This is a genomic window from Aeromicrobium sp. P5_D10 (assembly GCF_054049535.1).
In genome coordinates this window covers 55,773-171,115 of sequence record NZ_JBFUME010000010.1, presented here as the reverse complement: position 1 = coordinate 171,115, position 115,343 = coordinate 55,773, and the positions used below count along the sequence as shown (strand labels likewise).

Here is a 115,343-nt window from a genome sequence, read left to right as displayed (position 1 = left end):
ATCTGGGTGAGACGTTCAACCTGGGCCTCGACCGGAATGTCGACGACCAGAACGACATCGCACTGAGCCGCGGCGCCCATCTCCACGAGCAGCGGATTGTCGTGGACCACGATGGCATCGGGCCCAGCTGTGGCCTCCCGGCTCTCGCCCAGCTGACGAATGGCCGGATGAGTGATCGCATTGAGATCGCGGAGTGCATCCGGATCGGCGAAGACAATGGCCCCGAGGGCCGGACGATCCAGGCTCCCGTCGGGAGCGAGCACGTGCTGGCCGAAACGTTTGGCGATCTCGGTCAGTGCAGGACTCCCGGGCTCGACAATATCGCGCGCCAATTGGTCATAGTCGATGACGACCGCGCCATGATCTGCCAGAAGAGCACTGACTGTGCTCTTGCCCGAACCGATTCCACCTGTCAGACCGACCTTCAACATGCGGGTCAATCTAGCGCGTGGCCGCAGTTCCGTACGTCGTGACATGGACGTGGTCCATGTGGTTGGCCGTGGCACCGCCGCGGCTACTCATCCCACGCCAGCTCGCCGAGGTCGCCGGACGCCAGATTCGCTGACGCCAGATCAGGTACTCGATGCCGAGTTCTGCTCGATTCTCCTGCAAGAAGGCGGCGATCTCATTGCCGAGATCGCTTGAGACCATGATGTCGAGTGAGTGGCCCGTGGCGTGCTCGCCACGACCGGCCAGACCGCCGTAGCGGACGATCGACGGGAATTTGGCGCACACCGCGCGATGCACCTTGATCGTGTCGGGCTGCAAGCCGCGCTCAGATCCGGAACCCGAAGCGCAGGGTGCCGTGCCCAGGGGCATTTCCTTGGCCAGGCCCGAGGTCTTAACCCACCGGGGCAAACCCTTGTGCATGATCTCGGTCCAATCACCCTTGTTCTTGCCGGTGATGTCGACCGATTCGCCGTAGGCGACTTTGGCCAGGACAGGTGAAGACTTCTTCGCCGAGGCGTGGATGTCGAGGTCGGTGACGGCGTAACGCAGCCCCTCGATCTGCTCTTCCACATCGGCGACATTCGGCAGCGGAGGCCGTTCAGCGCTGCGGCTGACCTTCGTGGGCACCGTGCTGGACATGACCGACGCTGCAGCAAACCGATCCTTGCTCACGGTCGGGGCGGCATCGATCGAACCAGCACCTTGCACCACGACTCCGGCGACGACTCCGCCGATTGCCAGGGCACCTAGAGCAGGCAGGACAATTCGGGTCGGACGAGAGCGACGCGTACGTACTTTGGGTGCAGCGTGCTTGTGGCGTGAATCTGCCACGGATGACCACCTTGTGCCTAGGCGAAATCTGGCTCAGCGTCCGAGTCAAGCATACTGTGACCGCCAGATCACATCAGGCCCCCGATTTCAGCGGCGCGATGTGACCGACGTCTCATGATTCCAGAGGATATTGCGTTGCCGAATGTTTTGACCGCCCCCCAGAGCGAGTCGCAGCAACGTCGATTCGCCGGCTCCTTGGCGGCAGCGGGAGTAGTCGAGGGTGATCGGGTCGTGCTATCGATTCCGGGCAGCGCGGGCTATGTGAGCGCTGTGCTCGGAGCAGCACGGTCCGGAATTGTCCCTGTCCCGCTCGATCCGCGCCTCACGCCACATGAACGCAGCGCCATTCTCGCCGACGTCGCGCCCGCGTTGGTCATCGACGAGACCGCGGAGCTGGAGCGTCTTCTACAAGGCCCGGAGGAGACCTCGCTCCCGTCCTACCCCCGATGCCGTCCCATGCATTTCACCTCGGGCACGACCGGGCGTCCGAAGGGCGTGTGGTCGGGCCTCTTCACCGACGAACACGCTGCGGCACTCGCGCTCGAGGAGCGCCAATTGTGGGAATTCAACGCCGCCGACCTGGATCTGGTGGTGTCGCCGATCTACCACTCCGCACCCCTGCGCTTCGCCATGGGAACCCTCCTGGCCGGCGGCGCGATAGCCGTGCTGCCGAAATTCGATCCCGCCAATTTCGCCACAGCCATCCAAAGTCTGCGCCCCACGACCATGTTCTGCGTGCCCGCCCACCTGCAGCGACTATTCGCCTGGTTGGACGAGACTGGCACCGCATTGGACACAGCGTGCTTCCGACTCGTCGCCCACGCCGGAGCGGCGTGCCCCGAGCCGGTGCGACGCCGCACCCACGCCCAGTTCGGCGTCGACTCGGTCTGGGAATTCTACGGATCCACCGAGGGCCAATTCACCGCCTGTCGAGGCACTGAGTGGGTCGAGCACCCGGGCACCGTGGGACGGGCCCGTCCTGGCCGGACCATGACGACAGACGACGAGGGACAACTCTGGTGCACAGTTCCACCGTGGGCCCGCTTCACATACTGGAACGCTCCCCAGCAGACCGCTGCGACGTGGCGGGACACTCCGGACGGCCCGGCGTTCACTGTCGGTGACCTCGGCCGGGTCGAGGACGGGTTGGTCTATTTGGACTCACGCCGTGAAGACCTCATCATCACCGGCGGAGTCAACGTCTATCCGGCAGAAGTCGAAGCAGCGCTGGAGGATGCCCCCGGCCTCGTCGACCTGGCGATCTTCGGCCGCGACGACGAAAGGTGGGGCCAGCGCGTCTGCGCGGCGTACGTGGGCACGGTTGACGAGACGACACTCAGAACGCTCGCCTCAGAGCGTCTCTCCCCGCCCAAACGACCCAAGAGCTACGAGCGGCACCCCGCACTGCCCCGCACCGCGACGGGCAAGGTGCGCCGCAACGAGCTGATCTAGCCGACAGCGTCGACGCACGTGAAGGTCTTGCGGTACTGCAATGGGGTCGTGCCACGTGCAGCCGAGAAGTGATGCCGCAGGGCCGCAGCACTACCGAAGCCGACCCGAACGGCGATCTGCTCAACTGAGAGTGTCGTGTTCTCCAGCATCTCCTCGGCCAAGGCCAATCGTTGGTTGGTGACCCACTGCAAAGGCGTCGTGCCGGTCTCATCGCGGAATCGACGCGCGAAGGTCCGGGCCGACATATGTGCTTCCCGAGCCATGCGCTCAACCGGCAGGGACTCATCGAGACGATCCGATGCCCACGCGAGCAGCGGCGCGAGCGTGTCGGCTTCGGTCTGACCCATGGGCGTACGGACGTACTGAGCCTGCCCTCCGTCGCGATGAGGCGGCACGACGATGCGGCGTGCGGTCGTCGTGGCGACTTTCGCCCCGAATTGCTGGCGCATCAGGTGAAGTGAGGCATCGATCCCAGCAGCAGAGCCCGCACCCGTAAGGATCGAACCGTCCTGGACGTAGAGGACGTCTGGGCGCACGATCGCTTTCGGATACATCCTCGCTAGTCGGTCGCCGTAACGCCAATGAGTCGTGCACTCGCGGCCGTCGAGCAGGCCGGCCTCAGCCAGGATGAAGGAGGCCGAGCAGTGTGCGTAGACGATCGCGCCGCGCTCGTACGACGAGCGAGCCGCCTCCAAAACGAGCGGATCGAAATCCAGGAACTCGTATCGCGGCGAGAAGCACACCAGATCGGCATCCTCGATCGCCTCAAGCCCGTGGTCGACGTGCAGATCGAAGCCAGCGCGACCACGCACACGTCCGGGCCTCGGCGTGCAGACCCGGAAGTCGAACACGGGATTGCCGTCTTCGGCGTGATAGGGCTCGGCCCACACTTCGCACAGCGATCCGAGCCCGAAAGGCTCGGCGCCATCTTGGACGATCACGGCGACGGTCTTCATCCGGTCAGCATGCCAGCAACATGGCAGCATTTCAATGGCATATGTCTTTTCTGCCACTGGTGGCAGAATCCCATCAGGAGCAGAATTACTGCCATGATGATTTTGCTGATAGCGCTCACCGCGCTCCTGGTCACTGCCACCACGGTCGCTCTCGCCCGGACGATCCTCCACGACGGCTACGGCACGCATCCCGCGCCCCGCAGCCATTTCGACTACTTCGACCGCCGCCAGCTGCGGTGAATCCACAGCAGAAACACAGAACCCCCGGCCCACAAGGGACCGGGGGTTCTGTGTGTGAAGGCGATGCTTACGCGTCGCCGCCCGTGAGCTTCTCACGAAGAGCCTGCAAGGCCTCATCAGAGGCGAGCGAGCCCTCAACCGGAGCGGCGTCGTCGGTGACCGTGTCGGACGAGTAGTTCGACGCTTCGGCAGCTTCGATGCCGGCCTTCTCGGCCTCTTCGATCTGCTTCTTGTGCGCTTCCCAACGATCGTGCGCCTCGGCGTACTGCTTCTCCCACGTGGCGCGGGCTTCGTCGAAGCCTTCCTGCCATTCGCCGGTCTCGGGATCGAAACCGTCGGGGTAGATGTAGTTGCCATCGGCGTCGTAGGACGACGTCATGCCGTACAGCGTCGGATCGAAGTCATCGCTGATCGCAGCTTCGGTCTCGTTGGCCTGCTTGAGCGACAGCGAGATGCGGCGACGTTCGAGATCGATGTCGATGATCTTGACCATGACCGAGTCGCCGATCTGGACGACCTGCTCGGGGATCTCGACGTGACGCTCTGCGAGCTCCGAGATGTGCACGAGGCCCTCGATACCCTCTTCGACGCGAACGAACGCACCGAACGGAACGAGCTTGGTGGCCTTGCCCGGCACGATCTGACCGATCTGGTGCGTACGAGCGAAGTGCTGCCAAGGATCTTCCTGCGTGGCCTTGAGCGACAGCGAGACGCGCTCGCGGTCCATGTCGACGTCGAGAACCTCGACGGTGACCTCATCGCCGACCTGAACGACTTCGTTCGGGTGATCGATGTGCTTCCAGGACAGCTCCGAGACGTGGACGAGCCCGTCGACGCCGCCGAGGTCGACGAACGCACCGAAGTTGACGATCGAGGAGATGACGCCCTTGCGGACCTGGCCCTTCTGCAGCTCGGTGAGGAAGTTCTGGCGAACCGCCGACTGCGTCTGCTCGAGCCAGGCACGGCGCGACAGGACCACGTTGTTGCGGTTCTTGTCGAGCTCGATGATCTTGGCTTCGATCTTCTGACCGATGTACGGATCGAGGTCGCGCACACGGCGCATCTCGACCAGCGATGCCGGGAGGAAGCCACGGAGACCAATGTCCATGATGAGACCGCCCTTGACGACCTCGATGACGGTGCCCTCGACAACGCCGTCTTCGGCCTTGATCTTCTCGATGTCGCCCCAAGCGCGCTCGTACTGTGCGCGCTTCTTCGACAGGATCAGACGGCCTTCTTTGTCCTCCTTCTGGAGAACAAGTGCTTCGACGCTGTCACCGACGGAAACGACCTCGTTGGGGTCGACGTCGTGCTTGATGGACAGCTCGCGCGAGGGGATGACACCTTCGGTCTTGTAGCCGATGTCGAGGAGAACCTCGTCACGATCGACCTTGACGATGATGCCTTCGACGATGTCGCCGTCGTTGAAGTACTTGATGGTCAGATCGATGGCGGCGAGGAAGTCTGCCTCAGAGCCGATGTCATTGATCGCGACCTGTGGTGCCACGTGGGCGATACTGCTAGTCATAAAGGAGTTGCTCCGATGGATGGGTGGAATTGTCGGGCACGCCAGACAGCCCTTTGATCATGAGAATGTCGGGGAGATTCGCCCGACATGACACGAGTGCGGGCCTGCTACGTCCGAGGTACGCACAGGCCATCAGCGCAGCAACTATTCTACGCGACCGCCGTCACCCGTACAGATGGGGGTCGACTCTGTCAATCACGCGGGAGCCAGGAAGGCCGAGAGGGCTCGAGCATACGGATCCACATCGGCGGCAGCCATGACTTCGCGGGCCGAGTGCATCGCCAGCTGAGGAGCACCGACGTCTACCGTCAACATGCCTGTCCGGGCGGCGCTCAGCGGGCCGATCGTCGAGCCGCACGGTAGATCGGCGCGGTGCTCATAGCGTTGCAGGGGGACGCCGGCCTGATCGCAGGCACGTGCGAAGTGCGCCGTACCGGGGGCGTCCGACGCGTATCTCAGGTTGGGATGCAGCTTCAGGACCGGTCCCCCGCCCATCGCGATGTGGTGCAGCGGCTCGTGCCGTTCCGCGTGGTTGGGATGGGTTGCGTGGGCCATATCGCCCGACGCGCACACCGACGCCGAGACGGCCCGATGGAGATCTTCACGGGTACCACCTGCTGCCAGCACGATGCGCTCGAGCACCGTCGCCAGGAGATCGGACTGGGCACCGCGCTCGGAGGTGCTGCCCACTTCCTCGTGATCGAACAAGGCCAGTACAGGCCGGATGCCCGTCATCGGCTTCGCATCGATCAAGGCTCGCGTGCCGGCGAAGCACGTCACCTGATTGTCGAGACGGGGCGCGCTGACAAGTTCTCGCGCGGCACCGGTCAGGGCACTAGGAGCCGTGTCGTGGGTCATGAGCTCGAAGCCGACGATCTCATTGCTCTGCACACCGGCACGATCTGCGACGAAGTCGAGGAAAGAACCGGCCACCGTCGACCAGATCGCGTTGAGGTGGCGTTGCGGGTCGACGTCGAGCTTGCGTTCGGCCGACAGGTGGATAGCGAGCTGCGGGACCCGCAGCACGGGCTCGTCGATATGGACCAGCGTGTCGGTTCCGTTGCGCAATGACAAACGGCCTGCGAGTCCGAGGTCCCGATCGAGCCACGAGTTGAGCCATGCTCCCCCGTACGGCTCGAGAGCCACGACACCCAGCCCCTCGGGCGACAGGTCGTGATGCTGTTTGAGCCGGAGGTTCGGGCTGTCGGTATGCCCGCCGACAACCCGGAATGCGTCGGCAGGCGAGACGGATGCCTCCGAGGACCAGGCGATCAACGATCCGCCTCGGATGACGAAGTACCGTCCGGGCGCGGTCGGCCAGGCATCTCGCTCCTCGAGCTGCCCGTAGCCGGCCGTCTCGAGTTCGGCGGCCACCGTGCGGCACACGTGAAAGGGCGTCGGAGAGGCGTCGATGAAGGCGCACAGCGCCTCAGCAGATGCGATCGTCATGAGGCCCCCAGACTAGGACATCGGATCTGGAACCAGCGACGCCSCAACCATGATGGTTGCGGCGTCGCGATGCTGTGCGGTGTCGGTCAGCGCGAACCCGTCATCTCTGGGTCGGCCTTGCGGTGGCCGCTGGACCTGTTGGCCCCGCGACGCGACAGCAGACCCGCAGCGATCAGCACCAAGCCCAGGACCAGGCCGCCGATCGGCACGGTCGTCTTGATGGCCGAAAGCAGTTTCGCCTTGCCCTTGTAGTCGTCGACCGTTTGGGAGACGTTGGCGTCGGTGTAGCCGAGCGTCGCCTTCGTCGTGGTCAGCACCCGCTCACCGTTGAGTTCCAGGTAACTGTCCTGGGCCGTCTCACCCTTGACCACGACTCCCGTCACCGGCTCGACGTTGTAGTTGGTGACGCTGGAGTAGATCCGATCGGCCGTCACAGTGTCCTCTTTCGAACCCACGAGGTCGCCGGGAACATCGATCGTGCCGGTGTTGATCGGCTCGATCGTCTGTCGGTACTTGTAGACCTTCAGACCCTTGATCTTTCCTTCACCGATGTACTTGGCCGGCGTGGCCTTGCGGATCGTGCCGTCCCAGTACTGGTAGGTCTTCTTCTTGGAGTCGAATGGGAACTTGAAGTACAAGCCCTCGAAGTCACCCGGTTCGATCGTGGTGCCGTCACCCGTTGACTGGGTGCCCTTCCACGACACTGCCTCACCGGTGTGGCGATCGAATGCGACCGTGTCATCGGTCGCCGAAAGCGCAGTCTCACCGCTACCGAAGTCGAAATCGACCTTGTCGGTCGCGTCGTAGATGTTCCAGACCGCGATGTCCTTGTCCAGCTCCTTGCTCGCCTGCTTGCTGGCCTTGATGTCGCCCCTCACGACTTTGACATTCTTCAGCGGGCCGGTGGTGATCTTCAATCCCGCGGCCACATCGAGATACTCAGCGTCCGCCCCCGGGGACGTCTGAGAAATGCTCGTCGTGTCCTGATTGAGAGGCACGACGGCCAATCGGTCGTACATGTAGAACTTGGACAACGCTGCGAGCGCTACCAAAAAGGCTCCAAGGAACAGTGCAACCGTCCCCAACGTCTTTCCCACTGTGGGCTCCCCTCCACGGATTAATTACTTGAAAGTAGCATCGCGAGGGCGCATTTGGCGTGCTACATCACATTGCAACGTTTGGGCGCGTTCGACACCGCGGCCTTGTCCGACATCGGTCCTTGGATATGGCAGCATCAAACCCCGTGACACCCACCAGCGCCGCGAACCTCCGCCATCGCATCGGCGCACGTCTTGGGGCTGTCCCATCCACACGCTGGATTGCTGTCGCGGCTCTGGCGCTCATCGCGGCGCAACTCGTCCAGCGATCGGTATATATCTCGCAGAGCTGGTTCCTGGTCGACGACTTCAGATTCTTGCAGGACATCTCCCTCGGACACGATGACGCCAGCTGGTATCTGCGCATCCACCAGGGACATTTCATGCCGCTGTCGTTCGTCCTGGTCAAGATCGTGTCGCTGTTCGGGGTCTTCAACTGGACGGCTGTCACGATCCAGATCCTGTTGTTGCAAGCCGCAGCGAGTTTTGCCTGTTGGTGGATGCTACGAACCGTCTTCGGGACGTCACGGGCGGTTCTGCCGCTGCTCGCGTTCTATCTGTTCGCGCCGTTGACGATGCCCTCGATCATGTGGTGGGCGGTTGCCATCAACCAGCTTCCCCACCAGATCGCGCTATGCGGTGCGTTGGGTGCCCACGTCCTGTACTTGCGGTCACGGCAATGGCGCCACCTGGCCTTGACGACGCTGTTCCTGTCTCTCGGCTTCGTGACGTACGCGAAATCGCTGCTCATCCCGGTGGTACTGGTCGTCATTACGGTCGCCTGGTTCGGCCGCGGCAACGGGGTCGTGCGCTGGTGGCGGGCGTTCCGCGAACACTTGGCCGCCTGGGTCCTTTACGGAGCGGTGTCAGCTGCGTTCGTTGTCGCCTATTTGAACGCCGCGCCGGTATCTGAACGATCACAGTGGTCCAAGCTGTTCGAGTTGTCCGAACGAACCACGCTCGAAACGTTCGGGACCACCATCATGGGCGGGCCCTGGAACTGGCGACTGCTCGGCGACGGCCCCATCAGTTACACCGCGGCACCGGACCTGCTCATCATCGTCTCCTGGCTCGTCATCATCAGTGCGATCGCGTGGGCTTGGGCCACGCGGATTCGCGCATTACGTGCGCTATGGCTGCCGGGGATCTACCTGGCCTTCTCGATCCTGCTTGTATGGACCGGACGCGGATACACGCTCGACCTGCTCGGTCCGTCCCAGGTATCGCAGCATCTGCAATACATCTCGGACGCTGCTCCGGTCCTGACCTTCGCGATCGGGGCGATGTTCCTGCCGATCAAGGGCGCTCCCGATGCCTGCGCACCACGAGCCTCTCCGCTCGTGACGTTCCAGCTTCCTCGGCTGCTGCTGGTCGGGCTCGCCGCGATATTCCTTGCCGGCAGCGTGCTGTCGTCATCGAAGTATGCCGAGCCCTGGGCGAACAACTTCGTGGAGCGTTCGTTCACTACCGAGGCGATGCGGGAGATCCGGACCAATCGGCCGGTCCTGGCCGACACCGCAGTTCCCAGCCGCGCATTCAGTGCATTGCTGACTCCCCACCATCTGATCAAGAACTACTTCTCGTTGCTCCGAGACGATCTCGACGTCCGCGACGTCGGAACAGATATGTCGGTGCTGAATCTGAAGGGCGAAGCCGTGCCCGCCGATGTCGATGCCGGCCCACGCACCGATCACGATGCTGCGAAACCATGCCCGATAGTTGTCGCCGACAAAGTGCGGACGATCACGTTCGCACCTGTCATCGACTTCCAGTTCTGGATGGCCATCGACTATTCCGCGAACTTCGGCGGCGACGTCGTCCTGACTGTCGCAGGCAAACAGCAGTCTGTGCCGATCGAGCAGGGGGCGCACCGCTTGCTTGTCGCCACCGACGGATCGTACGACCGGATCCAGATCAGACCACTGGTCGATCAGCAGATCTGCGTCAAATCGGTACGCATCGGCCAGCTCGTCGATCCGGGGACGCTGTGAACGACCAGACGACCGACCCAATGGTGCTTCTGGCACGCCGCGCGTGGACCGCGCTCACCCGCCGGCTCTCGGGCCGCGGACGAGTCACGCTGCTCGCATTCTTGCTGATCGGGACGCAGTTGCTGTTCCGCACCTGGGCCACGGCCGGCAGCTGGTTCATGTGGGACGACTACATCTTCTTGGGCGATGTGGCGCTCGGCGAGGACGATATGACTTGGCTGTTCCACAGCCATTTCAACCTGCTCATGCCGGCATCGTTCCTCCTCGTCAAACTCGTGGGCGCCGCCGGGCTCACCTGGGGCGTCATCGCGACCCAGATGCTGATCCTGCAGCTTCTCGCGAGCATCGCCTGCTGGTGGATGCTGCGCACGCTGTTCGGTGACCGCCGCTTGATACTGATCCCGCTGGCGTTCTACCTCGCCAGTCCCCTGACGATGCCTGCCTCGTTGTGGTGGTCGGTGGCGATCAATCAACTGCCCCACCACATCGCGATCTTCGGAGCCATCGCCGCGCACGTCACGTATCTGCGCTCGCGCCGCCTCGTCCATCTCGCTCTTGCGTTCGCCTTCCTGCTCCTGGGATTCGCGAGCTACGTCAAGACACCGCTACTCCTGGTCGTCCTGGTGGCTCTGGCCGCCATGTGGTTCACCGCAGGTCCGTGGCGGGCCCGGCTGAAGACCATGGCTTCGTGGTGGCCCGCCTGGGCGCTGTACGCCTTGTCGGCGATCGTCTACTTCCTGATCTGGCTCGGCCAGCAGACGACACCGGAACCCCGTCAGATCTGTGAGCTTCCGGGGACGTTCAAAACGTCGATCTCCGAGACGGTCGGCACCGCGCTGTTGGGCGGCCCCTGGAATTTCACGTTGTGGACCGGCGGGGTCGACCCGTTCATCGCTGCCTCGAAGTGCGTACCGGTCGCGTACCGCGGTGACCACGAGCTGATCCTGGGCGGCGCCCCCCAGTCGCTGGCCTCTCCGGCGCTTTTCCCGATGGTGTTGTCCTGGGTCGTGCTGATCGCGCTCATGATCTACCGGTGGTCACGGCATCGACACGCCTTGATGTCGTTGTGGTTCATGGTGCCGTACATCGCCGGGTCCGCCGTTTTCGTGTACGCAGGACGTGCCGGGGTGTGGGGCAGCCAGGTCAGCGCCCGTGAGATCCGGTACTTCGCCGATATCGCTGCCGTCGCAGCGCTCGCGCTTGGCACAGCCCTGCTGCCCATCGCCGGTTCACGCACGTCGGTGGAACGGCGTGAACGCCCCTATCTGCTGGTACAAGTGCCCAAACACGCCTTCGCAGTCTTCGGCGGACTGTTCCTGGTCGGCGCGGTGTGGTCGAGCATCAGCTACGCAGCACCCTGGCACGAGACCAGAGACGGCACGAAGTTCCCCGAACGCGTGTTCATCAATGAGGTCAGGACCCAGATCGCGGAGAGCGAGCAACGACCGGTGCTGATCGCCGATGTGCCGCTGCCCGCGATTGTGGCGACACCCGCCCTCTATCCGGACAATCTGCCGTCTCGCAAACTGGCGCCATTGGCCCCGGAACTCCAGGCAGTGCGTGCCGGCACCGATCTGTCGATCCTCGACGTGAAGGGACGGATCCGCGAGGCCTGGGTACCCAAGGCGCCACGTGCTGATCCCGGCCCCGTCGAAGGCTGCGGCTACCTCGTCCAAAAACAGACGTCACGTATCGCCATCGCACCGGTCGCCGATGCGCCGTGGTGGGTGCGGATCGATTACCTCGCCGGCGATGACGGGACGGCATTCGTCCGAGCCGGTGACTCCGTCCAGAAGATCGCGGTCGAGAAGGGCCTGCACTCGATGTTCCTGGCGACCACCGGCGCATATGACGAAGTGCTACTCCGCACAGGCAACGACATCACCTTGTGCGTGGACAATGTCCACGTGGGCGGCATCGAGCCCAAGCTCAACGACAGGACACCATGAACGACTCACGACGCTTCACGCCGGCTGAACGGCTTGCCCTGATCGCGCTCGGCATGATCGTTGCACAGTTGGTGCTGCGCGGCTGGGCGACAGCGGGCAGCTGGTTCTACTCCGACGACTTCATCTTCATCGGCACGACCGCCAGCGGCCTGGCCGATCTGGACTGGATGTTCTCACCGCACAACATCCATCTGATGCCGTTCGGCCTCTGGCTGTCGACGTGGGTCGGCAACATCGGAACCTTCAGCTGGCTGTTGGCCGCGACGCAGATCCTGTTGCTCCAAGCCTTGGCGAGCCTGAGTTGTTGGTGGATGCTGCGCACCTTGTTCGGCAACCGGCGCGGCGTGCTCGTGGCGCTGGCCTTCTACTTGTTCGTCCCGATGTCGTTCCCGTCGATCGTATGGTGGTCGGCCTCGCTCAACCAGCTTCCGCACCAGATCGCCCTGTTCGGCGCGGTCGCCGCGCACGTCACGTACCTGCGGACGCGCCATCCCAGCCGTGCCGTGCTTGCCGGACTGTTCATGCTGTTGGGCTACGCGAGCTACACCAAGACATTGCTGCTCCCTGTGCTGTTGGTGGCGCTGACACTCGTGTACTTCGCCGGCGGACGCCTCATACCCAGGATCCGTACGACGTTCGTGCAGTTCTGGCACGCCTGGGCGGTCTACGGCGTCCTGACGATCGGCTATCTCGCGATCTACCTGTCGACCGTCCCGCGTTCGTCCTGGCCCGGTTGGCAGAGCCTGACCGACACTCTCGACCTCAGTGTCGTGAAGTCATTCGGACCTGCTCTGCTCGGCGGTCCATGGAACTGGGACACGCTGGGACAACCCGGCGGCGTCGGGCCCAGATTGTTCGTGGCCACCCCCCTTGTGCTGATCGCGCTGTCGTGGGCCGTGATCGCGCTCCTGGCGGCCTACCAATGCTTGCGCTACCGACGCGCCTGGTGGTCAGCCTTGGTACTCGTGCCCTATCTCGTGCTGAGCGCCTACCTGGTGTCGTCGGGACGCTCCGAAGCGTTCGGCGTAGGTCCCGCCGCCCTCGAGCTGCGCTACCTGGCCGATCTATCCGGAGTCGTGGCCCTGTGTCTCGGACTTGCCACGATGCCGGTCATCGGAGCAGTCCACAGCGTCGAGAAGCGTGAGCCGCCCGTACTGACGGTCGCACTGCCTCGTCGGGCGTTGACGGCAGGCGCCGCACTGTTCCTGGTCGGATCGCTGGTCTCCTCGATCGGCTACGCACGTCCGTGGCATGACGCCGACAAGATGCCGCAACAGGCATACGTCGACAACGCCCGCGATGCACTGTCCGAACGACGTATGGTGCTTGCCGACACGACAGTTCCCGGCGAGGTCTTGTGGTCGGCCGCATTCCCGGCCAATCTCGTCTCGCGACTGCTTTCGCCTCTGAACAACAGATTCACGACGGCGACAGCCGGCAACGATCTGAAGATCATCGGCCCGGACGGTCGGCCGGCCGCAGCAGCGATTCCTGGTGAGCCGCGCACTGAACTCGGACCTGAGGAAGGCTGCGGGTTCGCCGTCTCGGGCGATCCCCGCACGATCGAGATCGTGCCGGTCATCGACTTCTCGTTCTGGTTGAGCATCAACTACCTCAGCGGCAGCGAAGGCACCGCAACGATCACAGCCGGCGAGACGACCCAGGAAGTGGCCATCGAAAAAGGCCTGCACACGCTGCTGCTGCAGACTCGCGGCGCCTACAACTCGGTCACGATAACCCCCGGCCCGGCTGTCAGCCTGTGCGTAGACAACATCAACGTCGGCGAGCTCGCGCCGATACCTGCCTCATGACTGAGCTGACGACCGACCACGAGACCTATCCTGGTCTCGACACGCTGCGCGGCATCGCAGCCATCATGGTCGTCGGCACTCACACGGCGTTCTGGGCGGGGCACTACACGCACGGCATCTTCGGGGCAATGACGTCACGACTGGATCTCGGCGTGGCCTTCTTCTTCGTCCTGTCGGGATTTCTGCTCGGGCATCCATTTCTGCTGGCCATGGCCGAGGACCGTCCGCAGCCGGCAGCAGGACGCTACTTCTGGAAGCGCGCGCTGCGCATCGTGCCGTTGGCGGTCATCGCGACAGTGGCGGCGTTGGCGTTCCTCGACGACAATTCCGGTGCCTCGTTCAGCACGTGGGTGCAGAATCTGAGCCTGACCGCGTTGTACATCGACGGGACGCTGCCGGCTGGTCTGACACACATGTGGAGCCTCGCGACGGAAGTTGCGTTCTACCTCGTCCTGCCGGTGCTGATGTGGGTCGTTGCCCGGCTGATCTGTCGACGCCGTTGGAACCCGCGCGGGATCTACCTCGCACTGGCCGCTCTGGCGGTGGTCAATGTCGTATGGCTCGTCGAGATCGCACCGCACCGTATCGGAGCCGGCCAGTGGTTGCCGGCCTACCTGACCTGGTTCAGCGTCGGCCTGGCCTATGCCGTCATGACGATCGAGCGCAGACGACCTGGCGGAGCCGATCGTCATCGGTTCTGGACGACTCTGGCCGCCATGCCGGGCACGTGCTGGGTCGCCGCGCTGGCCTTGTTCGCGATCATCGCCACGCCGATCGGCGGACCGATACTGCTGCAGGCGCCGACTCACACCGAGGCGGTCAGCAAGAACCTGCTCTACGCCGTGATCGCCGGACTCATCGTGCTGCCTTCCGTCCTCGGACCGAAGTCGGGAACACGCTACGCCGACCTCATGGGGCATCGCGTGCTGCGGCACGTGGGACACATCTCGTACGGGATCTTCTGCCTGCACCTCATCGTGCTGCATGCCGTGTCGAGCCAACTCGGCCTGCCGGTCTTCCAGGGGAACGGCTGGCAGCTATTCGGCGCGACGCTCGCGGCAACGCTTGTGCTGTCGGAGATCGCCTACCGTGTCGTGGAACGTCCGAGCATGCGGTTGAAGAATCTGCGGATCTCGCGGTCGAAGACACAACCGCCCGCCGCCGCGACCGACGCCACGACGCACCACTGAACCCAGTCGTACGATCCGGCCCATCCAGCCGGGCTGGTCCAAGGACGCATGAGATACACCGTCCCGGCGACCAGGACACCGAACGATGCCAGCCACGAGACATCCCACCGGCGACCCAGCATGACCACCGCCAGCGTGGCAACGGCGGCGCACGCAGCGCCCCCCGGACCGCCGACGGCCAGGGTCGCCGTCACAGCGAGGACGGTCGCGGCCACCGCGCGCCAACGCACGCGGGGCGGTCGCGACACCTCGGCGTCAGGAGCTTTGCGGCGTAGACGTACCACCGCGACCAGCAGAGCGATGGCCGCACCCAGACCGACTAGCAACATGCCGAGGTAGAGCCGCGCGGGTCCGAACCTCGCCACAAGCTCGTCGTCGGAGGAGACCCAGCCCTGCTGCCAGCCGTTGACCGTCATGGGTCGTGCCGGTGGGGCGGTCCAGCCTCCGTTGACGTTCTGCGACAAAGCGACGAGTCGCTGTCCGTCTCCTGGCAGCTGCGGCACGGTGATCCGGTGGCGCCCCAGCCGCGTCGTCCTGGCAGCGGCACCGTCCGCGAAGGCGGCACCCGGCTTGGTCAGTCGAACACTGGCAGGACGAAAGGCCGCACTTGCCTGCACCGTGATGCGATGGTCGCCGGCCGCCAACTGGACGCCCGGCAGCTCGCAGACCGTCGTGCTGATGGTGCGGCGCGACAAGACCGCGCGCCGGCTGGTCCGCAGCGACGTTTCGAACCGCTTGCCGTCGATCTCGACACGGGGGCCCGAACCGCACGGCAGGTCTCTTACCGTGCTGGCGCCGGTCGACAGTTTTTTGCCTCCTGACACCTCGATCTCGCTGATGCCGAGCGGTAGGCCACTTCCCGTCCCGTCGAACGACAGACTGGAGCGGACATAGGCGGCCGTGATCTCGACGGTCAGCCGCGAGGTCGTGACATCAGGCAGTTCGGCACGGCCGTCGGTGTCGAACCGGACCTCGATGCGCCGGCCCGAATCAGTCGTCACCTGCGCCCGGCGAGGCGCCGACGCAGCCAAGGTCGGGTCGGTGCGCAGCACCAGTTCGTCGAGGTCACGGTCCGCTCCGAAGTCGATGTCGAGCTGCGGCGTCACATCGCGCAGTGCAGCGATCCACCCGGTCTGTGGGTCGCCGTCGATTGTGGCCAGCAGCCCAGCCGCCGCCTGGCTGCTACCTGTCGAGGAGGCACGCAGGCGCACGTCACCGCTGAGGTGATCAGTCAGTCCGGTCGAGTCCTGCGCATGCACGCTGACACCCACCGCGTAGGCCGCCTCCTTCGGCAGGCTGAAGCTGCGGTCGATCGTGCGGCCGTCCTCACCCAGTCCGTCGCGGCCCGCAGCACAGCGCGTCACCGTGTCGACGTTGCGGCACACGGCCGGGCCATCGGCCGCGGTCAGCACGATGTCGTCCGGCGCATCCCAACTGCTCGGCAGTCCTGGCAGTCGCAAGGGACGTGACAACTCCACCCCGGGAATTTCGATCTCGTCGAACGACAAAGGCTCAAGTCCGCTCGACGGCCCCGTGATTCGCAACATGCGGGTCAGTCCCACCGGCGTGCCTAGCGCCGTCTCGGTGCCCGCTTGAGCTGCGGACGTCTCTGTGCCGCTGTCGGTCATAACCCTCAGATCACGGTCAGGCTGCCCCCTCGACAGACGTGCCCGCAGGCCGGCCACCGAAGTCGGTTCGTCGAACTCGATCTCGAGCCAGGCCCGAGTCGTCGACGATCCCGCCGTCCACCGGGTCGAGCGGTCGCCGTCGAACGCCGACCACGGTTGCCTCGCGGGGTCGATCCGGGGCTCCGTGACGTCTGACGCCGACGACGATGCCGTGATGCGCCGAGCCCCGACGAGCTCCGCTACGGTCTTCCAACGCTGACCGCCGGAAGACACGTAGTCGTGGACGGGCCGATCGATACGAAAATCGCCGTCGCCTGTCAGGGTGGCCGAACGGTTGGCGACGACTCGCCCGAATGCGACCTCTTGCAGACGGTCGGTGTCGGTCAGCACCACCGGACCGTCAGGCTTGGACGTTCCCTGGTCAGTTGCCAGGACTGTGTCAGTCGACGAGCCGAACAGGCCGTCCTGGGTCAGCAGCGCTTGCGGCGATCCGACAACGACGGGGGTCCTGCCCCACGGCTGGACCATCGCCTCAGACGAGTCGACTCCTTCGACCTCGAAGATCTCGACCGCGTGATGCTGCGACTGGCGTCCAGCGTTGACGAAGACAGTTTCGCCGCCGTCGGTCTCCTGCGAGGGCGGGCTTCCCACCAACGGCCCGAATGTCTGGGCCAACACCACGCCCGGCGTCGTCAGGAGCGTCGAGTGCACGAGCTCGGGATCATAGGTCGCGTCATTGGCTAGATCGTGGCGCACAACCAGATACCGGATGCCCGAGCGGATCAGCTGGTCACGCAGCGCCGGCGAGCCCAGACCGGAGCCGAAGGAGGCCTCGAGGGCATCGAGCATCCGGATCGACCCGGCTGGCGCGAGCGGCACCGCATTGCGCACCGACCACGGACCGCGCAGGTACGGCTGGACGACCTCATCGCGAGGGCTTCCCCACAGGTACTCGCCGAACGACGAGCCGGGCAGCAGCAGACTGTTCTGGTCTGCTGCCTGCGCGTTGAGCCAGGTCGTCGTATCGGTCCAGTACGCGGGCACATCGGAGTAGGCACCCCGATTGGCCAGATCAGCCGTCCACGCCGGAACCGTCGAGCCCAGCAGAGCCGCTGCCGCGAGGATCATCGCGCCCGATGTCGCCAGTGCCGACCGGCGACGGACGGTTCCCGCCTCACCCGCCGGACGACGTGACAAGGCGCTGATCAGGTGCACGACGCCGAGCACCATCGGAACACGGATCAGCGGGTCGAACTTGTGCGTGTTGCGCAGCGGGGACAGCGCCCCGTCGAGCAGGTCCTGCACGACGCCCGAACCCAGATTGGTGCCAGTGTGACCGAGCGTGACCGCGATCAGGCCGACGGCCACTGAGGCGATCATGAAGCGGCCGACAGGATTGTCGCGTCGCGCAATTCCCCAGAGGCCCAACACCATCAGCACCGTGCTGTTGACGATGACAGTGGGGTTGGAGATCAAGGCGTGGCCGCTGACCATCGTGCCGTCGAGGTACGGGATCCAGTTGGTGGTGCCACGCAGTGCATCGAAGGCCGTCGCAGCGAACGTCGTCGTGGTCGCGCTCTCGATGAAGTCGAGGAAGGGCGGGCTGTAACGGCCCAGGAGCAGGAGCGGGCCGAGCCACCACAACGTCCCCAACGCCACACATGCCGGCCACCAGATCATCAAGGATCGTCGGCGATCGCTCGGAGCGGCCATCAGCAGCCAGATTGCCCCCAACGGGATGACCGCGAATGTGGCAGCGGCGTTGACCCCGCCGACACACGCGACCGCCACCGCGCTGAGTGCCGCAAGGTAGCGCGTGTTGCCTCGTCGCAACCCGATCACCAGAGGCACCAGCACCCACGGAGCGAGGGCTGACGGCCACACCTCGATCGAGCTCGCGCCGATCACACTCATGATCCGCGGCGACAGCGCGTACGCGACTCCACCGATGAGCCGGGCGGCGGGCGAGCCCAGGTGCAGGGCCCCGCACAATTTGACCATGCCCAAGAAGGCCACGACGAGCAGCAACGACCACCACAGCCGCTGGATGATCCATGGTTCGATCGAGGCCAGGTTCCCCAGCCAGAAGAACGGTCCCATCGGGAACAGATATCCATAGGCCTGGTTCTGCATCTGACCGAACGCGCCGGACGGATCCCACAGATGCAGGGCCCGTTCGAGAAACGCCCCAGGAGCCAGCACGAGGTCAGCCTTGGTGTCACCGACCGTCTGGCCGGGCCGGGCGATGAAGGTCAGTGCTGCCAGCGCCAGGCTCGTCGCCCCCAGACGCAGACGCCACGCCAGCGCCGACGGAGGCACACTCACCGCTTCTTCAGGACGATCGCGAGATTCCATGTCACCACTTCGCGCAAACCTGGTACCCGCAGCACCCACCACGACCAGCGCGGCAGGTAGCGGGGAATTACGGCGATCACCTCGGCCGCGTCCTGCCGCTTGGCCCACTCGATCCCGGAGGCCGCTGTCACTGCGAACAACGAGGTGCCGAAGACGTTCTTGGGCGGGCGACCATGCGACTTCTCGTAGCGGCGCGCTGCCCGGTGTCCTCCGAAAAAGTGCCATGGCGCGGTCTCGTGACCGCCCCACGGGCCGTACCAGAGGGTGTACGAGATGAACACGAGTCCACCGGGGCGGGTCACCCGCACCATCTCGTCGGCCATGGTCCAGGGCTCGCTGACGTGCTCGAGCACATTGGACGAGTACGTGACACCAAAGCTGTCGTCGGCGAACGGCAGCTGCATTCCGCTGCCCAGCACGGTGCCCGGCATGGGATCGCCCAGGCCCGACAGCTCACCCAGGTCGGCGTCCAGCGCGGTGTAGGTCGCGCCGGCGGCCCGGAACGCGTCGGCGAAGTAACCGGGCCCTCCCCCGACGTCCAACGTCCATTGGCCGGTGAGCGAGCCGAATGTGCCGATCTGAGCCACCGAGTCGCTCGCCAACGTGCCGTAGAAGTGGTCTGGATCGCGTTGCTCGACCCTGAAGGCCCGGAACAGCTTCCAGGATCGCCGAAATGTCGGACGGAAGGCGGTCTCAGGCACCCGTGCACGATACCTGAGCGCACGGCCTTTTCCCTGTTACGCTGCGATGGTCGGGTTGAGGGACCCGACACCGCTGCATTGAGGGATGCGCCGGTGAGAGCGACCGGGGTGCGTGACCGGCGAATAAGGGGGCTCCGGCAATTGCCGGACATCACGATGAACATTCTTTTCTGCAACTGGCGAGACACCCGAAATCCAGAGGGCGGCGGGTCAGAACGCTACGTCGAGAACATGGCACGTGGACTGGTCGCCGATGGACATCGCGTGACGATCGCCTGTGCGATGTATCCCGGCGCCATCCGCGACGAAACTGTCGACGGTGTCCGGTTCACCCGCCGCGGCACCAAACTTGACGTGTACCTGCGTACATTCCTGGCGATCCTGTTCGGCCGTTTCGGTTCACTCGACGTCATCGTCGACGTTCAGAACGGCCTGCCGTTCTTCACCCGTCTCGCTACCCGAACACCCGTCGTCGTGCTGGTGCATCATGTACACCGCGAACAGTGGCCCGTCGTATACCCCGGACTGATCGGCCGCTTCGGATGGTGGATCGAGAGCGCCCTGGCCCCCCGTATCTACCGAAGCAGCCGATATGTGGCGGTTTCGAGTGCCACGAAGCTCGAACTGATCGAATTGGGTGTCGACGACGAGCGCATCACGATCGTGCACAACGGCAACGCGGCGGCGCCGGCAGTGGTGAGCGGACGCTCGACCACCCCACGCATCATCGTTCTCGGCCGACTCGTGCCTCACAAGCAGGTCGAGCATGCGATCGACGCCGTCGCCCAGTTACTGCCCGACCATCCCGACCTGGTGCTCGATGTCGTGGGCGAAGGCTGGTGGGAGGACGCGCTGCGCGCACACGCCGCACGGGTCGGCGTTGCCGATCGAGTTGTTTTTCACGGCTTCGTCGACGACACCGTCAAACATGAGTTGATCGCCCAGTCATGGGTCATGGCTCTACCTTCACTCAAGGAAGGGTGGGGGCTGGTGATCGGCGAGGCAGGCAGCCACTCCGTGCCGACCGTGGCCTACCGCTCCGCCGGCGGCACCACCGAATCGATCGATCACCAGGGTTCCGGGATACTGGCCGAAAACTTCGATGACTTCACCGCAGCGCTGCGCAATCTCATCGAGGACGAGGCATCGCGGACATCTCTCGGCCAGGGAGCGCTGGTCAAGTCGCGCACATTCTCGTGGCAGGCATCACAGCAGGCATTCGCGCGCATCCTGAAGGCCACCTACCTGGCCCTGCCCGAGGGAGGCCGCCCTGCTGTCGAAGCCGGCGCTGGAACGCCGAACGTCAGTTGTTCGAGCCGTAGCTCACATTGGCTGTCTTGATCGGCGACGTGCCAGCGTTCTGCTGAGACTGCACGACGCCGACGACGGTGGCACCGGCCAAGGCCAGACCAGCGATGAAAGCGACGATTCCGCCTGTGATTGTTCCCACGTTGAGTCCCTCCCTCAATCTGCTGGAATCGTAGCAGCGAAACTGTCTCGGTGCCCACATTCAACCGGGTTACGAGTTGGAATACCCCCTCGGCCCAGCGCACGGCTACCCTGATGAGCATCATGACCAGCCCTGCGCGAACGGCTCGCGCCGTCATCACGACGATGCGACCGAGGCAGTGGACCAAGAACTTTCTGGTCCTGGCCGCTCCCCTCGCAGCAGGTGTGACCTGGACCCGCGGCACGATCCTCGACGTGGCCGGCACCTTCATCGCGTTCACCCTCGCCGCATCGGCGATCTACCTGTTGAACGACGTGATCGATGTCGACGGCGACCGCAAGCATCCGCGCAAACGCACACGGCCCGTCGCCGCTGGCCTCCTCGCCGCACGAACGGCCTTGTTCTACTCAGGCCTGTGTGTCGGCCTCGCCGTCGGCATCGGTTGGGTCATCGCACCTCGTCTGGCAGCGACGCTCGGCGTCTACGTGATCCTGCAGATCTCCTACGCACTGTGGCTCAAGCGCCAGGCCGTCATCGATTTGGCGATCGTCGCCGCCGGCTTCCTCCTGCGGGCCATCGCCGGTGGCGTAGCGGTAGACGTGCCGCTGTCTCAGTGGTTCCTGCTGGTTGCCTCCTTCGGATCCTTGTTCATGGTCGCGGGCAAGCGCTATTCCGAGCTGCGGAGTATCGGAGCCGCAGCTGGTACTCGCAAATCCCTCGAGGTGTACTCCGAGTCCTATCTGCGATTCGTCTGGAGCCTGGCCGCAGCCATCACGATCACCGCCTACAGCCTGTGGGCCTTCGAGATCACCACCACTGGCGACATCAATTGGCAGGCCGTATCGATAGCCCCCTTCGTGATCGGACTTCTTCGCTACGCCGTCGACGTCGACCGCGGCCTCGCCGGAGAGCCCGAGGACGCCGTCCTGCGCGATCCCATCTTGCAAATCATCGGAGTCGTGTGGCTGGTCGTGTTCGCGATCGGGGTCTACTCCTCATGACGTATCAGCTCTTGTCGGGCTGGGGTGGGACGAGTCCGAGCGTCGCGACTGTCTCACGTCCTTACGACCTGTCAGCGCTTCGCGCCGAACTCGCCGCAGCGGGCGCGCGCGGCCTCATCGCTCGCGGGCTCGGGCGAAGCTACGGCGATCCCGCTCAGAACGGCGGCGGAGCAGCTGTCGACCTGACCGGCTGGGACGCGATACTCGACGTCGACCTGCAAGCTCCGTCCGTACGTGTCCAGGCCGGCATCAGTCTCGACCGGCTCCTGCGGGCGCTGCTCCCGTTCGGACTGTGGCTCCCGGTGGTGCCGGGTACACGCCAGGTGACTGTCGGGGGCGCGATCGCCGCCGACGTCCACGGCAAGAATCATCACGTCGACGGCAGCTTCGGCCAGCACATCGAGTCATTCGACCTCCTCCTTGCCAGCGGCGACCTCGTGACGCTGTCGCCTGACGGCGACGACTCCGAGCTGTTCTGGGCAACGATCGGCGGAATGGGACTGACCGGGATCGTCCTGGAAGCCACCATCGCACTCAAACGAGTCGAGACGTCGTACTTCGTCGTCGACACCGAACGGACCCCTGACCTGACCACTCTGCTCGATCGGCTGTCCAGCGGCGACGATGACTATGCCTACTCGGTCGCTTGGTTCGACACCGCGACGACCGGCACCTCGCTGGGACGATCAGTCATCACTCGTGGACGTTCGGCGATGCTCGACGACCTCGACCCGTCTCAATGCGCGCGTGCCCTCGACTTCGCCGCACCCCAACGGGGGCGCGTGCCTTTCAAACCCCCCATCAGCCTGGTCAACCGTTGGACAGCGCGGACGTTCAATGCGCTCTGGTACGCCAAAGCGCCCCAGCACCGGGTCGCGGAGGTGCAGGACATCACCCAGTTCTTCCATCCGCTCGACGTAGTCGGAGATTGGAACAGGCTCTACGGTCCGCTCGGATTCTGCCAGTACCAGTTCGTCGTTCCGGATGCCGAACGTGAGGCCTTCACGACCGCAGTCGAGAAGATCGCCGGTTCCGGTCACGTCTCGTCACTCAATGTGCTCAAACGCTTCGGCACGGCCAGCCCGGCCCCGCTGTCATTCCCTATTCCGGGTTGGACCCTCGCAGTCGATCTCCCCCTGCGGGCAGGGCTCAGCGCACTGTTGGCCCACCTGGACGCACTGGTCGCCGAGGCCGGCGGCCGGATCTATCTGGCCAAGGACTCGCGCGCTTCTGCCGCCACGATCCACCGGATGTATCCGCGTCTTGCCGAGTTCCAGGCCGTCCGCCAGCGGGTGGACCCAGGCGGCCTCTTCCAATCCGATCTGTCCCGACGACTCGACCTGTGAGGTCTGCATGATCAACGCCGTAGGAATCCCCCAGCATGTGCTTCTCCTGGGCGGCACGTCCGATATCGCACTGGCGATAGCCCGTTCGTACGCGGCACAGGCACCAGGCCTGCGCGTGACCCTCGCAGCACGATCGGGTCAACGACGAGATGCCGCGGTGACCGCTCTCACGTCTTCCGGCTGCCACGTCGACGCCGTCGAATTCGACGCGCTCGACACCGCATCCCATGGGCCGTTGATCGAGGGGGTCGACGGCGATATCGACATCGCGGTCGTGGCATTCGGGCTGCTGGGCGATGCCGAGCAGGCCTGGACCGACATCGACGCGGCACTGGAACTGGCCACGGTCAACTATGTGGGCGCCGTGACGGCCGGAGTCGCACTCGGTGCGCGGATCCGCGCGCAGGGCCATGGAGTCATCGTCGCATTGTCGAGTGTGGCCGGAGAACGTCCGCGCCGCTCGAACTTCGTCTACGGTTCGACCAAGGCCGGCATGGACGCGTTCTACACCGGGCTCGGCGAAGCGCTGCGCGAGTTCGGCGGTCGGGTGCTCGTCGTCAGGCCCGGATTCGTCCACTCCAAGATGACCGAAGGGCTCGATCCCGCTCCCCTGGCCACGACGCCCGACGCTGTGGCCGCGGCAGTCGTGGACGCGGTCCGAGACGGTAAGGAGCAGATCTGGGTGCCTGGAACCATGCGAGTCGTCATGTCAGGCCTGCGGCACGTTCCTCGGGTGCTGTTTCGCCGGCTTCCGGTGTAGGCGCGAACCCGCAGCCCTCGCAAGACCGATCAACGCCAACAAGATCGTCATCGTCGAGATCGACCAAGCCGCGATCATGAACTTGCGGTCTACGGGATCGATCGGAATCGGCCGCGCGTCCTCCAGCGTCATGACACGGAGCCCGGTGCCTTCCAGCTTGATGTCACGCTCGTCGGCGAACGGTGTCGCAGCCTGCTGTGCGCCAGGCGCCGTAGTGTCGATGACCACGATCCCGATCCCGGCGCGTGCGAGTCGACGTGGCACATTCTCACCGCGTTCGAGGATCCTGGCGATCCGCGCGGCCCGGGGGTCCTCGCCGGTGATCGTGGTTCCGGAGACCTCCAGAGCGTCATTGGTCACGGTGGTGCGGGTGAAGAAGCGACCGGCCGGATCCAGCACCGTCCGGTCGTGATTCCAGGTGGGGCGCCGGTACGCCGAGAACGGCAGCGAGAGCACATCGCCCGAGACAGATGTCTTGGCGATGGCCTGCCGGGCCTGTGACCAAGCGGCGGGATAGTTCGACGGCTCGAGCCGTCCCCCCACACCCCATGCCAGATCGGGCAGGGCCGCAATCGGCACCATGAGGGCGAAGATGAGGGTCGGGCGCTCCCACGAGGTGAACTCGGCGCGCTCGAACAGGGCTCCGACTCCTATTCCGAACGCCATTGCCTCCAGAGGCAACAACAACGCCAACCAGCGTGTGCCATCCCTGACGATTCCACCACCAGGCACGTCTCCGACGATGCGAGCCACAACATCCGGCGCCAGCCATCCAGCTAGGGCCACGGCCAGTCCAATGAGACCCGCGGCGGTCAGACCGGCCAACAGACCACGATCTTCTCGCCACATCACGATCAGACCGAAGACCATGACCAAAGTCATCACCAGACCGATCACGAGAGCCAACACGAGCGTTCGCGATGTCGGGACGACCTCGGTGTTCCAGACACCGCCCAATGTCAGGGCCGAGCCGAGTCGCCCGAAGGATCCTTCACCCTGCACCTCGAACAGGCGCACAGCTGTCGGGTCGGTGCGGGCGATCGCCGAGTGCAGGAGGCCCGAGACGATCCAGGGTGCATTGACAAGCCCGGCGAGCATCACGAGTCGAACCGCACCATTTCGCCAACCGGCTGCCAGCGCCAGCACGACTCCCATGACACCTGTGACCGGCGAAAGAGCCGTGGCAGCCAACGACAACGTCACAACGGCCCATCTGTGTGGTCGATCGGTTCGCAGCGCTCCGATCAGCCAAGGGAACGCCGCTATCGCTATCAGAACCGGCCACTGTCCGAGCACGAGACGCTCAGCGACGTAGGGATTCCAGACCGCGAACGTCGCCCCGGCCAACTGCGCTGCGACGAGTCGCTGGCGCAACAGACGCGCGACCCCGAGTGACAGCAGAAACAGCGCTGCGAGCAGGAACAGCCGTTGGACGACCGCACCGGGCACAACCGATCCCGCCAGCGCAGCGACGGCGTCTGACGGCACCGCCCGTGGAAGACCCGAACCGAGTCCCCAGATCTCTGGACGTTCGAGGTCAAGCACCGGAACCCAGACCATGTCGTACGACAGCAGATAGCCACGGCGAAACCACGGAATACCGACCGCCAGGGTCAGGACCGCCGCCCACCCCGGTACGACGGCCGAGTACAGGTCGAACTTTCGCCACCGCCACATGAATGCCCCTGATCCTGTCTGGTCCCGCCCCGGCTATTGTGCCGTGGTGAGGACCGCACGCACGACCATGACCGGCGGAACCCTCGTGGCGGCCGGGATGATGGGCACCAATATCGCCATCTACGGCTTCAATATCGTCGCAGCCCGGATGTTGGTCCCCAAGGAATTCGGTGCACTGACTGCACTGTTCGGCATCATTTTGGTCGGCACCGTAACGGCTTTGGGCCTTCAAGCGGTTACGGCCAGGCGCCTCGCGGTCGATCCCGACCGAGCTGACGAGATCATCAGTGCGACCGTGCGGGTCACCATGATGGTGGCGGGAGCAGTCGGGCTTGCCGTCGCGGCGTCGACAGTTGCGCTCACCCCGGCGCTCAAGCTCGGCTCCTACTGGCCGGTCGTGCTGTGTGGAGCAGCACTCGTACCGCTGACCATCATGGGAGCGCAGTGCGGGATCGCCCAGGGCCAGGAGCGCTGGGGCGCCCTCACCGCGATCTACCTGGGCAACGGATTCGGTCGTCTGATCGGAGGCACCGCTGCACTCGCAATCTCAGCGACCCCGACGTCGGCCATGATCGGCCTGGCCATCGGCTCGTGGCTTCCGGTTCTCGCCGGCGCCAAGCTGCTCGTGGGCCATTCACATGGTGAACACCCGATCAGCCGACGCCCGCTGTTGCGCGAGGCGGTGCTGTCGACCCACGCCCTCTTGGCCTACTTCGTGCTGAGCAACATGGACTCGCTGATCGCCCGCAACCGGTTCGACGAGCACGACAGCGGTCTGTACGCATCCGGGCTGATCCTGGCCAAGGCCGCACTGTTCTTTCCCCAGTTCGTCAGCGTTGTGCTGTTCCCCCACCTGGCCCGCGCCACGACGCATCATGCCCGATTGCGCGCGGTCTCACTCGTTGCTGCTTTCGGCGCATTGGCCGTCGCGGCGACCGCCATCTTGCCCAAGGTCGCGCTGATACTCGTGGGCGGCGACGAGTACGCCGAGATCTCCGACCAGCTCTGGCTGTTCGCGGTGGCCGGATCCTGCCTCGCGATCGTGCACCTTCTGGTATTCGACGCACTGGCCCGTCATGCACACGGGATCGTGGTGATGATCTGGTTCGCCGTCGTAGCCGTGGGCGCATCGGCATATGGACTGGGAGTCGGGATCACCGGGCTGGTCCTGACGGTCGCAATCGTTGCCGCTGTCTTGGCCGTTGTGGTCTATCTGGCTCCCCGACCCTCCACAACGCCCGCGGGGCCCTCGGCCTAGTGACCCGCCTCGTGCCAGGTACGACCGACGCCTACCGAGACATCCAAGGGGATGGACAACTTCGCGGCATTGGCCATCTCAGTCTTCAGCAGTTCGATGACGTGCGCCTTCTCACCGGCGGCCACCTCCAGCACCAGTTCGTCGTGCACCTGCAACAGCATGCGTGAGGCCAGACCTGCCTCGTCGATCGCCCGCTCGACGCCCAGCATGGCGACCTTGATGATGTCGGCCGCCGAACCTTGGATCGGCGCGTTGAGCGCCATCCGCTCGGCCATCTCCCGACGCTGACGGTTATCGCTCTGCAAATCGGGCAGATAACGACGACGTCCCAGGATCGTCTCGGTGAACCCGGTCTGCCGGGCCTCATCGACCAGACCGCGCAGATAGTCACGCACCCCGCCGAACCGCTGGAAGTAGTCGTCCATGAGGCTCTGTGCCTCTCCGGGCGTGATGTTCAGCTGCTGACTCAGTCCATACGACGACAATCCATACGCCAAGCCGTAGTTCATGGCCTTGATCTTGGCCCGAAGCTCACCGGTGATCTCGTCTGGCTGCTTGGCGAAGACCTTCGCCGCCATGACGGTGTGAAAATCCTCGCCGGAGTTGAACGCCGCAATCAGGTCGGCGTCCTCTGACAAGTGCGCCATGATCCGCATCTCGATCTGGCTGTAGTCGGCGGTGACGAGCGTTTCATACCCCTCGCCAACGCAGAACGCTTCGCGAATTCGCCGGCCCGATGCGGTCCGGATCGGGATGTTCTGCAGATTGGGGTCAGCCGAGCTCAGACGGCCGGTGGCGGCGATGGTCTGCGCATAGGTGGTGTGGATTCGTCCATCCGGCTGCACGGTCTTCTGCAGTCCTTCGACGGTCTGCCGGAGCCGGGTGACGTCACGGTGAGCCAACAGCGCCGCGAGAAATGGATGCTCGGTCTTGGCGAACAGCTGCTGAAGTGCCTCGGCGTCGGTCGTGTAGCCGGTTTTGGTCTTCTTGGTCTTGGGCATCTCCAGCTGGTCGAAAAGCACTTCCTGCAGCTGCTTGGGCGAACCGAGATTGACCTCACGGCCGATCGCGCCGTAGGCGTCCTGCGCTGCAGCCAGCATCCGCTCGGTGAACTCGGCGTGCAGGACATCGAGATGCTCACCGTCAACTGCGATCCCTCGGGACTCCATCCGGGCCAGAACATCGATGAGCGGCAGCTCAAGGTCACGCAGCAGATCGAGCGATCCCAACTGTTCGAGCTCGCCCTCCAACACTCCCCACAGGTCGAGTGTCGCGCGGGCCCGTTGAGCCGCGCCCTCGGCTCCTGCGGAGTCGTCGTCGAACGCCAACTGCCCCGAATCATCGGTGACCATGATCTCGCGTTTGAGATAGCGCATCGCCAGATCGCCCAGATCGTACGAACGTTGGTCGGGCTTGAGCAGATATGTCGCAAGCGCCGTGTCGGCCACGACTCCGGCGAGCGTCCAGCCCTGCGCGGCCAGGGCATGCGATTGCCCCTTGGAATCGTGCAGCACCTTGGGCCGGTCGACATCGGCGAGCCAGGCCGCCAGAGCCGCCTCGTCGGCCGCGCTCAGGCCTTCGACGGTGATCCAGGCCGCAGGCCCCGAAGCGGTCGCAATCGAAATCTCATCGGTCCTCGCGTTGACTGGCGACGCGATTCCCTTGACGTCGAGTCCGACCGGATCGGTGCCGGTGTTCTCGGCCAGCCAGGCGGCCAATGCGTCGTGTGCGACGAGCTCGATGTCGAGTGCGACCCCGGCACCGGCTTCGACGTGCTCGTCGCCTCCGCCCAGGTATTCGAACAGCCGCGTGCGCAGAGCCGCGAACTCCAATGCATCGAAGACCGTGTGAATCGCCTCGCGGTCCCACTCGGTGGAGAAGGCCAGATCGCTCGGACCGGCTGGCAGGTCGAGATCGCGGATCAACGCGTTGATACTGCGGTTGCGAATGACATCGTCGAGGTGGGCGCGCATCGATTCACCGGCCTTGCCGGGGATCTGGTCGACCTTCGCGATGATCTCCTCGAGGGAGCCGAACTGACCCAACCACTTGGCGGCCGTCTTGGGACCCACACCGGGAACACCCGGCAGGTTGTCGCTGGTCTCGCCCACCATCGCGGCGATATCGGGGTAGTTGACCGGCAACACGCTGTACTTCTCGAGGACCGCCGCAGGTGTCATGCGAGCAAGATCGGACACGCCCTTGCGCGGATACAACACCGTGACGTTGTCGGTCACGAGCTGCAGCGCATCGCGGTCGCCGGTGCAGATCAGCACTTCCATGCCGTCGGCCTCTGCCTGGGTCGCGAGGGTTCCGATGATGTCGTCGGCTTCGAAGCCGTCCTTCTCGAACGTCCTGATCTGCAGGGCTTCGAGGATCTGCTTGATCAACGGGATCTGGCCGGTGAACTCGACCGGCGATTTGGACCGGTTCCCCTTGTAATCGGGATACTGCTCGAGCCGGAATGTCTTGCGTGAGACGTCGAAGGCCACCGCGACATGTGTGGGCTTCTCATCTCGCAGGACGTTGATCAGCATCGACGTGAAGCCGAAGACGGCATTCGTGTGCTGGCCTGTCGTCGTCGCGAAGTTGTCGACGGGCAGGGCGAAAAAGGCACGGTAGGCGACGGAATGACCGTCGATCAGCAGTAGGCGGTCCACACCCACGACTCTAGTGGTCACCTCCGACCGATTGACCAGCGACGGGGAGCTATCCGCGAGGGATGCCCTGACGACGGCGCAGCGTGCGCCGAACGGCGATCAACTTGCCGGTATCGCGCGAATTCGTCGCCTTGGTCGTCAGGCGTGATCGCAACTTGCTGGACTGGATCGCACGCAATACGGCGATCTGGTTGAAACCGATCTTGGTGAGGTAACGATGCGGCTCCCGAGAATGCACCGGGATCGCGGCAACCACGATCTCGCAGTTCTTGTCTTCACCGTAAGTCGCCGCAGCGGACAGCAGCGTCGACGCGACTGATTTGCGGCGGAACCGGGGCGAGACCTGAATCTCGGTGACGAGCAGGATACGGGTCAGGTTGATCGGCGTGATGGTGCTGATGTCGCACACTGTCGCTCCGACGATCTCGTCGTCGACGACCGCGACGATGACCCGTCGGTCAGGCCGGTTCAACGTCATCTCCAGCGCCGACTCGGCTTCCGCGAGCCCCGGCTGACGCCACAGCGACTGCTGCGTGAACGCCTCGGACCCCTCATCCTTGCTGGCGACAGCGCACTCGGTCCACAGTGCAATGAGGGCGGCAGCGTCATCGCGGTCGGCGTCCCGGAGGATTACATGGGGTCGGGCTGACATTCCGGTCCTGCTCTCTCGTACGGGACACTCCTCTGTAGCGGAGAATCCAGGTGACACACTACGCGCTGGGCCACCACACCGGACCCCCGGTTGAACGGTCAACTGTCGAAGGAGACCTTACATGTTCGTCGGAATCGGCACTGTCACCAATGTCGTGACGGTGATCGTCGGTTCAGGCCTGGGCCTGCTCATCGGGCACCGCTTGGGGCTGCACATCCGCACGACCGTGACCTCTGCCCTCGGTCTCGTGACCTTACTGATAGCGGCGCAGAGTGCGATGGCCGTCTCCGACGGACAATTCACCGCCGCTGTCGGAGACAGCGCTCCGCTCCTCATCGTGCTGGGAGCGCTCGTGTTCGGCGGCATCATAGGCTCTGCCCTACGTCTGGAGGCCCGACTCGAATCATTCGGAGGTTGGCTCCAAGGACGACTCACCCGCGGCGACAGCAGCGGTCAGAACCGCGATCGGTTCGTCGAAGGCTTCGTGATCAGTTCGCTGGTGTTCTGCGTCGGGCCGCTGACGATCCTCGGATCGATCAACGAGGGGCTTGGCAACGGCGCCGACCAGCTCCTCCTCAAAGCCACACTCGACGGATTCGCCTCCCTCGCGTTCGCTGCTTCATTTGGCATCGGCGTCATGGCCTCGGCCGTCTCGGTCGGTGTGATCCAAGGATCGCTGACCCTTCTCGGCGCACTGCTGGGTTCATTCATGCCCGACGCGCACCTGGCCGCCCTGACTGCGACAGGCGGGCTCATCCTGATCGGAGTAGCGCTGCGATTGCTGGATCTCAAGATCTTCGCCGTGGCCGATCTGCTGCCCGCACTGATCCTGGCACCCCTGCTGTGCCAATTGGCCATCGCGATCCGGTGACTTGCCGAGCACATCGAAACCCAACTGTTACCTGAATCGGTAATTTGAACGCGCATGTGATGCCTGTCACTGGCTATAGTCCGAAGATCACTTAGCGGTCTGCCGACAGGAGTACATGCGTGCGATTGCGAATCGCGGCCCTCATTGCCGTGGTGCTGGGAATTTTGATCCTCAGCACCGCAGGCACAGCAACGGCCCAGACGACGCCCCCACCCGATTCCCCCGCTGGCACGATCCCTCAAGAGAATCCCGTCGTCGACGGACCCAACATCACTGTCACCCTCAACGACCTCAAGGGCGGCAAGGGCGAACCGGCTCCTGTGCCCGGGGTCAAGCTGACGGTCCGCCAAGACAGCAAGACCGGTCCGGAGCTCGGCACCCAGACGACGGACCAAAAGGGCCGCATCAGCATCGCGATCCCCGGAAACGGCACCTACGTCGTCGAACTCGATCCGGACTCGCTGCCCAAGGGCGTCAAGTTGAGCGGCGGGGCGGAGACGGCCAAGACCGTCGAGGTCAAGATCGCGGCAGCCACATTCGTCCAGTTCCAGATCGGCGCGGTCGTCGTCGAGGAAGCCTCACTGGCCAGCAAGGTCATCGACGGCACGCGTGACGGTCTCAAGTACGGGCTCATCATCGCGCTGGCGGCACTGGGCCTGTCGCTGATCTTCGGCACGACCGGACTCACGAACTTCGCCCACGGTGAGCTCATCACCTTCGGTGGCATTGCCACCTACGTCTTCAATCAGACGTTCGGCCTCCCGGTCATCGTCGCCGGCCTGCTGGCGGTCATCGCAGCAGCGATCTTCGGCTGGGTGCAGGACCGCGGACTATGGCGCCCGCTGCGCAACCGCGGCACGGGCCTGATCGCGATGATGATCGTGTCGATCGGATTCGCTCTGCTTCTGCGCAGTATCTTCCAGTACTTCTTCGGCGGCTCGACCAAGACGCTGTCGCAGTACGTAGCGCAACCGCGGTCGAGCTACGGCCCGTTCGACCTGTCCGACAAGGAGATCGCGATCTTCGCGATCTCGATCCTCACGATCGCGATCACCTGCATCGCCCTCATGCGCACCCGCCTCGGCAAGGCGATGCGGGCGGTGTCCGACAATCCGGCCCTCTCAGCGTCGTCGGGCATGCGGGTCGACGGCATCATCTCGTCGGTATGGATCCTCGGCACAGCGCTGACCGGCCTGGCCGGTGTCCTGCTCGCACTTCAAGACCAGGTCAACTTCCAGATGGGCTTCAAACTGCTGCTGCTGGTCTTCGCGGGTGTCACGCTCGGTGGACTCGGCACGATCTGGGGCGCACTGCTGGGGTCACTGGTCATCGGCTTGATGGTCGAACTCGGCCCCGTCTTCGGCGTACCTGCCTCGATCAAGGAGGTCGGCGCGCTCGTCGTGCTGATCTTGATCCTGCTCATCAGACCGCAAGGCCTGCTCGGCCGAGCACAACGGATCGGATAAGGGGGAATCATGGACTTCGGAACAGTCATCGACGCCGCACTGTCAGCGGCCCTCGGCCCCCAGGCCATCGTCTTCGCGCTCGCCGCCATCGGGCTCAACGTCCATTTCGGCTACACAGGGCTGCTGAACTTCGGCCAGGCCGGCTTCATGTCGATCGCCGCCTTCGGCCTCGCCGTCAGCGTCGTCACCTGGGACTTGCCGTTCTGGGCAGGCCTGATCATCTCGATGCTCGCGGCAGTGCTGCTGGCACTCGTACTCGGTGTGCCGACGCTTCGGCTTCGTGCCGACTATCTGGCCATCGCGACGATCGCGACCTCGGAGATCCTGCGCCTGGTGTTCGGCGCGGTCGAGTTCAAGGACACGTTCGGTGGTTCCAATGGTCTGACCGGGTTCGCCCGGCCGTATCAGGACCTCAACCCCTTCGATAAGGGCCTCGACCTGGGAGTCGTTTCGTTCAGCCGCAACGATCTGTGGTCCACCACGGTGGGGTGGGCGCTGGTAGCGCTCAGCTGCCTGCTCGTCTGGGCGCTGATGCGCAGCCCCTGGGGGCGTGTGCTGCGCTCGATCCGCGAGGACGAGGACGCCGTCCGCTCGCTGGGCAAGAATGTCTTCGCCTACAAGATGCAGGCCCTCGTACTCGGCGGCATCTTCGGCGGTATCGCGGGTGTCTTCCACATCCTGAAGCAGGCCTCGGCCGTGCCGTCCGACTTCAACACGACGTTCACGTTCTATGCCTACGCGGCCCTGCTGATCGGCGGCGCCGCCCGGGTCCTCGGGCCGGTCGTGGGTTCGATGATCTTCTGGTTCCTCATCGCCGGGATCGGCTCCTTCTTCAGTGAAGCGACCAAGGGCACCGACCCGATCATCCCCGACTGGATCATGACTCAAACCCAAGCCAGCCTGGTCCGCCTGATCCTCCTAGGACTCGGGCTCATGCTGCTGATGGTCTTCAGACCGCAAGGAATCTTCGGAGACCGAAGGGAGATCGCAATCGATGGCCGCTGAACTCAGTGACGCCCGCGCAGCACTCGCAGGAGTCTCAAACGAACCAGGTGCCGCCAAGCCTGATCCGATCGTCAAGGGCAGCAACATCACCCGCACGTTCGGCGGACTCAAGGCAGTCGATGTCGAACACATCGAGATCCAACGCGGTGTCATCACCGCGCTGATCGGTCCCAACGGCGCCGGCAAGACGACCCTGTTCAATCTGCTGACCGGCTTCGACGAGCCGGATGCAGGTGACTGGTCGTTCAATGGCAAGTCGCTGGCCAAGGTCCCGGCCTACAAGGTCGCACGACTGGGTATGGTCCGCACGTTCCAGCTCACCAAAGTGCTGTCCAAGCTCACGGTGATCGAGAACATGCGTCTCGGCGCGACGGGCCAGACGGGCGAGAAATTCTGGTCCGCGATCTTCAAATCCCTGTGGAAGTCACAGGAGAGCGCCAACACCGCACGCGCCGATCAGCTGCTCGAGAGGTTCAAACTCGACGCCAAACGCGAGGACTTCGCCGGCACGATGTCAGGCGGTCAGCGCAAACTGCTCGAGATGGCTCGTGCCCTGATGGTCGACCCCGAGCTGATCATGCTCGACGAGCCGATGGCCGGCGTCAACCCGGCCCTCAAGCAGTCGCTGCTTGGCCACGTCAAGTCACTGCGCGACGAAGGACGGACGGTCCTATTCGTCGAGCACGATATGGACATGGTGCGCGACATCTCCGACTGGGTCATCGTCATGGCCCAAGGACAGATCGTCGCGGAGGGCACTCCGCAATCGGTCATGGCCGATCAGCGGGTCATCGACGCGTACCTCGGCGCACATCACGGCGAGGACATTAGCGAGATCGATATCGAGCAGCTCGAACAAGCCGCCGAAGCCGAGCTCGACGCCGAGGCCGAGGAGACACAGTCATGACCGAGACACCGATCCAGACCGAGCGCGAGAAGCACCTGTCGAACGCCGACGGAGCGGTGCTGCGGGCCGACAACCTGATCGCAGGCTATCTGCCCGGCGTCAACATCCTCAACGGTGCCGATCTGTACTGCCAGCCCGGGGAACTCGTCGGGATCATCGGTCCCAATGGCGCCGGCAAGTCGACCCTGCTCAAGTCATTGTTCGGCCTGGTCAGGATCCACGAAGGAGGCGTGACCCTCAAGGGCGATGAAATCACGAACCAACGCGCCGACCAGCTCGTGTCGAAGGGGATCGGCTTCGTCCCGCAGACCGAGAATGTGTTCCCAAGCCTGACGATCGAGGAGAACCTCGAGATGGGCTGCTACCAGGACCCCAAGCGGTTCGCGGAGCGCTTCCAGTTCGTGACCGATCTGTTCCCACGCCTCGGGGAACGGCGCAAGCAGCGTGCAGGTCAGCTGTCCGGCGGCGAGCGTCAGATGGTCGCGATGGGTCGCGCCTTGATGATGGACCCGTCCGTCCTGCTGCTCGACGAGCCGTCCGCGGGCCTGTCCCCCGTGCTGCAGGACGAGGTGTTCGTGCAGACCCGCAATATCAACAAAGCCGGCGTCTCGGTCATCATGGTCGAGCAGAACGCCCGACGCTGTCTGCAGATCTGCGACCGCGGCTACGTCCTGGACCACGGCACCACGGCCTACTCAGGCACCGGGCGGTCGTTGTCGAACGACCCCAAGGTCATCGAACTCTACCTCGGCACGCTGGGGCAGAACACCGACTGACCGCTGCGGTTTTCCGCGTATTTCGCACCATCGCATTCGAGTGACCTCCGGCGTACATTTTGCCGAAGGGAGAAATGAGGAATTCATTTAGATCACTCGAAAGGCAATGTCATGAAACGAAGTTCGCAGATTCTCGTCGCAGCTACGGCAACACTGCTCGTCAGCGGTTTTGTCACCTCAGGCCCGGCCATTGCGGGTGGCCGTGATCCATCGCCGTCGCAAGCACGCACCTGGGCCGACGGCCTACTGACTCCGCTCAGCCTCGCGGTCGACGCTCACGGCCGTGCCCTCGTCTCACAGAACTTCAAAGGCGAACTGACCCGAATCAGCTCCAACGGCGCCCGCACGACGATAGCCGCTTCGCCGGGCAATGAGCTCGGAGCGGTGTCCACGCGCGGCAGGACGATCTACTGGGCCACAACAGGTCAGGACCCAGCTTCACCGGCCGCGGCTCTGTGGGCCAAACGCAAGGGACACCCGGCCAAGCGGATCGCTGATCTACGCGCGTTCGAAGCGGCCAAGAATCCGGACCAGAGAAAGACGTATGGATTCCGGGATCTGCCCCAGTCTTGTATCGACCAGTTCCCGGCCGACAATCCGGCGTCGTACACCGGTCTCGTCGACAGCCATCCCTATGCGTCCTATGCGGCCAAGAACAAGGTCTACGTGGCAGACGCAGGCGCCAATGCGATCCTCTCGGTTCGCACTGACAAGCGTCATGCCAGGCCCAAGGTCGTGGCAACCCTGCCGGCCCGAGGGTCCGTCGTCACAGCCGAGGCCCTGCAGGCACAGGGCTTGCCTACGTGCGCGGCAGGACACAAGTACTACTTCGAGTTCGTCCCGACCGACGTCGAAAGAGCCCGCAACGGATGGCTCTATGTGACGTCATTGCCGGGTGGACCCGAGGATGCGAGTCTCGGGGCACGGGGTGCGGTGTACAAGGTCAATCCGCACAATGGCAAGGCCCGTCAAGTCGCAGGAGGCTTCGTGGGCGCCACCGATCTTGCCCTTGGACCTGATGGAACTATCGCGGTGGCCGAACTGTTCGGGGGAGCAACAGGAGCCGGTCAGGTGACGTTCATCAAGCCGTGGTCGTCATACCGCAAGTCCTTGCCGCTGACAGCACCCGGTGCCGTGGAATGGACCGGAACACGTCGTCACAGCAAGCTGTACGTCACGACCGACGCATTCGTGCTGGGGGCTGAAGGCCCGCAGCCGATCGGCAAGCTGCAAGTCCTGAAGTTTCACTGATACGCGTCGATGAAACAACAGTGCCCCCGGTCCGAAGACCGGGGGCACTGCCAGCTCCAGCTGTCAGACTGTGCCGGCGATGTAGTCGATCGGCGAGATCTTGTTGTCCTTGTCGTATTCGTAGATGCCGATCGAGGCGGCCGTCGGGCTACCCAGATCACTCAACTCGATCGGGCCGGAGACACCGTCATAGTCGATGTCGGCCTTGGGATCGGCCTTGAGCAACTCGGCGCACTTCTCGAAGGAGTCGCACTTCTCGCCGCCCTTGGTGACGTCGGGGAGAGCCTTTGCGATGGCCGCGCCCGAATCGTCGCCAGCCACGATCGCGGCCAGAGAGGACGTGACGACGGCATCGTAGGACTCAGCCGAGTACGTGTAGTCCTTCAGCTTAGGATCAACCGTCAGCAGACGCTTGCGGAAGTCCGCACCCGCCTTCGCGCCGGGGATCGTGCCCTTGGTGCCAGTCAGCGTTCCGGGCGGCAGCGTTGCTGTGCCATCTTTGCTGTAGTCAGCGGTGTTGCCGTCGACGAAGTACGTCGGGACCTTGGTCGGGGCCACGCCGGCCTGGATCAGCTTCGGAACGATCGTCGTGGTCTCCTCGAAAGCGATCAGGACGACGGCATCGGCCTTCGCATTCGCGATCTCGGTGATCTGCGAGTCACCCGGTCCGGCCTTCTCGCTGTAGAGCACCGAAGCTGCGACCTTCGAACCGGCGTTCTCGAGGTTCTTGGTCACTTCCTTGGCCAGCGTCTCACCGTAGGCGTCCTGGCGAGCCAGGATCGCGACGTTCTGACGGCCGTCCTTGACCAGCAGGTTGGCGAGAACCGCACCCTGCAGGATGTCGGACGGCGCTGTGCGGAAGTAGAGGTCAGGTTTGTCGTAAGGCGCCTTCAGATCGAAGTCGGTCGACGTGTTGGCGGGCGAGTACATGACCGCGCCGGCCGACATGATCTTGTCGATCACAGTGAACGAGACGCCCGAGGACGCGGCACCGACGATGACGTCGGACTTGGCCTTGAGCAGCTTGTCGGTCTCGGCAGGAGCAATGCCCGAATCGGTGTCACCCGAGTCGGCCTTGACGCCGACAACGTCCTTGCCGTTGACGCCACCGGCGGCGTTGATGTCCTTGATGGCGAGGTCGACTCCGGCGAACTCCGGGGGGCCGAGGAAGGCGAGGCTGCCGGTGGCCGGTAGGAGTGAACCGATGGTCAGCGTCCCGTCGCCCTTGGCGGCCGGAGGGGCGTCGGTCTTCTTGTCGTCGTCGCCTGCGCTGTCGCTACCACCACAGGCAGCAAGAACGAGTGCGCTCGCGGCGGCCACGGCAGCCAGGCGAATCGTTGTGGAACTGCGTTTCATCAATCCTCCGGATGGGTCGAGAAACTGTGGTGTACACCACAGTCCATGCGTAGGACAGAACTTAGTCTTTTAACGACGCAAATGGGTCAACGTTTCGTGCCGGTCTGGTTAAGTAGCCGTTTTGTAACCGTGCAAGGCCCCACAAGCGGCGAAATCGACGCTATTCGGCCGATTCGCCGAGCGCCGGGCCGTGATCGATGACGCTTTGCGCAACCTGCTGCATCGTGAGACGCAGGTCCATCGCCGTGCGTTGGATCCAGCCGAAGGCTTCGGGCTCGCTGATATCGAGGGCTTCTTGCAGCAGGCCCTTGGCCCGTTCGATGACTTTGCGGCTCGCCAGCTGCCCGGTGAGATCACCGACCTCGTGTTCGAGCGCGATGATCTCGGCGAAGCGGCTGCGAGCCATCTCGATCGCCGGCACCAGATCTGACTTGGAGAACGGCTTGACGAGATAGGCCATCGCGCCTGCCTCACGAGCCCGTTCGACCAGATCGCGCTGGCTGAAGGCCGTGAGCATCACGACCGGCGCGATCCGCGCCTGTGCGATCTGCGCCGCTGCCGCGATCCCGTCGAGTTTGGGCATCTTGACGTCCATCACGACCAGGTCGGGCCGGTGCTCGGTGACCAGTTTGACTGCGGCTTCACCGTCCGATGCCTGGGCTACCACGTCATAGCCCTCTTCCTGGAGCATCTCGGCCAGATCGAGCCGGATCAGCGCCTCGTCCTCGGCAATGACGACACGGAGCGCTGGACGGGATCCCGATGACGAAGACACAACATTCACATGAGAAGGTTATACGGCTCGCTTGTGAGCATGCCGAGTTGGCGGAATGGTAGACGCGATGGTCTCAAAAACCATTGTCCGAAAGGGCGTGCGGGTTCGAGTCCCGCACTCGGCACAAACAAAGAATCGGGTTCTGTCCGCGCATATGCGGTCAGAACCCGATTCTTTATCTGTCAGGACGGGTCGTACGCCGGTGAGACCCGGTTGATGGCATCGCCCATGTTGTGGATGCGCAGCGCGTTGGTGGAGCCGGGGATGCCCGGAGGGCTCCCGGCCACGATCACGACTTGATTGCCGGGAGCGCAACGGTCAATCTCCAACAGCGCCCGGTCGACCTGCAGGACCATGTCGTCGGTGCTCTTGACCTCGGCGACCAGGAACGTCTCGATCCCCCAGCTCAACGCGAGCTGACGGCGCACGAGATCGTACGGCGTGAACGCGATGACAGGCACCCGCGAGCGATAGCGCGTCATACGCCGCGCGGAGTCCCCGCTCGTCGTGAAGGCGACGACGAACCGCGCGTCGACGGCCTCGGCACAGTCGGCCGCGGCCCGACAGATGATGCCGCTCTTGGTCTTGGCCTTCCAGCTGAACGCTGCCATGCGCGGCAGGCCGTGGTCTTCGGTCGATTCCACGATGCGCGCCATCGTACGGACCGTCAGGATGGGGTACTCCCCCACGCTGGTCTCGCCCGACAGCATAACCGCGTCGGCACCGTCGAGCACCGCATTCGCGACATCGGACGCCTCGGCGCGGGTGGGCCGCGGAGCCGAGATCATCGACTCGAGCATCTGAGTCGCGACGATGACCGGCTTGGCGTTGCGGCGCGCCTTCTCCACGATGAGCTTCTGCACGATCGGGACGTCTTCGAGTGGCAGCTCGACACCCAGGTCACCGCGCGCGACCATGACGCCGTCGAAGGCGTCCATGATGCCGTCGAGGTTGTCGACGGCCTGCGGCTTCTCGATCTTGGCGATGACGGGACGGACGATGCCTTCCTCGTCCATGATCTTGCGGACGTCGTCGTAGTCGTCGGCCGAGCGGACGAACGACAGTGCGATGAAGTCGACGCCGAGATGCAGCGCGAACCGCAGATCGTCGACGTCCTTCTCGCTCATCGCTGGAACGCTGACCATGACGCCGGGAAGGTTGATCCCCTTGTTGTTGCTGATCTGGCCGTTGGTCTCGACGACGCAGGTCACGTCGGTCTCGGAGACGATGGTCGCACGCAGCCGCATGCGGCCGTCGTCGATCAGGATCTCGTCGCCGGCGTTGACATCGCCCGGGAGGCCCTTGTAGGTCGTCCCGCAGCGATGCTGATCGCCCAGGATGTCTTCGGTCGTGATCGTGAAGGTGTCACCCACGGCCAGCTGGATGGGGCCTTCGGCGAAGCGGCCCAGACGGATCTTGGGGCCTTGGAGGTCGGCCAGGACCGCGATGGCCTTGCCGGACTTCTCGGCGGCCGCACGGACCCATTCGAAATTCTGCCGGTGATCGGACTGGTCCCCGTGGCTCATATTGAGCCGGGCCACGTCCATGCCGGCTTCGGCCAGCTCCTCGATCTTGGTGGCGTCGCCCACTGCGGGGCCGAGCGTACAAACGATTTTGGCTCTTCTCACGACTCCACCTTAGTCAGGACAAATGGTTACCCGCGAGTCATGTTTGTAGTTTCACGCAACAAAAACAGAATCGCTCCTCGAGCCGGCCGAAAGGAGCCCTTTCGACCAGCTCGAGGAGCGGACAGATCAGACCGTCAGCGGACGGGCATTCGGCAGGATCGGGACCGGAAGGGTCGTCGATCCTTGCAGGTAAGCATCGACGCCGGCCGCGGCAGAGCGTCCCTCTGCGATGGCCCACACGATGAGCGACTGACCGCGTCCGGCATCACCTGCGACGAAGACCCCGTCGACGCTCGACATGTACTGCTTGTCGCGCTTGATGTTTCCGCGCTCGTCGAGTTCGACGCCGAGCTGGTCGACGAGCCCGGTGGTCTCCGGTCCGGTGAAGCCCATCGCGAACAGGACGAGCTGGGCCGGGAGATCACGCTCGGTGCCTTCGATCTCGGTCAACTTGCCGTCGACGAATTCGACTTCGACGAGGCGCAGCGCGCTGACGTTACCGTTCGCGTCGCCGATGAACTCCTTGGTGGAGACCGAGTAGACCCGGTCGCCGGCCTCCTCATGCGCTGATGAGACCCGGTAGATCATCGGATACGTGGGCCACGGCTGGCTGCCCGGACGGTCCGTGCCGGGATTGGGCAGGATCTCCAACTGGGTGATCGAACGAGCACCCTGACGCACCGAGGTGCCGAGGCAGTCCGCACCCGTGTCACCGCCGCCGATGATGACGACATCCTTGTCGGTCGCGAGGATCTGATCTTCGACCTCTTCGCCGAGTGCCACGCGATTGGCCTGGGGCAAGAACTCCATGGCCTGATGGATCCCGGCGAACTCACGTCCCGGTACCGGCAGTTCACGGCGCACCGTCGAACCGATGGCCAGAACAACCGCATCGTAGCGATCACTCAGCTGTGAGCCGGTCAGCGTGTCGCCGATCTGGACGCCGGTACGAAATACCGTGCCCTCGCGCTCCATCTGATTGATCCTGCGGTCGACGTGGACCTTCTCCATCTTGAACTCGGGAATGCCGTAGCGCAGCAGTCCACCGGGCTTGTCATCACGCTCGTAGACCGCGACGGTGTGACCCGCTCGAGTCAGCTGCTGGGCAGCCGCCAGCCCGGCAGGTCCCGAACCGACGACTGCGACGGTCTTACCGGTCAGCCATTCGGTGGGTTCGGGCCTGACCCGGCGGTCGTCCCAGGCTTTGTCGATGATCGAGACCTCGACGTTCTTGATCGTCACGGCATCGCGATTGATGCCGACGACGCACGCCGTCTCGCACGGCGCCGGGCACAGCCGACCGGTGAACTCCGGAAAATTGTTGGTCGCATGCAGCCGGTCGAGCGCCTCGTCCCAGTCATCGCGCCAGACCAGGTCGTTCCACTCGGGGATCAGATTGCCCAATGGGCAGCCGGAGTGGCAGAACGGGATACCGCAGTCCATACAACGTCCGGCCTGCTCGGTGATGATCGGCAACAGCGCCTTGCCCGGCCCCCCGGGGTAGACCTCGTTCCAGTCGTTGATCCGTTCGGCGACCGGACGGCGCTCGGCGACCTCGCGGGGGGTTGTGATGAATCCTCTGGGATCAGCCACGTGCGGCCACCTCCATCATGCGTGCAGTCGTATCTTCTTCGGACAGTCCTTCGGCTTCGGCAGCGTCGCGCGCCTCGAGCACCAGTCGGTAGTTGACCGGCATGATCTCGGTGAATCGCGGGAGCGACTGCTCCCAATGAGCCAGCAGGTACTCGGCGACGGCCGAACCGGTTTCTTCGTAGTGCTTGGCAATCAGGCCGCGCAACTCTTCGCCCGTACCGGCCGGTACGGGCCGCAGCTCAACCATTTCGCGGTTTACCAACGTCTCATCCAGATCCAGGATGTACGCCGATCCGCCGCTCATGCCGGCCGCGACGTTACGACCCGTGACGCCCAGGATGACGACGCGTCCACCGGTCATGTACTCCAGCGCGTGATCGCCAACCCCTTCGACGACCGCACTGGCACCGGAGTTGCGGACGCAGAACCGTTCGCCGACCTTGCCGCGCAGGAAGATCTCTCCCCCGGTCGCGCCGAAGCCGATGACATTGCCAGCCACGATCTGCGCCTCGGCGGTGTACTGCGCCTCACGTGGCGGACGCACCACGATGCGTCCACCCGACAGACCCTTCCCGACGTAGTCGTTGCCATCGCCTTCGAGCCGCAGCGTGACGCCCTTGGGTACGAAGGCCCCGAATGATTGGCCCGCCGATCCAAGGAAGGTGATGTCGATCGTGTTCTCGGGCAGACCCTCGCCGCGGAAGCGTTTGGTGACCTCGTGACCCAGCATCGTGCCGACCGTGCGGTTGACGTTGCGGATCGCGAGCTGGGCCCGAACCGGTTCGCCCCGTTCGAGCGCATCGGCACTGAGCGCGATGAGTTCGTTGTCGAGCGCCTTGTCGAGGCTGTGATCCTGTGTCGTCGTGTTGTGCAGCGAGGCGCCCTCGGGCAACTCCGGCACGTACAGGATCGGTGACAGGTCGAGACCGTCGGCTTTCCAGTGGCCGATGGCCTGGTCGACGTCGATGACCTCGGCATGCCCGACGGCTTCCTCGATGGTCCGGAAGCCGAGGCTCGCGAGGTACTCGCGCACTTCTTCGGCGATGAAGTTGAAGAAGTTGACGATGTACTCGGCCTTGCCGGAGTACTTCTCGCGCAGCGCCTTGTTCTGAGTCGCCACGCCGACGGGGCACGTGTCGAGATGGCACACGCGCATCATGATGCAGCCGCTGACAACCAACGGAGCGGTCGCGAAACCGAACTCCTCGGCGCCCAGCAGCGCGGCGATCACGACGTCGCGGCCGGTCTTGAGCTGGCCGTCGGCCTGCACGACAACCCGGTCACGCAGACCGTTCAGCAGCAGGGTCTGCTGCGTTTCGGCCAGACCGAGCTCCCAGGGCCCACCGGCATGCTTGAGCGAGGTCAACGGCGATGCACCGGTGCCTCCGTCATGCCCGGAGATCAAGATCACGTCGGCCTTGGCCTTGGCGACTCCCGCCGCGACAGTACCGACGCCGACCTCCGAGACAAGCTTGACGTGCACTCGCGCCACCGGATTGGCGTTCTTGAGATCGTGGATCAGCTGCTTGAGATCCTCGATCGAGTAGATGTCGTGGTGCGGCGGCGGGCTGATGAGCCCGACTCCAGGGGTCGAGTGACGGGTCTTGGCCACCCAGGGGTAGACCTTGGGTCCGGGCAGCTGACCACCCTCGCCGGGCTTGGCACCCTGCGCCATCTTGATCTGGATGTCATCGGCGTTCGTCAGATACTCCGATGTGACGCCGAAACGTCCCGACGCGACCTGTTTGATCGACGAGCGACGCTCAGGATCGTACAGACGATCGGGATCCTCACCGCCTTCGCCCGTGTTGGACTTTCCGCCCAGACGGTTCATCGCGATCGCAAGCGTCTCGTGGGCTTCCTGGCTGATCGAGCCGTACGACATCGCACCGGTCGAGAACCGTTTGACGATCTCGCTGGCAGGCTCGACCTCGTCGATCGAGATCGGTTCACGCAGGCCGTCCTTGAAGCTGAACAGACCGCGCAGCGTCAACAGCCTCTCGGACTGGTCGTCGACCCGTGAGGTGTATTGCTTGAAGATGTCGTACGAACCCGTGCGGGTCGAGTGCTGCAGGCGGAACACCGTTTCGGGGTCGAACAGGTGCTCTGGTCCCCCACGGCGCCATTGGTACTCGCCGCCGACCTCGAGGTGACGGCGCGGACCGGAGATCCCGCTGGTCGGGTAGGCCTTGATGTGGCGCGAACGCACTTCCCGCGCGATGACGTCGAGCCCGGCTCCGCCGAGTTTGGACGATGTGCCGGTGAAGTAGGCGTCGACGACCTCGTGCGACAGGCCGACCGCCTCGAAGATCTGCGCACCGGTGTACGACGCGACGGTCGAGACACCGATCTTGCTCATGACCTTCAAGACGCCCTTACCCAGACCGTAGACCACATTGCGCAGGGCCGTAGTGGGAGCGACATCGGTCACGAAGACCTTCTCGCGGGCCAGGTCCTCGGCGGTCTCGAGCACCAGATACGGGTTGACCGCGGTGGCGCCGTAACCGATCAGCAGCGCAACATGATGCACCTCGCGGACGTCGCCGGCCTCGATGATGAGTCCGGCCTGCGTGCGGAGCTTCTCGCGCACCATGTGGTGGTGCACCGCACCGGTCAGCAGCAGCGACGGGATCGGGGCCAGATCGGAATTGGAGTGCCGGTCCGACAACACGATGATGCGGGCGCCCTTGTTGACGATCGCGTCAGTGACATCGGCGCAGATCTCGTCGAGCTTGGCCTTGAGCGCCGCGCCTCCCCCGTCGACCGGGTAGAGACCGCGCACGATGTGCACCGAGAAGCCCGGCATATCGCCGCCGGAGTTCATGTGCCGGATCTTGGCGAGCTCGTCGTTGTCGAGCACCGGGAACGGCAGTTGCAGCATGCGGCACGATGCCGAGCTCGGGGTCAGCAGATTGCGCTCAGGGCCGATCGTGCCGGCCAGTGACGTGACGACCTCTTCGCGGATCGCATCGAGCGGCGGGTTGGTGACCTGCGCGAACAGCTGGCTGAAGTAGTCGAACAACTGGCGTGGACGGTCGGAGATCGCCGCGATCGGCGAATCCGTGCCCATCGAACCGATCGCCTCGGCACCTGTCCGCGCGATCGGCGCGATCAGGATCCGCAGCTCTTCCTCGGTGTATCCGAAGACCTGTTGACGACGGGTGACTGAGGCATGCGTGTGGACGATGTGCTCGAGGTCGGGCAGATCCTCGAAACGGACCAGGCCGGAGTAGAGCCATTCGTCGTACGGGTGCTCGGAGGCCAAGGCGTTCTTGATCTCATGATCCTCGATGATGCGGTGCTCATCGAGGTCGAGCAGGAACATCTTGCCTGGCTCGAGGCGGCCTTTGCGCACGATCGTCTTCTGATCGATGTCGAGCACACCGGCCTCGGACGCCAGGACGACGAGACCGTCGTCGGTGACCCAGAAGCGTCCCGGACGCAGGCCGTTGCGGTCGAGCACCGCGCCGATCTGCGTACCGTCGGTGAAGCAGACCGCGGCGGGGCCGTCCCAGGCCTCCATGACCGAGGAATGGAACTCATAGAACGCCCGGCGAGCCGGGTCCATGTCGGTGTCGTTCTCCCACGCCTCGGGGATCATCATCATGACGGCGTGCGGGAGCGTGCGACCGCCCAGGTGCAGAAGCTCGAGCACTTCATCGAATGACGCAGTGTCGCTGCCGTGGGGATCGCAGATCGGGAACAGCCGCTGGATGTCGCCGGGGATCAGATCGCTCTCCAGCAGCGCCTCGCGGGCACGCATCCAGTTGCGGTTGCCGCGCGCGGTGTTGATCTCGCCGTTGTGCGCGACGAAGCGGAACGGATGCGCGAGCGGCCAGCTCGGGAAGGTGTTGGTCGAGAACCTGCTGTGCACGATCGCCAGCGCCGATGCCATGCGCTCATCGCGCAGATCGGGAAAGAAGTTCTCCAGCTGATCGGTCGTGAGCATGCCCTTGTAGACGAGGGTGCGGCTCGACAGCGACGGGAAGTAGACCGCGAGCTCGTGCTCGGCACGCTTGCGCAGACCGAAGGCAGCACGGTCGAGCGCGATACCGGACAGCTGCTCACCCGCCGACGCGAGGAACATCAGGGCGAACGACGGCATCGCGCCGCGCGACATGCTGCCGAGGATCTCGGGATTGACCGGGACGTCACGCCAGCCGAGGACCGTCAGACCCTCTTCGACCGCTATGGCCTCGATCGCCACGCGAGCCTCGGCAGCAGCTTCGGCTTGGAGCGGCAGGAAGGCCATGCCTGCGGCATAGGCGCCGAGCTCGGGAAGCTCGATTCCGCTGACTGCCCTCAAGAACGCATCGGGAATCTGGATCAGGATTCCCGCACCGTCGCCGGTTGTCGGCTCTCCGCCGACGGCGCCGCGGTGGTCGAGATTGCGCAGGGCAGTGAGTCCCTTGGCCACGATGTCGTTGCTGGCCACGCCCGTCAAGGTCGCGACGAAGGCGACACCGCACGCGTCATGCTCGTTGGCCGGATCGTACAGGCCCTGCGCCGGAGGCAGAGTCTGAAGCGCCTGGAACGGGGAACGGGACTGGGAGCGCATGCATGCCCTCTCTTACGTCATCATGGGTCACGAATATTTCGTACCGGGGACGACGTTGGCCTCGGACAGCGTCACAATGTTACACGGTTTTGACGATGTAGACATCACATGGTGCGTGATGTGCGACATCTGTGGCGACGCTGCCGAGGATCCGGCCGATCCCCTGCACCCGCCGGTTGCCGACGACGATCAGATCGGCGCCGATGTTCTTGGCCACGCTCACAAGCGCCTCGGCCGGCTTGCCGTGCGCCGGACCGCTGTGGATATTGGGCACGATGCCGTTGAGGGACTCGGCGATCTCGGTCGCGATGACCTCGCTCTCGGACTGGATCCGCACATCGCCGAGGTACTCGGGCTCGGTCGCCCGTTCCTTGTCGTCCGCGGCCATCATGACGTGCAGCGCGGCTCCCGTGCTGGCGGCCAAGGAAGCAGCCGCCTCGGCTGCCCTGCGGGAGCTGTCGCTGCCGTCAACGCCGACGAGAATTGTGTGAGGCATGGGGATCTCCGAATCGATGGAACCAGAAGGTAACCATAAGTTACACCTTCAGAGAGCCTGATGAGTAGCAGATCAGCCCAAAGATGCGCCGACGGCCTCGCCGACGAAGTACGTCAGGCCGGCTGCGGCTCCACCGAGCACGAGCTGGCGGATGCCGCCGAACCACCAGGTTCGTGCCGTCACCCGCGTCACGATCGCGCCGCACGTGAACAGACCCACCAGTGACAAGACGATCGCCGGCCACGCCGACTCGATCCCGACGAGATACGACAACAACGGGATCAGCGCACCCAGACCGAAGGAGATGAACGACGATCCGGCCGCCAACAGCGGCGATGACAGGTCATCGGGGTCGACGCCGAATTCCTCGCGGGCGTGCATCTTGAGCGCCTGCTCGGGGTCACGATGGATCTCGTGCGCCATCTCGCGCGCGAGTTCCTCGTCGACGCCCTTCTCGACGAACAACGCCGCAAGTTCGGCCTCTTCGGCGGTCTTGTTGAACAAGATCTCGTCTCGTTCGATCTCGACCTGCGCCAGGGCGAACTCTCGCTGGCTCGCCACCGACGTGTACTCCCCTGCCGCCATCGAGAACGCGCCGGCAGCCAGCCCGGCCAATCCGGCCAGAACGACCGGCTTGGTGTCGGAGGCATTGCTGCCGCCGACCACGCCCATCATCAGCGCGAAGTTGGACACGAGTCCGTCCATCGCACCGAAAACCGCCGGTCGCAGCCAGCCACCGTTGACATCGGGGTGCTTGTGTCCGACCTCGTCGGGATCGGGCAGCGGCGTCCGCTCAGCCGAATCAGCCAAGATCTGGCTCTTTCTCAGCCGTTGACGTCGAAGGCTCGACTTCGTCCCGATTGCGGTTTCGGGTCGCGACGAAGTAGATCAGTGCCAGGGTGAAGACGATGATCGAGGTCCACACGTTGAGCCTGAACGGCCCGATGTGGTTCGCGGTGTCGATACGCAAAGCCTCGATCCAGCCCCGCCCGAGCGTGTAGAGCATCGCATAGAGCGCGAATGCCCGCCCGCCGGTCAGCTTGACTCGCCGGTCGATCGCGATGATCAGGGCTGCCGCAGCCAGATTCCACAGCAGTTCGTACAGGAACGTGGGGTGGAAGGTCTCGAACTGCTGATATCCCAACGGCCGGTTCTCGCGCGCGATCTCCAGACCCCATGGCAGGTCGGTCGGCCGGCCGAACAGTTCTTGATTGAAGTAGTTTCCGAGGCGTCCGATCGCCTGAGCGATCAACAGTCCGGGAGCCAGCGCATCGGCGACCGACGAGAACGACACTCCGTAGCGCCTGCACGCGATGTAGGCACCCAGAGCGCCGCCGGCGATCGCGCCCCAGATGCCGAGTCCGCCCTTCCAGATCAAGAAGACATCCGTGAAATTCTTCCCGTCGCCGAAGTACAGCTCCGGGTCGGTGACGACGTGATAGATGCGCGCACCGACGATCCCGAACGGAATGGCCCAGATCGCGACATCACCGATCAGACCGGCCCGACCGCCGCGGGCCTGGAAACGTCGCTCACCGACCCAGATCGCGACGAGGGCACCGATGATGATGCCGAGCGCATAGGCCCGCAAAGGCAGCGGTCCCAGATGCCACACACCCTCGGAAGGACTCGGGATATAGGCCAGCACGTCAGCTCCTCTCGACGCCGGCGCGCAGATCCTGCGCCAGCGTGCGGATCGCGTCGAGTCCGGCTGACTCATCGGGTGCGTCCAGCAGACAGCGTACGAGGGCAGACCCCACGATCACGGCATCGGCGTACGCGGCGATCTCGTGGGCCTGGGCACCGTTCGACACGCCGAGCCCGACGCCCGCGGGTTTGTCGCTGATCTTGCGGATCCGCGCGACGAGCTCCTCACCCAATGAGCTGGTCTGTTCGCGCGCACCCGTGACGCCCATGACCGCAGTCGCGTAGACGAATCCGCTGGCCGCGTCGACCGTCATCTGGAGCCGCTCATCGGTCGAGGACGGTGCGACCAAGAAGATGCGATCGAGCCCGTGCGCGTTCGACGCCGTGATCCACTCTCCGGCCTCGTCGGGGATCATGTCGGGCGTGATGAGGCCTGAACCTCCGGCGGCCGCCAAGGCGGCTGCGAACCGGTCGACGCCGTAACGTTCGACCGGATTCCAGTACGTCATCACGACGGTCGGGGCGCCGGTCGCCGCGCTCGCAGTGACGACGTCGAACACATCGTGGGTTCGCGCGCCGGCGAGGAGCGCCTGTTCGGCCGCTGCCTGGATGACGGGACCGTCCATGACCGGATCGCTGTAGGGCAGGCCCACCTCGACGAGGTCGACGCCGCCTTCGACCATGGCCTCGATCGCCTTGATCGACAATTCCTTGGTCGGGAATCCCGAAGGCAGATAGCCCACCAGCGCGGCCCGATTCTCGCCGCGCGTGCGCTCGAACAGCTCGTCGATGTTACTCATTCTTCGACTCCCTGTTCCAGGACGACAGGCTCGTCGATCAGGCCGAAGTACTCCGCCGCGGTATGCACGTCCTTGTCGCCGCGACCCGAGAGGTTGACCAGGATCGTGGCATCAGGGCCGAGCTCCTTGGCCAGCTCCAGCGCGCCGGCCAGGGCGTGCGCCGACTCGATCGCCGGAATGATGCCTTCGGTCTTGCACAACAAGTCGAACGCCGACATCGCGGCGGCGTCGGTGGCCGGGACGTACTGCGCCCGGCCGATATCGGCGAGATACGAGTGTTCGGGGCCGACCCCCGGATAGTCGAGCCCGGCCGAGATCGAATGCGACTCGATGGTCTGGCCGTCCTCGTCCTGCAGCAGGAAGGAGCGGGCGCCGTGCAGCACGCCGACCTCACCTCCGGTGATCGTGGCCGCGTGGCGGCCCGTTTCGACGCCGTCGCCTCCGGCCTCGATGCCGACGAGTCTGACGTCGGCATCGTCGACGAATGCCGTGAACAGGCCGATCGCATTCGAGCCGCCCCCGACACATGCCACAGCGGCATCGGGCAGTTTGCCGTCGAGCGCGAGCGCCTGAGCCCGGGCCTCGTCACCGATCCCGCGGGTCAGATCGCGCACCATCGTGGGGAACGGATGCGGACCGGCCGCCGTCCCGAACAGGTAGGACGTCGTGTCGACGCTGGCGACCCAGTCACGCAGTGCCTCGTTGATCGCGTCCTTGAGCGTGCGGCTGCCGCTCTTGACCGAGATGACCTCGGCGCCGAGCATCCGCATACGGGCGACGTTGAGCGCTTGGCGTTCCGTGTCGACCTCGCCCATGTAGACCGTGCATTCGAGGTCGAGGTAGGCACATGCGGTAGCTGAAGCAACGCCGTGCTGCCCGGCACCCGTCTCGGCGATCGCACGCGGCTTGCCGATGCGTTTGGCCAGCAGAGCCTGCCCGATCACATTCCGGATCTTGTGCGCGCCCGTGTGATTGAGGTCCTCGCGCTTGAGCAGGATCCGGGCTCCCGCCGCCTCGGAGAACCGGTGCGCCTCGTACAACGGGCTGGGAATGTTGGCGTATTCGCGCAGCATCCGATCGAGTTCGGCCATGAAGGCCGGATCGGCCTTGGCCTCGGTCCAGGCCCGGTCGAGCTCATCCAAGGGGGCAACAAGTGCCTCTGGCATGAATCGGCCGCCGAACCGGCCGAAGTGGCCGGTGCTGTCAGGTTGTGCGTAAGTCATGGGTCCTCAGTCGTCAGAAGTCACTGCGCGTGTCAGGGGGGCAAGGGCGGGCGAAGGCGCGTCACTGCACCGGCAGTGACGCCACTACCAGCGATGCTGCAGAGCAGGATGCGTGCCGGCCGCGACCAGGGTCGCAACTGCGGTACGGGGATCTTCACCACGTACCAGGGTCTCGCCGACCAGGACGACATGTGCGCCGAGCTTGGCGTACTCGATGACGTCGTGAGGGCCCCGCACACCGGACTCGGCCACCTTGACCGCCGTGTTGGGGATCAGCGGCGAGAGGCGTTCGAACGTTCCGCGATCGACTTCGAGGGTCTTCAGATTGCGCGCGTTGACGCCAATCAGATCGGCTCCCGCGTCGGCGGCCCGACGAACCTCTTCCTCATCGTGCACTTCCACCAAAGGCGTCAGACCGATCGACCTGGCGCGTTCGATCAGGCTCTCGAGAGCGTTCTGCTCCAACGCCGCAACGATCAGCAGCGCCATGTCGGCGCCGGCCGCTCGGGCTTCCCAGAGTTGGTACGAGGTCGTGATGAAGTCCTTGCGCAGGACCGGGATGTCGACGGTCCCGCGCACGGCGCGCAGATCGTCCAACGTTCCGCCGAAGCGACGTTCCTCGGTCAGGACGCTGATCGCGGCGGCGCCACCGGCCTCGTAGTCGGCTGCGAGTGCCGCAGGATCTTTGATCGTGGCGAGTTCGCCCTTGCTGGGGCTGGATCGCTTGACCTCGGCGATAACCGACACTCCATCGGCCCGAAAGGCCGGCATGGGGTCGAGCGCCGGGTGCTGCCGGGCCGCTTGAGCCTTGAGATCATCGAGTGACGTCTTGGCCATCCGGGCTTCAAGGTCCTCAGCCGCGCCGGCCAAGATCTCGTCCAGAACTGACATGGCCCCTCCTCGGTACCTTCGATAGCCTGCCTGCAAAGAGTAACCCCGTGACGCTCTGAGCGGTTCGGGGGCTGCAGTTCGGTGAGATGACTAGGCTGTCGCCATGGCCGATGACACCGAATCTCCGGGAGCAGATTCTCCTGCGCCGCATCGGTTCGCGGCCTACAGCGTCGCCCTCGGTGTCGGTGCGTTCGCGTGCCTGTTCTTCTTCCCGTTCGGCTGTCTGGTGCTCGGTGTCCCGGCGATCACGACCGGCGTGCACGCTCGCCGCGAAATAGCCGCATCCCGGGGTGAACTGACCGGCGACGAGGTTGCCGTGATCGGCTTGATCATCGGCGGCGCGGCGCTGTTGACCGGGCTCGTGTCATTTTTGCTGTCGGAATGGTCCGGCTGACCGGTTCACGGCGCGAGCCACGAACCCCACGGCGTCACTCGCGCGATGCCGAAGACCACGATCAGCGCCAAGACGACCAAGCCCGTGCGGCCGTCCAGGACGATCATCCGGTCACGAGTGCCTTGCGCCCGTCGTACGATCCACAGCACCCAGGCGACCGCGAGCACCACGACCAGGGCCACGGCCAGCAGATTGCTGCTGAGCGCTGAAACGACATCACCACGGGCAAGATCGTTGACGGCCCGCAGGCCGCCGCAGGCTGGACAGGGCTGACCGGTCACCGCGAGGAACGGGCACAAGCCGTAGGCGCCCGAGACGTGCGGATCACGCAGATGCAACACCGCCAGAGCCCCGAAACCGGCCGCACCCACCAACGCCGGAGCGCGGAATGCGGCCGGTTGCACGGCTCTTACCTGCACAATGCTCAGACGCGGAGGGCGACCGATGAGACGACCTTGTCGTGCAGGGTCTGCTTACGGTCGTCCCACAGCGGCCAGAGGACGTCGATCAGGCCGAGGCAGGAAATGCCGCTGAAGACCGTCGCGACCAGCCAGCGCAGGAAGCCTCCGCCGCCACCCAAGAAGGCCCCCGTCTCGGCTTTGACGACACTGATGCCGACGACCTTCTTGCCGAGGCTCTGGCCGGTTGTGCCGACTCGGATGCCGCGGTTCCAGATGTCGAAGGCGAAGTAGCCGATGCCGGTCAGGATCAGAATGATGACGCCGAGCGGCTCGACACCCGTGAGTTCATCGGTGACCTCGTTGACCTCGGCATTCTGGAGCATGATGACGAATCCGACGATCAGCGGTATCAGGAAGATGCCGAAGGCGATCAATCCGTCGAGCAGGGCAGCACCGACGCGCGAGCCCCAGCTCGCGTAGTTGGGAGCGACTTGCCCGTAGCCGGCGGGAGCCTGGCCGTACGCAGGCGGTGCCTGACCGTAACCCGGAGGCGGCGGCTGATAACCCGGCGGCGGGGGCTGATAACCCGGCGGAGGCGACTGGTAACCGGGAGGGGGCTGATAGCCCGGCGGGACTCCCCCGGAGCTGTCATCACCCGGGTAGCTCGGATACTGCGGCTGATCGGACATTTCGAATCCCCTTGGGAGTCAGGCGTACAACGAAAAGATGGAACTCAGCGCGCTGAAAAGCTCAGTGCTCTGCGCGGTCGACGCCGAGTCCGGCGGCCGCCATGATCCAGCCGACGGGTCCCGCGCCCACAGCGAGGACCGAGCCTATCGTGAACAGCAGCCAGTTGGGATCCGGAATCAGCGCAACGCCACCGATCGTGATGCCGACAAGGCACAAGATGACGGCGGTCCAAGCAGCTGGCGATGATCCGTGCATGAGTATTGATTCTCCTCGTTGTGGCGTAACTGGGCCCCAGACTACTGGGTGGGATCGGTGCCCTCGTCCATCGCCTTCCACATGTCGGCCTCCGAGATCACTTCGGTTCGCTTGGGTTGTGCACCCGGTGCGTCGTACCGGCTGCTCATCGTCGGCCAAGCGCGTGCCCAGCGCACCATCGCCGCCCCCAGCAACACCGCGAACAAAAATGCGATGACCGCGAGGAAGTACCACGGTGTGGACGAGATGTCCCCGATCGAATCGGGTCCGGTGAACGCCGGCGATTCCTCCGCCGCCGACGCCACGGCACGTCGAACGCCCCCACTGCCCGGACGAGGGGCGACCACGATGCCGATCACGCCGACGATCATGGTCAGCACGCCCACGCACTGGCGCAGTCGCGGACCGGCCGCCAGCAGCGCCAGCGCAGCCGTGACGACGACCAGCGCGAGCGCCGAGACGAGCGGCTCGACATCTGCCCCAGAGACTTTCAGATCCGTCGGCGCCAAGCCGTCCGATGACAGGACGGTCTTGGCCCATGGACGAGATGCGGCCCAGAAACCCAGCCCACCCGTGGCGAGCGTCGCGAGCACGACCGGCCCATAGAGCCGACGGGCGTTCACAGCAACTGGTCCGCGTCGAAGCAGGTCTGATCGCCCGTGTGGCAAGCCGGTCCCGTCTGGTCGACCAGGACGAGCAGGGTGTCACCGTCACAATCGAGTCGGACCTCGCGCACGGCCTGGACGTGACCGGACGTCTCGCCCTTGACCCAGTACGCCTGCCGGCTACGGCTCCAGTACGTTCCACGGCCGGTCGTGAGCGTACGGTGCAGCGCCTCGTCGTCCATCCAGCCGACCATGAGCACGTCGCGGCTCTGGGCGTCCTGGATGACAGCCGGCACGAGGCCGTCTGCGTCACGCTTGAGACGAGCGGCGATGGCGGGATCGAGAGAGGTCACGAGGACAAGTGTCTCAGGCGCTGCCCGAGCCCGACGGAGCCACCGCAACGTCGGTATGTGAACCCATCAAAGAGGCCTGGGCGACCCAGCTCGCGTGCAGCCGGGCATAGACCCCTTCGCGTTGGACGAGCTCGGCATGCGTGCCGTCCTCGACGATGCGGCCGGCATCGAATACGAGAATGCGGTCAGCGTTCTCAGCGGTCGAGAGCCGGTGCGCGATCGTGACACTCGATCGTCCATCGAGCAGCTTGTCGAGTGCGCGGGTCGCGCGCAGCTCGGTCTGCGGATCGACCGCGCTCGTCGCCTCGTCGAGCACGATGAACTCCGGATCGGCCAAGGCCGAACGGATCAGCGCGACCAGCTGACGTTCACCGGCCGACAGCGATTCGCCGCGCTGACCGACCTCGGAATCGAGTCCGTTGGGCAGGGATGCGAACCAGTCGTCGAGTTCGAGGTCTTCGACGACCCGCAACAGATCGCGGTCGGTCGCGTCCTTGCGTCCGTACAGCAGATTGGCGCGCAATGTCGCATCGAACAGGAAGCCCTCCTGGGGCACCATCAGCACGTGTTGCCGAAGGTCGGCGAACGAGACGGTTCGGATGTCGGTCGTCCCCAGTCGGACGACGCCTGCCGTCGGGTCCATCAGCCGGGTCAGGAGCTTGGCGAACGTCGTCTTGCCTGACCCCGTTTCGCCGACGACCGCGACCCGCTGCTGTGGAGCGATCTCGACGTTGATGTCGGTCAGGACATCGGGGCCGTCGGGGTAGGCGAAGGTGACGTCTTCGAACCGGGCACCCAAGGTCTCATCGGGTAGCGACACACCCGATGCCCCCGGATCGACGACGTCGGCCGGTGTGTCGAGCAGGTCGATGACCCGGCGCCATGATGCGATCGCGTTCTGCGCATCGGTCAACACCTGGGTCGCGGTCTGCACGGGGCCCACGAACAGTCCGACCAGGAAGGCGAAGGCGATGACGGTGCCCATCGACAGGTCACCGGCCACACCCAAGATGACACCGAACGCCAGCACTGCACCATTGGCCAGACCGCCCGCCACGCCCGAGGACGCGAACGTCACGGCAACGAGCTTTTGCGCCTTGACGTTGGCGTCGAGGTTGCCGTTGATGCCGGCGTCGACACGTTCTTGGGTGCGGCGTTCGATCGCGTACGCGCGCACGACCGAGGCACCGACAACGGGCTCGGCGATGACCGCGATCATCTCGCCGACCGTCCGACGCACGATGTCGTAGGCATCGCTGAGTCGCTTGGCAAACCACTTGAGGCTGAGCCCCAAAGGTAGGAAACAGATCAGCACGACGATCGTCAGCTGCCACGAGTAGAAGGCCATGATGACCGTCGCGACCAGGATCTGGCCCAGGCTGACGACGATCTGGATCCCGGTGAACTGCAGGAACTGCGAGACCTGGTCGATGTCGGAGGTCACCCGCGACACCAGGACCCCGCGGCGTTCGGCATTCTGGGTCAGCATCGACAGATCGTGCACGTGACGGAAGGCGTCGACCCGCATCTGCGCGAGGCCCGTCTCGCTCGCGATGAACAGACGGATGCGCATCCAGTACGCGATGCCCCCGGTTGCGAGGATCAGCACCGCCGCGATCAGCAGGAAGCCGCTGATATCGCTGACGCTGGAATCGCCCTCGCTCAAGCCCGAGTCGACGGTCTTCTGGATCAGGATCGGGATGACCGATCCGCCAACTGTGCTGAGCACCGCCAACAGGATCGTCAGACCGAGGCCGTCCTTGATCGCCGGTGACAGGGCCAGCCCACGACGGATGATCTGGGTCCCGGTCTGGCGGACGGCGGGCTGTTCCGTGGTCATGACAGCTCCTCCCGGGCCTGGTCGTACGCATTGACGAGGTCGCGGTACGCGGTGGATGCCGCGACGAGTTCGTCGTGACTTCCGCGAGCCGCGATGACACCCTCGTCGAGGAAGACCACCTCGTCGGCCAAGGCGATCGTGGCCTTGCGGTAGGCCACGACCAGGACGGTCGGACCCTCGTCGTCCGCGGTGTGGGCTGCAAGTGCCTTGAGAATGCGCTGTTCGACTTCGGGATCGACCGCGCTCGTGGCATCGTCCATGACCAGGAGGCGAGGGTGCCTGACCAAAGCTCTGGCCAATGACAGTCGCTGACGCTGACCGCCGGACAGCGTCGTGCCCCGCTCCCCCAGTTCGGAGTCGAGTCCGCGTGGCAAGGACGCCACGAAGTCGGCCGCCTGGACGGTGCGCAATGCTGCCCAGACCTCGTCGTCGGAGAAGTCGCCTCCGAGGGTGACGTTCTCGCGGACGCTGTCGTCGAACAAGAAGGTGCCTTGCGGCACGACCGCGATGGCCTTGGCGAGTTCGTCGTGACTCAGGTCGCGGATATCCATCCCGTCGACCAGAATCGCGCCACCACGTGGGTCGACGAGCCTGGTCAACAGCGAGGTCAGCGTGCTCTTGCCGCTGCCCGTCGCGCCGACGACCGCGACGACCTTGCCCGGCTGGATCTCGAGGTCGATGTGCCGCAGCACATCGCGATCGGAGTCGGCGAAGCCGAACGTCACATCATCGACGTCCAGCGACACCGGACCGGATCCGGGCAGCGAGGCCGTGCCGTACGGCATCGAGCCCTGCTCCTGCAGCACGGAGTCGACCCGCTCCCAGCTGACGACACTGCGGGGCAGCTCGCCGAGTACCCAGCCGATCGCCCGCACCGGGAACGCGACCACCGTGAACAGGTAGGCCACCGAGACGACATCGCCGGGATCGGCGGCACCGCTGGCGACCCGGCCGACGCCCAGGATCACAACCAGCAGGATGCCGATATTGGGCAGCGCCTCGAGCAGCGGATCGAACATGCTGCGGATCCGGCCGACCGCGATATTGGCATCGCGCAGTTCATGTGAGACGTCGCGGAATCGATCGGTCTCATCGGTCTCGCGTCCGAGTGATTTGACGACGAGCGCGCCGTCGAACGACTCGTGTGCTACGGCGCTGACCGAGCCCCGCAGTGACTGGGCATGGGCGACTCGCGGCGACAGCCACCTTTGGTAGAACACGTTGATGATGAACAGCGCCGGGAAGACCACCAGGCCGACCAGCGTCAGCACCAGGTCGGCGCGCACCATCTCGAAGATCGCGGCGACGAGCATCGCGATGACGCCGATCGCCATGGGCAGCGGCATGAAGACCGACCAGGCACCCTCGACGTCGGCGTTGGCATTCGACAGCAGCTGTCCGGTCGGATGGCGGTGATGCCACGACATCGGCAGGGCGAGGTACTTGCGGGTGACCTTGCGGCGATAGTCAGCGACGAGCCGGTAGTAGACGATTCCGCCGATGAGCCGGCGCGCGACGATGCCCAAAGCCCGCAGGATCGCGACTGCCATGAACAGTGCGATCGCGGCGATGAGCGCGCCCTCGGTCACGTCACCGGCCTCGAACGAGGGTCGGATGACGTGATCGGTCGCCCAGCCCAACACCCGGGCATCCGCGACGGTCATGAAACCGAACAGCACACTGCCGATCACTGAGATCCAGAACAGGAACCGCTGCTCTCTGATCCCGCGTCCGAGCAGTGTGAAGCCACGCCTGGTGATCTGGTCGGTCCGGGCGGCGCCGAGGTCTCGAGACATCAGCTCTTCGGGGTCGGTTTCAGTGTCGCTAACGGACACGGTGTCCAGCAGCTCGCAAGGTCTCTTTCACCTGTCCGATGGTCAGATCGCCGAAGTGGAAAACACTCGCGGCGAGTACGGCGTCGGCACCGGCATCGATGGCTGCGGGGAAATGCTCCAGCCGTCCGGCACCGCCACTGGCGATCAGTGGCACTTGTGTAACGTCACGGACCGCCCGAATCATTTCCAGATCGAAGCCGTCTTTGGTTCCGTCGGCGTCCATGGAGTTGAGCAGCACCTCGCCAACGCCCAATTCAGTGGCCTGTCTGGCCCATTCGACCGCGTCGAGGCCCGCCGATTGCCGCCCACCGTGGGTCGTGACTTCGAAGCCGCTCGGCTGTTCGCTGCTGCGGCGGGCGTCGACGCTCAGCACCAGTACCTGGCTGCCGAATCGCTGGGTGATCTCGGCGATGACTTCGGGCCGATTGATCGCAGCGGTGTTGATACCCACCTTGTCGGCGCCGGCCCGCAGCAATCGGTCGACGTCGTCGACAGTGCGCACTCCTCCGCCGACGGTCAGCGGGATAAAGACCTGGTCGGCCGTGCGGCCCACGACGTCGAATGTCGTGCTGCGGCTGTCGGAGGACGCAGTGATGTCGAGGAAGGTCAGTTCATCGGCGCCTTCGGCGTCGTAGACCTTCGCCATCTCGACAGGGTCTCCGGCGTCGCGCAGGTCGACGAAGTTGACGCCCTTGACGACCCGACCATTATCGACGTCCAGACATGGGATGACACGCACAGCAAGGCTCACCGGATGAGCCTATCGGCCCCGCCGGTGGCCAGCGTGTTCGCGGTCTGGCGGCTGTTACTTGCCGATCTTGATCGTGACAGACGTCCCGCGCTTGACCTGGACCTTGGCCGGGATGTTCTGACTCAGGACCTTCTTTCGCTTGGACTTCGACGACTTCTGCTTGCTGACCTTGCCGAGCTTGCATCCGGCCTTCTTGAGCGATGACCGAGCCTGCGTGACGGTCTTGCCCTTGAGTTTGGGCACCGCACAGTACTTGACCGGCGCAGGGACCGGAGGTGCGACTCCGGCACATCGCCAATCATCGGTGAACGTGCTGACGGTGGCATTTCCGGCGATCGAGTTATTGCACAGCGAGTGGGCCCGCGCTCCGCCTGTGCGCTGGACTCCGAGATTGTTCAGGTAGAACCTCGAATTGCTGACCCAGGCCTCAGCACCCGCAGCGACACTCAGCGCGATATTCGAACCCGTGATGGTCGTACCGTCGATCGTGGCGCGACCATGGTGTCCTGCTTCGGGAGCCAACCGCACGCCGTACGAGCAGTTGTTCGCGATGTCGAGGTCGTTGAACGCCATGTCGACGAAGATGTCGGGCGAGCTGGTCGACAACGGCGCCTCGATCGCCTGCTTGAAGCCCGAGATCGCGACATGGTCGATCCGTACCGACCGCGCACCGAGGATCCGCACACCGCTCAAAGAGGTGCAGCCCTCGGGGGCGGAGTCGACCCCGGTGATGTCGATATTGCGCAGCACGACATCGCTGGTCGCCGGAGCGTTGATGACGATGCCATGGGTAGCCGAGACCAGCGAGGAGACGGTGTTGCCACCACCGTCGATCGTGATGCCCTTGGTGATCGTGACGCCGCCGAAGCCGCCGGAGTCGATCGCGTTGATGACGCCGCCGGCGGCGGTCTTGCTGATGGCACCGGCGAAGGTCTTACAGGGAGCCGTGCGCGAGCACGGGTTGGCATCGTCACCGACACCGGACACCCAGGTACGGGTGGCTTGAGCTTGCGCAGGGGCGCTGAGCATTCCTACCAGGACCGCGGCGATTCCGCCGACAGCCAATGTGCGTCGAAGTGTGATCATGGATCTGATTCTGACCGATCACTGCTGCTATGGCAGCAAAATGCGTCAGTTGGTCCGCAGGTCAGAGCACGCTAACCCGTTCGGCTCTCCCGCCGGTGCAGGATCCACACCCCCGCGACGAGCAGACCCAAGACTCCGACGACGACCATCACGACGACCACGACCTCGGAAAGCGCATCACCTTCTCGGTAGGCACCGGTCCCAGGTGGTTTGGTGGCGACCTGGCGTTCTGCCTCGGTCAGTGGCCGAGGGGCGACCCGCGGTTCGGCGACGGCCTCGTCGGAGTTCTTCCGCCAAGCGACAAATCCGCCGTCGGAAACTGTCACGTCGTCAGGCGACTCGGTGCGCCGGGTCCAGGTCCCCGTTCCGTCAGAGGTCCACAGCGACCACTCCTGCTGGGAATGATGCGTCGCCGCCTCGGCGTTCGCGAACACCTCGCTGGCGGGTAGGCCCGCACCTTCGGGGACGCACGAAGACGATGGGTCACCGCTGCCGGTGTCGACGACGACCGTGACTCCTCGGCTGTTCAGGCACACCGCAGCAGATGCCGCTCCGAAACCGAATATCGGCAGGAGTATGCCGCACACCATCGCGATGAGAAGCGCGATCGAACCTCTACTCATCCGAGCCCTCCTTCTGCCTCGACCCGAACGTGCCGACGATCCCGTAGGACGCCTTGCGCGAAGCCCGCCGCAGGGTGGCCAGGACCGCCGGACCCACAATCAGCAATGCGAGCGTGTTGGTGATGGCACGACCTGTGTCCCATCCGGCGGTCGAGGTGAGCAGCGTGAACACCACGAACCGGTGGAGATTCTCACCGATCGGATCTCCGGCGACGTACGAGATCGAACCTGCGTGGTAGTAGACCTCCGCACCCGTGATGAACGGCCAGAACCAGAGATTCATGATGAAGCCGAAGCCGTACGCGACAACGATTCCGTAGGCCACGAGCATCAGGATCTCAGCTTTGCCGGTCACTTTGCGCGGTAGCAGCCCGGCGCCCATCCCGATCCACGCCGACGCCATCATCTGGAACGGAAGCCACGGACCGACCCCGGCGGTGAGCAGTGCTGAGGCGAACAAGGAGGTGCAACCGAGGACGAAGCCGAAGCCGGCGCCGAAGACTCGGCCGGCTAGAACGAGAACGAAGAAAACTGTCTCGATACCTGCGGTTCCTGCTCCGAGCGGGCGGAGAGCCGCGTTCACCGCAGACAGCACGCCGAGCATCGCCAATGCCTTCGAATCCATACCGCCCTCGGACAGCTCTGCCAGCACGACCACGATCAGCACCGGAAGGATCGCGAAGAAGATGAACGGCGCGTCCACCCCGTGCTGCATCGAGGAGGGTTCGACCTTCACGAGCAGCGGCCACAAGAACATGAGCAGGCCGCCGATCGAGGCGATCGTCAACACCAGTGCGGAGCGCGGTCCGACGCGCACGGCCTGGTCGGCGCGGCCCCACTGGATCTGTCGCCGTGGTCGCGCCGCTGCCTCATCCGCCACGTCGGTCATCGGACCCGCTCCTTCGTCATGGCGTCCTTCACTTCAGCGACCGTGAGCCACTGTTCTCCGAGAATCTTGGCGACCTGTGGAGCGAATGCGGGCGAACCGCCGAGCACATCGCGAGTCGCGCCCGAGGAGACGATCTCTCCCTCGGCCATGACGAGCGCCTGGTCGGCGACAGTGGCGACGAACTCGACGTCGTGTGTGGCGACAACCAGCGCGCGCCCCTCGTCCGCCAGAGTGCGCACGATGTCGGCGAGCTTGCGCTTGGCGGTGTAGTCGAGGCCACGCGTGGGTTCGTCGAGGAACATGACCGACGGCGCTGCCGCCAATTGGACCGCGAGCACCAGAGACAGACGCTGTCCCTCAGAGAGGTCCCGTGGATGCTTGGTGCCGTCGATTCCAGGTGCGAGGCGATCGAGCAGCGCACGACAAGTCCCGGGCTCGGCGCCGGACTCAAGGTCGCCGGTCTCGCACTCGGCGTCGACCGACTCCAGGTACAGCAGATCACTCGCAGTCTGCGGGACGAGACCGACGTGCGCTCGCGCCTCGCTGCTCTTGAGCGTCCTCGGGTCGACGCCGCCGACGTCGACGGTTCCGCCCTGTCGGGGACCCGAACCCTGCAGGCCCCACAACAACGATGACTTCCCGGACCCGTTGCGGCCCATCATCGCCAGCACCTCCCCTGCCCGGAGGGTGAGGTCGACACCGCGGACGGCGACCTTGGGGCCGTACCGGACGACGACGGACTCAGCCACCAACAACGACTTGCCCTCCGCGACGACAGGTGTGACGGGCGCGACGGAAGCGATACGTTCACGCAGCGCAGTTGAGCGCCGCCGGGCGTCCCGCACCGACAGCGGCAGCGGGTCCCAGCCGACGGCACGACCCAGCTCGACAATGGGCGGCGCGATCGGCGTCGTCTTCAGCATCGTCGCGGGATCGCCGCTGGTCACGACTCCGTCGCCGTCCACCTGGATCAGCAGGTCCGCGAAAGGGATGACCCGTTCCATCCGGTGCTCGGCGAGCAGGACCGTCGTCCCGAGGTCCTCGACCAAGCGGGCAAGCGTCGCGAGGACGTCTTCGGCTGCGGTCGGATCGAGAGCCGATGTCGGTTCGTCCAGGACGATGACGCGCGGGTGCATCGTGAGGACCGAGCCGATCGCGACGCGCTGCTGCTGCCCGCCGGACAGCGTGCGGAGCGCACGTCGCCGCAGATTGGCGATACCGAGCAGGTCAAGCGTCTCCTCGACCCGGCGACGCATCACATCGGCCTTGAGCCCGAGCTGTTCCATGCCGTAGGCGAGCTCGTCCTCGACCGTGTCGGTGACGAATCCGGCGAGCGGGTCCTGGCCGACCATGCCGACGACGTGGGCGAATTCGCGGGGCGGACGCGAGGCCGTATTGATGCCCGCCACCGTGACGGTTCCTTCCAGGTGTCCGCCCGTGAAGTGCGGGACCAGCCCGTTGAGCGTGCCGAGCAACGTCGACTTGCCCGCGCCGGTGTGGCCGACCAGCAGCGCGAGCTCTCCCTCGGGGATCGTGAGGTTGACGCGGTCCAAAGTCGGGTCCGCCTGACCGTGGTACCAAAAGCTGACGTCCTCGAGCTGGATCATCGTGCTGCCTTCTCGAACTCGCGATCGGCGGACGCCGACAAGCTCGGATCGTGGAAGGAATCGTCTGCCTCATCGATGAGGTCGGCGAACGGAGGGATCGGCGGCGGTGACAGGAAGGCAGGTACCAACCCGATGCACACCGCGAGCAACGGCCCCCACGCGAGCAGCGGCCAGGACACCGTGATGAGCGATGGGTTCAACGCTGTCGGGTCGATCCGCGTGGACACCAACATCACCACTGCAACGCTCACACCTGAGACAGCCGTGATGACCTCCGCAAGCTGCCACCTGTCAGGACGGTAGCGGGAACGTTCGACACGACGGCCCGCGAAACTGAATCCGGCGAAGGCGAACGCGATTCCGATCACGAGCATCGGTCCGCCGAGGTAGCCGGGTGTGGTGCCGTCGAGCGTGCCGTAGATGCCGACGCACAGGCCGATCAGACCGACGACCATGCAGGTACCGGTGAGGGCCCGCTGACGGGGAGTCGCCTCACCGGAGCGCCCGTATCCGCGCGAGTCCATCGACGAGGCGAGCTGGAGCGAACGGTCAAGGGCATCCTCGAGAACCGGGATGATGATCGATTTGAGGGCGCGCTTGCCGGTGGAGGTGTTGCCTCGGAGCTTGCGGGCGCGATTGACGCGCAGAGTACTCTCGGCGAGTTGCGGGAACACCGACAGCGCAACGACGATCGCGGTGCCGACCTCGTACAGGGCCGACGGCAACGACTTGAGCAGGCGTTTCGGATTGGCCAGCGCATTGGCAGCGCCCAAACAGATGATCATGGTTGCCAGACGCAGACCGTCGTAGAAGCCGCCGAGCAGCGACTCTGCTGACGTGGCACCGAACAACCGGATTCCGGCAGCCCAGGCGGGCAACGGGATCTCGGGCAGAGTGAACAAGATCGTGCTGCCCTCTCCCCCGCCAAAAATGATCCGGAAGACACATCGCATGACAACGATGAGGGCACCCAAGTACAGGTACAGCCTGAACGACATGGCCCACGGCGCATCACTACGGCGGGCGATCACGACGAAGATGACGACAGCGAGCATCGTGCCGAGCAACCACGGATTGGTCGTGCGACTTGCCGCCGTGGCGATGCCGAGCGCCCAGACCCACCAAGCGCCCGGGTGCAGGTCACGCGGCAAGTAGTAGGTGCTCACAAGTCGGACCGGCAGCCAACGAGTTGCCATGGAGGTCACAAGTCGAGCCTGACGCGGCGTCGACGACGTGCGACGAGCCATGCCAGCACACCCAGGACCAGCATGAGGCCCACTGCGATGAACGGGGCCATATCGCTGGCGTTGGCCTGCTTCTTGATGACCTCGTTGACGTCCGGTGCGTCCTCGCCGCCGCTGAACGTGACATTGTCGGCCGGATCGGCGACGACGTTCTCCTTGGTCGTCTGACGCGGCTCCGGAGCTGGGAGGCCCTTGTCGTCAGTGGAGTTCTTGTCGTTGTCGGGATCGTTGGGATCGTCGCTGGTGCGACCGTCCTGGCCGTACTTCTCCTCAGGCTTGTAGCCGTTGTCGGCGGTGGATCCTGGTTGGCGCTCGTTCGGGTCGTTCGTCGTCGGCGCGTGTTCTTCAGGCTCGACGCACTGGCCGCCCTTGGTGCCGGGGCGGACCGCGGCGATACGCGGGAGTGGATTCGTCTCGGCCGTGGCGTTCAAAGAAAATGACCAGCCCTCGAAGCCTCCTTGGACGTAGTCGCGATTCTTGACGCCCCATTGGCTGTACTTCCAGGCGCAGTTGTTGCCCGCGTGCCAGTACGACCAGTACGCCGATGCGGGCGGGGTGTCGATACAGGCCTCGCGGTATCCCTCGTTGCCCTTGATGGCCAGCTTCTCGATCGCCGACGGTCGGTTCTCGACTCGACAGATGAACGATTCGCCCCAGCGCTGGACGCCGGAAATCTGGAACCCGGCGTTCTTGAGCGCATCGAGGCCCGTGCCGCGGGTGCCCGATGGATTGCACCGGACGAGCGTCTTGCCCCCGAGGCCCTGGAAGTCGACGACAACTGTCACGCCTTTGTCGCTCTTGCAGAATCCGGCGTATCCCTTGCCGTTGTCGACCGCATTCGCCGCGCCGGACGTCGCGATGCTGGTGGCCGTGATGGCCACGAGGATTGCGACGACGGCGCCGACGAACAGCGCGCGTACCGGTCGCGCGGTGAAGTGGGGCATGGATACCTCTCAGGTCATTTCTGTTGCAGCAAAGCTGCGTGAGTGAGCAACTGGCCTGCGTCGCATCGCCAGTCCCGCGCCGAAGGCCGCAGCGACAAGCACCAGAACTCCGGTGCCTCCGGCGGCAAGCAGCCACCAGTCGACGGCGGCTCGGCCCTGAGCCGCGACCTGGCTCGGAGCGTCAGGCCTACCTACCGGTACCTGGACCGCCGCAGTCAGCGATAAGCCCGGCGTGCTGAGCCAGGATCGCCCGACGAGACCGGGTGCAGCTGCGGCGCTGGCCGCCAGATCACTGGTGGTGATCCCTCGCCTCGTCGGTGCCCCCCCGTCCTTCTGGAGCATCGCGGCAAGAAGGGTGCTGGACGCTCGGACATCGAGACCGACAGCCTGCTTGCCGCCTGCGACCTCCGAGATCAGCGCCGGGCTGCGTCCCGCATCGGCGTCGATGAGGCCGCCATTCGGTGCGCCGGCCTGCTGGAGGCTCGATGCTGCCTCGACCAACGCGTCCCAGCGCTGATCCGACCAGCCGTCGGGTGCATCCTCGGTGCTGGCTGAGACTGGCTTGACCGCTGGCAGGTCGAGGCTGCTGCCGCTGGTGACGTTGACCGCCTGCACTCCGAGCGCTGTCGCTGCGAGATCTCCTACTTCGCATTTTTCGCCGAGCTCGGCCGGGAATCCGCCGTCGGCGCAGCGGCTCGCAGTGAGCACCTCGATGGCGTCGTCGGCACTCTCGGCGGACGCGACCGTCGACAGGATCGCCCACGCGTGACGACTCGTGGACGCGGTCTTGTCGGCGTACGTACCCGTGTCGGTGAAGACTCCGCCAGAACCGCGGATTGCTGCCAGCTTCTCGGCCAGTCTGGCCGCGGTCTTCTGCGCCTTCTTGCCTGGCGTAGATGCGGCCACGAGCTGGAGTTTCGCCAACGGTTCGGCGTATGCGGCATCTGCCTTTTCATAAGGCGCACCTGCGGCGAAGGCCGCGATGGATCGCTTGTCGAGCACGAACCGCGCGGCACGATGGGCTGCCTTCGGCTGCTCGCCCAGCTGGCGGAGTGCCATGACAACCTGGGTTGTCAGGTCGTAGCTGACATAGCGCTTGCCGTCCTGCTCGACTTCGATGTGGTCGCCGCCCATGAGCTGGCCGGCAAGATAACGTCCGAGCTGTCCGGCTGGTGTGGCGGATCCGGCTTCGGTCGTCGACGATGAGTCTGCCGGCGGTGTGACGACCGTCGAAGGTGCGGCCTTCGTCCCGTTCGGCTTCGGAGGCACGGCGGGCGATCCCTCCTCCAACGGGGGACGCTTGATCGGGTCACGAGTCAGAGGCTTCTTGCCGAGGTCGGCGAAGGAGACCGGCGCCAGTGCGAAGATCGCCTGCGCAGATGCCCGTCGCCACTGGTCACGGCCCCGTATACCGTCGCGCTTGGCACCCACGAGCGATTCACGGTTGTAGGCGATCGCACCGATCTCGTTGGCAAGCCGGTTTCCTGCACCGTTCGACTTGGTCACCGTCAGCGACCGGACGTAACCCGCAGCGCGTTTGTAGGCTGCGGACCGCCCTGCTGCGTGGAGTGTCTGGGCGATGAGCCCGGTGCTGTTGGCGTTGGAGCCCTCGGTGGAAACACCGCCGCCGAACGAGCCGTCCGGCCGCTGGACCTCGAGCAGCCATTCGACGCCTCGGTCGATGGCCGGATCGAGACCTGTCACACCTGCGTCACGCGCGGTCATGAGCGCCTGGATACCCATGGCGGTGCCATCGCCGTCGGGCGCATCCTGGTCCTGGTCGCAGGTCTTGCCATGACGGTCGAACATGCGCCAGTAGCCGGCCGAACACTGTTGACGGATGAGGTAGTCGACCGGGAGCCGGTCGACGCCACCTGATCTGGCCAACCCCATGACAGCAAGCGACTGACTGAATGTGTTGGTGTTGTCGATTCCGAGGCCCCGATCACTCAGGCGTCCGGTAGTCGTATTGACCAGCCGCTCGGTCTCGGCGCGCAAGTCGTACCGCTGGGGCGTAACCCTGCCGTCGGCGCGCATCACGCGACCGAACGACCGTGGGTCCTTCCCGGCGACGACCGCCGCGAGTAGGAGCTTGGCCGTCTGACCTGCGCGTCGGACGCCGGTGTCCTTGAACAGCTTGATGCCCATGTAGTCGCCGGCATTGAGGTCGACAGCCGACGTAACGGTGCGGGCCGTGCTGCTGCCCGTACCTGCGGCGTACAGAGCCCACAGGGTGTCGATCGTCAGACCCCAGTCGTTGGGCTGGTCCTCTGTCGGAATCGGTGCCGGCATTCCACCTGACACGAGCTCCCGGATCAGCCAGGCCGCGGTAGCTGCCGCACCCGACGTGTTGACCGGAACGGGTTCAGGATCTGGAACGGAGCCACCCGAGACGACTTTCAACGTGTACGACGTCTGCACCTTCGAGCCGTCCGTGCCGGTGGCTTCGATGACAAACGTGTGGTCGCCCGCACGTGAGGGCGTGATGATCCGTGAACCGCTGGCGACGGGGGTGAGTTCTCCGGACCAATCGCCCGAGGCGACCAGACGGGCAGCCTTTGCGCTGCTCCACGACAGGGTGACCGACTTGCCCAGGACGAGCGGTGGAGTGAGCAGGCCCGAACTGATCGACACGGTCGGCGCGTCCGGATCGATTGCGTTGTTGACAGGCTCGTAGCCGGGCTTCGGATTCGTCTCGGCGGTCGCGTTCAGCGAGAACGACCAGCCCTCGAACCCTCCGGGTGTGACCGTGCGGTTGGTGACGCCGTACTGGCTGTACTGCCAGTCCTCACCCTTACCATCCGCGTGCCAATATCCCCAATAGCCCGCTGCCGGCGGGGTGTCGATGCACTGTTCCGTGTAGTTCGGATAGCTCGTGATCGGGATGGGTTCATTGGCGGCCGGACGTCCCTCTATGCGACAGATGAACGACTCGCCCCAACGCGCCACTCCGTCGATCCGGATTCCGGCATCCTTCATCGCCTGCAGCCCTGTGCGGGGCTTGCCCGCCTCCCCCGGTGAGCACCGGACGATCTTTTCAGCCGGTTTTCCGTCATTGCCGTCAAGCTCGCGAAAGTCGATCACGAAAGTGGTTCCGGTCTGGGCATCGCTCCCGGTGCAGGCACCGCCGTAGCCGCGCGACGTGTCGATCGCGTCGGCGCGTGGGGGGATCACCAGGGCCAGCAGCACCAGGCTGGCCACGACTCCTGTCGCGGCCAGCCTGCGGGCCGGTCGGGTCATTGCGAACATCAACTCTCCCGGTCCTTCTCTACCAGCGTCCGCCGCAGGTCACTGGACGGTCAGGGTCGCGGTCGAATAGACCGGGCCACCGGTCCCCGTGGCCCGGATCGTGTAGACGTATGTACCCGTCGCGGTCGGCGTGATGGTCTGGGTACCGCCCGGCGAGGTCAACGGCCCCGACCAGGTGCCTCCGCCTGTCGTAGGGCTGACCGAGAAGGCCGTATTGCCGGTCGAGTTGGTCGACGTCCAGGTCAACGAGGTGCTCTGACCCAGATTGATCTTGCGATCGAGGTCATCCACCGAAAGGCTGACCGTCGGATTGCTCGCACCGACGGCGGGATTCGTCGGCGTCACGCGGGGCACCGGGTTGGTGCTCGCCGTGCGGTTGAGGGAGAACGACCAGCCCTCGAACCCGCCGGGCGTCACATTGCGATTGGCAGCGCCATAGCTGCTGTACGTCCAGGTACTTCCGGCTCCGGTGGCATGCCAGTAACCCCAGTACGCCTGAGCCGGCGGGGTGACAACGCACTGCTCTTTGTAGTTCGGATTTCCGGTTCTGGGGATCGACTCGGTCGCCGACGGACGATTCTCAAGACGGCAGATGAACCCCAGCCCCCACTGCGCCACACCGGCCACCGCGATCCCGGCGTCCTGCAGCGCTTTGACGCCAGTACGCTGCGTGCCCGGGTTGGCATTCGGCGAACATCTGGTGATGGTCGGGGCCGCAGTGCCGCCGTTGCCGTCGAGCTCCTGGAAGTCGATGACGACGGTCACCCCGGTCAATGCGTCGGAGCCCGTGCAGATTCCGTCGTATCCCTTGGTCACATCAATGGCCGATGCGGGCGCCGGCAGCGATGCAGCCATACCCAGGAGCAGTGCCAGGCTCGCGAACAGTGAAAGTGCCTTCTTCATGACAGTTCCTGCCTTCCGTTGGTTGCTCATCACTTGACGACCTTGAATGTGTCTGTGCCCTTACGCGTCTTGGCGACACCCTGCACGATCACTCGCTTACTTCCCTTGGACGAGTTCGCCTTGAAGCGATAGGTGTACACGCCGCGTGTCGAGGCGTAACCGCGCTTGACCTTGCGACCAGTCACCTTGACGCTCACCCGTTCACCCGGGAGAAGGCCCTTCACGGTGACCTTGACGGCCATGCCGCGTTTGACCTTCGGCGTCGCAGAGACGCTCAGCTTCTTGCGGGCCGCGGTTGCCAGCGTGCGTGCACCGCTGCGATTGCTCGCTGAGCCGATCAACCGGAGAGGCCGGCCCTTGTGGGTGCCGAAAGCTGCCGGGACCTTGATCGTGGTCGAGACCTTGCCCTTCGCGTCGGCATGGCCAGCGCGCAACTGCGTGCCCGACAAGGTGATGCGGTATGCCTCGTTCGGCGCCAGCCCTGCGGCCTTGACCGAAGTGTGGGTTCCGACCGCCACAGGACGGGCCGACGCGGACAGCGCGAAGGTGGCCGCCGGCGGTGCACTCGGTCCGGCGCCGACGAGTGCCGAGAAGGTGGTCTGGGACAATCCGAGCGAAGCTTGGGCGCTGGCCCTGATCCATGTGTCGCGGCCGACGATGCCCGCGGTCCGCGCGGATTCATAGTCGCTCGGTTTGTAGGCGATGGCACCGATCTCATTCGCGAGGGCGTTGCCGCTGTCAGCGGCGCCGGTCGCTTGCGAGTTCTTCAAGAAGGACACTCCGGCATCGACGGCTTGTGCCGCCCCGCCTGCTTCGGCCAGCGCCTGCACGATGAGGCCGGTGCTGTTGGTATTCGGCGCCTCGGTGCTGACACCGCCACCCCACCCCCCGTTGTCGTCCTGGTGAGCAATCAACCAGGCGACGGTCTTCGTGATGGGGGTATCCAGGCCTGAGGCTCCTGCCTTCTTCGCGGCGAGCATGGCCGAGAGCGCGAAGCCTGTGGTGTCGCCGTCAGGAGCCGACTGATCGCCGGCCTCGTTGGTCTTTCCTTCGTCGCATGTCTCGGTCTTGCGGATCACGGTCGGGTTCTCAGCGTCGGTGTACGGAGCCGTGGAGTAGAAGATCCGGAAATAGCCTTCCGCGCACTGCTGGCTCACCAACGACTTGACTGCCATCCCCGCAGGCGCGTTATTGGCGAACGAGACTCCCGAACCCGCCAGTCCGATCACCGCAAGCGACTGGCCGAACATGTTGGCGTTGTTGCTGACGTAGTCCCTGAACTCTGGATTCTTCGAATAGTCGTTGACCCGTCCTTGGGAACCGGCGATGTATCCGGAGAAGTCGACATCGGTCTTCACGATCGTGCCGAGCGTCTCCTGAACCATGTCCGAGCCCCCGAAGGCGCGCGGATTCCGCTTCGCGGCCAATGCGGCCACCAGAACCTTGGCAGTCGCACCGCCGGTGATGATGTCCTCGAAGCCCATGCCCGGCACGAGTCCGTCCCACGTGAAGTAGTCGCTGGCGTGCCTTCCCTCGTCCAAGTACTTGACAATCGGCTCGGCCAGCGAATGGTCACCCGAAGCGGCCATTGCGATGATCGCGTCGATCATCAGCCCGTGGTCGGGCAGCGAACCGCCGAGCGGGTTCTGCAGCGTTCCGTCGTCCTCGAGCTGATCGGCCAACCAGACCGAGTTCGCCTTGGCGGCCGGAACATCGGTGGCGGCTGAGACAGGCGACGAAAGCGCGGGGGTGAGCAGGGCCGTCGAGAGCAGCCCGGCCAGTACGGCGCGGCGAGGGGTTCTTGAACGGCGGGACGATAGAGCTGTGTAGCTGTGAAACATCACAGATGCCTTCCTGCTGCAGTGCAGGAAGGCAAGGGCGAACCCTTTCCGAACGGAAGGGCCGCTCTACCGTGCACTCGCGACAGCGAATAGAGGAGGGGTGCTTCCAGCAGGCATTCCGACTCGCCACCTCTCGGTGGCCTACGGTTGCGCGTCAGTGCCGGGATTTGACCGGCTTCCCCTGACTGGATGCGGATATGAATTTGTGTTGCAGACGGAACATAACAGATCCTGAGCGGGAACTGAGACCCAGCGACGCACGTCACACCCTTGATGAGTCTGACGGGCAACCCGGGTGGGATCCAGGCCAAGGCCCGGGTCGACATGACCGCATCGATCACGTGACCCGGGCCCTGGCCGGTTGGCTCAGCCGATCACTTGACCACTTGCGTGACAGCCTTGCGAGCCTTCGCGGAACCGACGTAGGTGTCACCGCGATAGGTGACGGTCACGGTCTTCCTGCCGGGCTTGGTGCCCTTGGCGATCTTGACCTTCACGACTGCCTTGCCCTTGGCATTCAACGTGACCGTCCTGGACTTGCCCGCCACCTTGACCGTGACTTTGCCTGTGGCCCTGATACCTGGTGCGGTGACCGTGACTGTGTAGGTCGCGGTCTTGCCGCGTTTGACCTTCTTCGGTCCCTTCACCTTCACGGAAGCCTTGGCCTTGACGACCTTCACCGCGACTGTCTTGGAGGAAGCGCCGAACGAGCCGTCGGCACCGGAGTACGACACCGTCAGCGACCTGGTTCCAGGCTTCAGCGACGTGGCAGGCAGCTTGAGAGTCGCCTTGCCGTTGGCCAACGTGGCCGCGACAGACCTGCCACCGACCTTGGTCGAGACCTTGCCTGTCGGCTTCGCGTCGCCCGTCGTGGCAGCCACCGTGACCGTCACAGATCCTGCCTTGCCGTAGGTCATCTGACCTGCGCTGGCAGAGACCTTCGTGCCTGTGGACGGAGTCGAGCAGCTGGGCTGAGGTGTCTTCGGATCGGCATCCTCTGCCGAGAGGAAGCCGAGTGACTCCGCTCCGAGGCCAAGGACTGCCTGTGCCGAAGCGCGACGCCACTGGTCCCGATTGGTCGAACCGATTCCGTCTCGCATCGCCGTCGACCAGCCCTCGGCGTTGTAGGCAACCGCGCCCAGTTCGGCCGAGATCGGGCCGACCGTCGAGCAGCCGATCTGCAGACCCTCGATGAACGATGCGGCCTTCTTGGCTTCTTCGGACTTCCCCACTGCGAACAGCGCCTGAGCAGCCAGGCCGCTCGTGTTGGTGTTGCCCGGGCCGAACTGTGACGGGAAGCCGTCCCGAGGATTCCGCGCGAGCATCCAGTCGGTCGGGCGTGCGACGGCGGGATCCGTCTTGCTCACACCTGACGCGAGCAGGGCCTGAACGGCCATTGCCGTGGTGTCGACATCGGCCGAGCAACCCCCTCCGAAGCCGAACGCGCCGTAGTTGGCGTGGGTCGGGACCGAACAGGCCATCTTCTCGAACTTGTCGACTACAGCCGCTGGAACTCCCTCCTCCGTACGTGCCAGGGCAAGGATGCCCAGCGACGTCTTGAAGGAGTCGGAGGTGTTCTGCCAGGAGCCATCCGGTTTGACGGCCGAACGCAGGTCAGCCACCAAGTCACGCGTTCCCCCTTGATTCGGGAACTTCGAGGGATCCAAGCCCGCGATCTGGAGAGCCAGGACCGTCTTGGCGACGAACGGCCACCTGCTCGCCAGGTTGCTCGGCGTGCCGGTGTAGGCGGAGCCCGAGTGGTAGATCGCGTCGGCGGTTTCGGCGATCTGGTCACCGGCGACCCCAGCACCTGCCAGGGCGAAAACAGCGTCCGCCGTCAAACCCCAGTCGGTGTTGGCGCCGTAGCCCAATACATCGTCATTCGACGCCAGTTCACGAGCCAGCCAAGCCGCTCCGGCCTGCTTGGCCTTGATCGTCGCCGGAGCAACGATCGGCGCATCAATTGCTGCGCCTCTGCGGTGCAGCGCGGCCACCGCAGAGTTGAGCGCCTGTATCGCTTCCGCCACCGCAGTCTCGCCAGCCTCCGCATCAGCAGCCACAGCCTGGGCTGCGGTCAACGCCGTCGCCACGCGCGACCAACTAGCGGTCGTGTAATCGGCCTGATCTTTTGCCTGGGCAGAGGCAATCGCCTGCGTAAGTGCAGTCTTGTCGAGACCTGCCTTCGCAGTCGCCGTGTCGGTGAAAAAGCCTGCGCCTTCTGCGTTGATCGCTGCGACCTGTACGTCGTAGGACGTGCCATCGGTCAGCCCCGTCAGAGTCTGCGACGTCGCCGTCCCGTAGCTCTGCGTCGTCCAGTTCTCACCGGAATCTGCCGAGAAGCGCACGCGGTAACCCGTGATGGTCGAACCGCCGTCGGACGGAGCCGTCCACGACGCCTTCACCGAATTGCGGAGCGGCTTCAGCTCAAGGTCGCTCGGGACGCCCGGAACAGTTCGCGGCGTCACCTTCTGGCTGGCCGTGTACGTGCCGATCGCCGAGCTGTTGACGGCTGCCACCTGCACCTCGTATTCGGTGCCGTTCGTCAGCCCCGTCAGGGTCTGGCTCGTGGCGGTACCGAACTTCTTGACCGTCCAGTTGTCGCCACCATCGCGGGAGTAGCGGACGTTGTAGCCGATGACCGGTTGGCCACCTGTTGACGTCGGTGCTGTCCACGAGAGCTCAGCCGAGGCATTTGCGTGAGTCACCTGGAGCCCTGTGGGCGCACTCGGCGCGTCGGGGCTCGTGGTGACCTTGTTGCCGTGCACGTAGATCGTCGGCAGTCCGCCGAAGTGGTACGGACCGATCGCCACGGCGGCTAGGTTGGCAGGCTTTCCCTCCAACGGAATGTGACGGTGGAACGGCCATTCGGCTCCGAGGCCACCGATGAACATGTCGCCGTTGAGCGCCTTGTCGCCGGTACCTGTGTAGGTGTAGTTGATGTTGAAGGTCGTGATGGCCGTCTGATACTGCGTCGCCTCGTTGCTGACCAACTGCGTCGCACCGTCGTAGTACGTCAGCTTGCCCTTGGTACCGGCGCTGAACGCGGGGTTGTAGATGCCGGCGAGCTTCTCGACACCGCCTTCGATACCGCTGATCGCGATGCGCGCATTGTCGCCCGCAGCGAACGACTGGCCCGGATTGGTCGTGTTCGTGATCGTCACGTCCACGCCCTTGGCGCGCACGACGCGGTACTGCACCTTGCCGTCGTTCTTCAGCTCGACGATATTGCGGCCGCCCTTGAGCTTGACCGTGACGCTGCCGTCCGACGCCGCGTCGTACGCGTTCCAGCCATCGCCCCAGTCGCTGACGTTCAGCGGATCGTGCACGCGGACTGTCGTGCCATCTGCCGGGGTGAACGTGAAATCGCGCTCTTCAGCAGTCTTGTCGAAGTAGAACGTGTCGAGCTCGTTCTTCACGTTGATGCCGGTGTCGAACGTTCCGACATTGCCCCCGACATTGACGACGGCGACACCGGTATTCTGCGGATCGATGCCGTTGAACGACCAGTTCGTGTTGCCGGGCGTCCCGTTGTCGTTGGCTGCCAGATAGTGCAGCGGGCCGTACGTGATCTTGACGACGCTGACACCAGGGCTCTCGGCCTTGATGCGCAGCTGACGGCGACCGTCCTGACCGATACGTCGGGTCGTGACGCTGTCGCCTGCCAGCTCGAACTTGTAGTCGGGTTCGACGAACAGGTTGTTGATCTGATCGAGCTGGGCCTGCTGGGTCCGGATCGTGTCGAGGTCGAAACGGTCACCGACATCCAGGTTGAGCACACCAGTGTCATCGAGGTTGGTGTAGAGACCTCGGTTGTCACCTGCACCCAGGCCCGGGATCAACCATGCGGTGTCCTGACGCCCGGCCAACGGGGTGAGGTCCAATGTGTACTGAGCCCCTGCTGAGGCGGCCGCGACCGTGAAGATCTTGGCCACCTTGTCGGTCGTTCCCGGGATCACGGCCGAAGCGATGTGCTGCGATGTGTACGGCGTCGTGGTCGTCGGAACGTAGATGTCGTACTCGTTGTTCGACAGCGAGTCCACCTTGGCCAGGGGGTGCGCCGTGTGCTCGGCGAAGTGCTGAGCCGTGCCGTTCTTCCACGACAGTGTGACGTCTGCGCCGTGCGTGACCTTCAACGAGAGCCCGATCTCGGCGACAGCGATGCGGCTGATCGCCGTCTGAAGAGCCAGCCGTGCACCGTAGACCGCCGCAGCGGACGCATCAGCGTCGTCATGGACCGTGGTGGCCTTCGTGATCGCGTCCTGCAGCAGGGTCCACCGGAACTCGGCCGCCGCTGCACCATGGCCGATTGCCTTGGCCTCGTCGGTGACGGTCTCCAGTTCGCCCAGATCGGCGGCGCTGGCCTTTTCGGTGACGCCGGCGAAGTACTGGGAGAACGAGGCTTTGTCGTAGTCGCCCCGGTCTTGGTTCGGAACGACAGCCTTGACCGTGCGATTGTCCGGGTCAGCGTTGTTCGAACCGTTGAAGGTCGAGGCATTCAGCGACGGCTTCGTGGTGTGCAGGAACGTGATGCGCTCCAGCGTCGTGATGCCGTTGAACGTCGTGGTGGAGCCGAAGGTGTAGGTCTCGGCGGCGACCACGACGTTGCGGAGCGAGCTGTTGCCCTGGAACGGATTCGCCACGGTGTAGTTGGCGACGGGAGGCAGGCTGACATCGGTCAGCGCAGTCATGCCGCTGAGGGCGTAGGTCGTCGCGTCCACCGCACCCGACAGGTCGAGCTCTTCGATCGACGTCCCCGCGTACGAAGCGTTACGCAGATCCGTGTAGTCCTGAGCGTTCAACGTTCCCGTGATGCTGAGCTTCTTGACGACGCTGTAGTCGTAGTCGCCTGCGGTCTGGCCGAAGTCGCTGACCAGCTTCTCGCGCAGCTTGGTCAGGAACTGACCCTGTGCAGTCGTGGTGAGCCGAACCCACGAAGAAGCTGGGTCCGCGGTGTTCAGTGCTGTGAGCGAAGCGGTGACCTGCTGCTGCGTGGCAGTGGGATTCACGGCCGTCGTCCTGGCCGTGGCAAGTTCTGCGTCAGTAGCCGTTGCGGTCTTGCCCTTGCCGATGCCCCTGATCAGATCGGTCTTGTCGACTTGGGAGAAGTAGGACTCACTCTCCCAGCAAGAATCTGCCAGGCCGAGGTCGCAGCCATAGCCGTACAGCGTGAACTGCCACCGCATGACGTCACCATCGTGCAGAGTCAGTGCACCCGCACCGACCTGGGCCGTCACGTTGTTGACCGTGTACATCCAGCCAGACATGGAGTTGTAGTCGGGCGTGCCGAGGTACGCGTCTCCGTCGGTGCCGGTCAGCTCGAATCCCGGCTGGCTCGTGATGTACGACGGAACGTTCGCGGTTCCCTTGTCGAAGCCCTTGACGCCCGACAGGTACCAGCCCGCGCTGCTGGTATCCCCAGCGTCCAACGCGGTGAACTGGTGCGATGTCTCATCCAGGACGCTCTCGGTGACAGCCGCGGCCGTCGAGCCCTCCGGGACCGTCACCTTGACCGGCTCGACGTAGTAGCCCTGACCGATGTTGTAGCCCTCGAAGGTCACGTAGACCGATATGTCGCTTGCTGCTTGGGCGGCCGGAGCCAGCCCCAGCACGAGGGCAAGTGTGGTGAACGCGCTGATCAGCGCTGCTCCCACTCGGCTGCGACGCCGTCTTTCGATGATGGACCGGGATCCCATGAATTCTCTCCTTGCTCGGACCCCGCAGAGGTAAGGCATGGCAGAGAAAACGTCCCGATCGACACAAAACTCCGCGTCAGAGAATCTGGCGCGGAGCTGTTATCGAATCGGAGAACGATTCGGCCATGTCCCGCTTTCCGCGGCAGGACTTGGCCAGACACCCTCGTGACAGGTACTCCGACTCGTGGCGCGATCGCTCACGCCACACACGGTTGCGGGACAGCGCCGGATTCTCACCGACTTCCCCCAGCACGAGTGCAACTGGTTACAGCAAGTCACGATTTCCGTGACTCAAGAACGGACCTTAACGCATTCCCGCGTAGTCAGGTCCTGATGTGACCGACGTCCTATCCCAGCCCGCGCCGACGACGACGCTTGGCAGCGATCTTGTCCTCGATCGCCTCGATCCGCGACTCGCGGTTCAGCCGCATCGAGAAGTAGCCGATCCCCACGCCGAGGCTCGGGAAGATCGGCCAGAAGAACAACAGCCCGCCGCTCGCGATACTCGTGGCACCCCAGATCGCCACGCACAGCCCGGACACGAAGATCCACCCATTGCGGGCGTCGCGCAGATCGCGCTGGTACTGGGTCACCGCCTGGACCTGCAGGCTGGAACGGTTGGCCGCCTGCCTCACGACCGGGGCGGGGGTCGCCACGACCAGGTCGGTCAGCAACGCTGCAAGCCCGCCCACGAGGCGGGTGCCCAGGACATCGGCACTCCGTGCCTCGAACTCGTCGCGGGTCAGCCTGCCGTCGGCATAGGCGTCGCGCAGCACCGTGACGGCATGATCGCGGTCGGCATCGGTCGCCCTGAGCAGCGCAGCGTCCGGCTCGCGAGGATCGGCCGAGAAGCCCGACCAGATCTCCGCGCCCGACGCCATGGGTTCAGACCTCGCGTACCGCGGCGAGGGCTTCGGGCAGGGTGAACGCACCGGCGTACAACGCCTTGCCGATGATGGACCCTTCGACGCCGAGGTCGGCAAGCGTCGCGATGTCACGCAGGTCCTGCAGGCTCGACACGCCGCCCGAGGCGACGACGGGCTTATCGGTCACGGCGCACACCTGACGCAACAGGTCGAGGTTGGGCCCGGTCAGCGTGCCGTCCTTGGTCACGTCGGTGACGACGTAGCGGGCGCAGCCGTCGCGATCCAGGCGCGCCAGGGTCTCGAACAGGTCGCCGCCGTCCTCGGTCCAGCCACGGGCAGCCAGCGTCGTGCCGCGTACGTCGAGGCCCACCGCGATCTGATCGCCGTACTGGCCAACGACCTTGGCGCACCAGTCGGGATTCTCGATCGCCGCTGTGCCAAGGTTGACGCGTGTGCAGCCGGTCGCCAGCGCCGCCTCCAGCGAAGCATCGTCGCGAATGCCGCCTGACAGCTCGACCTTGACGTCGAGACGGCCGATGACATCGGCGAGCAGCTCGCGATTGGAGCCCTTGCCGAAGGCCGCATCGAGATCGACGAGGTGGATCCATTCGGCCCCATCGGCTTGCCATTGCAAGGCGGCGTCGAGCGGGGAGCCATAGGAGGTCTCACTACCGAGCGCTCCTTGGACCAGGCGCACGGCCTGTCCATCGGCGACGTCGACAGCGGGCAGAAGTTCAAGAGTCACGACGTGATGTTATCTGTCGGTGGCCGTGTCTACCGTGGGCGGTATGAATCTCATCCTCGTTCCCGGTTTTTGGCTCGGCTCCTGGTCGTGGCAGCAGGTGACGCCCGCGCTCCTGGCCGCCGGTCACGACGTCACACCCGTCACGTTGCCCGGACTCGAGTCCGTCGAGACCGACCGGTCGGGAATCGGCTTGGCCGATCACGTCGCAGCAGTCGTGGCGCTGGTCGACGCCGCCGATGGTCCGGTGGTTCTGGTTGGTCACAGCGGAGGTGGCACCGTGATCCACGCCGTGGTCGATCAACGGCCAGATCGTATTGCCCGCGCGATCTACGTCGACAGCGGACCGCTCCCGCACGGCGTGGCGACCAATCCGAATCTGCCGGCCGACGGCGCCGATCTGCCCCTACCCGACTGGGATGTGTTCCGCGCAGACGGCTCCCACGATCTCGACGGATTCAGCCAAGAGCAGCTCGGCGAGTTCCGGGAACGCGCCGTGCCGCATCCAGTGGCTGCCGCGCGCGATCCTCAGGTGTTGAGCGCTGGCAAGGGACGATACTCGGTTCCGATCACGCTGATCTCGACCACGTTCACGCTCGACCAAATTACGTCGTATCGCGATGCGGGCGAGGAATACTTCGCCGAACTGCCGAAGATCACCGATGTCACGATCGTCGAGCTGCCCACGGGCCACTGGCCGCAGTTCACCGAGCCGGAAGCACTGGCGGCGGCGATTCTCGACGCCATCTGAGACCGGTGACGCAACTGTCATTCGCCCGTGAGCGGCCTGCGCGCGGGTTACAATCTGTCACATGCGCACCATCACACACTTGGCCATCAGCGGCCTTGCCACCATTGCCGTGCTGACCGGCACCGCCGTCACGGCCGTGGCCCAGTCCGACAAAATCACGGACAAACGAGCCGACGTCGTGCAATACGACGGGATCGAGGAAATCGGAGGCAATGGCACGGTCCTCAATCGCGCTGACAGTCTCGCCAGCGGTATCGACGCCACGAGTGCGACGGTGAAACACAGCAAAAAGAGCCTGAAGGTCACGATCCGCGTCGCCGAACTGACCAGCCAGGAGATCTCCGCCTACGCAACGATTCGTCTCAAGGGTAAGAAGACCCCCAAGTACGTCATCTACAGCATCAGCAAGAAGAAAGTCGGCGTCTTCAACTTGAGCAATATGAAGCGACTGTGCACCGGCAAGCAGACCAAGAAGGCCGGCAAGAAGGGCACCATCGCGTTCAGCGTCGCCCGCTCGTGTCTCAAGAAGCCCAAAGCCATCAAGGTCGAGGTCGGATTGGGCCGTTTGATCGAATTCGATGACGAGAACTTCACGATGTACGAAGACCCCATCTCGCCGTCCGCAATCCGCAGGCCAAAGGCCACCGGCTGGCTGAAGGCCAGCTGATGCGAACTCTCACGCATATGGTCGCCGGCAGTCTCGCAGCGACGGCACTTCTCGCCGGCACCGCCGTGACAGCTTCGGCACAGTCCACCACGATCAAGGACAAGCGCGCCGACGTCGTGCAATACGACGGATACGCCGACGACGACGGCACGGTGCTCAACCGTGCTGACAGCATCGCCGCAGGTCTCGACGCGACAAGTGCGAGCGTGAAGTACGGCAAAAAGACGCTCAAGGTGACGATGCGATTCGCCGACCTGACCACAGGGACGATCCAGGTCTACGGCGGCATCCGGGTCAAAGGCAAGAAAACTTGGCCCAGCTATCAGATCATCAGCGACGGCTCCAAGAACCGGGTCGCGGTCTACAACCGCAACTATTCCAAGTACCTATGCAGTGGCGATCTGACACGCAAGAACGGTGTCCGAGGAACTGTCACCTACCGGATCGCCAACTCCTGTTTCAAGAAGCCCAAGCGCATCAAGGTCCAGACCGGCGTGTACGGGTTCGTCGGCGACCCTTCGCGTGCGGACGTCACCATCCATGACGAGTCGATCTCGTCGTCCAAGGTCAGGTCAACGACCTTCACCAAGTGGCTCAAGGCCAACTGACAACATGAAAGACATGCATATGCGCACCATCACTCATCTGATCGCTGGCGGCATCGCCGCCACTGCGCTTGTGGCCGGCACGGCCGTGACGGCTTCGGCACAGTCGACCACGATCAAGGACAAGCGCGCCGACGTCGTGCATTTCGAAGATGTCGAAAATGACGACGTGGGGACGGTTCTGAACCGAGCAGACAGCATCGCATCGGGAGTGGACGTCACTAGCAGCACCGTCAAACACGGCAAGAAGTCGCTCAAGGTCACGATTCGATTCGCCAACCTGGCCAAGAGCCCGGTCATGTTGCAGAGCGAGCTCCGGGCCAGAGGCTCGAAGAAGATCTACAACGTCGCCAATTTCGGGTCGAACAAACGCGTGTCTGTCTACAACAGCTCGTACAGCAAAGAGCTCTGCAGCGCCAAGTTGAGCCGCAAGGCCGGCAAGAGCGGGCGACTGTCCTTCACGATCCCCCGCTCCTGTATCAAGAAGCCGAAATCGCTCAAGATTCGCAGCGTTGTTGGCAATTTCCCCACCGGAACCGCAGCCGATCCGTTCGTCGCGACGCTCTGATCCACCTCGATCAGAGCGTCGCGAGCCAGTTCTGCAGCAGTTGGCGTCCGGCATCGGCGGACTTCTCAGGGTGGAACTGGGTCGCCCACAGCGGACCGTCTTCGACCGCCGAGACGAACTTGTCGCCGCCGTACTCAGTCCAGGTCACCTGTGCCGCGGGCAACGCAGGTGGACGGCTCAGAACCCAGTCCCGCAGGCCGTACGAGTGCACGAAGTAGAACCGTTCGTCCTCGATGCCGGCGAACATCCGCGAGCCGTCGACAGCGTCGACGGTGTTCCAGCCCATGTGCGGAACAATGGGAGCCTGCAGGCGCTCGATCACGCCCGGCCATTCGCCGCAGCCTTCGGCACGCACACCATGCTCGATGCCCTCGCCGAACAGGATCTGCATACCGACGCAGATGCCCAGCACCGGCCTGGAGGCGATCAGACGTCGTTCGACGAGCCGGACCCCGTCGACCGCTTGCAGGCCGCGCATGCAGGCTTCGAAAGCGCCCACGCCCGGCACCAAAAGACCGTCTGCATCGGCAACCTTGCGAGGGTCGCTGGTGAGTTCGACGTCGGCACCGGCCCGCTCGACCGCGCGAGCGGCCGAGCGGACATTGCCAGAACCGTAGTCGAGAACAACGACCCGGGGTCGGGTCGCAGAGCTTGTCGTCACAAAGCGCCCTTGGTGCTGGGGATGCCTGACTCACGCGGGTCGATCGCGATCGCATCGCGCAACGCCCGGGCAACCGCCTTGAACTGGGCCTCGGCGATGTGGTGCGGATCGCGCCCCTCGATGAGTTTGACGTGCATTGTCATCGCGGCGTGGTGCGCGATCGACTCCAGCACATGCGCGGTCAAGGAACCGGAGTACTGGCCGCCGATGATCGCGGTGATCTGACGCTCGGGTTCGCCGCTGTGCACGAAGTACGGGCGGCCTGAGACGTCGACGACGGCCTGGGCCAGTGACTCGTCGAGCGGGACGAGCGCGTCGCCGTACCGTTTGATGCCGACCTTGTCACCCAGAGCCTCACGGAGTGCCTGCCCCAGGCAGATCGCGGTGTCCTCGACCGTGTGGTGAGCGTCAATGTGCAGATCGCCCTCGGTCTTGACCGTCAGATCGATCAACGAGTGACGCGAGAACGCCGTCAGCATGTGGTCATAGAAGCCCACGCCGGTCGAGATGTCGTTCGTGCCGGTCCCGTCGAGATTGACCTCGACCAGGACATGGGACTCAGAGGTCTTCCGCTCGATGCGTGACGTACGGCTCATGTCGCGACTACCTCTTTCAAAGCGCCATAGAAGGCTTGCATTTCGGCCGGCGTACCCACGGAGACACGCAACCATTGATCGGGACCAGTCTCCCGTATGAGCACTCCGCGGTCGACAAGGCCCTGCCAGATCGCGTGTCGGTCGGCGAACTTTCCGAACAGCACGAAGTTGGCGTCGGATTCTGCGACGTCATATCCCTGCTCCTGCAGCCAGGCCGCGAGTTCGTCGCGGGTGCTCCGCAACTCGTCCACCCGGGCCAGGAGTTCGTCGGCGTGACGCAAAGCAGCCGTCGCCGTCGCCTGGGCAACAGCCGACAAGTGGTACGGCAGCCGGACGATCCGCAGTGCATCGATGATCCCCGCGTCGGCGGCAACATAGCCCAGCCGCCCACCGGCCAGCGCGAACGCCTTGCTCATGGTGCGCGAGACCAGCATCCGCGGAAACTCCGCGAGCACATCGAGTGCACTCGGTGTGCCCTCACGACGGAATTCGGCATAGGCCTCGTCGACGACCACGACGCCCGGGGCGGCTTCGGCAATCGCCCGGATTGTTTCGAGTGGCAACGCCGTGCCGGTCGGATTATTGGGCGACGTCAGCAAGACGACGTCTGGCTTCTCGGCCGCGATCAGTGCCAGTGCCCGTTCGAGGTCGACCGTGAAGTCGTCCTCGCGCTGTCCGATCACCCAGCGAGTGTGAGTGTCGCGGGCGTACTCGGGATACATCGAGTACGTCGGGGCGAACGACAGCGCGGTCCGTCCCGGGCCGCCGAAGGCCTGCAGGATGTGCAGCATGACCTCGTTCGAACCGTTCGCCGCCCACACCTGATCGCCGGACAGCCCGTGGCCGAGGTAGGCGGCAAGACCGGCCCGCAATTCGCCGGCCTCGCGATCGGGATAGCGGTTGAGACTCGTTGCGGCAAGACGCACCGACTCGGCGATGTCAGCGGCAACCGCAGCGCTAGGGGCATACGGATTCTCGTTGACATTGAGATTGATGACATCGGAGATCTGAGGAGCCCCGTAGGGCTCGAAGCCACGCAGGTCCTCGCGGATCGGGACCCAGGAAGGAATCGGCATCAGCGATCCATCCTGATCGACACAGCGGCGCCGTGCGATGGCAGATTCTCTGCCTCAGCCAGCGTCACGACGTGATCGCCGACGTCACGCAGGGCCGCTTCGTCGTACGTCACGACATGCATGTTCTTACAGAACGCACGCACCGACAGACCGGATGAGTGGCAGGCACAGCCCGCGGTCGGCAATACGTGATTCGATCCGGCGGCATAGTCGCCGAGAGAAACGGGCGTGAACGACCCGACGAAGACTGCTCCGGCGTTGACGATGCGGGCAGCGACCGCCGAGGAGTCGGCGGTCTGGATCTCAAGGTGTTCGGCGGCATAGCCATTGGCCACGTCGATGGCTTGATCGATGTCGCGCACCAGCAATGTCGCCGACTGGGTGCCTTCAAGCGCCGTGCGAATCCGGTCAGCGTGTTTGGCAGATGGAACCTGGCTGATCAGCTCGGCCTCGACGGCCGCTGCCAGAGCCTCGCTGTCGGTGATCAGCACGCTGGCCGCCATCGGATCATGTTCGGCCTGACTGATCAGATCGGACGCGACGAAGGCAGCGTCGGCCGTGTCGTCGGCGATGATCGCGATCTCGGTCGGACCCGCTTCGGCGTCGATGCTGACAGTTCCCTGCAGATACCTCTTGGCTGCTGCGACATAGATATTGCCCGGCCCGGTGATCAGATTGACCGGGCGGCAATCGACTCCGTCTTCTGACGCCGCGCCGTAGGCGAACATCGCCAATGCCTGGGCGCCACCGGCGGCGTACACCTCCTCGATCCCCAGCAAGGCGCACGCCGCCAAGATCGTGGGATGCGGAAGCCCACCGAACTCCGCCTGAGGCGGACTCGCCAAAGCGATACCGGGCACACCTGCGACCTGCGCCGGGACGGCGTTCATGATGACAGTGCTGACCAGCGGTGCCAGCCCGCCGGGAACGTACAGCCCAACTCGCTGCATCGGCACGATCCGCCGCTCGACCCTCGCGCCGGGCGCGACCTCAGTCGTCAGCGAATCTTCCAGCTCGGCCTCGCAGGTCTGACGCAGCCGCCTGATCGACTCTTCCAGCCCGGCCAAGATGTCTTTGTCGAGATCGTTCAGCGCATCGGCCAGCGCCTCGGCCGGAACCCGAAGTTGGGCGGGACGGACCCGGTCGAACCGCTCCCCTGCATCGAGCACGGCGACTGTGCCGCGCGCGCGAACGTCCTCACAGATCGGCCTGACGGCGGCCAGCGCATGCTCGACATCGACCTCGGCACGCGGCACCGCCGCGGCGTAGACCACGGAAGCTTCGGCGGCAGCTGGGTTGAGTTCGCGCAGGTCAAGTCGTCTTATCACGACAGCAAGTCTACGGACGGGCTACCGTGGCCTTGTGGCCGCCAACAACAAGCCCACCGACGCGACACCCGCATTCATCGCGCTCCATCGGGCGAATGTCCCGTTCCTCTCGCACTCGTACGTCCATGACCCGCGTGCCGACTCGTTCGGCATGGAGGCGGCACGAGCGCTCGGAGTCGAGCCCGGACGCGTTTTCAAGACGCTGATGGCGCTGATTGACGGCGAATTGTGTGTCGGTGTCGTCCCCGTCATGGGCTCGCTCGACCTCAAGGCACTGGCCGACGCGCTCGGCGGCAAACGGGCCCAGATGGCCGATACCGGACAAGCCCAACGCGCGACCGGATATGTCATCGGTGGGATCTCGCCGATCGGGCAGAAGAAATCGCACCGGACCGTGATCGACAAGTCGGCCGTTCAATGGCCGACGGTCTTCGTATCCGGCGGGCGACGCGGACTCGAAGCAGAACTGCATCCGACCGACCTGGTGCAGCTGACCCAGGCGGTTGTGGCGCGGATCGCCCGGTAGTCGGCTCAGACCTCGGGGAGGTGCCGACGGTCCAGACAGATCGCGAGAACGACCCCGGCCAGCCCGGCGATCGGCCAGACCAGGAATGGCGCCAGCGCGTCGACTTCGAGCGGCGCCGAGATCTTGTCGCCGACGGCGCCGCCCACGGTCGCCGGATCGGATGGCCCGAGCTCGACTCCGATTCGCCAGGCGAGGATCGCCGCGAGCGTCGTCAGCACGATGACCAACGGGGTGATCGGCCAACCCAGCTCTTGCAGCGTCCAGCCGATGCCGATGCCGGCCAGGAGCGAGCCGAGTACGCCGATCCCGACGAACAGGACGATAACCGAGAATTGCCCCTTGGCCGCACCTTCTGTCAGCGCGATGCCATTATCGCGAACCACCCACTGCGCGGGCTCTGCCAGCCACAGCCAGATCAGACCTGCCACGAGCCCCATGGCGAGGACCCCGATCGACGCCAACGCGACCTGGCGTCGCACACTCACGACTGATTCTTGTCTCACGACAGACAATGGGGTCCCAGCAATTCTTTGAGGTCGGCGATCAGTGACGACGACTGTGCCACACGCAGCTTGTCATCGAGCCGCATGACCTTGGTCGATTCATTGCCGACGAGACGCAGGTGGACCTCCGACATGCCCGGATGGGTCGACAGCACTTGCTTGAACGTCCCGATCGTGTCGCTCGTGCACCGCGACACCGGGAGCGTCACGACGAGCGGACGATCGGGACCGCCCGATCCCATCGCGGGCATCGTGACTTCGAGCGCGTTCAGCTCGACGCCGTCATCCTTGCGGCGCAGACGTCCCTTGACCACGACGATCGTGTCGGGCACCAGGACCGGCATCGCCAACTGATAGGCACCCGGGAACACCATGACCTCGATACCGCCTTCGAGGTCTTCGATCGTGATCGACGCCCACGGATCGCCCTTCTTGCTCATCCGCCGTTGCACACCTGTGATGAGGCCGCAGATCCGGATCGTGCTGCCGTCGGGCAGCTCGGTATTGGTCAGCAGATCACCGACTGTGCAGTCGCTGCTCGCCCGCAGGACGTGCTCGAGACCCTGCAGAGGGTGGTCCGACACGTAGAGCCCGAGCATGTCGCGCTCGAACGCCAGCAGCTGGGTCTTCTCCCACTCGGGCAAAGACTCGGGAACCTCGACCCCGCCGCCGGTGAAAGCGTCGTCCATCCCGCCGAACAGGGAATCTTGACCTATCGCCGCCTGGCGCTTGAGGTCGATGTACTTGTCGACGGCCTCTTCGGCCACCGTCGTCAAAGCCCTCCTGCGGTGATTCATCGAATCGAAGGCGCCGGCCTTGATCAAAGAATCGAGAACACGTTTATTGCAGACCTGGGTCGGCACCTTGTCGAGGAAGTCGTTGAAGTCCTCGTACGCCCCGCTCGTGGTACGGCCCTCCACGATGCCCGCGACGACGTTCTCGCCGATATTGCGGATCGCGCCGAGACCGAAACGGATATCTGGCCCCACGGAAGCGAAGTTGGACACCGACTCATTGACGTCGGGAGGCAGCACCTTGATGCCCATGCGCCGGCACTCGTTCAGATAGATCGCGGACTTGTCCTTGTCGACGCGCGTGCTCGTCAGCAGTGCTGCCATGTACTCGGCTGGGTAGTTGGCCTTGAGATAGGCCGTCCAGTACGAGATGACACCGTAGGCGGCCGAGTGCGCCTTGTTGAAGGCGTAGTCCGAGAACGGCAGCAGGATGTCCCACAGCGTTGTGATGGCCTTCTGTGAATAGCCGCGATCGAGCATGCCCTGCTGGAAACCTGCGTACTGCTTGTCGAGCTCGGACTTCTTCTTCTTGCCCATCGCGCGCCGCAGGTTATCGGCTTGACCGAGCGAGAAGCCGGCCAGTACCTGAGCGATCTCCATGACCTGCTCTTGGTACACGATCAGACCGTAAGTCTCCCCCAGCACACGCTCGAGAGGTTCGGCGAGCTCAGGATGGATCGGGTCGATCGGCTCTCGGCCGTTCTTGCGCCGGGCGTACTTGTTGTGCGAATCCGCGCCCATGGGACCTGGACGATAGAGGGCACCGACAGCCGAGATGTCCTCGAACTTATCGGGCTTCATACTGCGCAACAGCGCGCGCATCGGGCCGCCATCGAGCTGGAAGACGCCGAGCGTGTCCCCGCGGGCCAACAGGTCGTACGTCGGCAGATCTTCGAAATCGAGATCTTCGAGGACCAGGTCGATACCCCGGTTGCGCTTGATGTTGATCAGGGCATCGTCGAGAACTGTGAGGTTTCGCAGACCCAAGAAGTCCATCTTGACCAGCCCGAGCGCCTCGCACATCGGATAGTCGAACTGGGTGATGATCGCGCCATCTTGCTCGCGCTTCATGATCGGCACGATGTCGATCAGGGGATCGCTCGACATGATGACGCCGGCCGCGTGCACGCCCCACTGGCGGATCTGGCCCTCGAGACCCAGCGCGGTCTGGTAGATCTTGCGAACGTCGGCGTCCTCGTCGTGCAGCTTGCGGAAGTCGGCCGCGTCGCCGTAGCGCTTGTGCTCCTTGTCGAACAGGCTCTTCAGCGGGACGCCTTTGCCCATGATGTCGGCCGGCAAGGCCTTGGTGATGCGCTCACCGTGCGAGAAGGGGTAGTCCATGACGCGCGCGGCGTCCTTGATCGCGGCTTTGGACTTGAGCCGGCCGAACGTCGCGATCATCGCGACCCGCTCCTCGCCGTACTTGTTGCTGACGTAGCGGATGACCTCGGCGCGACGACGCTCGTCGAAGTCGATGTCGAAGTCGGGCATGGAGGGGCGCTCGGGGTTGAGGAAGCGCTCGAAGATCAGGCCGTGGGTCAACGGGCAGATGTCGGTGATGCGCAGGGCATACGCCGCGATCGAGCCGGCGCCGGATCCGCGACCGGGCCCGACCCGGATGCCGTTGTCCTTGGCCCAGTTGATGAAGTCGGCGACCACCAGGTAGTAGCCGCAATAGCCCTTGGTGCGGACGACGTCGAGCTCCATGTTGGTGCGGGCTCTGACCTCGTCGGTCATCTTGTCGCCCGGATACCGGCTCTCGACTCCCCGCCAGACCTCCTTGACGAACCAGGATTCCTCGGTCTCGCCTTCGGGTACGTCGGCGCGGGCCATGTAGCCACCGTTGGAATCGGTGAACTCGACATTGCAGCGCTCGGCGATCAGCAGGGTGTTGTCGCAGGCCTCTTTGAGGTCGAACCGGTCTTCCCACAGATCGCGCATCTCGGCGGCGGACTTGATGTAGAAGTCATTGGAGTCGAACTTGAACCGGTTGGGGTCGGTCAGCGTCGAGCCGGATTGGACGCACAGCAGGGCCGAGTGCGCCTCGGCATCTTCGGGGCTCGTGTAGTGCGAGTCGTTGGTCGCGATCGGCGGCAGACCGAGATCGTCTTTGAGCCGCAGCAGCCCCTCGCGCACGGTGCGCTCGATCTCGAGCCCATGGTCCATGAGTTCGAGGAAGAAGTTCTCTTTACCGAAGATGTCTTGGAACTCGGCCGCCGAGGCCCGGGCCTTCTCGTAATTGCCGATGCGCAGCCAGGTCTGGATCTCACCGGACGGGCAGCCGGTCGTTGCGATCAGACCCTTGCCGTAGCGCTGCAGCAAGTCACGGTCGGCGCGAGGCTTGCGGTATTGGCCTTCGAGGCTCGCGTACGAGCCGATCCGGAACAGATTGTGCATGCCCTCGGTCGTCTCGGACAGCAACGTCATGTGGGTGTAGGCACCACGGCCCGCGACGTCAGCGTCGCGAGCGCCCTTGTTCCAGAGCACAGCCTTCTTCTCGGTGCGCGGGATGTTGGGCGTGAGATAGGCCTCCATGCCGATGATCGGCTTGACGCCGTGGGCCTTGGCCTTGCTGTAGAAGTCGTAGGCGCCGTGCAGGTTGCCGTGATCGGTCATCGCGATAGCCGGCATTTTCAGCTCGGCGGTGCGCTCGAAAAGACCGTCGAGCAAGGCGGCACCGTCGAGCATCGAGTACTCAGTGTGGACGTGCAGATGCGCGAAGGACGAGTCACTCGACATCGAACAAGGGCCTCCTCGGCGCGGTGTGGGCGAAGGTCTACAGCCTAGTCGAGGGGTACGACGAGAACCGCCACTGAGCTGGTGTCGTCCCGCCGTCCGGGAAGAAAAACCGGTCGCGGATACTGGACTGATGGCCGATCACCCAGATGACGAGAAGCGCACGTTCACGACTGTCGACGAGTTCATCGAAGCCGCGACCTACGATGTCGAGCCGCGGCTGATCGAGATGCGCCGAGTCATCAGGGCCACCCTGCCTGACGCCGAAGAGACCATCAGTTACAACATCCCGGCGTACAAGCAGCACGGCGTGGTGATCGTCCAGTTCTCCGGCTATACCGAACACACCTCGCTCAACTTCTTCCCGACCGCGGGCGCCTTCGCGGCGTTCGACGAAGAGCTCGCGGCCTACAAGACCTCGAAGTCGGCAATCCGATTCCCGCTCGACGAGCCGCTGCCGGTCGACCTCATCGGCCGGATCACTGCATTCCGACTCGATGAGGCCGCCGCGTTCGCCGCTCGCAAGAAAACCGGCAAGTAGAGGTCAGCGGCTGCTGGCAAGCCGATACTGGCGGATCGACAGCGGCACGAACACGACCAGGATGATGACGACCCAGATCAGCGTGTAAGCCACCGGATTCTGGATCGACCAGGCATCTGAATCGGGCACCTTGCCGCCGGTGTTGCCGAACAGTTCACGCGTGGCCTGGGTGACTGCGGACACCGGATTCCATTCGACGACCTTGCGCAGCGCACTCGGGAACGAATCGAGCGGGACGAACGCGTTGGACACGAATGTCAACGGCATGATGACGATGAACGAGGCATTGTTGATGACCTCGACACTGGGCACGATCAGACCGACCCAGGCCATGACCCAGCTGATCGCGTAGGCGAACAGCAGGAGCAGCAGGAAACCGGTCAGCGCGTCGAGTACGCCCTCGCGCATCCGCCAGCCGACCAGCAGACCCGTCAGCGCCATGATGATCAGCGACAACACGTTGTAGACGATGTCGGAGGTCGTCCGGCCGACCAGCACCGCCGAACGGGACATCGGCAGCGATCTGAACCGGTCGATGATGCCCTTTTGCATGTCCTCGGCCAAACCGGCGCCGGTGAATGTGGCGCCGAAGACCACGGTCTGGGCGAAGATGCCGCCGATCAGGAACTCGCGGTAGTTGACCCCGTCTCCGGGGTCGATCGCGCCACCGAAGACGTACGCGAACAGCAGCACGAACATGATCGGCGAGATCAGCACGAACACCAAGATCTCCGGCACCCGGACGATCTTGATCAGATTGCGTTTGGCCACGACCCATCCGTCGGTCGCGTGGCGGGTCAGGCTCGTCATGAGGCCACCTCTTCGGTCTCGGCGGCGTCTTCTGCAGCGCGGCCGGTCAGTGACAAGAACACATCGTCGAGTGTCGGCCGGCGCACGCCGATGTCGAGCACGTCGATATCGGCCGTCTCCAGTTCTTGCAAGACCGTGCGCAACTGAGGCACGCCGCCCTTGACCGCAGCTGTCAGCTCACGGTCGTTGTCGCCGATCTGCACCTCGCCGATCGACACCTCGGCGAGAATGCGCACAGCATCGTCACGCCTGATGGCATCGACCAGCACCAACTCGATGCGTTCTCCACCGGTCTGTGCCTTGAGCTCGTCGGATGTGCCACGGGCGATCGCTCTACCGTGATCGATCACGACGATGTCGTCGGCGAGCAGATCAGCCTCCTCGAGATACTGCGTGGTCAGCAGCACCGTCGAGCCGGATGACACGAGACCCTTGATCACGGTCCACATCTGCTGACGGCTGCGGACATCCAGGCCCGTGGTCGGTTCGTCGAGGATCAGCACGGGCGGCTCCGCCACGAGCGCGCCGGCCAGGTCGAGTCGGCGCCGCATGCCGCCCGAGTACGTCTTGGACGGCCGGTCGCCCGCGTCGCTGAGTCCGAATCCCTCCAGCAGATCGCGAGCGCGCGCAGAAGCCTGCGATTTGCGCATTCCGTAGAGCCGGCCGACCATCTGGAGGTTCTCAAAGCCCGTCAGGTGCTCGTCGACAGCCGCATATTGGCCCGACAGCCCGATACGCGCGCGAACACCGTCGGGGTCCTTCGCGACATCGATTCCGGCCACCTCGGCGTGCCCGCCGTCGGCCTTCAACAAGGTGGCCAAGATTCGCACGGCAGTGGTCTTGCCTGCACCGTTGGGCCCAAGCAAACCCAGCACCTTGCCCTCGGGCACCGTGAGGTCGAGCCCCGCCAAGGCCTCCACGTCCTTGTATCTCTTCGTCAGCCCGGTTGCCCGGATCATGTCAGTCATGGGTCCAGACTGTCAGCGACCCCCGACAGAAAGAAAGACCCAGAAGAACAAGAACGCGGCTACACCTGTTCGTACGTGCTCAGGAAATTGCCGAGTCGCTGGATCGCGTCAGAGAGGTCCCGGGCCCACGGCAACATCACGATGCGCAGGTGATCATGGTGCGGCCAGTTGAAGCCCGTGCCCTGGGTCAGCAGGATCTTCTCCTGCAGCAAAAGATCGAGGACGAGCTGCTGATCGTCCTTGATCGGATACACCTCGGGATCGAGCTTGGGGAAGGCATACAACCCTCCGCTGGGCTTGACGACAGAGACGCCGGGGATCTTCTCCAGCTCCCACACCACGGTGTCGCGCTGTTCGAGGAGGCGTCCTCCGGGCAGGATCAGCTCGTTGATCGACTGATATCCGCCCAGGGCCACCTGGATCGCACTCTGCGCGGGCACATTGGGGCACAGCCGCATGGACGCCAGCAGCGTGATGCCTTCGAGATAGTCACGAGCGCGCTCCAGCGGGCCCGTCGCGACCATCCAGCCGGCCCGGAAGCCGGCGACCCGGTAGGCCTTCGACAGGCCGTTGAACGTCAAGGTCAGCAGATCGGGTGCGACTGTGGCCATCGGGATGTGGACCGCATCGTCATACAGGATCTTGTCGTAGATCTCATCGGCCATCAGCACCAGATTGTGCTTACGGGCCAGCTCGGCGATACCGACCAGGGTCGAGCGTGAGTAGACGGCGCCGGACGGATTATTCGGGTTGATGACCACGATGACCTTGGTGCGGTCGGTGATCTTGGACTCCAGATCCGCCAGATCAGGGTTCCAGTCGTTCTCCTCGTCGCACAGGTAGTGCACCGGCACACCGCCGGCGAGGTTGGTCACGGCCGTCCACAGCGGATAGTCCGGGATCGGGATCAGCACCTCGTCGCCGTTGTTGAGCAACGCCTGCAGCGCGACCTGGATCAGCTCGGAGACTCCGTTGCCGATCCAGACATCGTCGATGTCGATCGTCGGGAAGCCTTCTTGGAGCTGATAGTGATGCACCACGGCACGGCGCGCCGGCAGGATGCCGCGCGACTCGGAATAGCCGGCCGACGTCGGCAGCGCCGCGATGACGTCCTGCAGGATCTCGTCGGGAGCCAGGAATCCGAATGGCTGCGGATCGCCGATGTTGAGCTTCAGGATCCGATGACCCTCCGCCTCCAGGGCGGCTGCTCGGGCGCTGACGGGTCCACGGATGTCGTAGAGGACATCCCTCAACTTCTCGGACTGGCGCACGACAGGACTCATGCGCGCCATTCTTCCATCCCGTCGGTGTCAGCCCTCCCCCGGACCACCGCTCATGAGTCGCTCCGTCACGGCCCGCGAGTCACGGAGTAACCGTTGTCGAGAATCCAGTGACTCGCGGCCGGTAACTCAGTGACTCGCGGCCGGTAACTCAGTGACTCGCGAGGGTTAGTCGGCGGCGCGGACGACCTCGAGGGCATGGACCAGATCGTCGGGGTACTCGGAGCTGAATTCGACCCACTCACCCGAACGCGGGTGCGTGAACGCGAGCCCCTTGGCATGCAGCCACTGCCGGTCGAGGCCAACCCGCTTGGCGAGGGTCGGATCGGCGCCGTACATCAGATCGCCGACGCACGGATGGTGCACGGCACTCATGTGGACGCGGATCTGATGCGTGCGCCCCGTCTCGAGTTTGATCGTCAGCAGGCTCGCGAAACGGTGGGCCTCGAGCGTGTCGTAGTGCGTGATGCTGTCGCGGCCGCCGTCCTTGACCGTGAACTTGAAATCATGTTTCGGATGACGGGCGATCGGCGCGTCGATCGTGCCGGTGTGCGGATCGGGATGTCCCTGCACGAGCGCGTGATACGTCTTCTCCACGGTGCGATCGCGAAAGGCCTGCTTGAGGACCGTGTAGGCGTGTTCGGACTTCGCCACGGCCATCAGACCGCTCGTGCCGACATCGAGTCGATGCACGATTCCTCGGCGTTCGGGAGCACCCGACGTCGAGATGCGGATTCCGACGCCGGCGAGGTGGTCGAGCACCGTCGGCCCGTACCAGCCGACGCTGGGATGCGCGGCCACGCCGACAGGCTTGTCGACGACGACGAAATCGTCGTCTTGGAAGACCAGCCGCATACCCTCGACCTCCGTGGCGACAACCACGGCACGTCGTGGGGCGGGGATCGAGGCTTCGAGAAGCGAGCCTGGCAGGACTCGATCGGACTTGGCCGGGACCGCACCGTCGAGTGTGACGAGTCCCTCGGCGACGAGCTCACTGGCGCGCGTGCGGGACAGGCCCAGCAGCCTGGCCAACGCGCTGTCGACCCGCTCCCCCGCGAGGCCCTCGGGAACCTGGATGACCTTGTGTTCCAGCTCAGTCTCAGTCGTCACGCCTTCTCCTCACGGGTGCCGTCCAGGTTGATGCCCCGCCAGGAGCGCCAGACGATGATGACAGCAGCAAACGTGAGCGCGATGTCGGCGACATTGCCGACGAAGACGCCGTAGTCGATGAAGTCGACCACGTGCCCCTTCAATGGCGAGGGCTCCCGGAAGATCCGATCGGCCAGGTTGCCGAGCGCACCGGCGAGCAACAGCGCGAGACCGATGGCCCAGCCCTTGTCGCGCAACCTGGACGCGGCCCGGATGACGCCGACGCAGACCGCGATCGCGATCAGGCTCAGCACCAGGGTGAACCCCGCACCTGTGCTCAGCGCCGCACCCGCATTGCGCAGGAATGTCAGCGACAGCACACCCGGGATGATCTCGATCGACTCACGGCCCTGAAGCTTCTCGACCGCGATGACCTTGGTCACCTGGTCGAGGGCGAACACCAGCACCGTCACGACTGCGAAGAGTCGTACGTAGGTCCGTGTGGTCGCGCCGTGGTCGCCGCCAGGGCTCAGCGACGCTCCTCGCGCTGCTTGCATGTCATGCACAGTGTCGCACGCGGGAACGCCATCAGACGATTCTTGCCGATCGCCTCACCGCAGACCTCGCACTGGCCGTAGCTGCCCTTGTCGAGGCGATCGAGTGCCTTTTCGGTCTGCAGCAGCAGTTCGCGCTGATTGGCCGCCAGCGACATCTCGGCGTCACGTTCGAGGCCCTTGGAGCCTACATCGGCCTGATCGTTGCCGGCGCCGTCGACTCCGTCACGGAGCAGATCCTGCAATTCACGGGCGGACTGGTCGAGCTCACTGCGCAAGCGGACGAGGTCGGCTTCCAGCTCGGCCCGCACTTCCTTGGCCTCGGCAGCGGTCCAGGGCGTCTCATCGGCTCGTACTGCGAGCTTGGTGTTTGGCATGCGTGGAGATTAGACCCCAGATTGAGCAAAGACAACTCGCACCGCCGCAACGCCGTCGTCGCTCACCCGTAGAATTGAATGTGTGACTTCGCACGCGTCCTATCGCCCCGTTCCCGCCCACATCGATCTACCGGTGCTGGAGCGCGAGATTCTCGACCTCTGGGCCGATCAGGGCACCTTCGCCGCCAGCCTCGACACACCGTCCGACGCGCCGCGCTGGACGTTCTACGAAGGCCCGCCGACGGCTAACGGGACCCCCGGAACGCACCACGTCGAGGCGCGCGTCTTCAAGGACGTCTTCCCGCGGTTCAAGACCATGCAGGGCTATCACGTCGACCGCAAGGCGGGCTGGGATTGCCACGGTCTGCCGGTCGAGATCGCGGTCGAGAAGGAGCTCGGGTTCAACGGCAAGCTCGACATCGAGGCCTTCGGCATTGCCGAGTTCAACGCCAAGTGCCGTGAAGCCGTCGTGCGCAACACCGATCTCTTCGAAGAGATGACCGACCGGATGGGCTATTGGGTCGATATGGCCAATCCCTACCGGACGATGGAGCCGGCCTACGTCGAGAGTGTGTGGTGGGCGCTGTCGACGATCTTCAAGAAGGGGTTGCTGGCCGAGGACTACCGGGTCGCGCCCTACTGCCCCCGCTGTGGCACGACGCTGTCCGACCACGAACTTGCGCAAGGCTACGAGACCATCACCGATCCGTCGGTGTATGTCCGCTTCCCCCTGACCTCGGGACCGCTGGCCGGTCGCGCGTCGATGCTGGTCTGGACCACGACTCCCTGGACGCTGGTCTCGAACACCGCCGTCGCGGTCAATCCCGAGTTCACGTATGTGCTGGCCACCGACGGAGACGAGACGCTGCTGGTGGCCGAGCCGCTGGTCGCCAAAGCGCTCGGCGAGGGCTGGACGGTCACGGGCGAGAAGTTCAGCGGCAGCGACATGGAGCGCTGGACGTATCAGCGTCCATTCGAACTGGTCGAGTTCGATCGGCCTGCGCACTTTGTCGTGCTGGCCGACTACGTCACTGCCGAGGACGGCACGGGTCTGGTCCATCAGGCTCCCGCGTTCGGTGCCGACGACATGACGGTCTGCAAGGCGTACGACCTCCCGGTCGTCAACCCGATCCGGCCCGACGGTCACTTCGAGGACGATGTGCCGCTGGTCGGCGGAGTGTTCTTCAAGACCGCAGACCGCGCGCTGGCCGACGACCTGACCGCGCGTGGCCTGATGTTCCATGAGCTGGCCTACGAGCACTCCTACCCGCACTGCTGGCGCTGCCACACACCGTTGATGTACTACGCGCTGCCTGCCTGGTACATCCGCACGACCGCGATCAAAGACCGGCTGCTGGCCGAGAACGCCGACACCAACTGGTTCCCCGAGACGATCAAGAACGGCCGCTACGGCGACTGGCTGACCAACAACATCGACTGGTCGCTGTCACGTAGCCGCTACTGGGGCACTCCGCTGCCGATCTGGCGCAATGACGAGGATCCGGCCAAGCTCGTGTGCATCGAGTCGCTTGCCGAGCTCTCCAAACTGGCCGGCCGCGATCTGTCGGACCTCGACCCGCACCGTCCGTTCATCGATGATGTGACTTTCGAGATCGACGGCGAATCCGGCACGTACCGGCGGGTTCCCGACGTCATCGACGCCTGGTTCGACTCCGGCTCCATGCCGTTCGCCCAGCACGGCTACCCGCATGTCGAGGGCTCGGCCGAGAAGTTCGAGCAGGCCTATCCCGCGCAGTACATCTGCGAGGCGATCGACCAGACCCGCGGCTGGTTCTACTCGCTCATGGCGGTCGGCACGCTCGTGTTCGATCAGAGTTCGTACGAGAACGTCGTGTGTCTGGGCCACATCCTGGCCGAAGACGGCAAGAAGATGAGCAAGCACCTGGGCAATATCTTGCTGCCCATGCCGCTCATGGACGAGCACGGAGCCGACGCGCTGCGCTGGTTCATGGCGTGCTCCGGCTCACCCTGGGCGCCTCGCCGCATCGGTCACAATGCGCTGAGCGAGATCGTCCGCAAGGTTTTGCTGACGTACTGGAACACTACGGCGTTCCACGTGCTGTACGCCGGCGCGAACGACTGGACGCCGGCGTCCGCGGCCCCCGTCTTCGCGGATCGTCCCGCCATGGACCGCTGGATCCTCGGTGAGGCGCACCGGCTGACCCAGCAGGTCACCGACGCGCTCGAAGAGTTCGACACCCAGCGCGCCGGATCGGTCATCGCTTCGTACATCGATCTGCTGTCGAACTGGTACGTCCGTCGCTCGCGACGCCGTTTCTGGGCCGGCGACCCGTCGGCGCTGGCGACGCTGCACGAGACTCTTCACCTCGTCACGCTCGTCATGGCACCGCTGACCCCGTTCATCACCGAACGGGTCTGGCAGGATCTGTTCGCCGCGACCTCCGACGAGCTGCCCCGCTCGGTGCACCTCGCGACGTGGCCGAAGGCGGACGCCTCGCTGGTCGACGACAAGCTCGATGCGCAGATGCGTCTGGCCCGTCGCGTCGTCGAACTGGGCCGCGCGGCCCGCGCCGAGGCCAAAGCCAAGACCCGCCAGCCGCTGCGCCGGGCCGTCGTCGGATCGCAGGCCTATGCGCTGCTGAGCGCCGAGCTGCGCGCCGAGATCGCCGAAGAGCTCAACGTCCGTTCGCTGGAGTCCTTCGAGACCACCGGAGACTTGGTCGACCATTCGGCCAAGGGCAACTTCCGCAACCTCGGCAAGCGGTTCGGCAAGCAGACCCCACAGGTGGCCGGTGCGATCGCCGCTGCCGACGCCGGGCGCCTGGCAACCGAACTGTCGACGTCAGGCACCACGACGATCGAGCTCGACGGCGAGACGATCAGCGTCGGCCCCGACGACGTCATCATCGCCGAGCACCCGCGCGAAGGCTGGTCGGTCGTCAACGATCAGGGCGAGACCGTCGCGCTCGATCTCGAACTCGATGACGATCTGCGCCGCGCCGGGCTGGCTCGTGAAGCCATCCGCGTCATCCAGGAGGCACGCAAGTCATCGGGCCTCGACGTCAGCGACCGCATCGCGTTGTCATGGCAGGCCGATGGCGCGATGGCGGAAGCCCTGACGGCACACGAGACTCTGATCGCCGATGAGGTGCTCGCCACCACCATCGCGACTGCTGCTGCCGACCACACCTTCACCGACGCCGATCTCGGTCTGGCGTTCACGATCACCAAGGCCTAGCCCCCGGCTGGTGCCGGTTTACCACGGTCCCGTGGTAAACCGGCTCTGCCCCCAGGGAACTTCCTGGGGGCAGAGCCGGTTTGCTGCAGGGAGACGAACTCCGCCCGCGTTGATGATCCGCGCACAGTCAACTTCCCGCAGTAAACATCGTCCTCCCCCGGAAAGCTTCCCGCGGGCGGAGCCAACTTGCCGCGGGACCGTGGTAAACCGACGCGGGAAGGCAAGAACGGCCCGTCTCCGAGGAGACGGGCCGTTCTTGGTGCTCGAGTGACTCAGAAGTTCTCGTCGTCGCCCAACAGCGAGCGGAGACGGCGCGGAGCCGCATCTGCCGGTGTCTGGACCGGCGTCGAGCCGGTCGTGCTCTCATTCGCCGCGAGCTGGTCGAGCTGGCTCTGGAAGTAGTTCTTGAGCCGGGCCCGGTACTCACGTTCGTAGGCCCGCAGGTGCTCGACCTCACGCTGGATCTCGTACCGGTCACGCTCGATCGTCGCGACAGCCTGCGTGCGACGCTCGTTGGTCTCCTCGTCGAGCTTCTGCGCGCGGATGCGAGCGTCGGTCTCGAGTCGGTCGGCCTTGCCACGTGCTTCGTTGGTCAGACGCTCAGCCTTGGTCTTGGCCTCACCGACGATGCGGTCGGCCTCTTCCTTGGCTGCGTCCATGAGCTGGTCGGCATTGTTCGAAGCGATCTCGAGCAGACGGGCGGCAGCCGAGGATGCGTCGCCCATCGTGGGCCGGGGACGCTCGGGGGCGGGAGTCGCAGCCACGACGGGAGCCGGTGTGGGCTCGGGCTTGGGCGTCGGCTCCGGGGCCGGAGCCGGAGTCGGCGCAGCTGCCTGCACAGGCTCCTGGACGGCCGGGGTCGGCGGTGTCTGCTGGGCGGGCGTCGACGACGAAAGAGCCGGGATCAGTCCGGTCGGTTCACCGGTCGATACGGCAGCTACCTTGGCGCGAAGTTCTTCGTTCTCGACCGTGAGACGCTCGAGTTCGGCCTCCACCTCGTCGAGAAACTGGTCAACTTCGCCCATGTCATAGCCTTCGCGAAGACGGACTGGCGTAAATCGCTTGTTACGCACGTCCTCTGGCGTCAGTGGCATGAGTACACCTCGGGGTTGGGAATTAGTCTTGGGGACTCTGAGCCTCCACCGTACTCGCTCGGCCTGATCTTCTGCCACAGGCATCCCGATGCCAAGACATGGTTGTCACCACGCTAGGCCGGGATAACGGTCAGTAAAAGATATTTGCGACGAGCAGGCGAAGAAGATAGATGCCGATGATCAGGATCATCGGCGAAAGGTCGAGCATGATCTGCCCCAGGCGCAGCGGCGGCAGGATCTTACGGACCGCGCGCAACGGCGGGTCCGTGATGGAGTACAGCACTTCGCACAAGATAAGGACGAATCCGCGCGGACGCCAGTTGCGGGCCAGCAATTGGACCCAGTCCAGAACGAACCGCGCTATCAAGATCACGAGCGCGAGAACGAGGATCAGGTCGAGGACCTGACCTATACGGGCAGAAGTCATATCTCAGCTCTGGTTGAAGAATCCGCCAGCAGCAATACGCTGCTTGTCCTCGTCGGTCACCGAGATGTTCTCGGGCGACAGCAAGAAGACCTTGGCGGTCACGCGGTTGATCGAACCGTGAACGGCGAAGACCAGACCCGCGGCGAAATCGACCAGACGCTTGGCGTCGTCATCGTCGATCTCGGAGAGATTCATGATGACCGGCACGCCGGAGCGGTAGTGCTCACCGACCGTGCGGGCATCGTTGTATGTACGAGGGGTCACGGTCTCGATACGGGCCAGATCAGACGCATTCGAGGCACGACGCTCGGGGCGCTGGGCCTCGGGGCGACGACGCTCGTCAATATTGGCCACAGGAGCCGGGCGCACGACAGCAGGCTGACGGGTCTGGCGGGGAGCCGCTTCAGCGGTCTCGTAGTCCTCGTCGAACTCGTCGTCGAAATCAGCCTGCTCAACGAGGCCGAGGTACTCGCCGACTTTACGCATTGCGCCAGCCATGATTGCTCCGTGTGTCTGAGTCGGGTGTGACAATGTCGAGATTACCTGCTGGAAGCCCTCTCACCGAGCACCTGCCGCCCGATACGAAGGTGTGTCGCGCCGGCTGTGATGGCGTCCGAGAAATCGCCACTCATCCCGGCTGAGATGATCGACGCTTCCGGGTGGTCCTGGCGCAGCTTCGCCGAGAGTCGCGCGAGGTGATCGAAGTGCGGTCGCGGGTCTTCGCCCAGCGGGGCCACGGTCATCAGTCCCCCGAGTCGCAGGGCCGAAGCCGACGCTATTGCCTCTGCAACAGCACCGATTTCGCCCGGAACCGCGCCCGCCCGCCCAGGATCGGTCGTGTCGAAATCGACTTGGACCAGACATGTCAGTTCGCGCTCGGCCGCCTGTGCGCCACGCTCCAACGAGTTGACCAGTTTGATCCGGTCGACGCTGTGGACGAGATCCGCATAGCGCGCAACGGCGCCGGCCTTATTGGTCTGCAGACCGCCCAAGAAGTGCCAGCGGACCGCGGCCTCGACCGCGTGAGCCTTGTCACCGGCCTCGGGGTGACGGTTCTCCCCCACCTCCGTGACGCCAAGGTCGGCCAACAGCTCGACATCGGATGCCGGATAGGTCTTGGTCACGACGATCAACGTGAGGTCACTGCGCGAACGGCCGGAGGCCACGCACGCGGCCTCGATCCGCTCTTCGGTCTCGGCAAGGTTCGTTGCCAACTCCTCACGGCGACTCATCGGATCACCGCCACGGCTCCGAAGCGCCCGGAGTCTTGGCCCTGACGCCGATAGGAGAACCATTGCTCGTCCTCGATCGTGCACATATCTGCCGCCAGATCGTTCGCATGTACGTCGAGCGCGGCAAGCTGTGCCAGCACCCCGGCTCCCACGTCGACCGCGGGTGTGCCCCAACTCGTGATCGAGCGCGTCTCTGGAACGACGGCGGCAACCGCGTCAGCCATGTCTTGCGGCAGTTCATAGCACCGCCCACAGGCTCGCGGTCCGACCCATGCCTCCAGCGCGGTGGCTCCGCGTCCCCTCAGTTCGGCAACCGCGGATGCGACGACTCCCGCCAGCAGGCCCTCTCGGCCGCAATGCACGACCGCGACCATCGACTCCGCGGCTGCCGCGATCACGATCGGCGTGCAGTCCGCGACCCGAACCAGCACTCCCACACCAGGGGTGGCCGAAAGCAGTACATCGGCCACTGGGATCTGGCCATCGGCGAGGTCTTCGACCCAGGCAACGGATGCGCCGTGCACCTGGGTCATCCGGACGAGACGTTCGACGCCTGCCGCCTCGGCGACCCGCGCGAGATTGTCGGCGACCCGGTTCGGATCATCGCCATTGGACGTCCCGAGGTTCAGCGAACCCCAAGGACCGTCGCTGGTTCCTCCGAGCCGGTCAGTGAACGCACATGCGATCGGCCCCGATACTGCCCTGTGCCAGAACACTCAGCGCAGGAAGTCCGGTACGTCGAGATCGTCGCCGTACGTCGTGGGCAGCGGCTCGGCCGGAATCGTGGAGTTTCCGGCACCGTCTTCGGGGGGCGGGTTCTGGCCGTCGAGGAACGGATCGGGCGCCAGGTAGGTCGTCGCGGTCGGCGGCGGCTCACTGGCGACCGGCGGCGGCGTCGACGCGGACTGCGAGGAAGCGGCGTGGGTCGACTGGCTGTCGCGGAGCAATGCGGGCTTGGTGGCATCACGCAACATCGGCTCACCGCCGTCGAAACCGGCAGCGATGACCGTGACTCGGACCTCGTCACCGAGCGCGTCGTCGATCACCGCACCGAAGATGATGTTGGCCTCGGGGTGCACAGCATCGGCGACGAGCCCGGCAGCCTCGTTGATCTCGAACAGACCGAGATCGGAGCCGCCTGCAATCGACAGCAGCACGCCACGGGCGCCCTCGATCGACGCTTCCAGCAGCGGGCTGGACACTGCGCTCTCGGCTGCGACCGCCGCGCGGTGTTCGCCGCGAGCCGAGCCGATACCCATGAGAGCCGAGCCGGCATCGGACATGACCGACTTGACGTCGGCGAAGTCGAGGTTGATCAGACCCGGTGTCGTGATCAGGTCGGTGATGCCGGAGACGCCCTGGTGCAGGACCTGATCGGCCTGACGGAACGAGTCGAGCAGGCTGACATTGGGATCGCTGATCGAGAGCAGCCGGTCGTTGGGGATCACGATCAGCGTGTCGACCTCGTCGCGCAGCGCCTGGATGCCGTGATCGGCCTGATTGGAACGGTTGCGGCCCTCGAACTTGAACGGGCGCGTGACGACACCGATCGTCAGGGCTCCGAGCGAGCGGGCGATCCGGGCCACGACGGGTGCGCCACCTGTGCCGGTGCCACCGCCTTCGCCTGCGGTCACGAAGACCATGTCGGCACCCTTGATAGCCGCCTCGATCTCCTCGGCATGATCCTCGGCGGCGCGCTTGCCGATCTCCGGGTTGGCTCCGGCGCCGAGCCCGCGGGTGGAGTCACGGCCGACGTCGAGCTTGACGTCGGCATCGCTCATCAGGAGCGCCTGAGCGTCGGTGTTGATCGCGATGAACTCGACTCCCTTGAGCCCCACCTCGATCATGCGGTTGACGGCGTTGACGCCGCCTCCGCCGATGCCGACGACCTTGATCACGGCGAGGTAGTTCTGGACCGCCATCGTGTGTCCCTTCCGAGGATGCTTGAAAAAATGTGGGTGGACCGAGGTGCTGGGAAACTCTAACCGTCAAGTAGAGAGTTATAGTTATGTCAACCTGTGATCTACCAAGAACGGTACGCGTGGGACTGGTGTGAGGCGGCGCGACACGCCGCTGTCTACTTGCGGGTCGTCGGCTGGTCCGGCGCGCTGACGTCGTAGCGCGCGGCTTTGATGCCGAGGAGCGAGCGCAGCACTTCGAGCTTGCGCTCTCCCTTGGCGTGACTCCCCCACACGATCGTGCGACCCTTGGTGAGGTCGATCTCGATCGAGTCCTTGCTTGCCGCACTGATCGACTGCACCTGCTTGCGCAGGTTCGGGTCCTTGGTCGAGATGAGATCGGCGACCGCCGCGACCGACTGGGTCGTGTCGAGCCTCTGGTCGGCATCGTTGACCGTGATGGTGGCCTCGATGAGATCGGCGGGGGCCTTGCCGTAGGAGCGGAAATCGATCCCGCTGCGATCGATTCCGCGGATCCGGCCGTTGACTGACGACCACACGATCGCCTTGCGCTCGACGACGTCGATCGAGATCGTGCGCGGCCACGACCGTGACACCTTGACCTCGCTGACCCGCTCGAGCGCAGCGACCTGCGTCTCGATCCGAGCCAGGTCGACTCGGGCCAGCGGCTCCCCCTCCGGCACCTGCGCGACCTGGAGGACCCGCGCCTCTTTCAACGTCGTCAGGCCTTCGACTTTGACACCGCGCACCGCCAGAACCGACGAGAACCAGATCAGCCAGACCACGACGCCGAGCAGTGTGACAATCAGCACGGCCAAGGCGATCCGCTTGAACTTACGGCGTCGATCCTGGCGGGCCCGTTCGACGAATCGCTGGTCCGTCACGCCCGTGCCTCGAGCGCGGCCAGCACGGCGGGCCCGACCTTCGTGATGTCACCGGCTCCCAGCGTCAGCAGGAGATCGCCTGGTCGCAGTTCTGGGAGCACGACGTCGGCCACAGCCGCGATGGGTCCTGCGAGGGTCACGACGGGGCCGGTGACCGCGTCGGCGATCAGCTGGGGTGTCACGTCCGGATCGGCCGACTCCCGGGCCAGGTAGATGTCAGCGATGAAGACCCGGTCAGCCGCTGAGAGCTCACGGCCCATGTCGGCGCCGTAGATCCGCGTGCGGCTCACCAGATGCGATTGATATGCCACGACCAGCCGGTCGCCACGAGCAATGGCACGGGCGGCGGCCAGATCGGCCCGGATCTCGGTCGGGTGGTGGGCATACGAGTCATAGACCCGGACACCCGCAGCCGTACCGAGCAACTGCATCCGCCGGTCGGCGCCAGAATAGGCTCCCAGCCCCGCCATCAACAGATCGACGTTCTCTCCCAGCGCCAGGCCGGCGCCCAAGGCAAGGAGGGCGTCGACCGCGTAGTGCGCGCCGGGCACCGCGAGGCGGACCTCTCCCAGGTCGACACCGCGATGCGTGACCGTGAACGTCGTGACGCTGCCCTCGATCTTGAGGGCGTGACCGCGCAGGTCGGCGTCCTCGCCGAAGCCGGCCTTTACGACGTCTATCCCCCGCGCCCGCGCGACCTCGACCAGTGCCGCAGCACCCTCGTCGTCGACGTTGAGCACGACGAACTGCTCGATATTGCCGATGAACTCGTCGAACGCCGCCGAGTAGGCCTCGGCTGTGCCGTAGTGATCGAGGTGGTCGGCCTCCACATTGGTCACGACCGCACCGGTCGGTGCGTAGACCAGGAAGGCACCATCGCTCTCATCGGCTTCAGCCACCAGGAGGTCACCTGCGCCGGATCGGGCATTCGCGCCCAGACATGCCACCTCGGCGCCGATCGCGAACGACGGAGCGGTGCCCGCCGCGATGAGCGCACACGACAGCATCGCCGAAGTCGTGGTCTTACCGTGCGTGCCGGCGACCGCAATCGTCCGTTTGCCGTGCATCACGGCACGCAATCCGGCCGATCGCGGCCACAGCCGCAGACCCCGGCGCTGCGCCTCGACGATCTCGGGATTGTCGTCGTGTACCGCAGTCGAGGCGATGACGGTGTCGACGCCGTCGAGATGGCTCGCATCGTGGCCGGTGTAGCACGTGATGCCTTCGGTCCGCAGCGCGTCCAACACGGCCGAATCGGCGGCGTCACTGCCCGACACCGTGATCCCCTGCTGCGCCATCAGGCGGGCTATCGCCGAAAGACCCGCGCCCCCGATACCGATGAAATGAACACTCCCCAGCTCGTGGGCCGGCGGGATGTGTGCAGGTATTTCGATCTTCATGACTCTGCCGCCCGCCAGATCATCTCTGCCAGCCGCACGTCGGCATCGCGCGGCACGATGCCCGCAGCCGCTGCCGACATCGCGGCGAGACGTCCGGGGTGCGAGATCAGCGGGATCACGACATTGTCGATCCACGCGGGAGTCAGCGCGGCATCGTCGATCAGCAGCGCTCCCCCGGCCTGGACGACCGGATGCGCGTTGTGGGCCTGTTCGCCATTGCCGATCGGCAGCGGGACGAACGCCGCGGGCAGACCGATCGCCGCCGCCTCGGTCACCGAATTGGCTCCTGCCCGGCACACGATCAGATCTGCGGCGGCGTAAGCCAGGTCCATGCGATCGATGAACCGCACCGTCACATACGGCGGATCGCCTTCGCGCGGATGCACCGTGACTTCCTCGAGGCGTCCGGCGGCATGCAGCACCTGGACACCTGCATCGGCGAGATCCCGGGACGCGGCCGAGACTGCGTGGTTGATCCGACGCGCGCCCTGCGAGCCACCCGTCACGAGCAGAGTGGGACGGTCGGCGTCCAATCCGAAGAATTCGCGGGCCTCAGCACGACGTGCGACCCGGTCGAGCGAGGAGATCTCGCGCCGGATCGGCAGCCCGATGTACTTGCCGTGCCGCAATTCGGTGTCGGGGAAACTCGTCGCGACGTGCCGGGTGAACCGAGCACCCAGCTTGTTGGCGACTCCGGCGATCGCATTGCCTTCGTGCACGACAAGCGGGATCTTGCGACTGCGTGCGACCAGATAGGCCGGCACCGAGACATATCCGCCGAAGCCGACGATGACATCGGGCTGCACCCGGTCGACGACCTCGCGGGTTGCCTTGACCGCGGCGCGCAGTCGAGACGGCACCTGCAGCAGGGCTTTGCCCGGCCTGCGCGGCAATGGCACCGGCGGCACGAGCTCCAAGGGATATCCGGCCTGCGGGATCAAAGTGACTTCGAGGCCGCGAGGAGTTCCAAGACACGTGATGTCGACCCCACTCTCGGCGAGTACTGCGGCCGTGGCCAGGAGAGGTGAGGTGTGGCCGGCGGTACCGCCGCCGGCGAGCAGTACGCGCATGTCAGCGTCCGCCCGTGGTGCTGAGCCGCGCCGAGGCACGTTTGCGATTGGCCCGACCGGCCGCGAGCGCACGCTTCGCGCCGGGTTCGGTCGTCGCGCAGTTGATCAGGATGCCAAGGGCAACCAGTGTGACGAGCAAGCTGGATCCTCCATAGGAGATCAGGGGAAGTGGGATGCCGATGACCGGCAACAGGCCCAGCACCATGCCGATATTGATGACGGCCTGGATCATGAGCCAGATCGTGATGCCGGCTGCGGCGTAGCGGACGAACGGATCGCGGGTTCGCGTCGCGACCCGGATACCAGCAAAGCCGAGCAGGACAAACAGACTCAGCACGACGAACGTTCCGACCAGGCCGAGCTCCTCGCCGATGACGGCGAGGATGAAGTCGGTGTGGGCCTCGGGCAGCGAACCCCATTTCTGCCGGCTGCCGCCAAGACCCACGCCCCAGAACCCCCCAGTGGCGAAGGCCATCATGCCGTGGATCGCCTGGTATCCGGCACTGTCGGCATCGGCTTGCGGATTCGTGAAGTTGAGCAGACGTTCGACGCGGTGCGGTGACTGGGCGACCGCGACCAACAGGCCGAGGAACAGTGCGGCGAGGATTCCGCCCATCTGCCGTCTGGGCAGTCCGGCGACCCACAGCATGCCGACGATCAGCGCGAAGATCACCAAAGCCGTGCCGAGATCACGCTGGCCGACGACGAGCAGCCCGACGCCACCGGCGACCGGCACCATGGGGGTCAGGATGTAACGGGTCGTGCCGAGATACTTCTGCCGGCGGGCATAGAGATCGGCGATCCACAGCACGAGCGCGAGCTTGGCGAACTCCGACGGCTGCAACTGGAATCCGCCGAACAGCGGCAGCCAGTTGCGGTTGCCGTTGACCGTGATTCCGACGCCGGGGATGAATGTCGCACAGACCAACGCGACCGATCCTAGGAGCGCCGGCAGGATCAGCTTGCGCAATGTCTTCAGTGGCATGCGGATCACGATGTAGGCACCGATCAGGCCGAGAACAGCGAAGATCAGCTGCCGGATGACGATTGCGAACGAGTTGCCCTGCTGGACCAGCGCGAACACCGAGCTCGCACTGAGCACCATGATCAGACCGATGCCCAGCAGCAGCGCCGACGTCCCGAGCAGGATCTGGTACGAGGCCAGAGGCCGTTCCAGAATGCTGCGGATCGCGCCCATGATCCCAGGCGTTCGTCGCTCGCTCTCAGAGCTCATCGCCGCCTGCACCGCCTCATGGTCGTCCCTCTGCCTCAGATGTTCATTGCCCTCTCACGGGCCATCAGGGCCGGTCTCGCAACTGGCGCACCGCCGCGGCGAAGCTCTCGCCCCGCGCGGTGTAGTTGCGAAACTGGTCCATGGAGGCGCATCCGGGAGCCAGCAGCACGGTGTCGCCCTGATGGGCGAGGGATGCGGCTGCCTCCACGACACGTTCCATGGGATCAGTCTCGCCCGTGTCGACCTCGACGACGGGGACGTCGGGCGCGTGTCGCCGCAGCGCATCGCCGATCACGTGACGGTCGGCACCGATCAGTACGACCGCGCGCAGGTGCGTGTGCACGGCCTTGACCAGCTCGTCGAACTCCGCTCCCTTGGCGAGCCCACCCGCAACCCAGACGACGTTCTCGAACGCCTGCAGCGACGCCATCGCCGCATGGGGGTTGGTCGCCTTGGAGTCGTCGATGTAGCGGACGCCGGCCACCGTCGCGACGTCGGCGATGCGGTGTGCGTCGAGGGTGAACCCACGAAGACCGTCGCGAACGGCTCGCGGTTCGACGCCGTGGGCGCGGGCCAGGGCTGCGGCAGCCAGCGCATTGGCCACGATGTGCGGCGGCGGGACGCGGTCGGCGTCACCGTGGCCGTTCAAGCCGATATCGCGGATACTTCCCAGTTCGGCGGCATTCGATATCCGGCCGGCGATGAAGGCCCGGTCGGCGATCGCGTCGTCGACCAGGCCGATCATGCCCGCAGCCGGGACACCGAGGGTGAAACCGATTGCCCGGCATCCTTCTATGACATCGGCGTCTTCGACGAGCCGTTCCGTCACGGGATCCTGGACGTTGTAGACGCACGCGAGTTGCGTGTTCTCGTAGATGCGGCCCTTGACGGCAGTGTAGGCATCCAATCCGCCGTGCCAGTCGAGGTGATCGGGTGCGACGTTGAGCACCGCACTGGCCTGCGCCGAGATCGATGCGCTCCAGTGCAGCTGATAGCTCGACAGCTCGACAGCCAGGACGTCGAATCGATCGGGATTCATGACTGCTTCGAGCACCGGGGTTCCGACATTGCCGACCGCCAGCGCGTTGAGTCCCTGCGCTCGCAGGATCGACTCCAGCATCTGCACCGTCGTGGTCTTGCCGTTCGTGCCGGTCACCGTCAGCCATGGTGTGGGGTTGTCGCCACGCAGCCGCCAGGCCAGTTCGACCTCGCCCCACACGGGGACTCCACAAGCCTGTGCTTGGACGATCAGCGAGGTCGTCGGAGACCAGCCGGGCGAGGTGACGAACAGGTCGATCCCCTCGGGCAGTGTCGCGGTCGAACCGGGTCCGATGCGGACATCGACGCCGAGGATCTCCAGCAGCGTCGCCTTCTCGCGCAGCTCGTCGTTGTCGCCGTCATCGAGGACGACGACCTGCGCACCGAGGTGCTGCAGGGTGTCGGCCGCCGCGAAGCCGCTCACGCCGAGACCGCCGACGGCGGCGCGTACGCCGTCCCACGACGACTCCCGACCCAGTGACGACAGATCAGGAACGGTCATACTCCGGTGACCCACTCGCTGTAGAAGATGCCCAGGCCGGTCGCGACGCACAGACCGCTGATGATCCAGAAGCGGACCACGATCGTGATCTCGGCCCAGCCCAATAACTCGAAGTGATGCTGTAACGGCGCCATTCGGAAGATCCGTTTGCCGCCCGACAGCTTGAACCACCCGACCTGCAAGATCACCGACATCGTGATCGCGACGAACAGGCCCCCGAGCACGACGAGCAACAGCTCGGTGCGGGTCATGAGGGCGAAACCGGCCATCGCGCCGCCGAGCGACAACGATCCCGTATCGCCCATGAATATCTTGGCCGGCGAGGCGTTCCACCACAAGAAGCCGAAGCATGCGCCGGTCAACGCCGATGCCACGACCGCCAGGTCGAGTGGATCGCGTACCTCGTAGCATTTGCTGCCGGGGGCTGACAGGCAGTTCTGATTGCTCTGCCAGATGTTGATCACGACGTAGGCGCCGAAAACCATCATGGCCGCGCCCGTCGCCAGGCCATCGAGACCGTCAGTCAGGTTGACACCGTTGCTGGCGCCCGCCACCAGGAGCAGGACCCAGACGACCAGCAATACAGTGGGCAGCTCCCAGCCGGCCAGATCACGGGTAAACGAGATGCCGTGTGTGATGGGAGTGCGACCGTTGTCGTCCTCCCAGCCGATCGCCAGGATCGCGAAGATCAGGCCCACGGTCGTCTGCCCGATCAGCTTGGCTTTGCTCCGGAGCCCCAGATTTCGCTGTTTCGAGACCTTGATGAAGTCATCGAGGAAGCCGATCGCGCCGAGGCCGACGAACAGGAACAACAGCAGGAGGGCCGAGCTGCTGGGCGTCGTCTGGGTTGCGAGCTTGGCGATGAAATAGCCGATCACGACCGCGAGGATGATCACGAGGCCGCCCATCGTGGGGGTGCCGCGCTTGGTGTGGTGGGACGTCGGACCATCGTCGCGGATGAGTTGCCCGTAGCCCTGTTTCACGAGGACGGAGATCGCAAACCTGGTCCCGATGAGGGTCACCAGCAGCGATAACGCTCCCGCGATCAGGATTGCCTTCATCGCGTCGTGAGTCCTTTCCTTACTCGCACATGCCTCGGTCGAGACATCTGCTCCTTGATGGTTTCACAACCACGGCCTGCGCCCTGGGCAGACTCGCGGGTGGTGTGCCGCTTGCCACACCGATCACCCGGTCAGGTGATCGCGATCAGCTCGACGAGCACCTCTCGGTCGTCGAATGGATGCACGACCCCCTCGATTTCCTGGCCTTGTTCGTGTCCCTTGCCTGCCACCACAAGACTGTCGCCGAGATGGGCCATGGCCACCGCATGGGCGATGGCCTCGCGTCGACCCGGCACCTCGACGACGACCGCCGGACCTGCCGCGGCGCCTTCGAGCACCGCGGCCCTGATGGCGGCGGCCCGCTCCGTACGGGGGTTGTCATCCGTGACGATGACGACATCCGCATACTGCGCGGCCACTTGTCCCATCAGAGGACGTTTGCCGTGGTCACGGTCGCCGCCGGCACCGATCACGATGATGATCCGCCCAGCCGTGACGGGACGAAGCGCAGTGAGCACTGCCGCCACGGCATCGGGTTTGTGCGCGTAGTCGACGATCGCGGTGTACGGCTGACCCGCTTCCACGCGCTCCATGCGCCCCGGAACGCCCGGGCTCGCCGCAATCCCCTCCGCCAGTTCGCCCGGATCGTGGCCGGCTGTCGTCAGTGCTGCCATGACGGCGAGCGCATTCGACACGTTGAAGACACCGGGCAACGGAACCGACAAGTCGACCGCGACTCCGTCGGGGCCCAGTACTTCCAGGTCCGTGCCCAACCTGTGTGGCCGGATGTTGACGGCCCTCCAGTCGGCCGGATTGCCGTCTGTCGAGAACGTCGTCACGGGCAGCGGGGTCAGCGCCTGCAACCGACGCCCGTACTCGTCATCGATGTTGACGACGGCATGGCGGGAGTGTTCAGGGGTGAACAGTGCCGCCTTGGCCAGGAAGTACTCGTCCATGTCGTGGTGGAAGTCGAGGTGGTCACGTCCCAGGTTGAGGAACACCGACACATCGAAGGCGAAGCCGTCGACGCGTCCTTGCACGAGCGCGTGACTGGAGACCTCCATCGCGCACAGCTCGACCTGCTCCTCGCGCATCACGGCGAACAGCGCTTGCAGCTGCGGCGCCTCGGGGGTCGTGAGGCTCGACGGCGCGGGAACCTTGTCGATCCGGGTGCCGATCGTGCCAACGACCGCCGAGCGACGCCCGCCCAGCGCCGCCTCGGCGAGATACGTCGAGGTCGTCTTGCCCTGGGTTCCGGTGATCCCGACCGTCGTGAATGCGGACGTCGGATTGCCGTAGAACGTCGCGCTGAGGTCGGCGACGACCTTGCGCGGCTCGTCGACGACCACTACAGGGACGCCGCAGTCCCCCACGAGTTTCGCGCCGCCCGGATCGGTCAGCACCGCCACTGCCCCAGCGCTCAGAGCCGCGTCGATGTACGAGCCGCCGTGCGCCCGCGCGCCGGGCAGCGCCGCGTACAGATCACCCGGCAGCAAGACCCCGGTGTTCAGCGCCAGGCCTGTGACGACGACGTCCTCAGGCGCTTGTGCGCCTATGAGAGCCGCCAGTTCGCCGAGTCCCCAACGAGGGCTCTCAAAAGGCCGCACCCGCATCTGCTCACTCACCCCCCGACCCTACCCAATTGATTCACGACGTCCTGACGGGTCACCTGCACCCCGGGCGGTGGATCCGCAACCTCATTCGCCCCCCAAGGTCGGTTTACCACGGTCCCGCAGCAAACTGGCTCTGCCCGCGGGAAACTTCCTGGGGGCGGAGCCAGCTTGCTGCGGGAAGACGGCTCGGGCCGACCCAGAACGTCTTCGCAGGGCCAGACTTCACGGCGTAGACGCACGGCAGCCAGCCGCGGCTTCGAGGTCATTCCGGCGGAGGCCAATCGTCTTCCCGCAGCAACCGCTCTCCCCCCGCGGAAAGATTCCCGCGGGGGGAGCCAGCTTGCCGCGGGACCGTGGTAAACCGACCCAGGTGAAGGTTGAGCCCGCACCGCTTACCAGGTCTGCTTAACCTTCGGCACCTTCGAGCCGCTCGGTGCCACTCCGAACCGCTCCAGCGCCATCGACATGATGTCGTGGAAGACCGGTCCCGCGGTCGAGCCACCGCCGGCGTTGCTGTACGGCTTGTCGAGCACGATATAGGTCAGGAAGCGCGGATTGTCTGCCGGAGCAAAGCCCATGAACGAGACGGTGTTCTGGCCTCGGACGTACCGTCCGGTGACCGGGTTGACTCGCCACGCGGTGCCGGTCTTTCCGGCGACCCGGTAGCCCTTGATCGCGGCTGCCGGAGCGGTTCCGTCGGGAGCCGTCACAGCCTCCATCATGCGGGTGACGTTCGCAGCGGCGTCCTTGGAGATGATCCGCTTCCCGACTGCGCTCGCGACCGGGGTCTTGTCCCCATTCGTGTCGACGGTGTCCGTCACGACGGTCGGTTCGCACATCTTGCCGGCATTCGCGATCGCCCCGACTGCGCGGACCATCTGCATCGCGGTGACCGAGATGCCCTGGCCGAACGCGATCGTGGCCTTGTTGGACTTGGTCCAACCGTCGCTGTCGGTCAGGATGCCCTTGGACTCACCCGGCAGGCCGATCCCGGACTTCTCGCCGAAGCCGAACTTCTTCAAGTAGCTGTGCATCGTTTGATCGCTCATCTGTTCCGCGGCCACGATCGTGCCGAGGTTGGACGACAGCGCGATGACTCCGGCGGCGGTCAGCTTGAGCTTCCCGTGCTCCCAGTAGTCGCCGATCGGGAACTTGTCGATCACCATTTTGGACGGCACCATGATCGGCGTACTCGCGGTGACCTTGCCCTGGTCGGCGAGTGCCGCCATCGTGACGGTCTTGAGCACGCTCCCGGGCTCGTAGACCGTCTGCACGGAACGCGACACAGTATTGCTGTCGCTCATGCCCGTACGGTCGTCGGCATTGAACGTCGGTGCCTGCGACATCTGCACGATCTGGCACGTCTTGACATCCATCGTGATCGCAAGTCCCCAGTCCGAGCTCGACGCTCGCACCGCATCGGCAAGCCGCTGGTCGCCATACCACTGCAGATCGCGATCGATCGTGGTCTGCACGTCCTTGCCCGGAACCATCTCGGTGACTGTGCTGTCGGCCATCGGGATGCGCTGACCCGTGGGCGAGACCTCGAACGTGCTGGAGCCGTTGGTGCCGGTCAGGATCTTGTCGTACTCCTGCTCGAGCCCGGCGACGCCCTTGCCCTCACCGTCGACGTAGCCGAGGAGATTGGCCGCCAGCTTGCCGCCCGGGTAGGTCCGCAACGATTCCTTTTCGGTGGAGATTCCGGGGAGCTCGGCCTTCGAGAGCGCCTCAAGGACCTCGTCGGCAGTCCATTTCGGAACATCCCGCACCAGGACCGCATACTGCGACTTGGGTGTGCGGAGCTTGTCGATCGTGTCGAAGTAGTCGATTTTATCGCCCAGTTTCTCACGCAGGATGCGCGCGATCTGCGGGGCGTAGTCAACCGTCGTCACCGGATTGGCTACCAGCGTCAACCCGTCGACGCTGCTCGCGAGGGCAACGCCGTTGCGATCGAGGATCTTGCCCCGGGGCGCCGGGTCGGTCCTGGTCATGGTGCCCGCGGCGGCGGCTTGTGCCGCGTACGCACTGGCGTCGAGGCCTTGGATCTGGAACAACCGCGCGCCGAACAGGCCGAAGATGCACATCACGAGTATCAGACAAGCCCGCAGCCGACGCCGCGTCAGCTTCTGCCGAGTCATGGCGTCACAGCCTTGATATTGCTGCCGGGCTTGGCCGCTTCAGGCTTTCCGAGGACCTTCCCGTCCGAAAGCCGCAGGAACGCCGGGTTGGCATTGGGCACCATACCGATCGCGAGTGCCTCCTTGGCCACATTGGCCGGGCTTTGAAGGCGTTCGACGTCCCGGTTCAGCGCCTGCTGCGCAGTCGTCAGGGTCCGGGCCTCTCGCTGCAGCTTGGACGCCTCGAACGACTGGGCCTGCAGGACAGTGCTCATGATGATGAGTCCGACGAGTCCGATCGAGACGACGGTCAGCACGACGACGACGAACGGCGCTTTGCGGGCGCGGCTACGGACCGGACGCACCAGCCGCAGACCAACCGCCTTGGCGTCTTCGAGACGCTGCGGCGACGGCGTGAGTGCCCGAGTGACTGACGTGCTCATGTGGTCACCAACCGTTCTGCGACGCGCAGGCGGACCGAGCGCGCACGTGGGTTCTCTTCGATCTCGGCAGCTGTTGCCAGTTCGGCGCCTCGGGTGACGAGGCGATACTTCGCCTCGTGTCCGACAGGGACGAACGGCAGGTCGCGCGGGACGTCGGTCGTGGTGACCTCGGTGAACGCCCGTTTGGTGATGCGGTCTTCGAGGGAGTGATACGAGAGCACGACGACGCGCCCGCCGGGAGTGAGTGCCTCGAGCGCATCGGGCAGCGCCCGACGGTAGACGCCCAATTCGTCGTTGACCTCGATACGCAAAGCCTGGAACGTGCGCTTGGCCGGATTACCGCCGGTACGACGGGCCGCCTGCGGGATGGATTCGCGGATCAGGTCGACAAGGCGTGCACTGTTGCTGAACGGTTCCTTCTCGCGTTCGGCAACGACGCGGTCAGCGATGCGCTTGGCGAACTTCTCTTCGCCGTATTCGCGCAGGATCGCGGACAGATCGCGGGATGTGTAGGTGTTGAGGATGCCTGCGGCGGTGAGTTCGTCCTCGGGATTCATCCGCATGTCGAGCGGCGCGTCCTGGGCATAGGCGAAACCGCGATCGGCGACGTCGAGCTGCATCGAGGAGACACCGAGGTCGAACAACACACCGGCAACGGAGTCGAAGCCGGCCTCGCGAATCACGTCGGCGATCTCGTCGTAGACGGCGTGCGCATAGGTGACCCGGTCGCCGAAAGGGGCAAGTCGAGCCTGGGCCCGGGCGAGGGCGTCGGGGTCACGATCGATACCGATGACGTGTACGTCCGGAAACCGGTTCAGCATGGCTTCGGTGTGACCGCCGAGGCCAAGCGTGGCGTCGACGACGACGGCCGGCCCGGTCGCGACCGACGGCTCGAGCAGGTCGAGAACACGCTCGAGCAGGACGGGCACGTGACGCGGCGCGGAGGCTCCGGAGTCAGGTGCCTGGTTCACAGGAGGCCCAATCCGAGCGTGATCAGCACTGCGAGGGCGATCGATGAGCCCAGCGAGAACAGCATGAGTCGGACGCCGTCCGCCACCTCATGTCGTACTCGTCTCGTACTCGTGTCGATCTGCATATCTGCCGGTCCCCCACCTGTCGTCTTGTTGGATGTCGTTCGGTTGTGTCCGCCCACGCCTCGTGTGACTTGTCGTG

The 115,343-nt window shown here is 64.8% G+C and carries 97 protein-coding genes, 1 tRNA gene and 1 riboswitch (1 of these 99 only partly in view); of the genes, 26 read left to right on the top strand and 72 right to left on the bottom strand.

Going from position 1 to position 115,343, the window contains the following annotated elements; genetic code table 11:
* Together coaE and ACXJKC_RS18390 are read right to left on the bottom strand one after the other, a co-directional pair.
* A protein-coding gene (gene coaE / locus ACXJKC_RS18395) for a dephospho-CoA kinase (RefSeq protein ID WP_456698191.1) crosses the window boundary here: on the bottom strand, positions 1–431 show its 5' portion. Its footprint begins 178 nt before the window's first position; only the first 431 of its 609 coding nucleotides appear in the window; it begins with the start codon at positions 429–431; the stop codon falls past the left edge of the window.
* Positions 432–441: 10 nt separating this feature from the next.
* Positions 442–1,281, bottom strand: coding sequence for an SH3 domain-containing protein (locus ACXJKC_RS18390; protein WP_456698190.1), 840 nt, complete (start codon positions 1,279–1,281; stop codon positions 442–444).
* Positions 1,282–1,416: 135 nt separating this feature from the next.
* Here ACXJKC_RS18390 and ACXJKC_RS18385 point away from each other — a divergent pair, with 135 nt between their 5' ends.
* A complete protein-coding gene (locus ACXJKC_RS18385) occupies positions 1,417–2,733 on the top strand; it encodes a class I adenylate-forming enzyme family protein (RefSeq protein ID WP_456698189.1) in 1,317 nt (438 codons plus the stop codon).
* Here the strand turns inward: ACXJKC_RS18385 and ACXJKC_RS18380 are convergent.
* On the bottom strand, positions 2,730–3,689 hold the full coding sequence (locus tag ACXJKC_RS18380; protein ID WP_456698188.1) for a GlxA family transcriptional regulator: 960 nt from the start codon (positions 3,687–3,689) through the stop codon (positions 2,730–2,732). The two genes, ACXJKC_RS18385 and ACXJKC_RS18380, sit on opposite strands and share 4 nt — an antisense overlap.
* Positions 3,690–3,782: 93 nt before the next feature.
* On the opposite strand from ACXJKC_RS18380, the gene ACXJKC_RS18375 reads away from it, so the two are divergent.
* The gene (locus ACXJKC_RS18375) at positions 3,783–3,929 is read left to right on the top strand and encodes a hypothetical protein (protein ID WP_456698187.1); all 147 of its coding nucleotides are present in this window, start codon (positions 3,783–3,785) and stop codon (positions 3,927–3,929) included.
* A 67-nt stretch (positions 3,930–3,996) separates the two neighbouring features.
* On the opposite strand, the gene rpsA is transcribed toward ACXJKC_RS18375, so the two are convergent.
* The 3 genes from rpsA to ACXJKC_RS18360 form a co-directional block, all read right to left on the bottom strand.
* Positions 3,997–5,457: a 30S ribosomal protein S1 gene (gene rpsA, locus ACXJKC_RS18370; protein WP_456698186.1), complete on the bottom strand. Its 1,461-nt coding sequence runs from the start codon at positions 5,455–5,457 to the stop codon at positions 3,997–3,999.
* A 195-nt stretch (positions 5,458–5,652) separates the two neighbouring features.
* On the bottom strand, positions 5,653–6,906 hold the full coding sequence (locus tag ACXJKC_RS18365) for a M18 family aminopeptidase (RefSeq protein WP_456698185.1): 1,254 nt from the start codon (positions 6,904–6,906) through the stop codon (positions 5,653–5,655).
* An 86-nt stretch (positions 6,907–6,992) separates the two neighbouring features.
* Positions 6,993–8,003, bottom strand: a complete 1,011-nt coding sequence (locus ACXJKC_RS18360) for a DUF3068 domain-containing protein (RefSeq protein ID WP_456698184.1) — start codon at positions 8,001–8,003, stop codon at positions 6,993–6,995.
* 146 nt (positions 8,004–8,149) lie between these two features.
* Between ACXJKC_RS18360 and ACXJKC_RS18355 the strand changes: the two genes are divergently transcribed.
* Genes ACXJKC_RS18355 through ACXJKC_RS18340 form a run of 4 tightly spaced genes read left to right on the top strand, consistent with a single transcriptional unit; the run spans position 8,150 to position 14,944 of the window.
* Positions 8,150–9,994, top strand: coding sequence for a hypothetical protein (locus ACXJKC_RS18355; protein ID WP_456698183.1), 1,845 nt, complete (start codon positions 8,150–8,152; stop codon positions 9,992–9,994).
* Between the two features lie 20 nt (positions 9,995–10,014).
* Complete coding sequence (locus tag ACXJKC_RS18350) at positions 10,015–11,943, top strand: hypothetical protein (protein ID WP_456698182.1); 1,929 nt, start codon at positions 10,015–10,017, stop codon at positions 11,941–11,943.
* The gene (locus ACXJKC_RS18345; protein ID WP_456698181.1) at positions 11,940–13,754 is read left to right on the top strand and encodes a hypothetical protein; all 1,815 of its coding nucleotides are present in this window, start codon (positions 11,940–11,942) and stop codon (positions 13,752–13,754) included. Before ACXJKC_RS18350 ends, ACXJKC_RS18345 begins: the two co-directional genes overlap by 4 nt.
* On the top strand, positions 13,751–14,944 hold the full coding sequence (locus tag ACXJKC_RS18340) for an acyltransferase family protein (RefSeq protein WP_456698180.1): 1,194 nt from the start codon (positions 13,751–13,753) through the stop codon (positions 14,942–14,944). The genes ACXJKC_RS18345 and ACXJKC_RS18340 overlap by 4 nt, the downstream gene beginning before the upstream one ends.
* Here ACXJKC_RS18340 and ACXJKC_RS18335 read toward each other — a convergent pair.
* Together ACXJKC_RS18335 and ACXJKC_RS18330 are read right to left on the bottom strand one after the other, a co-directional pair.
* Positions 14,839–18,927: an alpha-(1->3)-arabinofuranosyltransferase domain-containing protein gene (locus ACXJKC_RS18335; RefSeq protein ID WP_456698179.1), complete on the bottom strand. Its 4,089-nt coding sequence runs from the start codon at positions 18,925–18,927 to the stop codon at positions 14,839–14,841. The genes ACXJKC_RS18340 and ACXJKC_RS18335 overlap by 106 nt on opposite strands.
* Positions 18,894–19,628, bottom strand: a complete 735-nt coding sequence (locus tag ACXJKC_RS18330; protein WP_456698178.1) for a class I SAM-dependent methyltransferase — start codon at positions 19,626–19,628, stop codon at positions 18,894–18,896. The genes ACXJKC_RS18335 and ACXJKC_RS18330 overlap by 34 nt, the downstream gene beginning before the upstream one ends.
* Before the next feature lie 156 nt (positions 19,629–19,784).
* Between ACXJKC_RS18330 and ACXJKC_RS18325 the strand changes: the two genes are divergently transcribed.
* Positions 19,785–20,969 carry a glycosyltransferase family 4 protein gene (locus ACXJKC_RS18325; protein WP_456698177.1) on the top strand — a complete coding sequence of 395 codons (1,185 nt, stop codon included), beginning with the start codon at positions 19,785–19,787 and terminating at the stop codon, positions 20,967–20,969.
* On the opposite strand, the gene ACXJKC_RS18320 is transcribed toward ACXJKC_RS18325, so the two are convergent.
* Entirely contained in the window at positions 20,932–21,078 is a 147-nt protein-coding gene (locus tag ACXJKC_RS18320; protein ID WP_456698176.1) for a hypothetical protein, read from the bottom strand. The genes ACXJKC_RS18325 and ACXJKC_RS18320 overlap by 38 nt on opposite strands.
* A 122-nt stretch (positions 21,079–21,200) precedes the next feature.
* Here ACXJKC_RS18320 and ACXJKC_RS18315 point away from each other — a divergent pair, with 122 nt between their 5' ends.
* The 3 genes from ACXJKC_RS18315 to ACXJKC_RS18305 are packed head-to-tail and all read left to right on the top strand — an operon-like array spanning position 21,201 to position 24,185.
* Positions 21,201–22,079 carry a decaprenyl-phosphate phosphoribosyltransferase gene (locus ACXJKC_RS18315; RefSeq protein WP_456698175.1) on the top strand — a complete coding sequence of 293 codons (879 nt, stop codon included), beginning with the start codon at positions 21,201–21,203 and terminating at the stop codon, positions 22,077–22,079.
* Positions 22,076–23,425 (top strand): FAD-binding protein, encoded by a 1,350-nt coding sequence (locus ACXJKC_RS18310; protein ID WP_456698174.1) that lies wholly within the window; start codon positions 22,076–22,078, stop codon positions 23,423–23,425. The genes ACXJKC_RS18315 and ACXJKC_RS18310 overlap by 4 nt, the downstream gene beginning before the upstream one ends.
* Before the next feature lie 7 nt (positions 23,426–23,432).
* Entirely contained in the window at positions 23,433–24,185 is a 753-nt protein-coding gene (locus ACXJKC_RS18305) for a decaprenylphospho-beta-D-erythro-pentofuranosid-2-ulose 2-reductase (protein WP_456698173.1), read from the top strand.
* Here ACXJKC_RS18305 and ACXJKC_RS18300 read toward each other — a convergent pair.
* Positions 24,135–25,862: a hypothetical protein gene (locus ACXJKC_RS18300; protein WP_456698172.1), complete on the bottom strand. Its 1,728-nt coding sequence runs from the start codon at positions 25,860–25,862 to the stop codon at positions 24,135–24,137. The genes ACXJKC_RS18305 and ACXJKC_RS18300 overlap by 51 nt on opposite strands.
* A 46-nt stretch (positions 25,863–25,908) precedes the next feature.
* Between ACXJKC_RS18300 and ACXJKC_RS18295 the strand changes: the two genes are divergently transcribed.
* Positions 25,909–27,120 (top strand): lipopolysaccharide biosynthesis protein, encoded by a 1,212-nt coding sequence (locus ACXJKC_RS18295; protein WP_456698171.1) that lies wholly within the window; start codon positions 25,909–25,911, stop codon positions 27,118–27,120.
* On the opposite strand, the gene polA is transcribed toward ACXJKC_RS18295, so the two are convergent.
* Together polA and ACXJKC_RS18285 are read right to left on the bottom strand one after the other, a co-directional pair.
* Positions 27,117–29,819: a DNA polymerase I gene (gene polA, locus ACXJKC_RS18290; RefSeq protein WP_456698197.1), complete on the bottom strand. Its 2,703-nt coding sequence runs from the start codon at positions 29,817–29,819 to the stop codon at positions 27,117–27,119. The genes ACXJKC_RS18295 and polA overlap by 4 nt on opposite strands.
* Before the next feature lie 10 nt (positions 29,820–29,829).
* Entirely contained in the window at positions 29,830–30,432 is a 603-nt protein-coding gene (locus ACXJKC_RS18285) for a GNAT family N-acetyltransferase (protein ID WP_456698170.1), read from the bottom strand.
* Between the two features lie 121 nt (positions 30,433–30,553).
* Between ACXJKC_RS18285 and ACXJKC_RS18280 the strand changes: the two genes are divergently transcribed.
* The 6 genes from ACXJKC_RS18280 to ACXJKC_RS18255 all read left to right on the top strand — a co-directional run bounded on the left by ACXJKC_RS18280 (position 30,554) and on the right by ACXJKC_RS18255 (position 36,708).
* Positions 30,554–31,303 (top strand): DUF554 domain-containing protein, encoded by a 750-nt coding sequence (locus tag ACXJKC_RS18280; protein WP_456698169.1) that lies wholly within the window; start codon positions 30,554–30,556, stop codon positions 31,301–31,303.
* 119 nt (positions 31,304–31,422) lie between these two features.
* Positions 31,423–32,769, top strand: coding sequence for an ABC transporter permease subunit (locus ACXJKC_RS18275; protein WP_456698168.1), 1,347 nt, complete (start codon positions 31,423–31,425; stop codon positions 32,767–32,769).
* A gap of 9 nt (positions 32,770–32,778) precedes the next feature.
* The gene (locus ACXJKC_RS18270; protein ID WP_456698167.1) at positions 32,779–33,774 is read left to right on the top strand and encodes a branched-chain amino acid ABC transporter permease; all 996 of its coding nucleotides are present in this window, start codon (positions 32,779–32,781) and stop codon (positions 33,772–33,774) included.
* Positions 33,764–34,681 (top strand): ABC transporter ATP-binding protein, encoded by a 918-nt coding sequence (locus tag ACXJKC_RS18265; RefSeq protein WP_456698166.1) that lies wholly within the window; start codon positions 33,764–33,766, stop codon positions 34,679–34,681. Before ACXJKC_RS18270 ends, ACXJKC_RS18265 begins: the two co-directional genes overlap by 11 nt.
* Entirely contained in the window at positions 34,678–35,457 is a 780-nt protein-coding gene (locus ACXJKC_RS18260; RefSeq protein ID WP_456698165.1) for an ABC transporter ATP-binding protein, read from the top strand. Before ACXJKC_RS18265 ends, ACXJKC_RS18260 begins: the two co-directional genes overlap by 4 nt.
* A gap of 111 nt (positions 35,458–35,568) precedes the next feature.
* Positions 35,569–36,708, top strand: a complete 1,140-nt coding sequence (locus tag ACXJKC_RS18255; protein WP_456698164.1) for a ScyD/ScyE family protein — start codon at positions 35,569–35,571, stop codon at positions 36,706–36,708.
* A gap of 63 nt (positions 36,709–36,771) precedes the next feature.
* Here the strand turns inward: ACXJKC_RS18255 and ACXJKC_RS18250 are convergent, their stop codons facing one another.
* Together ACXJKC_RS18250 and ACXJKC_RS18245 are read right to left on the bottom strand one after the other, a co-directional pair.
* The gene (locus ACXJKC_RS18250; RefSeq protein ID WP_456698163.1) at positions 36,772–38,064 is read right to left on the bottom strand and encodes an ABC transporter substrate-binding protein; all 1,293 of its coding nucleotides are present in this window, start codon (positions 38,062–38,064) and stop codon (positions 36,772–36,774) included.
* Positions 38,065–38,224: 160 nt separating this feature from the next.
* Complete coding sequence (locus ACXJKC_RS18245) at positions 38,225–38,848, bottom strand: ANTAR domain-containing response regulator (RefSeq protein WP_456698162.1); 624 nt, start codon at positions 38,846–38,848, stop codon at positions 38,225–38,227.
* Positions 38,849–38,880: 32 nt separating this feature from the next.
* On the opposite strand from ACXJKC_RS18245, the gene ACXJKC_RS18240 reads away from it, so the two are divergent.
* Positions 38,881–38,963 (top strand) — tRNA-Leu (locus ACXJKC_RS18240).
* Positions 38,964–39,021: 58 nt separating this feature from the next.
* On the opposite strand, the gene pyk is transcribed toward ACXJKC_RS18240, so the two are convergent.
* The 9 genes from pyk to trpC form a co-directional block, all read right to left on the bottom strand.
* A complete protein-coding gene (gene pyk / locus ACXJKC_RS18235; RefSeq protein WP_456698161.1) occupies positions 39,022–40,467 on the bottom strand; it encodes a pyruvate kinase in 1,446 nt (481 codons plus the stop codon).
* A gap of 126 nt (positions 40,468–40,593) precedes the next feature.
* Positions 40,594–42,060: a glutamate synthase subunit beta gene (locus ACXJKC_RS18230; RefSeq protein ID WP_456698160.1), complete on the bottom strand. Its 1,467-nt coding sequence runs from the start codon at positions 42,058–42,060 to the stop codon at positions 40,594–40,596.
* Entirely contained in the window at positions 42,053–46,618 is a 4,566-nt protein-coding gene (gene gltB / locus ACXJKC_RS18225; protein WP_456698159.1) for a glutamate synthase large subunit, read from the bottom strand. The genes ACXJKC_RS18230 and gltB overlap by 8 nt, the downstream gene beginning before the upstream one ends.
* A 79-nt stretch (positions 46,619–46,697) precedes the next feature.
* Positions 46,698–47,114, bottom strand: coding sequence for a universal stress protein (locus ACXJKC_RS18220; RefSeq protein ID WP_456698158.1), 417 nt, complete (start codon positions 47,112–47,114; stop codon positions 46,698–46,700).
* Positions 47,115–47,186: 72 nt separating this feature from the next.
* Positions 47,187–47,924, bottom strand: coding sequence for a VIT1/CCC1 transporter family protein (locus ACXJKC_RS18215; RefSeq protein WP_456698157.1), 738 nt, complete (start codon positions 47,922–47,924; stop codon positions 47,187–47,189).
* On the bottom strand, positions 47,917–48,762 hold the full coding sequence (lgt, locus tag ACXJKC_RS18210) for a prolipoprotein diacylglyceryl transferase (RefSeq protein WP_456698156.1): 846 nt from the start codon (positions 48,760–48,762) through the stop codon (positions 47,917–47,919). The genes ACXJKC_RS18215 and lgt overlap by 8 nt, the downstream gene beginning before the upstream one ends.
* Position 48,763: 1 nt before the next feature.
* Complete coding sequence (trpA, locus tag ACXJKC_RS18205) at positions 48,764–49,561, bottom strand: tryptophan synthase subunit alpha (protein ID WP_456698155.1); 798 nt, start codon at positions 49,559–49,561, stop codon at positions 48,764–48,766.
* Positions 49,558–50,784 carry a tryptophan synthase subunit beta gene (trpB, locus tag ACXJKC_RS18200; protein ID WP_456698154.1) on the bottom strand — a complete coding sequence of 409 codons (1,227 nt, stop codon included), beginning with the start codon at positions 50,782–50,784 and terminating at the stop codon, positions 49,558–49,560. The genes trpA and trpB overlap by 4 nt, the downstream gene beginning before the upstream one ends.
* A gap of 84 nt (positions 50,785–50,868) precedes the next feature.
* Positions 50,869–51,675, bottom strand: coding sequence for an indole-3-glycerol phosphate synthase TrpC (gene trpC, locus ACXJKC_RS18195; protein WP_456698153.1), 807 nt, complete (start codon positions 51,673–51,675; stop codon positions 50,869–50,871).
* A gap of 103 nt (positions 51,676–51,778) precedes the next feature.
* Between trpC and ACXJKC_RS18190 the strand changes: the two genes are divergently transcribed.
* Positions 51,779–52,069: a hypothetical protein gene (locus ACXJKC_RS18190; protein WP_456698152.1), complete on the top strand. Its 291-nt coding sequence runs from the start codon at positions 51,779–51,781 to the stop codon at positions 52,067–52,069.
* A gap of 5 nt (positions 52,070–52,074) precedes the next feature.
* Here ACXJKC_RS18190 and ACXJKC_RS18185 read toward each other — a convergent pair whose 3' ends face one another.
* From ACXJKC_RS18185 to priA, 20 genes are all read right to left on the bottom strand, one after another.
* Positions 52,075–52,473 (bottom strand): DUF2752 domain-containing protein, encoded by a 399-nt coding sequence (locus ACXJKC_RS18185; protein ID WP_456698151.1) that lies wholly within the window; start codon positions 52,471–52,473, stop codon positions 52,075–52,077.
* A 20-nt stretch (positions 52,474–52,493) separates the two neighbouring features.
* Positions 52,494–53,159, bottom strand: a complete 666-nt coding sequence (locus ACXJKC_RS18180) for an RDD family protein (RefSeq protein WP_456698150.1) — start codon at positions 53,157–53,159, stop codon at positions 52,494–52,496.
* A 61-nt stretch (positions 53,160–53,220) separates the two neighbouring features.
* Positions 53,221–53,415: an HGxxPAAW family protein gene (locus ACXJKC_RS18175; RefSeq protein ID WP_456698149.1), complete on the bottom strand. Its 195-nt coding sequence runs from the start codon at positions 53,413–53,415 to the stop codon at positions 53,221–53,223.
* Positions 53,416–53,456: 41 nt separating this feature from the next.
* The gene (locus ACXJKC_RS18170; protein ID WP_456698148.1) at positions 53,457–54,038 is read right to left on the bottom strand and encodes a Trp biosynthesis-associated membrane protein; all 582 of its coding nucleotides are present in this window, start codon (positions 54,036–54,038) and stop codon (positions 53,457–53,459) included.
* On the bottom strand, positions 54,035–54,373 hold the full coding sequence (gene hisI, locus ACXJKC_RS18165; protein WP_456698147.1) for a phosphoribosyl-AMP cyclohydrolase: 339 nt from the start codon (positions 54,371–54,373) through the stop codon (positions 54,035–54,037). The genes ACXJKC_RS18170 and hisI overlap by 4 nt, the downstream gene beginning before the upstream one ends.
* A gap of 13 nt (positions 54,374–54,386) precedes the next feature.
* A complete protein-coding gene (locus ACXJKC_RS18160) occupies positions 54,387–56,213 on the bottom strand; it encodes an ABC transporter ATP-binding protein (protein WP_456698146.1) in 1,827 nt (608 codons plus the stop codon).
* A complete protein-coding gene (locus ACXJKC_RS18155) occupies positions 56,210–58,048 on the bottom strand; it encodes an ABC transporter ATP-binding protein (protein ID WP_456698145.1) in 1,839 nt (612 codons plus the stop codon). The genes ACXJKC_RS18160 and ACXJKC_RS18155 overlap by 4 nt, the downstream gene beginning before the upstream one ends.
* Positions 58,038–58,799, bottom strand: a complete 762-nt coding sequence (hisF, locus tag ACXJKC_RS18150) for an imidazole glycerol phosphate synthase subunit HisF (protein ID WP_456698144.1) — start codon at positions 58,797–58,799, stop codon at positions 58,038–58,040. The genes ACXJKC_RS18155 and hisF overlap by 11 nt, the downstream gene beginning before the upstream one ends.
* A gap of 54 nt (positions 58,800–58,853) precedes the next feature.
* A complete protein-coding gene (locus ACXJKC_RS18145; protein WP_456698143.1) occupies positions 58,854–59,885 on the bottom strand; it encodes a PASTA domain-containing protein in 1,032 nt (343 codons plus the stop codon).
* A 71-nt stretch (positions 59,886–59,956) separates the two neighbouring features.
* Complete coding sequence (locus tag ACXJKC_RS18140) at positions 59,957–60,508, bottom strand: hypothetical protein (RefSeq protein WP_456698142.1); 552 nt, start codon at positions 60,506–60,508, stop codon at positions 59,957–59,959.
* Positions 60,501–61,397, bottom strand: a complete 897-nt coding sequence (locus ACXJKC_RS18135; protein WP_456698141.1) for an ECF transporter S component — start codon at positions 61,395–61,397, stop codon at positions 60,501–60,503. The genes ACXJKC_RS18140 and ACXJKC_RS18135 overlap by 8 nt, the downstream gene beginning before the upstream one ends.
* Positions 61,394–63,004: an ABC transporter ATP-binding protein gene (locus tag ACXJKC_RS18130; protein ID WP_456698140.1), complete on the bottom strand. Its 1,611-nt coding sequence runs from the start codon at positions 63,002–63,004 to the stop codon at positions 61,394–61,396. The genes ACXJKC_RS18135 and ACXJKC_RS18130 overlap by 4 nt, the downstream gene beginning before the upstream one ends.
* On the bottom strand, positions 63,001–64,200 hold the full coding sequence (locus ACXJKC_RS18125) for an energy-coupling factor transporter transmembrane component T (RefSeq protein WP_456698196.1): 1,200 nt from the start codon (positions 64,198–64,200) through the stop codon (positions 63,001–63,003). The genes ACXJKC_RS18130 and ACXJKC_RS18125 overlap by 4 nt, the downstream gene beginning before the upstream one ends.
* Positions 64,201–64,205: 5 nt before the next feature.
* Positions 64,206–65,192 (bottom strand): hypothetical protein, encoded by a 987-nt coding sequence (locus ACXJKC_RS18120; protein WP_456698139.1) that lies wholly within the window; start codon positions 65,190–65,192, stop codon positions 64,206–64,208.
* A 9-nt stretch (positions 65,193–65,201) separates the two neighbouring features.
* On the bottom strand, positions 65,202–68,441 hold the full coding sequence (locus tag ACXJKC_RS18115; RefSeq protein WP_456698138.1) for a hypothetical protein: 3,240 nt from the start codon (positions 68,439–68,441) through the stop codon (positions 65,202–65,204).
* A gap of 39 nt (positions 68,442–68,480) precedes the next feature.
* The gene (locus tag ACXJKC_RS18110) at positions 68,481–69,344 is read right to left on the bottom strand and encodes a hypothetical protein (protein WP_456698137.1); all 864 of its coding nucleotides are present in this window, start codon (positions 69,342–69,344) and stop codon (positions 68,481–68,483) included.
* Positions 69,345–69,373: 29 nt separating this feature from the next.
* On the bottom strand, positions 69,374–71,185 hold the full coding sequence (locus ACXJKC_RS18105; RefSeq protein WP_456698136.1) for a hypothetical protein: 1,812 nt from the start codon (positions 71,183–71,185) through the stop codon (positions 69,374–69,376).
* 374 nt (positions 71,186–71,559) lie between these two features.
* The gene (locus tag ACXJKC_RS18100; protein ID WP_456698135.1) at positions 71,560–76,878 is read right to left on the bottom strand and encodes a fibronectin type III domain-containing protein; all 5,319 of its coding nucleotides are present in this window, start codon (positions 76,876–76,878) and stop codon (positions 71,560–71,562) included.
* Positions 76,879–77,028: 150 nt separating this feature from the next.
* A riboswitch (cobalamin riboswitch) is annotated at positions 77,029–77,173 on the bottom strand.
* A gap of 52 nt (positions 77,174–77,225) precedes the next feature.
* Positions 77,226–77,759 (bottom strand): DUF1707 SHOCT-like domain-containing protein, encoded by a 534-nt coding sequence (locus ACXJKC_RS18095; RefSeq protein WP_456698134.1) that lies wholly within the window; start codon positions 77,757–77,759, stop codon positions 77,226–77,228.
* A 4-nt stretch (positions 77,760–77,763) separates the two neighbouring features.
* Positions 77,764–78,489, bottom strand: a complete 726-nt coding sequence (priA, locus tag ACXJKC_RS18090; protein ID WP_456698133.1) for a bifunctional 1-(5-phosphoribosyl)-5-((5-phosphoribosylamino)methylideneamino)imidazole-4-carboxamide isomerase/phosphoribosylanthranilate isomerase PriA — start codon at positions 78,487–78,489, stop codon at positions 77,764–77,766.
* 43 nt (positions 78,490–78,532) lie between these two features.
* Between priA and ACXJKC_RS18085 the strand changes: the two genes are divergently transcribed.
* From ACXJKC_RS18085 to ACXJKC_RS18070, 4 genes are all read left to right on the top strand, one after another.
* Positions 78,533–79,237, top strand: coding sequence for an alpha/beta fold hydrolase (locus tag ACXJKC_RS18085; RefSeq protein ID WP_456698132.1), 705 nt, complete (start codon positions 78,533–78,535; stop codon positions 79,235–79,237).
* Positions 79,238–79,298: 61 nt separating this feature from the next.
* A complete protein-coding gene (locus tag ACXJKC_RS18080) occupies positions 79,299–79,904 on the top strand; it encodes a hypothetical protein (protein ID WP_456698131.1) in 606 nt (201 codons plus the stop codon).
* The gene (locus ACXJKC_RS18075) at positions 79,904–80,512 is read left to right on the top strand and encodes a hypothetical protein (RefSeq protein ID WP_456698130.1); all 609 of its coding nucleotides are present in this window, start codon (positions 79,904–79,906) and stop codon (positions 80,510–80,512) included. Before ACXJKC_RS18080 ends, ACXJKC_RS18075 begins: the two co-directional genes overlap by 1 nt.
* Positions 80,513–80,531: 19 nt before the next feature.
* Positions 80,532–81,077, top strand: coding sequence for a hypothetical protein (locus ACXJKC_RS18070; RefSeq protein ID WP_456698129.1), 546 nt, complete (start codon positions 80,532–80,534; stop codon positions 81,075–81,077).
* A gap of 10 nt (positions 81,078–81,087) precedes the next feature.
* Here ACXJKC_RS18070 and hisH read toward each other — a convergent pair whose 3' ends face one another.
* Genes hisH through hisD form a run of 4 tightly spaced genes read right to left on the bottom strand, consistent with a single transcriptional unit; the run spans position 81,088 to position 84,720 of the window.
* Positions 81,088–81,738: an imidazole glycerol phosphate synthase subunit HisH gene (hisH, locus tag ACXJKC_RS18065; RefSeq protein ID WP_456698128.1), complete on the bottom strand. Its 651-nt coding sequence runs from the start codon at positions 81,736–81,738 to the stop codon at positions 81,088–81,090.
* Complete coding sequence (hisB, locus tag ACXJKC_RS18060) at positions 81,735–82,334, bottom strand: imidazoleglycerol-phosphate dehydratase HisB (RefSeq protein ID WP_456698127.1); 600 nt, start codon at positions 82,332–82,334, stop codon at positions 81,735–81,737. The genes hisH and hisB overlap by 4 nt, the downstream gene beginning before the upstream one ends.
* Entirely contained in the window at positions 82,331–83,410 is a 1,080-nt protein-coding gene (locus tag ACXJKC_RS18055) for a histidinol-phosphate transaminase (RefSeq protein ID WP_456698126.1), read from the bottom strand. Before ACXJKC_RS18055 ends, hisB begins: the two co-directional genes overlap by 4 nt.
* A complete protein-coding gene (gene hisD / locus ACXJKC_RS18050; protein ID WP_456698195.1) occupies positions 83,410–84,720 on the bottom strand; it encodes a histidinol dehydrogenase in 1,311 nt (436 codons plus the stop codon). The genes ACXJKC_RS18055 and hisD overlap by 1 nt, the downstream gene beginning before the upstream one ends.
* Positions 84,721–84,772: 52 nt before the next feature.
* Between hisD and ybaK the strand changes: the two genes are divergently transcribed.
* Positions 84,773–85,264: a Cys-tRNA(Pro) deacylase gene (gene ybaK / locus ACXJKC_RS18045; protein ID WP_456698125.1), complete on the top strand. Its 492-nt coding sequence runs from the start codon at positions 84,773–84,775 to the stop codon at positions 85,262–85,264.
* Between the two features lie 5 nt (positions 85,265–85,269).
* Here ybaK and ACXJKC_RS18040 read toward each other — a convergent pair whose 3' ends face one another.
* Together ACXJKC_RS18040 and dnaE are read right to left on the bottom strand one after the other, a co-directional pair.
* Positions 85,270–85,749 carry a hypothetical protein gene (locus ACXJKC_RS18040; RefSeq protein WP_456698124.1) on the bottom strand — a complete coding sequence of 160 codons (480 nt, stop codon included), beginning with the start codon at positions 85,747–85,749 and terminating at the stop codon, positions 85,270–85,272.
* 14 nt (positions 85,750–85,763) lie between these two features.
* Positions 85,764–89,300, bottom strand: coding sequence for a DNA polymerase III subunit alpha (dnaE, locus tag ACXJKC_RS18035; RefSeq protein ID WP_456698123.1), 3,537 nt, complete (start codon positions 89,298–89,300; stop codon positions 85,764–85,766).
* A gap of 130 nt (positions 89,301–89,430) precedes the next feature.
* Between dnaE and ACXJKC_RS18030 the strand changes: the two genes are divergently transcribed.
* Positions 89,431–89,838, top strand: a complete 408-nt coding sequence (locus ACXJKC_RS18030; protein WP_456698122.1) for an iron chaperone — start codon at positions 89,431–89,433, stop codon at positions 89,836–89,838.
* A 3-nt stretch (positions 89,839–89,841) separates the two neighbouring features.
* Here ACXJKC_RS18030 and ACXJKC_RS18025 read toward each other — a convergent pair whose 3' ends face one another.
* The 6 genes from ACXJKC_RS18025 to ACXJKC_RS18000 all read right to left on the bottom strand — a co-directional run bounded on the left by ACXJKC_RS18025 (position 89,842) and on the right by ACXJKC_RS18000 (position 94,916).
* Entirely contained in the window at positions 89,842–90,648 is an 807-nt protein-coding gene (locus ACXJKC_RS18025; protein WP_456698121.1) for an ABC transporter permease, read from the bottom strand.
* Complete coding sequence (locus ACXJKC_RS18020) at positions 90,645–91,616, bottom strand: ATP-binding cassette domain-containing protein (protein WP_456698120.1); 972 nt, start codon at positions 91,614–91,616, stop codon at positions 90,645–90,647. The genes ACXJKC_RS18025 and ACXJKC_RS18020 overlap by 4 nt, the downstream gene beginning before the upstream one ends.
* 59 nt (positions 91,617–91,675) lie before the next feature.
* Positions 91,676–92,899, bottom strand: coding sequence for a pyridoxal phosphate-dependent aminotransferase (locus tag ACXJKC_RS18015; RefSeq protein WP_456698119.1), 1,224 nt, complete (start codon positions 92,897–92,899; stop codon positions 91,676–91,678).
* A gap of 165 nt (positions 92,900–93,064) precedes the next feature.
* Entirely contained in the window at positions 93,065–94,006 is a 942-nt protein-coding gene (locus ACXJKC_RS18010) for an RluA family pseudouridine synthase (RefSeq protein WP_456698118.1), read from the bottom strand.
* Positions 94,003–94,542, bottom strand: coding sequence for a signal peptidase II (lspA, locus tag ACXJKC_RS18005; RefSeq protein WP_456698117.1), 540 nt, complete (start codon positions 94,540–94,542; stop codon positions 94,003–94,005). The genes ACXJKC_RS18010 and lspA overlap by 4 nt, the downstream gene beginning before the upstream one ends.
* Positions 94,515–94,916 carry a TraR/DksA family transcriptional regulator gene (locus ACXJKC_RS18000; protein ID WP_456698116.1) on the bottom strand — a complete coding sequence of 134 codons (402 nt, stop codon included), beginning with the start codon at positions 94,914–94,916 and terminating at the stop codon, positions 94,515–94,517. The genes lspA and ACXJKC_RS18000 overlap by 28 nt, the downstream gene beginning before the upstream one ends.
* Positions 94,917–94,998: 82 nt before the next feature.
* Here ACXJKC_RS18000 and ileS point away from each other — a divergent pair, with 82 nt between their 5' ends.
* A complete protein-coding gene (gene ileS, locus ACXJKC_RS17995; RefSeq protein ID WP_456698115.1) occupies positions 94,999–98,136 on the top strand; it encodes an isoleucine--tRNA ligase in 3,138 nt (1,045 codons plus the stop codon).
* A gap of 272 nt (positions 98,137–98,408) precedes the next feature.
* Here ileS and ACXJKC_RS17990 read toward each other — a convergent pair whose 3' ends face one another.
* From ACXJKC_RS17990 to ACXJKC_RS17910, 17 genes are all read right to left on the bottom strand, one after another.
* Positions 98,409–99,230, bottom strand: coding sequence for a DivIVA domain-containing protein (locus ACXJKC_RS17990; RefSeq protein ID WP_456698114.1), 822 nt, complete (start codon positions 99,228–99,230; stop codon positions 98,409–98,411).
* 130 nt (positions 99,231–99,360) lie between these two features.
* Positions 99,361–99,657 (bottom strand): YggT family protein, encoded by a 297-nt coding sequence (locus tag ACXJKC_RS17985; protein WP_456698113.1) that lies wholly within the window; start codon positions 99,655–99,657, stop codon positions 99,361–99,363.
* 3 nt (positions 99,658–99,660) lie between these two features.
* Complete coding sequence (locus ACXJKC_RS17980; RefSeq protein WP_456698112.1) at positions 99,661–100,155, bottom strand: cell division protein SepF; 495 nt, start codon at positions 100,153–100,155, stop codon at positions 99,661–99,663.
* Between the two features lie 41 nt (positions 100,156–100,196).
* A complete protein-coding gene (locus ACXJKC_RS17975) occupies positions 100,197–100,889 on the bottom strand; it encodes a YggS family pyridoxal phosphate-dependent enzyme (RefSeq protein WP_456698111.1) in 693 nt (230 codons plus the stop codon).
* Positions 100,886–101,605, bottom strand: coding sequence for a polyphenol oxidase family protein (locus ACXJKC_RS17970; RefSeq protein ID WP_456698110.1), 720 nt, complete (start codon positions 101,603–101,605; stop codon positions 100,886–100,888). The genes ACXJKC_RS17975 and ACXJKC_RS17970 overlap by 4 nt, the downstream gene beginning before the upstream one ends.
* Positions 101,606–102,811 (bottom strand): cell division protein FtsZ, encoded by a 1,206-nt coding sequence (gene ftsZ, locus ACXJKC_RS17965; protein ID WP_456698109.1) that lies wholly within the window; start codon positions 102,809–102,811, stop codon positions 101,606–101,608.
* Between the two features lie 155 nt (positions 102,812–102,966).
* Entirely contained in the window at positions 102,967–103,692 is a 726-nt protein-coding gene (locus tag ACXJKC_RS17960; protein WP_456698108.1) for a cell division protein FtsQ/DivIB, read from the bottom strand.
* A complete protein-coding gene (gene murC / locus ACXJKC_RS17955; protein ID WP_456698107.1) occupies positions 103,689–105,092 on the bottom strand; it encodes a UDP-N-acetylmuramate--L-alanine ligase in 1,404 nt (467 codons plus the stop codon). The genes ACXJKC_RS17960 and murC overlap by 4 nt, the downstream gene beginning before the upstream one ends.
* A complete protein-coding gene (gene murG, locus ACXJKC_RS17950) occupies positions 105,089–106,162 on the bottom strand; it encodes an undecaprenyldiphospho-muramoylpentapeptide beta-N-acetylglucosaminyltransferase (protein ID WP_456698106.1) in 1,074 nt (357 codons plus the stop codon). Before murG ends, murC begins: the two co-directional genes overlap by 4 nt.
* 1 nt (position 106,163) lies before the next feature.
* Positions 106,164–107,396, bottom strand: a complete 1,233-nt coding sequence (gene ftsW, locus ACXJKC_RS17945; RefSeq protein ID WP_456698105.1) for a putative lipid II flippase FtsW — start codon at positions 107,394–107,396, stop codon at positions 106,164–106,166.
* Between the two features lie 64 nt (positions 107,397–107,460).
* Positions 107,461–108,936, bottom strand: a complete 1,476-nt coding sequence (gene murD / locus ACXJKC_RS17940) for a UDP-N-acetylmuramoyl-L-alanine--D-glutamate ligase (RefSeq protein WP_456698104.1) — start codon at positions 108,934–108,936, stop codon at positions 107,461–107,463.
* The gene (gene mraY / locus ACXJKC_RS17935; protein WP_456698103.1) at positions 108,933–109,997 is read right to left on the bottom strand and encodes a phospho-N-acetylmuramoyl-pentapeptide-transferase; all 1,065 of its coding nucleotides are present in this window, start codon (positions 109,995–109,997) and stop codon (positions 108,933–108,935) included. The genes murD and mraY overlap by 4 nt, the downstream gene beginning before the upstream one ends.
* A gap of 131 nt (positions 109,998–110,128) precedes the next feature.
* Positions 110,129–111,610 (bottom strand): UDP-N-acetylmuramoyl-L-alanyl-D-glutamate--2,6-diaminopimelate ligase, encoded by a 1,482-nt coding sequence (locus ACXJKC_RS17930; protein WP_456698194.1) that lies wholly within the window; start codon positions 111,608–111,610, stop codon positions 110,129–110,131.
* Positions 111,611–112,002: 392 nt separating this feature from the next.
* Positions 112,003–113,748 carry a peptidoglycan D,D-transpeptidase FtsI family protein gene (locus ACXJKC_RS17925; protein ID WP_456698102.1) on the bottom strand — a complete coding sequence of 582 codons (1,746 nt, stop codon included), beginning with the start codon at positions 113,746–113,748 and terminating at the stop codon, positions 112,003–112,005.
* A complete protein-coding gene (locus ACXJKC_RS17920; protein ID WP_456698101.1) occupies positions 113,745–114,170 on the bottom strand; it encodes a hypothetical protein in 426 nt (141 codons plus the stop codon). Before ACXJKC_RS17920 ends, ACXJKC_RS17925 begins: the two co-directional genes overlap by 4 nt.
* A complete protein-coding gene (gene rsmH, locus ACXJKC_RS17915; RefSeq protein ID WP_456698100.1) occupies positions 114,167–115,141 on the bottom strand; it encodes a 16S rRNA (cytosine(1402)-N(4))-methyltransferase RsmH in 975 nt (324 codons plus the stop codon). Before rsmH ends, ACXJKC_RS17920 begins: the two co-directional genes overlap by 4 nt.
* Positions 115,138–115,266, bottom strand: coding sequence for a hypothetical protein (locus tag ACXJKC_RS17910; RefSeq protein WP_456698099.1), 129 nt, complete (start codon positions 115,264–115,266; stop codon positions 115,138–115,140). The genes rsmH and ACXJKC_RS17910 overlap by 4 nt, the downstream gene beginning before the upstream one ends.
* Positions 115,267–115,343: the final 77 nt, after the last annotated feature.

Excerpts from the sequence above, each read along its gene's own strand:
- rpsA (WP_456698186.1), bottom strand. The coding sequence starts at position 5,457 with ATGACTAGCAGTATCGCCCACGTGGCACCACAGGTCGCGATCAATGAC.
- ACXJKC_RS18340 (WP_456698180.1), top strand. The coding sequence starts at position 13,751 with ATGACTGAGCTGACGACCGACCACGAGACCTATCCTGGTCTCGACACG.
- ACXJKC_RS18025 (WP_456698121.1), bottom strand. The coding sequence starts at position 90,648 with ATGACGAGCCTGACCCGCCACGCGACCGACGGATGGGTCGTGGCCAAA.
- ACXJKC_RS18075 (WP_456698130.1), top strand. The coding sequence starts at position 79,904 with ATGCGAACTCTCACGCATATGGTCGCCGGCAGTCTCGCAGCGACGGCA.
- ACXJKC_RS17990 (WP_456698114.1), bottom strand. The coding sequence starts at position 99,230 with ATGCCACTGACGCCAGAGGACGTGCGTAACAAGCGATTTACGCCAGTC.
- ACXJKC_RS18380 (WP_456698188.1), bottom strand. The coding sequence starts at position 3,689 with ATGAAGACCGTCGCCGTGATCGTCCAAGATGGCGCCGAGCCTTTCGGG.
- ACXJKC_RS18070 (WP_456698129.1), top strand. The coding sequence starts at position 80,532 with ATGCGCACCATCACTCATCTGATCGCTGGCGGCATCGCCGCCACTGCG.
- ACXJKC_RS18080 (WP_456698131.1), top strand. The coding sequence starts at position 79,299 with ATGCGCACCATCACACACTTGGCCATCAGCGGCCTTGCCACCATTGCC.
- trpB (WP_456698154.1), bottom strand. The coding sequence starts at position 50,784 with ATGACTTACGCACAACCTGACAGCACCGGCCACTTCGGCCGGTTCGGC.
- murG (WP_456698106.1), bottom strand. The coding sequence starts at position 106,162 with ATGCGCGTACTGCTCGCCGGCGGCGGTACCGCCGGCCACACCTCACCT.
- ACXJKC_RS18160 (WP_456698146.1), bottom strand. The coding sequence starts at position 56,213 with ATGACCACGGAACAGCCCGCCGTCCGCCAGACCGGGACCCAGATCATC.
- ACXJKC_RS18190 (WP_456698152.1), top strand. The coding sequence starts at position 51,779 with ATGGCCGATGACACCGAATCTCCGGGAGCAGATTCTCCTGCGCCGCAT.
- ACXJKC_RS18345 (WP_456698181.1), top strand. The coding sequence starts at position 11,940 with ATGAACGACTCACGACGCTTCACGCCGGCTGAACGGCTTGCCCTGATC.
- murD (WP_456698104.1), bottom strand. The coding sequence starts at position 108,936 with ATGACCGTTCCTGATCTGTCGTCACTGGGTCGGGAGTCGTCGTGGGAC.
- ACXJKC_RS18265 (WP_456698166.1), top strand. The coding sequence starts at position 33,764 with ATGGCCGCTGAACTCAGTGACGCCCGCGCAGCACTCGCAGGAGTCTCA.
- murC (WP_456698107.1), bottom strand. The coding sequence starts at position 105,092 with ATGAAGATCGAAATACCTGCACACATCCCGCCGGCCCACGAGCTGGGG.
- ACXJKC_RS18085 (WP_456698132.1), top strand. The coding sequence starts at position 78,533 with ATGAATCTCATCCTCGTTCCCGGTTTTTGGCTCGGCTCCTGGTCGTGG.
- ftsW (WP_456698105.1), bottom strand. The coding sequence starts at position 107,396 with ATGAGCTCTGAGAGCGAGCGACGAACGCCTGGGATCATGGGCGCGATC.
- ACXJKC_RS18250 (WP_456698163.1), bottom strand. The coding sequence starts at position 38,064 with ATGAAACGCAGTTCCACAACGATTCGCCTGGCTGCCGTGGCCGCCGCG.
- ACXJKC_RS18115 (WP_456698138.1), bottom strand. The coding sequence starts at position 68,441 with ATGTTCGCAATGACCCGACCGGCCCGCAGGCTGGCCGCGACAGGAGTC.
- ACXJKC_RS18120 (WP_456698139.1), bottom strand. The coding sequence starts at position 65,192 with ATGCCCCACTTCACCGCGCGACCGGTACGCGCGCTGTTCGTCGGCGCC.
- gltB (WP_456698159.1), bottom strand. The coding sequence starts at position 46,618 with ATGCGCTCCCAGTCCCGTTCCCCGTTCCAGGCGCTTCAGACTCTGCCT.
- ftsZ (WP_456698109.1), bottom strand. The coding sequence starts at position 102,811 with ATGGCGGTCCAGAACTACCTCGCCGTGATCAAGGTCGTCGGCATCGGC.
- ACXJKC_RS18140 (WP_456698142.1), bottom strand. The coding sequence starts at position 60,508 with ATGAGTAGAGGTTCGATCGCGCTTCTCATCGCGATGGTGTGCGGCATA.
- ACXJKC_RS18260 (WP_456698165.1), top strand. The coding sequence starts at position 34,678 with ATGACCGAGACACCGATCCAGACCGAGCGCGAGAAGCACCTGTCGAAC.
- ACXJKC_RS17985 (WP_456698113.1), bottom strand. The coding sequence starts at position 99,657 with ATGACTTCTGCCCGTATAGGTCAGGTCCTCGACCTGATCCTCGTTCTC.
- ACXJKC_RS18270 (WP_456698167.1), top strand. The coding sequence starts at position 32,779 with ATGGACTTCGGAACAGTCATCGACGCCGCACTGTCAGCGGCCCTCGGC.
- ACXJKC_RS18145 (WP_456698143.1), bottom strand. The coding sequence starts at position 59,885 with ATGATCACACTTCGACGCACATTGGCTGTCGGCGGAATCGCCGCGGTC.
- ACXJKC_RS18100 (WP_456698135.1), bottom strand. The coding sequence starts at position 76,878 with ATGGGATCCCGGTCCATCATCGAAAGACGGCGTCGCAGCCGAGTGGGA.
- ACXJKC_RS18055 (WP_456698126.1), bottom strand. The coding sequence starts at position 83,410 with ATGCCGATTCCTTCCTGGGTCCCGATCCGCGAGGACCTGCGTGGCTTC.
- trpC (WP_456698153.1), bottom strand. The coding sequence starts at position 51,675 with ATGTCAGTTCTGGACGAGATCTTGGCCGGCGCGGCTGAGGACCTTGAA.
- ACXJKC_RS18375 (WP_456698187.1), top strand. The coding sequence starts at position 3,783 with ATGATGATTTTGCTGATAGCGCTCACCGCGCTCCTGGTCACTGCCACC.
- ACXJKC_RS18285 (WP_456698170.1), bottom strand. The coding sequence starts at position 30,432 with ATGTCAGCCCGACCCCATGTAATCCTCCGGGACGCCGACCGCGATGAC.
- mraY (WP_456698103.1), bottom strand. The coding sequence starts at position 109,997 with ATGAAGGCAATCCTGATCGCGGGAGCGTTATCGCTGCTGGTGACCCTC.
- ACXJKC_RS17910 (WP_456698099.1), bottom strand. The coding sequence starts at position 115,266 with ATGCAGATCGACACGAGTACGAGACGAGTACGACATGAGGTGGCGGAC.
- ACXJKC_RS18175 (WP_456698149.1), bottom strand. The coding sequence starts at position 53,415 with ATGCACGGATCATCGCCAGCTGCTTGGACCGCCGTCATCTTGTGCCTT.
- ACXJKC_RS18030 (WP_456698122.1), top strand. The coding sequence starts at position 89,431 with ATGGCCGATCACCCAGATGACGAGAAGCGCACGTTCACGACTGTCGAC.
- ACXJKC_RS18365 (WP_456698185.1), bottom strand. The coding sequence starts at position 6,906 with ATGACGATCGCATCTGCTGAGGCGCTGTGCGCCTTCATCGACGCCTCT.
- ACXJKC_RS17920 (WP_456698101.1), bottom strand. The coding sequence starts at position 114,170 with ATGAGCACGTCAGTCACTCGGGCACTCACGCCGTCGCCGCAGCGTCTC.
- ACXJKC_RS17980 (WP_456698112.1), bottom strand. The coding sequence starts at position 100,155 with ATGGCTGGCGCAATGCGTAAAGTCGGCGAGTACCTCGGCCTCGTTGAG.
- ACXJKC_RS18020 (WP_456698120.1), bottom strand. The coding sequence starts at position 91,616 with ATGACTGACATGATCCGGGCAACCGGGCTGACGAAGAGATACAAGGAC.
- ACXJKC_RS18310 (WP_456698174.1), top strand. The coding sequence starts at position 22,076 with ATGACGTATCAGCTCTTGTCGGGCTGGGGTGGGACGAGTCCGAGCGTC.
- ACXJKC_RS18325 (WP_456698177.1), top strand. The coding sequence starts at position 19,785 with ATGAACATTCTTTTCTGCAACTGGCGAGACACCCGAAATCCAGAGGGC.
- ACXJKC_RS18280 (WP_456698169.1), top strand. The coding sequence starts at position 30,554 with ATGTTCGTCGGAATCGGCACTGTCACCAATGTCGTGACGGTGATCGTC.
- ACXJKC_RS18255 (WP_456698164.1), top strand. The coding sequence starts at position 35,569 with ATGAAACGAAGTTCGCAGATTCTCGTCGCAGCTACGGCAACACTGCTC.
- ACXJKC_RS18105 (WP_456698136.1), bottom strand. The coding sequence starts at position 71,185 with ATGTTTCACAGCTACACAGCTCTATCGTCCCGCCGTTCAAGAACCCCT.
- ACXJKC_RS17930 (WP_456698194.1), bottom strand. The coding sequence starts at position 111,610 with ATGCGGGTGCGGCCTTTTGAGAGCCCTCGTTGGGGACTCGGCGAACTG.
- ACXJKC_RS18110 (WP_456698137.1), bottom strand. The coding sequence starts at position 69,344 with ATGAAGAAGGCACTTTCACTGTTCGCGAGCCTGGCACTGCTCCTGGGT.
- ACXJKC_RS18315 (WP_456698175.1), top strand. The coding sequence starts at position 21,201 with ATGACCAGCCCTGCGCGAACGGCTCGCGCCGTCATCACGACGATGCGA.
- ACXJKC_RS17925 (WP_456698102.1), bottom strand. The coding sequence starts at position 113,748 with ATGACTCGGCAGAAGCTGACGCGGCGTCGGCTGCGGGCTTGTCTGATA.
- ACXJKC_RS18095 (WP_456698134.1), bottom strand. The coding sequence starts at position 77,759 with ATGGCGTCGGGCGCGGAGATCTGGTCGGGCTTCTCGGCCGATCCTCGC.
- ACXJKC_RS17975 (WP_456698111.1), bottom strand. The coding sequence starts at position 100,889 with ATGAGTCGCCGTGAGGAGTTGGCAACGAACCTTGCCGAGACCGAAGAG.
- ACXJKC_RS18350 (WP_456698182.1), top strand. The coding sequence starts at position 10,015 with ATGGTGCTTCTGGCACGCCGCGCGTGGACCGCGCTCACCCGCCGGCTC.
- lspA (WP_456698117.1), bottom strand. The coding sequence starts at position 94,542 with ATGCAAGCAGCGCGAGGAGCGTCGCTGAGCCCTGGCGGCGACCACGGC.
- ACXJKC_RS18335 (WP_456698179.1), bottom strand. The coding sequence starts at position 18,927 with ATGGAATCTCGCGATCGTCCTGAAGAAGCGGTGAGTGTGCCTCCGTCG.
- hisB (WP_456698127.1), bottom strand. The coding sequence starts at position 82,334 with ATGAGCCGTACGTCACGCATCGAGCGGAAGACCTCTGAGTCCCATGTC.
- ACXJKC_RS18015 (WP_456698119.1), bottom strand. The coding sequence starts at position 92,899 with ATGAGTCCTGTCGTGCGCCAGTCCGAGAAGTTGAGGGATGTCCTCTAC.
- ACXJKC_RS18000 (WP_456698116.1), bottom strand. The coding sequence starts at position 94,916 with ATGCCAAACACCAAGCTCGCAGTACGAGCCGATGAGACGCCCTGGACC.
- ACXJKC_RS18305 (WP_456698173.1), top strand. The coding sequence starts at position 23,433 with ATGATCAACGCCGTAGGAATCCCCCAGCATGTGCTTCTCCTGGGCGGC.
- ACXJKC_RS18125 (WP_456698196.1), bottom strand. The coding sequence starts at position 64,200 with ATGGCAACTCGTTGGCTGCCGGTCCGACTTGTGAGCACCTACTACTTG.
- trpA (WP_456698155.1), bottom strand. The coding sequence starts at position 49,561 with ATGAGTAACATCGACGAGCTGTTCGAGCGCACGCGCGGCGAGAATCGG.
- ACXJKC_RS18135 (WP_456698141.1), bottom strand. The coding sequence starts at position 61,397 with ATGACCGACGTGGCGGATGAGGCAGCGGCGCGACCACGGCGACAGATC.
- ACXJKC_RS18220 (WP_456698158.1), bottom strand. The coding sequence starts at position 47,114 with ATGCCTCACACAATTCTCGTCGGCGTTGACGGCAGCGACAGCTCCCGC.
- ACXJKC_RS18130 (WP_456698140.1), bottom strand. The coding sequence starts at position 63,004 with ATGATCCAGCTCGAGGACGTCAGCTTTTGGTACCACGGTCAGGCGGAC.
- dnaE (WP_456698123.1), bottom strand. The coding sequence starts at position 89,300 with ATGTCGAGTGACTCGTCCTTCGCGCATCTGCACGTCCACACTGAGTAC.
- ACXJKC_RS18180 (WP_456698150.1), bottom strand. The coding sequence starts at position 53,159 with ATGTCCGATCAGCCGCAGTATCCGAGCTACCCGGGTGATGACAGCTCC.
- ACXJKC_RS18300 (WP_456698172.1), bottom strand. The coding sequence starts at position 25,862 with ATGTGGCGGTGGCGAAAGTTCGACCTGTACTCGGCCGTCGTACCGGGG.